This window comes from Streptomyces sp. NPDC025806 (genome assembly GCF_055558275.1).
Genome location: NZ_JBVHMU010000009.1, coordinates 1 through 113,713, shown reverse-complemented (window position 1 = coordinate 113,713; position 113,713 = coordinate 1). Strand labels below are relative to the sequence as shown.

94 protein-coding genes, 2 tRNA genes and 1 riboswitch (1 of these 97 cut by a window edge) are annotated in these 113,713 nt (G+C 73.2%); of the genes, 36 read left to right on the top strand and 60 right to left on the bottom strand.

The annotated features are described in order from the left end of the window. Positions 1–92: the 3' end of a S1 RNA-binding domain-containing protein gene (locus ACZ4E1_RS21745; protein WP_467541520.1), read on the top strand. It extends 493 nt beyond the left edge of the window; the window shows 92 of its 585 coding nt (coding positions 494–585); its start codon lies off the left edge, out of view; it ends in the stop codon at positions 90–92. Here the strand turns inward: ACZ4E1_RS21745 and ACZ4E1_RS21740 are convergent. Beyond that, positions 77–940 carry a hypothetical protein gene (locus tag ACZ4E1_RS21740; protein ID WP_467541518.1) on the bottom strand — a complete coding sequence of 288 codons (864 nt, stop codon included), beginning with the start codon at positions 938–940 and terminating at the stop codon, positions 77–79. The two genes, ACZ4E1_RS21745 and ACZ4E1_RS21740, sit on opposite strands and share 16 nt — an antisense overlap. Before the next feature lie 24 nt (positions 941–964). After that, positions 965–1,843, bottom strand: a complete 879-nt coding sequence (locus tag ACZ4E1_RS21735; protein ID WP_467541516.1) for a LysR substrate-binding domain-containing protein — start codon at positions 1,841–1,843, stop codon at positions 965–967. Positions 1,844–2,054: 211 nt separating this feature from the next. On the opposite strand from ACZ4E1_RS21735, the gene ACZ4E1_RS21730 reads away from it, so the two are divergent. The 5 genes from ACZ4E1_RS21730 (at position 2,055) to ACZ4E1_RS21710 (ending at position 9,753) form a co-directional block, all read left to right on the top strand. Continuing rightward, on the top strand, positions 2,055–3,236 hold the full coding sequence (locus ACZ4E1_RS21730) for an L-talarate/galactarate dehydratase (protein WP_467541514.1): 1,182 nt from the start codon (positions 2,055–2,057) through the stop codon (positions 3,234–3,236). A gap of 56 nt (positions 3,237–3,292) precedes the next feature. Next, positions 3,293–4,219: a 5-dehydro-4-deoxyglucarate dehydratase gene (gene kdgD / locus ACZ4E1_RS21725; RefSeq protein WP_467541511.1), complete on the top strand. Its 927-nt coding sequence runs from the start codon at positions 3,293–3,295 to the stop codon at positions 4,217–4,219. 52 nt (positions 4,220–4,271) lie between these two features. Further along, entirely contained in the window at positions 4,272–5,903 is a 1,632-nt protein-coding gene (locus ACZ4E1_RS21720; RefSeq protein ID WP_467541509.1) for an aldehyde dehydrogenase (NADP(+)), read from the top strand. Between the two features lie 33 nt (positions 5,904–5,936). Continuing rightward, positions 5,937–7,925 carry an APC family permease gene (locus tag ACZ4E1_RS21715; protein ID WP_467541507.1) on the top strand — a complete coding sequence of 663 codons (1,989 nt, stop codon included), beginning with the start codon at positions 5,937–5,939 and terminating at the stop codon, positions 7,923–7,925. An 88-nt stretch (positions 7,926–8,013) separates the two neighbouring features. Continuing rightward, a complete protein-coding gene (locus ACZ4E1_RS21710) occupies positions 8,014–9,753 on the top strand; it encodes a serine/threonine-protein kinase (RefSeq protein ID WP_467541504.1) in 1,740 nt (579 codons plus the stop codon). A 30-nt stretch (positions 9,754–9,783) separates the two neighbouring features. On the opposite strand, the gene ACZ4E1_RS21705 is transcribed toward ACZ4E1_RS21710, so the two are convergent. The 4 genes from ACZ4E1_RS21705 to lpdA form a co-directional block, all read right to left on the bottom strand. Further along, a complete protein-coding gene (locus tag ACZ4E1_RS21705; protein WP_467541502.1) occupies positions 9,784–10,899 on the bottom strand; it encodes an LCP family protein in 1,116 nt (371 codons plus the stop codon). Positions 10,900–10,973: 74 nt separating this feature from the next. Beyond that, positions 10,974–11,486 (bottom strand): transglycosylase SLT domain-containing protein, encoded by a 513-nt coding sequence (locus ACZ4E1_RS21700; protein ID WP_467541500.1) that lies wholly within the window; start codon positions 11,484–11,486, stop codon positions 10,974–10,976. A 351-nt stretch (positions 11,487–11,837) separates the two neighbouring features. After that, complete coding sequence (locus ACZ4E1_RS21695) at positions 11,838–13,181, bottom strand: purine-cytosine permease family protein (protein WP_467541498.1); 1,344 nt, start codon at positions 13,179–13,181, stop codon at positions 11,838–11,840. 45 nt (positions 13,182–13,226) lie between these two features. Next, a riboswitch (TPP riboswitch) is annotated at positions 13,227–13,328 on the bottom strand. 95 nt (positions 13,329–13,423) lie between these two features. Beyond that, complete coding sequence (gene lpdA / locus ACZ4E1_RS21690) at positions 13,424–14,836, bottom strand: dihydrolipoyl dehydrogenase (protein ID WP_467541940.1); 1,413 nt, start codon at positions 14,834–14,836, stop codon at positions 13,424–13,426. A gap of 167 nt (positions 14,837–15,003) precedes the next feature. Here lpdA and ACZ4E1_RS21685 point away from each other — a divergent pair, with 167 nt between their 5' ends. Continuing rightward, on the top strand, positions 15,004–15,858 hold the full coding sequence (locus ACZ4E1_RS21685) for an endonuclease/exonuclease/phosphatase family protein (protein ID WP_467541496.1): 855 nt from the start codon (positions 15,004–15,006) through the stop codon (positions 15,856–15,858). On the opposite strand, the gene ACZ4E1_RS21680 is transcribed toward ACZ4E1_RS21685, so the two are convergent. The 13 genes from ACZ4E1_RS21680 to ACZ4E1_RS21620 all read right to left on the bottom strand — a co-directional run bounded on the left by ACZ4E1_RS21680 (position 15,855) and on the right by ACZ4E1_RS21620 (position 30,410). Continuing rightward, positions 15,855–16,700 (bottom strand): MaoC/PaaZ C-terminal domain-containing protein, encoded by an 846-nt coding sequence (locus tag ACZ4E1_RS21680; protein ID WP_467541493.1) that lies wholly within the window; start codon positions 16,698–16,700, stop codon positions 15,855–15,857. The genes ACZ4E1_RS21685 and ACZ4E1_RS21680 overlap by 4 nt on opposite strands. Beyond that, positions 16,697–17,881, bottom strand: a complete 1,185-nt coding sequence (locus tag ACZ4E1_RS21675) for a lipid-transfer protein (RefSeq protein WP_467541492.1) — start codon at positions 17,879–17,881, stop codon at positions 16,697–16,699. Before ACZ4E1_RS21675 ends, ACZ4E1_RS21680 begins: the two co-directional genes overlap by 4 nt. After that, complete coding sequence (locus ACZ4E1_RS21670) at positions 17,878–18,279, bottom strand: MaoC family dehydratase (RefSeq protein WP_467541938.1); 402 nt, start codon at positions 18,277–18,279, stop codon at positions 17,878–17,880. Before ACZ4E1_RS21670 ends, ACZ4E1_RS21675 begins: the two co-directional genes overlap by 4 nt. Positions 18,280–18,314: 35 nt before the next feature. Further along, positions 18,315–19,418, bottom strand: coding sequence for an acyl-CoA dehydrogenase family protein (locus ACZ4E1_RS21665; RefSeq protein ID WP_467541490.1), 1,104 nt, complete (start codon positions 19,416–19,418; stop codon positions 18,315–18,317). After that, positions 19,418–20,380 carry a bifunctional MaoC family dehydratase N-terminal/OB-fold nucleic acid binding domain-containing protein gene (locus tag ACZ4E1_RS21660; protein WP_467541488.1) on the bottom strand — a complete coding sequence of 321 codons (963 nt, stop codon included), beginning with the start codon at positions 20,378–20,380 and terminating at the stop codon, positions 19,418–19,420. Before ACZ4E1_RS21660 ends, ACZ4E1_RS21665 begins: the two co-directional genes overlap by 1 nt. Next, positions 20,377–21,543, bottom strand: coding sequence for an acyl-CoA dehydrogenase family protein (locus ACZ4E1_RS21655; RefSeq protein ID WP_467541486.1), 1,167 nt, complete (start codon positions 21,541–21,543; stop codon positions 20,377–20,379). The genes ACZ4E1_RS21660 and ACZ4E1_RS21655 overlap by 4 nt, the downstream gene beginning before the upstream one ends. A gap of 29 nt (positions 21,544–21,572) precedes the next feature. Beyond that, positions 21,573–23,228: a steroid-22-oyl-CoA synthetase gene (gene casI, locus ACZ4E1_RS21650; protein WP_467541484.1), complete on the bottom strand. Its 1,656-nt coding sequence runs from the start codon at positions 23,226–23,228 to the stop codon at positions 21,573–21,575. 13 nt (positions 23,229–23,241) lie between these two features. After that, positions 23,242–24,426, bottom strand: coding sequence for an acyl-CoA dehydrogenase family protein (locus ACZ4E1_RS21645; RefSeq protein WP_467541482.1), 1,185 nt, complete (start codon positions 24,424–24,426; stop codon positions 23,242–23,244). A gap of 134 nt (positions 24,427–24,560) precedes the next feature. Further along, entirely contained in the window at positions 24,561–25,427 is an 867-nt protein-coding gene (locus tag ACZ4E1_RS21640) for an alpha/beta fold hydrolase (RefSeq protein WP_467541480.1), read from the bottom strand. An 80-nt stretch (positions 25,428–25,507) separates the two neighbouring features. Then, entirely contained in the window at positions 25,508–26,332 is an 825-nt protein-coding gene (locus ACZ4E1_RS21635; protein WP_467541478.1) for an IclR family transcriptional regulator, read from the bottom strand. A 156-nt stretch (positions 26,333–26,488) separates the two neighbouring features. Then, positions 26,489–27,193 carry a TetR/AcrR family transcriptional regulator gene (locus ACZ4E1_RS21630; protein ID WP_467541476.1) on the bottom strand — a complete coding sequence of 235 codons (705 nt, stop codon included), beginning with the start codon at positions 27,191–27,193 and terminating at the stop codon, positions 26,489–26,491. 39 nt (positions 27,194–27,232) lie between these two features. Beyond that, the gene (locus ACZ4E1_RS21625) at positions 27,233–28,441 is read right to left on the bottom strand and encodes a serine hydrolase domain-containing protein (RefSeq protein ID WP_467541474.1); all 1,209 of its coding nucleotides are present in this window, start codon (positions 28,439–28,441) and stop codon (positions 27,233–27,235) included. Between the two features lie 31 nt (positions 28,442–28,472). Further along, positions 28,473–30,410: an ABC transporter ATP-binding protein gene (locus tag ACZ4E1_RS21620; protein WP_467541936.1), complete on the bottom strand. Its 1,938-nt coding sequence runs from the start codon at positions 30,408–30,410 to the stop codon at positions 28,473–28,475. A 356-nt stretch (positions 30,411–30,766) separates the two neighbouring features. Between ACZ4E1_RS21620 and ACZ4E1_RS21615 the strand changes: the two genes are divergently transcribed. Further along, a complete protein-coding gene (locus tag ACZ4E1_RS21615) occupies positions 30,767–32,887 on the top strand; it encodes a glycoside hydrolase family 3 N-terminal domain-containing protein (RefSeq protein WP_467541934.1) in 2,121 nt (706 codons plus the stop codon). A gap of 62 nt (positions 32,888–32,949) precedes the next feature. Here the strand turns inward: ACZ4E1_RS21615 and ACZ4E1_RS21610 are convergent, their stop codons facing one another. Next, entirely contained in the window at positions 32,950–33,798 is an 849-nt protein-coding gene (locus ACZ4E1_RS21610) for a GNAT family N-acetyltransferase (RefSeq protein ID WP_467541473.1), read from the bottom strand. A gap of 160 nt (positions 33,799–33,958) precedes the next feature. Between ACZ4E1_RS21610 and ACZ4E1_RS21605 the strand changes: the two genes are divergently transcribed. Together ACZ4E1_RS21605 and ACZ4E1_RS21600 are read left to right on the top strand one after the other, a co-directional pair. After that, positions 33,959–34,768, top strand: a complete 810-nt coding sequence (locus ACZ4E1_RS21605; RefSeq protein ID WP_467541471.1) for an SAM-dependent methyltransferase — start codon at positions 33,959–33,961, stop codon at positions 34,766–34,768. A 116-nt stretch (positions 34,769–34,884) separates the two neighbouring features. Then, a complete protein-coding gene (locus ACZ4E1_RS21600) occupies positions 34,885–35,061 on the top strand; it encodes a hypothetical protein (protein ID WP_188335772.1) in 177 nt (58 codons plus the stop codon). Between the two features lie 61 nt (positions 35,062–35,122). On the opposite strand, the gene ACZ4E1_RS21595 is transcribed toward ACZ4E1_RS21600, so the two are convergent. Beyond that, positions 35,123–35,200: a 50S ribosomal protein bL37 gene (locus ACZ4E1_RS21595; protein WP_373287922.1), complete on the bottom strand. Its 78-nt coding sequence runs from the start codon at positions 35,198–35,200 to the stop codon at positions 35,123–35,125. Positions 35,201–35,432: 232 nt separating this feature from the next. On the opposite strand from ACZ4E1_RS21595, the gene ACZ4E1_RS21590 reads away from it, so the two are divergent. Both ACZ4E1_RS21590 and ACZ4E1_RS21585 read left to right on the top strand, forming a co-directional pair. Continuing rightward, on the top strand, positions 35,433–36,647 hold the full coding sequence (locus tag ACZ4E1_RS21590; RefSeq protein ID WP_467541469.1) for a hypothetical protein: 1,215 nt from the start codon (positions 35,433–35,435) through the stop codon (positions 36,645–36,647). After that, positions 36,644–37,798: a hypothetical protein gene (locus tag ACZ4E1_RS21585; protein WP_467541467.1), complete on the top strand. Its 1,155-nt coding sequence runs from the start codon at positions 36,644–36,646 to the stop codon at positions 37,796–37,798. The genes ACZ4E1_RS21590 and ACZ4E1_RS21585 overlap by 4 nt, the downstream gene beginning before the upstream one ends. 22 nt (positions 37,799–37,820) lie before the next feature. On the opposite strand, the gene ACZ4E1_RS21580 is transcribed toward ACZ4E1_RS21585, so the two are convergent. Together ACZ4E1_RS21580 and ACZ4E1_RS21575 are read right to left on the bottom strand one after the other, a co-directional pair. After that, positions 37,821–39,281 (bottom strand): NAD-dependent succinate-semialdehyde dehydrogenase, encoded by a 1,461-nt coding sequence (locus ACZ4E1_RS21580; protein WP_467541465.1) that lies wholly within the window; start codon positions 39,279–39,281, stop codon positions 37,821–37,823. Between the two features lie 237 nt (positions 39,282–39,518). Beyond that, the gene (locus tag ACZ4E1_RS21575) at positions 39,519–40,772 is read right to left on the bottom strand and encodes an aspartate aminotransferase family protein (RefSeq protein WP_467541463.1); all 1,254 of its coding nucleotides are present in this window, start codon (positions 40,770–40,772) and stop codon (positions 39,519–39,521) included. A 270-nt stretch (positions 40,773–41,042) separates the two neighbouring features. On the opposite strand from ACZ4E1_RS21575, the gene ACZ4E1_RS21570 reads away from it, so the two are divergent. Beyond that, on the top strand, positions 41,043–42,125 hold the full coding sequence (locus ACZ4E1_RS21570) for a mechanosensitive ion channel family protein (RefSeq protein WP_467541461.1): 1,083 nt from the start codon (positions 41,043–41,045) through the stop codon (positions 42,123–42,125). A gap of 7 nt (positions 42,126–42,132) precedes the next feature. Here the strand turns inward: ACZ4E1_RS21570 and ACZ4E1_RS21565 are convergent, their stop codons facing one another. After that, positions 42,133–43,026, bottom strand: coding sequence for an aminoglycoside phosphotransferase family protein (locus ACZ4E1_RS21565; RefSeq protein ID WP_467541459.1), 894 nt, complete (start codon positions 43,024–43,026; stop codon positions 42,133–42,135). 204 nt (positions 43,027–43,230) lie between these two features. On the opposite strand from ACZ4E1_RS21565, the gene ACZ4E1_RS21560 reads away from it, so the two are divergent. Both ACZ4E1_RS21560 and ACZ4E1_RS21555 read left to right on the top strand, forming a co-directional pair. Continuing rightward, positions 43,231–44,817: an acyl-CoA synthetase FdrA gene (locus tag ACZ4E1_RS21560; protein WP_467541457.1), complete on the top strand. Its 1,587-nt coding sequence runs from the start codon at positions 43,231–43,233 to the stop codon at positions 44,815–44,817. Then, positions 44,814–46,247: a YlbE family protein gene (locus ACZ4E1_RS21555; protein ID WP_467541455.1), complete on the top strand. Its 1,434-nt coding sequence runs from the start codon at positions 44,814–44,816 to the stop codon at positions 46,245–46,247. Before ACZ4E1_RS21560 ends, ACZ4E1_RS21555 begins: the two co-directional genes overlap by 4 nt. A 123-nt stretch (positions 46,248–46,370) precedes the next feature. On the opposite strand, the gene ACZ4E1_RS21550 is transcribed toward ACZ4E1_RS21555, so the two are convergent. From ACZ4E1_RS21550 to ACZ4E1_RS21535, 4 genes are read right to left on the bottom strand one after another with little or no spacing between them, the layout of a single operon-like run. Next, the gene (locus ACZ4E1_RS21550; protein WP_467541453.1) at positions 46,371–46,991 is read right to left on the bottom strand and encodes a DUF1097 domain-containing protein; all 621 of its coding nucleotides are present in this window, start codon (positions 46,989–46,991) and stop codon (positions 46,371–46,373) included. A 22-nt stretch (positions 46,992–47,013) separates the two neighbouring features. Continuing rightward, positions 47,014–48,306: an amidohydrolase family protein gene (locus tag ACZ4E1_RS21545; RefSeq protein ID WP_467541451.1), complete on the bottom strand. Its 1,293-nt coding sequence runs from the start codon at positions 48,304–48,306 to the stop codon at positions 47,014–47,016. After that, positions 48,303–49,454, bottom strand: a complete 1,152-nt coding sequence (locus tag ACZ4E1_RS21540; protein WP_467541449.1) for an acetamidase/formamidase family protein — start codon at positions 49,452–49,454, stop codon at positions 48,303–48,305. Before ACZ4E1_RS21540 ends, ACZ4E1_RS21545 begins: the two co-directional genes overlap by 4 nt. Then, on the bottom strand, positions 49,451–50,545 hold the full coding sequence (locus tag ACZ4E1_RS21535; protein ID WP_467541447.1) for a carbamate kinase: 1,095 nt from the start codon (positions 50,543–50,545) through the stop codon (positions 49,451–49,453). Before ACZ4E1_RS21535 ends, ACZ4E1_RS21540 begins: the two co-directional genes overlap by 4 nt. A 181-nt stretch (positions 50,546–50,726) precedes the next feature. Here ACZ4E1_RS21535 and ACZ4E1_RS21530 point away from each other — a divergent pair, with 181 nt between their 5' ends. Beyond that, entirely contained in the window at positions 50,727–52,340 is a 1,614-nt protein-coding gene (locus ACZ4E1_RS21530) for a PucR family transcriptional regulator (protein ID WP_467541445.1), read from the top strand. A gap of 156 nt (positions 52,341–52,496) precedes the next feature. Here ACZ4E1_RS21530 and ACZ4E1_RS21525 read toward each other — a convergent pair whose 3' ends face one another. Next, on the bottom strand, positions 52,497–52,781 hold the full coding sequence (locus tag ACZ4E1_RS21525; RefSeq protein WP_467541443.1) for a hypothetical protein: 285 nt from the start codon (positions 52,779–52,781) through the stop codon (positions 52,497–52,499). Positions 52,782–52,967: 186 nt separating this feature from the next. Here ACZ4E1_RS21525 and ACZ4E1_RS21520 point away from each other — a divergent pair, with 186 nt between their 5' ends. Both ACZ4E1_RS21520 and ACZ4E1_RS21515 read left to right on the top strand, forming a co-directional pair. After that, positions 52,968–54,200: a PP2C family protein-serine/threonine phosphatase gene (locus ACZ4E1_RS21520; RefSeq protein ID WP_467541441.1), complete on the top strand. Its 1,233-nt coding sequence runs from the start codon at positions 52,968–52,970 to the stop codon at positions 54,198–54,200. A gap of 113 nt (positions 54,201–54,313) precedes the next feature. After that, a complete protein-coding gene (locus ACZ4E1_RS21515; protein ID WP_467541439.1) occupies positions 54,314–57,013 on the top strand; it encodes a winged helix-turn-helix domain-containing protein in 2,700 nt (899 codons plus the stop codon). 26 nt (positions 57,014–57,039) lie between these two features. Here ACZ4E1_RS21515 and ACZ4E1_RS21510 read toward each other — a convergent pair whose 3' ends face one another. Beyond that, a complete protein-coding gene (locus tag ACZ4E1_RS21510; protein WP_467541437.1) occupies positions 57,040–57,447 on the bottom strand; it encodes a DUF7144 family membrane protein in 408 nt (135 codons plus the stop codon). 147 nt (positions 57,448–57,594) lie between these two features. Between ACZ4E1_RS21510 and ACZ4E1_RS21505 the strand changes: the two genes are divergently transcribed. The 3 genes from ACZ4E1_RS21505 (at position 57,595) to ACZ4E1_RS21495 (ending at position 59,729) form a co-directional block, all read left to right on the top strand. Then, complete coding sequence (locus ACZ4E1_RS21505) at positions 57,595–58,866, top strand: cation:proton antiporter domain-containing protein (RefSeq protein WP_467541435.1); 1,272 nt, start codon at positions 57,595–57,597, stop codon at positions 58,864–58,866. A gap of 72 nt (positions 58,867–58,938) precedes the next feature. Beyond that, complete coding sequence (locus ACZ4E1_RS21500; protein ID WP_467541433.1) at positions 58,939–59,325, top strand: carboxymuconolactone decarboxylase family protein; 387 nt, start codon at positions 58,939–58,941, stop codon at positions 59,323–59,325. Next, the gene (locus ACZ4E1_RS21495; RefSeq protein WP_467541431.1) at positions 59,322–59,729 is read left to right on the top strand and encodes an SHOCT domain-containing protein; all 408 of its coding nucleotides are present in this window, start codon (positions 59,322–59,324) and stop codon (positions 59,727–59,729) included. The genes ACZ4E1_RS21500 and ACZ4E1_RS21495 overlap by 4 nt, the downstream gene beginning before the upstream one ends. Positions 59,730–59,842: 113 nt before the next feature. On the opposite strand, the gene ACZ4E1_RS21490 is transcribed toward ACZ4E1_RS21495, so the two are convergent. Then, a tRNA-Pro gene (locus tag ACZ4E1_RS21490) sits at positions 59,843–59,916 on the bottom strand. Positions 59,917–60,035: 119 nt separating this feature from the next. On the opposite strand from ACZ4E1_RS21490, the gene ACZ4E1_RS21485 reads away from it, so the two are divergent. Then, positions 60,036–60,530 carry a DUF309 domain-containing protein gene (locus ACZ4E1_RS21485; RefSeq protein WP_467541429.1) on the top strand — a complete coding sequence of 165 codons (495 nt, stop codon included), beginning with the start codon at positions 60,036–60,038 and terminating at the stop codon, positions 60,528–60,530. A 127-nt stretch (positions 60,531–60,657) separates the two neighbouring features. Beyond that, positions 60,658–62,739, top strand: a complete 2,082-nt coding sequence (locus ACZ4E1_RS21480; RefSeq protein ID WP_467541427.1) for an MDR family MFS transporter — start codon at positions 60,658–60,660, stop codon at positions 62,737–62,739. Positions 62,740–62,751: 12 nt separating this feature from the next. Here the strand turns inward: ACZ4E1_RS21480 and ACZ4E1_RS21475 are convergent, their stop codons facing one another. The 8 genes from ACZ4E1_RS21475 to ACZ4E1_RS21440 all read right to left on the bottom strand — a co-directional run bounded on the left by ACZ4E1_RS21475 (position 62,752) and on the right by ACZ4E1_RS21440 (position 72,473). Next, complete coding sequence (locus tag ACZ4E1_RS21475; protein WP_467541426.1) at positions 62,752–63,516, bottom strand: sulfite exporter TauE/SafE family protein; 765 nt, start codon at positions 63,514–63,516, stop codon at positions 62,752–62,754. A 48-nt stretch (positions 63,517–63,564) separates the two neighbouring features. Continuing rightward, positions 63,565–65,085 carry a long-chain-fatty-acid--CoA ligase gene (locus tag ACZ4E1_RS21470; protein WP_467541424.1) on the bottom strand — a complete coding sequence of 507 codons (1,521 nt, stop codon included), beginning with the start codon at positions 65,083–65,085 and terminating at the stop codon, positions 63,565–63,567. Between the two features lie 122 nt (positions 65,086–65,207). Then, positions 65,208–66,395 carry a thiolase family protein gene (locus tag ACZ4E1_RS21465; protein WP_467541422.1) on the bottom strand — a complete coding sequence of 396 codons (1,188 nt, stop codon included), beginning with the start codon at positions 66,393–66,395 and terminating at the stop codon, positions 65,208–65,210. Positions 66,396–66,672: 277 nt separating this feature from the next. Further along, on the bottom strand, positions 66,673–67,317 hold the full coding sequence (locus ACZ4E1_RS21460) for a response regulator transcription factor (RefSeq protein WP_467541420.1): 645 nt from the start codon (positions 67,315–67,317) through the stop codon (positions 66,673–66,675). Beyond that, on the bottom strand, positions 67,308–69,062 hold the full coding sequence (locus tag ACZ4E1_RS21455) for a sensor histidine kinase (protein WP_467541418.1): 1,755 nt from the start codon (positions 69,060–69,062) through the stop codon (positions 67,308–67,310). Before ACZ4E1_RS21455 ends, ACZ4E1_RS21460 begins: the two co-directional genes overlap by 10 nt. A gap of 88 nt (positions 69,063–69,150) precedes the next feature. Continuing rightward, entirely contained in the window at positions 69,151–70,602 is a 1,452-nt protein-coding gene (locus ACZ4E1_RS21450; RefSeq protein ID WP_467541416.1) for a glyceraldehyde-3-phosphate dehydrogenase, read from the bottom strand. Positions 70,603–70,688: 86 nt separating this feature from the next. Beyond that, the gene (locus ACZ4E1_RS21445) at positions 70,689–71,867 is read right to left on the bottom strand and encodes an SGNH/GDSL hydrolase family protein (RefSeq protein WP_467541414.1); all 1,179 of its coding nucleotides are present in this window, start codon (positions 71,865–71,867) and stop codon (positions 70,689–70,691) included. A 27-nt stretch (positions 71,868–71,894) separates the two neighbouring features. Beyond that, the gene (locus ACZ4E1_RS21440; protein ID WP_467541412.1) at positions 71,895–72,473 is read right to left on the bottom strand and encodes a TetR/AcrR family transcriptional regulator; all 579 of its coding nucleotides are present in this window, start codon (positions 72,471–72,473) and stop codon (positions 71,895–71,897) included. 82 nt (positions 72,474–72,555) lie between these two features. Here ACZ4E1_RS21440 and ACZ4E1_RS21435 point away from each other — a divergent pair, with 82 nt between their 5' ends. Beyond that, positions 72,556–73,047 (top strand): FBP domain-containing protein, encoded by a 492-nt coding sequence (locus ACZ4E1_RS21435; RefSeq protein WP_467541410.1) that lies wholly within the window; start codon positions 72,556–72,558, stop codon positions 73,045–73,047. Positions 73,048–73,108: 61 nt separating this feature from the next. Here the strand turns inward: ACZ4E1_RS21435 and ACZ4E1_RS21430 are convergent, their stop codons facing one another. From ACZ4E1_RS21430 to ACZ4E1_RS21420, 3 genes are all read right to left on the bottom strand, one after another. Then, positions 73,109–73,465 carry a DUF4333 domain-containing protein gene (locus ACZ4E1_RS21430; RefSeq protein WP_467541409.1) on the bottom strand — a complete coding sequence of 119 codons (357 nt, stop codon included), beginning with the start codon at positions 73,463–73,465 and terminating at the stop codon, positions 73,109–73,111. 95 nt (positions 73,466–73,560) lie between these two features. After that, complete coding sequence (locus ACZ4E1_RS21425) at positions 73,561–76,677, bottom strand: alpha-N-acetylglucosaminidase (protein ID WP_467541407.1); 3,117 nt, start codon at positions 76,675–76,677, stop codon at positions 73,561–73,563. 139 nt (positions 76,678–76,816) lie between these two features. Next, complete coding sequence (locus ACZ4E1_RS21420) at positions 76,817–77,479, bottom strand: DUF6226 family protein (RefSeq protein WP_467541405.1); 663 nt, start codon at positions 77,477–77,479, stop codon at positions 76,817–76,819. Positions 77,480–77,593: 114 nt separating this feature from the next. On the opposite strand from ACZ4E1_RS21420, the gene ACZ4E1_RS21415 reads away from it, so the two are divergent. Both ACZ4E1_RS21415 and ACZ4E1_RS21410 read left to right on the top strand, forming a co-directional pair. After that, complete coding sequence (locus ACZ4E1_RS21415) at positions 77,594–79,666, top strand: DUF4139 domain-containing protein (RefSeq protein WP_467541403.1); 2,073 nt, start codon at positions 77,594–77,596, stop codon at positions 79,664–79,666. 3 nt (positions 79,667–79,669) lie between these two features. Continuing rightward, complete coding sequence (locus ACZ4E1_RS21410; RefSeq protein WP_467541401.1) at positions 79,670–81,235, top strand: mucoidy inhibitor MuiA family protein; 1,566 nt, start codon at positions 79,670–79,672, stop codon at positions 81,233–81,235. Between the two features lie 41 nt (positions 81,236–81,276). Here the strand turns inward: ACZ4E1_RS21410 and ACZ4E1_RS21405 are convergent, their stop codons facing one another. Beyond that, positions 81,277–81,828 carry a DedA family protein gene (locus ACZ4E1_RS21405; protein WP_467541399.1) on the bottom strand — a complete coding sequence of 184 codons (552 nt, stop codon included), beginning with the start codon at positions 81,826–81,828 and terminating at the stop codon, positions 81,277–81,279. Positions 81,829–82,134: 306 nt separating this feature from the next. On the opposite strand from ACZ4E1_RS21405, the gene ACZ4E1_RS21400 reads away from it, so the two are divergent. Next, complete coding sequence (locus ACZ4E1_RS21400) at positions 82,135–82,350, top strand: DUF6243 family protein (protein WP_467541397.1); 216 nt, start codon at positions 82,135–82,137, stop codon at positions 82,348–82,350. 170 nt (positions 82,351–82,520) lie between these two features. Here ACZ4E1_RS21400 and ACZ4E1_RS21395 read toward each other — a convergent pair. Beyond that, a tRNA-Pro gene (locus tag ACZ4E1_RS21395) sits at positions 82,521–82,594 on the bottom strand. Positions 82,595–82,770: 176 nt separating this feature from the next. Between ACZ4E1_RS21395 and ACZ4E1_RS21390 the strand changes: the two genes are divergently transcribed. Beyond that, positions 82,771–83,052 (top strand): hypothetical protein, encoded by a 282-nt coding sequence (locus ACZ4E1_RS21390; RefSeq protein ID WP_467541395.1) that lies wholly within the window; start codon positions 82,771–82,773, stop codon positions 83,050–83,052. A 12-nt stretch (positions 83,053–83,064) separates the two neighbouring features. After that, a complete protein-coding gene (locus tag ACZ4E1_RS21385) occupies positions 83,065–83,388 on the top strand; it encodes a hypothetical protein (protein WP_467541393.1) in 324 nt (107 codons plus the stop codon). Here the strand turns inward: ACZ4E1_RS21385 and ACZ4E1_RS21380 are convergent. The 3 genes from ACZ4E1_RS21380 to ACZ4E1_RS21370 form a co-directional block, all read right to left on the bottom strand. Continuing rightward, a complete protein-coding gene (locus ACZ4E1_RS21380; protein WP_467541391.1) occupies positions 83,371–84,591 on the bottom strand; it encodes an MFS transporter in 1,221 nt (406 codons plus the stop codon). The genes ACZ4E1_RS21385 and ACZ4E1_RS21380 overlap by 18 nt on opposite strands. 269 nt (positions 84,592–84,860) lie before the next feature. Then, on the bottom strand, positions 84,861–85,220 hold the full coding sequence (locus ACZ4E1_RS21375) for an MmcQ/YjbR family DNA-binding protein (protein ID WP_467541389.1): 360 nt from the start codon (positions 85,218–85,220) through the stop codon (positions 84,861–84,863). Between the two features lie 76 nt (positions 85,221–85,296). Continuing rightward, positions 85,297–86,262: an alpha/beta fold hydrolase gene (locus ACZ4E1_RS21370; protein WP_467541387.1), complete on the bottom strand. Its 966-nt coding sequence runs from the start codon at positions 86,260–86,262 to the stop codon at positions 85,297–85,299. 186 nt (positions 86,263–86,448) lie between these two features. On the opposite strand from ACZ4E1_RS21370, the gene ACZ4E1_RS21365 reads away from it, so the two are divergent. Then, entirely contained in the window at positions 86,449–87,501 is a 1,053-nt protein-coding gene (locus ACZ4E1_RS21365) for an SUKH-4 family immunity protein (protein WP_467541385.1), read from the top strand. 11 nt (positions 87,502–87,512) lie between these two features. On the opposite strand, the gene ACZ4E1_RS21360 is transcribed toward ACZ4E1_RS21365, so the two are convergent. The 9 genes from ACZ4E1_RS21360 to ACZ4E1_RS21320 form a co-directional block, all read right to left on the bottom strand. Beyond that, a complete protein-coding gene (locus tag ACZ4E1_RS21360; protein WP_467541383.1) occupies positions 87,513–88,415 on the bottom strand; it encodes a LysR family transcriptional regulator in 903 nt (300 codons plus the stop codon). 22 nt (positions 88,416–88,437) lie between these two features. Beyond that, the gene (locus ACZ4E1_RS21355) at positions 88,438–89,634 is read right to left on the bottom strand and encodes a glycine C-acetyltransferase (RefSeq protein ID WP_399127288.1); all 1,197 of its coding nucleotides are present in this window, start codon (positions 89,632–89,634) and stop codon (positions 88,438–88,440) included. Between the two features lie 54 nt (positions 89,635–89,688). Next, on the bottom strand, positions 89,689–90,720 hold the full coding sequence (tdh, locus tag ACZ4E1_RS21350) for an L-threonine 3-dehydrogenase (RefSeq protein ID WP_467541381.1): 1,032 nt from the start codon (positions 90,718–90,720) through the stop codon (positions 89,689–89,691). A 207-nt stretch (positions 90,721–90,927) separates the two neighbouring features. Next, complete coding sequence (locus ACZ4E1_RS21345; protein ID WP_467541379.1) at positions 90,928–92,124, bottom strand: Gfo/Idh/MocA family protein; 1,197 nt, start codon at positions 92,122–92,124, stop codon at positions 90,928–90,930. 115 nt (positions 92,125–92,239) lie between these two features. Beyond that, positions 92,240–94,447 (bottom strand): right-handed parallel beta-helix repeat-containing protein, encoded by a 2,208-nt coding sequence (locus ACZ4E1_RS21340; protein ID WP_467541377.1) that lies wholly within the window; start codon positions 94,445–94,447, stop codon positions 92,240–92,242. Between the two features lie 38 nt (positions 94,448–94,485). Beyond that, positions 94,486–95,940 (bottom strand): M1 family metallopeptidase, encoded by a 1,455-nt coding sequence (locus ACZ4E1_RS21335; RefSeq protein WP_467541375.1) that lies wholly within the window; start codon positions 95,938–95,940, stop codon positions 94,486–94,488. Beyond that, positions 95,937–97,610 (bottom strand): type 2 periplasmic-binding domain-containing protein, encoded by a 1,674-nt coding sequence (locus tag ACZ4E1_RS21330; RefSeq protein ID WP_467541373.1) that lies wholly within the window; start codon positions 97,608–97,610, stop codon positions 95,937–95,939. The genes ACZ4E1_RS21335 and ACZ4E1_RS21330 overlap by 4 nt, the downstream gene beginning before the upstream one ends. 73 nt (positions 97,611–97,683) lie before the next feature. After that, positions 97,684–98,544, bottom strand: a complete 861-nt coding sequence (locus tag ACZ4E1_RS21325) for a carbohydrate ABC transporter permease (protein ID WP_467541932.1) — start codon at positions 98,542–98,544, stop codon at positions 97,684–97,686. Between the two features lie 118 nt (positions 98,545–98,662). Continuing rightward, positions 98,663–99,649: an ABC transporter permease gene (locus ACZ4E1_RS21320; RefSeq protein WP_467541371.1), complete on the bottom strand. Its 987-nt coding sequence runs from the start codon at positions 99,647–99,649 to the stop codon at positions 98,663–98,665. Between the two features lie 281 nt (positions 99,650–99,930). Here ACZ4E1_RS21320 and ACZ4E1_RS21315 point away from each other — a divergent pair, with 281 nt between their 5' ends. The 6 genes from ACZ4E1_RS21315 (at position 99,931) to ACZ4E1_RS21290 (ending at position 109,703) form a co-directional block, all read left to right on the top strand. Next, positions 99,931–101,001, top strand: coding sequence for a hydroxyacid dehydrogenase (locus ACZ4E1_RS21315; RefSeq protein WP_467541369.1), 1,071 nt, complete (start codon positions 99,931–99,933; stop codon positions 100,999–101,001). Positions 101,002–101,111: 110 nt separating this feature from the next. Next, entirely contained in the window at positions 101,112–102,212 is a 1,101-nt protein-coding gene (locus tag ACZ4E1_RS21310) for a LacI family DNA-binding transcriptional regulator (protein WP_467541930.1), read from the top strand. 186 nt (positions 102,213–102,398) lie between these two features. After that, complete coding sequence (locus tag ACZ4E1_RS21305) at positions 102,399–103,910, top strand: M60 family metallopeptidase (protein ID WP_467541368.1); 1,512 nt, start codon at positions 102,399–102,401, stop codon at positions 103,908–103,910. 61 nt (positions 103,911–103,971) lie between these two features. Then, positions 103,972–105,300, top strand: coding sequence for a M60 family metallopeptidase (locus ACZ4E1_RS21300; protein ID WP_467541366.1), 1,329 nt, complete (start codon positions 103,972–103,974; stop codon positions 105,298–105,300). 18 nt (positions 105,301–105,318) lie between these two features. Continuing rightward, positions 105,319–107,715: a polysaccharide lyase 8 family protein gene (locus ACZ4E1_RS21295; protein WP_467541364.1), complete on the top strand. Its 2,397-nt coding sequence runs from the start codon at positions 105,319–105,321 to the stop codon at positions 107,713–107,715. Between the two features lie 83 nt (positions 107,716–107,798). Next, the gene (locus tag ACZ4E1_RS21290; protein WP_467541362.1) at positions 107,799–109,703 is read left to right on the top strand and encodes a DUF2264 domain-containing protein; all 1,905 of its coding nucleotides are present in this window, start codon (positions 107,799–107,801) and stop codon (positions 109,701–109,703) included. 7 nt (positions 109,704–109,710) lie between these two features. Here ACZ4E1_RS21290 and ACZ4E1_RS21285 read toward each other — a convergent pair whose 3' ends face one another. The 4 genes from ACZ4E1_RS21285 to ACZ4E1_RS21270 form a co-directional block, all read right to left on the bottom strand. Beyond that, positions 109,711–110,307, bottom strand: a complete 597-nt coding sequence (locus tag ACZ4E1_RS21285; protein WP_399127300.1) for a GTP-binding protein — start codon at positions 110,305–110,307, stop codon at positions 109,711–109,713. Beyond that, a complete protein-coding gene (locus tag ACZ4E1_RS21280; RefSeq protein WP_467541359.1) occupies positions 110,285–110,656 on the bottom strand; it encodes a DUF742 domain-containing protein in 372 nt (123 codons plus the stop codon). The genes ACZ4E1_RS21285 and ACZ4E1_RS21280 overlap by 23 nt, the downstream gene beginning before the upstream one ends. A gap of 2 nt (positions 110,657–110,658) precedes the next feature. After that, positions 110,659–111,093 (bottom strand): roadblock/LC7 domain-containing protein, encoded by a 435-nt coding sequence (locus tag ACZ4E1_RS21275; protein WP_161300185.1) that lies wholly within the window; start codon positions 111,091–111,093, stop codon positions 110,659–110,661. 113 nt (positions 111,094–111,206) lie between these two features. Next, positions 111,207–113,279, bottom strand: a complete 2,073-nt coding sequence (locus tag ACZ4E1_RS21270; RefSeq protein WP_467541357.1) for a sensor histidine kinase — start codon at positions 113,277–113,279, stop codon at positions 111,207–111,209. Positions 113,280–113,713: the final 434 nt, after the last annotated feature.

Sequence of the window (113,713 nt, the reverse complement as noted above, 5' to 3'; positions counted from 1 at the left end):
TCACGGCCGAGGTGATCGTCGCCGAGCAGCGCACCGGGCAGGTCTCGCTGTCCCTGAAGGCCGTCACCGAGGACGGTCAGGACGGGCCGTAGCCCGGGTATCCGTCCACGAAGGCCGCGTAGAGCAGATAGACGGTCGCGAGTTCGACGAAGAGGCCGAAGAGGATCAGGAACACGGTCACGGCCACCGATCCGGCCTTCTGGCCGCCCGACTCGGGGATCCGTACGATGTGCGGCTTGTCCGGGTGGTAGGCGACCTCGACGGTGGCGCCGCCGCCGCGGTGGTGCGCGGTCCGGCTCTCCCCGTGCAGGTCGGTGTAGACGTACGTCTGGAACGTGCCGCCCATGATGCGTGACTGTCCGACCCGCCGGGCCTGGACCGTGATGCCCCGGCGCGGCAGGTACCACTGGAGATAGAGGTCCTCCACGCCCATCCACGCGTAGGCGAGGCTCGCCGCTCCGACCGGCCCGACGAGCAGGGTCAGGAGCGCGACGATCGGCTGACCGTGGAGGCCGACGGCGAGCGCGAGGGCGAAGAAGAGGGAGCCGGCCGAGGCGATGCCGACACGCGTCCTGCGCTTGCCTCTGCGTCTTCGTTCCTCGTCGGGGGTCTCGACCAGGGCTCGCACGACGACCAGCGCCGAGCCGTCGACGGGGTCCGCTCCGGCCGCGCGCTCGGGCAGGATCGCGGTGACCGCGTCGGCGAAGAGGGTCGCGGCGGCCTCGCTGACGTCGTCCAGGCGGTGCACGGCGGGCGCCGCGCCCGTGGGTGCGGTGAGTTCGACGGCGACCGCTCGCCCTTCGGCGCGGATCCGCGCGACGGCCCGGAGCGGGATCCGGACCTCCTCGTGGGGGTGGCGCAGGACGAGTGCGCCGTCTTCGTAACGGAGCGCGGATCCACCGGAGTTGTGGAGGACCGGTATGGGTGAGGTGATCGACATGTGCGCGATCGTAAGGCCGCGCGCTCAGAGAAGGCGCAACAGGGCGGCGAGCGCCGGGTTGTCGTTGTCCTTGCGCCAGACGAGGTCCAGCTCGACCGGGCGGGGATCGTCGGGCAGGTCCAGCGGCCGGTAGGCGACCCCGGCGTACCGCATGCTCGTGGCCGCCTCGGGGACGAGCGCCACGCCCCAGCCGGAGTTGACCAGGGCCAGCATGCTGTGGACCTGGCTCAGGTACTGGACGAAGACGGGGCGCACGCCCGCCGCGTGGAACGTGGTGAGCAGCAGCTCGTGGAAGTAGCGGGCCTCGACGGACGAGTACATGAGGAAGTCCTGGCCCTGGAACGCGGCCAGTTCGAGCGGTCCGTCGCCCGCCGCCAGCGGGTGGTCGACGGGCAGCGCCGCGACGAGTCCTTCGCGGACGGCGGTACGGGAGGTCAGGTCCGCGCCGATCGCGGACGGCCGGATGAGTCCGAGGTCGAGGGAGCCCTCGCCGAGGGCCTCCAACTGGTCGCGGGTGACCAGCTCGTGGAGCAGGATCTCGACGTCGGGCAGCGCGCGGCGCGAGGTGGCGAGGAGTTCACCGAGGGCGGAGTAGGCGCCGGCGGCGGTGAATCCGACGGCGATCGACCCGGTCTCGCCCGAGGAGACCTGCCGCACGGCGAGCGCGGCGTGCTCGGCCTGGCGGACGATGCGACGGGCCTCGCCGAGGAACGACCGGCCGGCCGGGGTGAGGCGCACGGTCCGGTTCGTCCGGTCCAGAAGCCGCACCCCGAGCTCGTGCTCCAGGAGCTGGATCTGCCGGCTGAGCGGCGGCTGGGTCATGCGCAGGCGCTCGGCGGCCCGGGTGAAGTGCAGTTCTTCCGCCACGGCCATGAAGCACGTCAGCTGGGTCAGGGTGAACAAGCGCGTGCTCCCTCGTCGGCCTGTCGGCGGCTTTGGCCACGACTCTGCCATGCGGAGCCACTGATTCCGTCATGCTGTTCTTGGATCGTGACATCCAAAACTTATGTTGGACGTAAATCAATGGCGGGCCCTAGCGTCGAAGGTGTCGGCCCCGGCGGTGTCCCCGCCCGCTCCGGTCCGATCCCCCTTCCCGCCGACCCAGGGACACGATGTGGCGACCACGACGAACACGACACCCGGCACGTTCCGCACCGCGGGCGAGGCCACGCTCGACCGCGTCGCCTGGCTGCGTCTGTCCTCGGTCACGCTGCCGCTGGCCACGCCGATCAGCGACGCGAAGGTGTTCACCGGCCGGCAGCGGCCGATGACCGAGGTGGCCTTCCTGTTCGTCGAGATCGCGACCGAACAGGGCCATGAGGGCGTCGGGTTCACCTACTCCAAGCGGGCCGGTGGTCCCGGCCAGTTCGCCCACGCCAAGGAGATCGCCGACCAGCTCATCGGCGAGGACCCGAGCGACATCGGCCGGATCTGGACCAAGCTCGTCTGGGCCGGCGCCTCGGTCGGCCGCAGCGGTCTGGCCACGCAGGCGGTCGCCGCGTTCGACGTCGCCCTGTGGGACCTGAAGGCGAAGCGGGCCGGACTGCCGCTCGCCAAGCTCCTGGGCGCCCACCGCGACTCGGTGCGCTGCTACAACACCTCCGGCGGCTTCCTGCACACGCCCACCGAGCAGGTCCTCGACAACGCCACGGCCTCCCTCGCCAGCGGCATCGGCGGCATCAAGATCAAGGTCGGTCACCCGGACGGGAAGTACGACCTCGCGCGGCTGACCGCGCTGCGCGAGCACGTGGGCGACGACGTGCCGCTCATGGTCGACGCCAACCAGCAGTGGGACCGTCCGACGGCGCAGCGGATGGGCCGCGCTCTGGAGGAGTTCGGCCTCTTGTGGATCGAGGAGCCGCTCGACGCCTACGACGCGAAGGGGCACGCGGCGCTCGCCGCCTCCCTCGACACCCCGGTCGCCACCGGCGAGATGCTGGCGAGCGTCGCCGAGCACGTGGAACTGATCCGGCACGACGCCGCCGACGTCATCCAGCCCGACGCGCCCCGCATCGGCGGCATCACCCAGTTCCTCAAGCTCGCCGCGCTCGCCGAGCACCACCAGCTGCAGCTCGCGCCGCACTTCGCGATGGAGATCCACCTCCACCTCGCGGCCGCCTACCCGATCGAGCCGTGGGTCGAGCACTTCGACTGGCTGGAGCCGCTGTTCGAGGAGCGGCTGGAGATCCGTGACGGCCGCATGCACGTCTCGTCCCGCCCCGGACTCGGCTTCACCCTCAGCGACCGGGCCCGCGCCTGGACGGTCGCCACGCACGAGACCGGACACCGGCCCTGAGCATCCCAGGCCTCACGCCCCGCACTCCCCCGCCCCACCACCAGGAGCAGCACCCCATGACGCGCTACACCCCGGCAGAACTCGGCCGTCGCATCGGCTCCGGACTGCTGTCGTTCCCCGTGACGCACTTCGCCGCCGATCTGTCCTTCGACGAGGGCGCCTACCGCGAGAACATCGACCGCCTGGGCAAGTACGACGCCGCGGGGCTCTTCGCGGCGGGCGGCACCGGCGAGTTCTTCTCGCTGACGCCCGCCGAGGTGGACCGCGTCGTCACGGCCGCCGTGCAGAGCGCGCCCGAGGGGACGCCGATCCTCGCCCCGGCCGGCTACGGGACGGCCACCGCCGTCGAGTTGGCGGTCGCCGCCGAGCGGGCCGGCGCCGACGGCATCCTGCTCTTCCCGCCCTATCTCACCGAGGCGGGACAGGAGGGCCTGGCCCGGCACGTCGAGGCGGTCTGCCGCGCCACGTCCCTCGGCGTGATCGTCTACAGCCGCGCCAACGCCGTGTACGCGGCCGAGACCGTCGCCCGGCTCGCGGACAGCTGCCCGAACCTCATCGGCTACAAGGACGGCGTCGGCGACATCGACACCGTCACCCGCATCCACGCCCGGCTCGGCGACCGCCTCACCTACATCGGCGGCCTGCCCACCGCCGAGACCTACGCGCTGCCCTACCTCCAGCTCGGCGTGACCACGTACTCGTCGGCGATCTTCAATTTCCTGCCGGAGTTCGCCCTCGACTTCTACACGGCCGTACGCGAACTGCGGCAGGCCGACGTCACCCGCATGCTGGCCGAGTTCGTGCTGCCCTACACCGAGATCCGCAACCGGCAGGCCGGCTACGCGGTCAGCATCGTCAAGGCCGGCATGACCGCCACGGGTCACCCGGCGGGCCCGGTCCGCGCCCCGCTCACCGACCTGACCCCGCAGGAGCTCGACGAGCTGACGGCCCTGATCGCCCGGGTCCGCCCCGCCGCGGCCTGACCCCGGCCCCGCCCCCGCCGTAGCCCACCGCTCCCCACCGCCGAGGAATCCCATGAACCCCGCGCCCCCGACCTCTCAGCCCGTTCCCCCGCCGGCCGCCGAGCTGACCGGCGCGATGTTCATCGGCGGCCGGCGCGTCACCGGTACGGGTCCCGAGGCCCGCCCGCACGACGCCCGTACCGGCGCGCCGCTCGAACCCGCCTACCCGGGTGGCACCCAGGACGACGTCGCCGCGGCCTGCGCGGCCGCGGAGGACGCCTTCGACGTGTACCGCGCCATGGGCCCCGGGGACCGGGCCCGCTTCCTGGAGTCGGTCGCCGACCACCTGACCGCGCTCGGTGACGCCCTCGTCGCCCGCGCCCACCAGGAGACGGGGCTCCCGGTGGCCCGGCTGACCGGTGAAGTGGCCCGCACGGCAGGCCAGTTGAGGATGTTCGCCCGAGTCCTCACGGAAGGGAGCTGGCTGGGCGCGCGCATCGACCCGGCGCAGCCCGGCCGCACCCCGCAGCCGCGCCCCGACATCCGTCAGCGGCAGATCCCGCTCGGCCCCGTCGCGGTCTTCGGCGCGAGCAACTTCCCGCTCGCGTTCTCCGTGCTCGGCGGGGACACCGCCTCGGCCCTGGCCGCCGGCTGCCCGGTCGTCGTCAAGGCCCACGACGCCCATCTCGGTACCAGTGAACTCGCCGCGCAGGCCGTCCGCGCGGCCGTCGTCGCGCACGGCCTGCCGGACGGCGTCTTCTCCCTGCTCGTCGGTGACGGCCCGACCCTCGGCACACACCTGGTCACCGACCCGCGCATCCAGGCCGTGGCGTTCACCGGCTCGCGCGCCGTCGGTCTCGCGCTCGCCCGCACGGCCGCCGCCCGTCCGCAACCCGTCCCGGTGTACGCCGAGATGAGCAGCGTCAACCCCGTCGTCCTCCTGCCGGGCGCGCTCGCCGAACGGGCCGCGCCGCTCGCCGAGGAGTTCGTGGCGTCGCTGACGCTCGGCGCCGGACAGTTCTGCACCAACCCCGGGCTGCTGCTCGCCGTGGACAGCCCCGGCCTCGACACGTTCCTCGACGGGGCGGCCCGCGCCGTCGCGGCCGACGCGGGCGCCACCATGCTCACCCCGCGCATCGCCCGGGCCTACCGGACCGAGACCGACACCGTGGCCTCCCGCCCCGGCGTCGAGGTCCTCGCCCGCGGCGCGCTGCCCGACTCCGCGAGCCCCGGGCAGGCCGTCCTCATGACCGTCGCGGCGAAGGATCTGATCGCCGATCCCGAGGCGCAGCGCGAGATGTTCGGCGCCGCCGCGCTCGTCGTGCGGTGCGCGGACCTGGCCGAACTCACCGAGACCCTGCGCCGGCTGGAGGGCCAGCTCACCGCGACCCTGCACATGGCGCCCTCCGACACGGAGGACGCCCGCACCCTGCTCCCGCTGCTGGAGCGCAAGGCCGGCCGGATTCTGGCCGGTGGCTGGCCGACCGGCGTCGAGGTCGGCCACGCCATGGTGCACGGCGGCCCCTACCCGGCCACGACCGATGCCCGCACCACGTCCGTCGGCTCCCGCGCCCTCGAACGCTTCCTGCGGCCCGTCGCCTACCAGAACCTGCCGCACGACCTGCTGCCCGCCGCTCTGCGCGACGACAACCCGTACGGCATCCCGAGGCGCGTCGACGGGGACATCGAGCTCCCTGGCCCGTGAGCCCGTGCGGCCTATGCTCGCTTTGTGCCAAAGATGACCGATGTACTCAAACGGCTGGTGATCGGTCGGGCGCGGCGCAGTGAGGAGTTGACGGAGACTCTGCTGCCGAAGCGGATCGCGCTGCCGATCTTCGCCTCGGACCCGCTCTCCTCGGTGGCGTACGCCACGCAGGAGATCCTGCTGGTGCTCACGCTCGGCGGCCTCGCGTATCTGCACTTCACCCCGTGGATCGCGGGCGCGGTCGTCGCGCTGATGGCGGTCGTGGTCCTGTCGTACCGTCAGGTGGTCCAGGCGTACCCGAGCGGCGGCGGCTCCTACGAGGTCGTGTCGACGAACATCGGGCCGCGGGCCGGGCTCGTGGTGGCCGCGTCGCTGCTCGTCGACTACGTGATGACGGTGGCGGTGTCGGTGGCGTCCGGGGTCGACAACATCATCTCGGCGCTGCCGTCGCTCGCCGCGCACCGGGTGCTGCTGGCCGTCGGCTTCGTCGCGCTGCTCACGGCGATGAACCTGCGGGGTGTCCGGGAGTCGGGGCGCCTGTTCGCGGCTCCCACGTACCTGTTCATCGGCGGCGTGCTGATCATGGTCGGTACGGGGCTGCTGCGGTATCTGCTCGGGGACGCCCCGGTGGCGGAGAGCGCCGCGTACGGCGTGGCGCCCAAGGAGGGCACCACGCAGCTGGCCGGTCTGGCGCTCACCATGCTCGTCCTGCGCGCCTTCTCCAGCGGGTGCACGGCCCTGACCGGTGTCGAGGCCATCTCCAACGGCGTGCCGGCCTTCCGCCGGCCCAAGGCGCGGAACGCGGCGACGACCCTGACGGTGATGGGCACGCTCGCCGTCGTCATGTTCGCCGGGGTGACCGCCCTCGCGCTCGTCGCCGACGTGCACGTGGCGCAGGACCCCTGCCGGCTGACCGGGCTCGCCGGCGACTGCCACGGTCACAGCCAGCGCACCGTCATCGCCCAGCTCGCGGCGGCCGTCTTCGGCGGCCCCGACAGCGTCGGCTTCTACTACATCCAGGCGGCGACGGCGCTGGTCCTCGTCCTCGCCGCGAACACCGCGTTCAACGGCTTCCCGCTGCTGTGCTCGATCCTGGCCCGGAACAGCTATCTGCCGCGCCAGTTGCACAAACGCGGCGACCGGCTCGCGTACTCCAACGGCATCCTGGCGCTCGCCCTGGTCACGTGTCTGCTCCTGTGGGGCTACGACGCGAACGTGACCAGCCTGATCCACCTCTACATCCTCGGCGTGTTCACCTCCTTCACGCTCTCCCAGGCCGGCATGGTCCGGCACTGGAACCGGGAACTGCGCGCCGGCATCGCGCCCGCGCGACGCCGCCGCCACCAGGTGTCGCGCGCGGTCAACGCCACCGGCGCCCTCGTCACCGGCCTGGTCCTGGCGATCGTGCTCGCCACGAAGTTCACCGAGGGCGCGTGGCTCGCGGTCCTCGTCGCGGCGCTGCTGTGGCAGCTGATGCGGTCGATCCGGCGGCACTACGACCGTTTCGCCGCCGAACTCGCGGTCGCGGACCCGGAGACCGAGCGCCGGCTGCCGTCCCGCGTCCTGGCGATCGTGCTCGTCTCCACGGTCCGCAAGCCGACCCTGCGGGCGCTGGCGTACGCCCGCTCGTTCCACCCCGCCGAGCTGGAGGCACTGACCGTAGCCGTCGACCCGGCGAGCCTGGAACAGCTCGAACGGCAGTGGGCGGAGTTCGAGATCGACGTGCCGCTGAAGGTGCTGCAGTCCCCGTACCGCGAGATCACCCGGCCGGTCGTCGAGTACGTACGGTCCGTGCGGCGCGCGGGGCCCCGGGACGTGCTCGCGGTGTTCATCCCCGAGTACGTCGTGGGTCACTGGTGGGAGAACCTGCTGCACAACCAGACGGCGCTGTGGCTCAAGAGCCGGCTGCTGTTCACGCCGGGCGTGATGGTGGTGAGCGTCCCCTGGCAGCTCACCTCCTCCGCGCACGCCGACCGTCCGGCCGCCCGCGCCCCCGGGGCGTCCCGCCGGGGTGAGCCATGAGCACGGTTCGCTCACCGGGAGGGCGAACGGCTGTCACCGACGGTCGCTAGGCTGCCACCCGGCACACCTTCGGAGACTGTGGCGGGGTATGAGCGAGTACACGGGGGAGGCGGGCGACGGGCGGCTGGTCGCCGGCCGGTATCGGATCGTCGGGCGGCTCGGCCGGGGCGGCATGGGCACGGTGTGGCGCGCGGTCGACGAGACGCTGCGCCGCGAGGTCGCCGTCAAGGAACTCAGGTCGTTCAGCGACGCGGACGCGCAGGACCTGGCCGAGCAGCGGCTGCGGATGCAGCGGGAGGCGCGGGCCGCCGCGCGGGTGCGCCACCCCGGTGTGGTCTCCGTGTACGACGTGACCGAGCACGAGGGCCGGCCGGTCATCGTGATGGAGCTGGTCGACGGGCCCTCGCTCGACGGACTGCTGCGCGAGCGCGGCGCGTTGGAGCCGGCCGAGGCGGCCGGGATCGGCGCCCGGGTGATGGACGCGCTGGCGGCGGCGCACGCCGTGGGCGTCCTGCACCGGGACGTGAAGCCGGGCAACATCCTGCTGGAGCACACCGGCCGGGTCGTCCTCACCGACTTCGGCATCGCGGCCATGGACGAGCCCGACGACGGCGCCGCGACGCGGCTCACCCGCAGCGGTGAGGTGATCGGCTCGCTCGACTATCTGGCGCCCGAGCGGGCGCGGGGCGGTGAGCCGGGACCGGAAGCGGACGTGTGGGCGCTGGGCGCGACGCTGTACGCGGCCGTCGAAGGAGTGTCCCCGTTCCGGCGGACCTCGACCTGGTCGACGATAACGGCGATCGTGTCGGACCCGCTGCCGCCGCCGCGACGGGCCGGGGCGCTCCTGACGCCCGCGCTCGCCGAGCTGCTCGAGAAGGATCCGGTGCTGCGCGCCGACGCGGTCCGGGCCGCCCAGTTGCTGCACGCCGTCGCCGCGGGGCAGCCGCTGCCGCCGGGGTCACCGGACACGGTGCGACTGGGCCGCGCGGCGCCGGTCGCGCCCACGCCCGTGGGGCAGTTCGGTCCGCCGCAGGGACCGGAGACCGCGCCGTCGACGCCCGCCCACACCCCTGCCCCGCCGCCCGGCTCCGAGGTCGACACCGAGCGGCGGAAGGCCGGAGGGCGGCGCAGGGCCGCCGTGGCCGGAGCCGTCGCGGCGGTGCTGCTCGCCGGGGCCGGTGCGACGTACCTCGTCACCAGCCGGGACGACGGTGACGGCGGCGGGCGCGGCGCGGAGGCGGCGGACTCGGCGCACCCGGGCGCGCGGCACACCGCGAGCGGCGACGAGTCCGGTTCCGCGAAGTTCCCGGAGGACGGCAAGGGGGGCGGCGGCCAGGACGGCAAGAAGGGCGGCCGGCAGAAGGGCGACGGCAAGGCCGGCGCGAGCGAGGCGCCCTCCCCCGGCACCTCCGGTCCGGCCGCCTCCCGGAGCGGTTCGCCCACGGCGTCCGCGCCGGGAGACGGGAAGGAATCGGGCGGCGCCCCCTCCGGCGACAGCGGATCCGGCGGTGGTTCGGGCGGCGGTTCCGGTGGTGGTGCGCCCGGTCCGTCCTGCGGCGGCGCCGGCGGCGGCAAGGTGAACTGCGAGGTGTGGCGCTCCGCCACGTCCTACGACGCCGGTCACCGGGCGGTCGGGACCCTGAACTCGGGCACCAACTACTTCTACTGCCAGGCGAAGCTGCCCTACCGGGAGACGTACGGGGAGTGGACGAACGTGTGGTGGGCGAAGACCGACGACGACTCGGGCAACGCAAACGTGTTCGTGAGCGCCGTGTACCTCAAGGGCGGTGAGAACGACCAGCCGGTGCCGGGCCTGCCGGTCTGCTGAACTCCTGCCGCGCCCTCTGCCCGCCGGTGACTATGCCTCGGAGGACATCGGGGTGTCGCCGCGGTCGCCGACCGAGTCGCGGGTCGCGGACGCGGGGACGGGGCGGTCGTGGCGCAGCGCGTTCCACACCCGCTCGTCGGCCTTGCGCAGCGGCAGCACGCGGCCCGCGTCCTGCGCGTCGTAGGTGACGGGCAGCGTGAGCATGTGGGTGCGCTCGGGGCTGATGCCCTTGAGTTCCTGGGCGAGGCCGAGGAGCTTCTTCGCGGAGGCCAGTTCGGAGTCGGCGCTCAGGGACTTGGTCGCCGTGTCCATCAGGGCGTACGACTTGGCGGGGTGGCTGAGCGGGTCGAGGGTGTCGGCGCGCTGGATGAGCGCCTTGACGAAGGCCTGCTGGAGCTGGATACGGCCGAGGTCGCTGCCGTCGCCGACGCCGTGCCGGGTGCGGACCAGTTCGAGGGCCTGCTCGCCCTTGAGGCGGTGCTTGCCCGCGTTCAGGGTGAGGCCGCTGTACGGGTCGTCGATGGCCTTGCGGGTGTTGACGTCCACGCCGCCGAGTTCGTCGATGAGCTTCTGGAAGCCCTTGAAGTCGACTTCGAGGTAGTGGTCCATGCGGACGCCCGACAGGTGCTCGACCGTCTTGACGGTGCACGCCGGGCCGCCGACCTGGTACGACGAGTTGAACATGGTGGCGTGGGCGGCCGGGGCGCTGCCGCCGTCGGTGGTCCGGCACTCGGGCCGGTCGACGAGGGTGTCGCGCGGGATGCTGACGACGGAGGCCTTCTTGTGGCTCTTGTCGACGTGCAGGACCATCGCCGTGTCGGCGCGGGCGCCGGCGATGCCGGTGCCGTAGTGGCCGTGCGTGCCGGCCCGGGAGTCGGAGCCGAGCAGCAGGATGTTCATGGCGCCGTCGTGCCGTGCGTCCGGGCGGTCCGTGCCCAGGGCGGCGTTCACGTCGGTGCCCTTGATGTTGCCGTCGAGGTGCTGCCAGGCGTAGGCGACGCCGGTGCCGCCGGCCACGACGACGGCGGCGGCGCCCCACGCCACCCAGCGCAGGGGCCTCCTGCGCCGCCGGTGCCGGGAGCCCCCGGTGCTCGGGGGCCCGTACTCGGGGGCCGGGTGGGGATGGTCTGCGCTGCTGCCGTGCATGTGGTGCTCCTCGCCGCCCTGTCGGGCGGCCCGCGTCGTCGTCCCGGGTCGTGCCTCGCCCCCGTGCCGTCGGCTCAGTACGCGCCGAAGACGTTGTCGATCGAGCCGTAGCGGTCGGCGGCGTAGTTCGCGGCGGCGGTGATGTTGGCGACCGGGTCGGTGAGGGAGTAGGCAGTGCCCTCGACGTGGTAGGCGTCGAAGGTCGGCTGGATCACCTGGAGCAGACCGATGGACGGGGTGCCGTTGATCGCGTTGATGTCCCAGTTGTTCTGGGCCAGCGGGTTGCCGGAGGACTCGCGCATGATGTTGCGGTAGAGGCCGTCGTACGAACCGGGGATGCCCTTGGCGGCCATGATGTCGAGGGACTCGCGGATCCAGCCGTCGAGGTTGTTCGCGTAGCCCTTGGCGGCGACGAGGGACGCCGTCGTCACCGAGGCGGGGGCGGCGGCGGGCTCGGCGGCCTGCGCGGTGGTGGGGACCAGGGTGAGCGCGGCGGCCACGGCGCCGGCACCGGCGATACCGGCGACGGAGAAGCGCGGAAGGCGAGAGGTGCGGGCGGCGCCGGTCCGGGTGCGCTTGAGGTTCATGCGGGGGAACTCCCTGGTGCGTCGTGAGGCTCCGGCGGAGGTTCCGCCGTTCTGCCGTCCCGGCTGCTGCCTGGAACGACGCACAGCTTTAGGGGCGGTCCGCACAGGACGCAAAGGTGTGACGTACTACCCGACTACGCAGTAAACGGACGTCTCCGCGAGGTGGAGCAGGACGCGGCCACGGCCTCCGGCTACTATCCGGGTCCGTAGATGGCGCAGGTCACATGGCGCGGCTCACACAGCCGTGTCCGATCCGCCCTTTTCCTCCCCGCATCGCGCGGCACCAGTCCCCTGACCTGCGCAATTTCGGGATTTGTCCCGCTTTCAGTGGGCATGGCCGGACGGGGTGGATCAGACCTCGGCGCGCCTGCGGAGCCGGACCGGGACATAGAGGACAAGAGCGACTACGAAGGCCACGTAGTAGCCGAGGTCGGCGCCGTGCAGCGCCTCGGCGACAGGTCCCACATAGAGGGCGGTGTCCATGAACGGCACGGTGGCGGCGAAGGATCCGGCGAAGGCGATCAGAGCGGGGAGCACGGGCTGCGGCCGGCTCTCCTCCGCCGCGAGGTCCACGGGCGCCCCGTCGCGGGCCCGGCGGCGGGCGAACCAGTCGACGAGGACGACGGCGACGAAGCCGGGGATCCAGTAGCCGACGAACAGGAGCACGTTCTGGAAGCGGGCCGCGGTGTCGGCGGCGTGCATCCACAGGACGAGCGGGAAGCCGAGGAGTGCGGCGAGCGCGGCGCCGAGCGGGCGGGGCAGCCGGACGCCGACGACCTGGAGGGCGAGCGAGCCGCTGTAGTCGTTCATCGCGTTGCTGCACAGGGCGGCCAGCGCGACGGCCAGCAGCCCGAGCGAGCCGACGACGCCTCCGCCGAGGAGGGTGTCGACGCCCTGGGCGGTCTGGTCGGTGAAGACGGAGGCGCCCCCCAGTCCGAGCGCCTCGACCGCGGTGAAGGAGACGACGATGCCGGCGAGCGTGCACCAGAACATGCGGGACGGGGACGTGGTGCGCGGGAGGTAGCGGCTGAAGTCGCTCGCGTACGGGGCCCAGGAGACGGACAGGCTGAGCGCGACGGTGGTGGTGAGGACGAACGCGCCCATCCGGTCGGCGCCCTGTGCGGCGCCGTGGGACGCGGGGGTGACGCCCGCGTCGGCGAGACGCAGGGCCAGGGCGCAGAAGGCGACCGCGAGGACGGCCGTCATCCACTTCTGCAGGCGGTGGATAGCCTCGTAGCCGAACGCGCCGAGCAGCCCCTGCGCGCCCATCATCACCAGGGCGCCGAGCCAGAACGGCCAGCCGCACAGCCGGGCGAGCGCGTCGCCGCCGAACAGGCCGATGAGCGCGTCCCAGGCGATGGACGACAGCCACTGGAGCGCGCCGGGGACCACGACCCCGCGCCCGAACGCGAGCCGGGCGAGCGGCAGTTGTCCGGCGCCGGTGCGGCTGCCCCAGGTGCCGAGGTAGGCGGTGGGGATCGCGCCGAGGACCGTGCCGAGGACGACGGCGGCCAGCGCGGTCGCGAAGTCGAGGCCGAGGGCGATGCCGACCGTGCCGGTGAAGACACCGCTCATCGTCAGGTTCGGCGCGAACCAGACGGTGAACAGGCGGCCTGCGCCGCCGTAGCGGTGCTCCTCGGGGACGGGCGCGATGCCGCGCGCCTCGGGGCGCCAGTCCCCCGGCGCGGTGGGCATCCGCCCGTCAAAGGCGGCGCTCCGGGGCTCGCTCGAGACATGCGGTATCGACATCGCTGACATCCCTCCGCCAGTGCTAACTGGTTCAGGTTCTACGGGTGTGATCTCAGCTCCGTCGCATGTGCGGGAGCACCCCGTGTCGGGCAGTACGGGAGCGAACACTAGCCGCTGACCGGGCGGGGGACGAAGCCGCCCCGGCTCCGTCCCACACTCCGGTCAGCGATGCCGGCCTCCGGGGCGCGTCACATGTTGATCATGTGGCCCGCGAGTCCGTGCACGGCCTCCTTCACGGCCTCGCCCAGCGTCGGGTGCGCGTGCACGTTGCGGGCGACCTCGTGGACGGTGAGGTCCCACTGCTGGGCCAGCGTCAGTTCCGGCAGCAGCTCGGTGACGTCCGGGCCGATCAGGTGCCCGCCGATGAGCTCGCCGTGCGTGGCGTCGCTGATGAGCTTGACGAAGCCGTTGGTGTCGCCGAGGCCGTGCGCCTTGCCGTTCGCCATGAAGGGGAACTTGGCGACCTTCACGTCGTAGCCGAGGTCGCGGGCCTGCGCCTCCGTGTAGCCGAAGCTGGCGATCTGCGGCTGGCAGTAGGTGGCCCGCGGGATCATCGCGTAGTCGAGCTCCATCGTCTCGGCGCCGGCGAGCGTCTCGGCGGCGATGACACCCATCGCCTCGGCGGTGTGCGCGAGCATCAGCTTGGCGGTGACGTCGCCGATGGCGTAGATGTGCGGCACCGAGGTGCGGCAGAAGCCGTCGACCTGGATCGCGCCGCGCTCGGTGAGCGCGACACCGGTGCCCTCCAGGCCGTAGCCCGTGACGTTGGGTGCGAAGCCGATGGCCTGGAGGACCTTGTCGGCGGTGAGGACCTGCTGGGCGCCGTCCTTGCCGGTGACGGTGACCTGGACGTCGGGGCCGGACTCGTCGATGGCGTCGACCCGGGTCGACGTCAGCACGTCGATGCCCAGCTTGCGGTACTGGCGGGCCAGTTCGGCCGACACCTCGGCGTCCTCCAGGGGCGCCATCCGGTCGAGGAACTCGACGATCGTCACCTTCACGCCGTACTGGTGCAGCACGTACGCGAACTCGATGCCGATCGCGCCCGCGCCGGCGATGACGATCGAGCGGGGCAGCTCGTCGGCGAGGATCTGCTCCTCGAAGGTGACGACGCGTTCGCTGCGCCGGGTGCCGGGCAGCAGCCGGGGCGTGGCGCCGGTGGCGATGATGCAGTGCTCGAAACCGATGGTGCGGGTCGTGCCGTCGGACCCGGCGACCTGGAGGGTGTGCGCGTCGAGGAAGGTGCCGCGGCCGTCGAACTCCGCGATCTTGTTCTTCTTCATCAGGTAGTGGACGCCCTTGACGCGGCCGTCGGCGACCTTGCGGCTGCGGGTGAAGGCCTCGCCGTAGTCGAAGGTGACCTGGCCGTCGACCTTGATGCCGAAGGTCTTCGCCTCGTGGTGGAAGATGTGGGCCAGTTCCGCGTTGCGCAGCAGGGCCTTGGTGGGGATGCAGCCCACGTTCAGACAGACGCCGCCCCAGTACTTCTCCTCGACGACCGCGACCCGCTTGCCGAGCTGGGCCGCACGGACCGCGGCCACGTATCCGCCGGGTCCCGCTCCCAGTACGACCACGTCGAACCGCTCGTCCTGCTCCACCATGACCATGTCCTCTTTCATAGCCTCGTCCGTCGCGGGGATCGCCCGCCGTGTCGGATTCTGCCGCTCCGACGGGTCGGCCACCACCGCGATGAGGCGCATACCCTCGACAGCGTCGGACATCACAGTCGTCGGACTTCACGGTCGGACATGGCAGGGGGAGGCGAACGGTGTTCCGGTCCGTCAGGCATGGGCGGTCGCTCGCGATCGTCCTGTGCGTGCTCGCCCTGCTGCTGCTCGGTCCGAGCGCGCCCGCCGGAACGCTCGTCGCCCGGCCCGCGCTGCCGCCGGGCGCGCCCACGGACGTCGTCGAGGGCCGGGTGATGACGTGGAACCTGTGCAATCCCTGCGGCGGACCCGAACTCGCCGTCGGGCGGGCAGCGCACATCGCCGCGTACGCGCCGCAGGTCATCGGCTTCCAGGAGGCGTGCGCGCGGGACGTCGAGCGGATCCGGGACCACCTGGAGCGCCTGTACGGGCTGCGCTACCACGTGGCGTACGGGCCGGTGCTGCGCAACTGGGGGCGGTGCGGCGGGCTGCCGTGGCGGCCGGGCGGCTTCGGGCAGGCGATCCTGTCCGCGGAGCCGATGACGGAGCGCAGGACGGCGGAGTACCCGGACGGCGGCTCCGAGGACCGCGGCTATCTGGCCGTCACGACCGTGGTGGGTGGCCGGCCCGTGCGCGTCTTCGACACGCATCTCGCCCAGCGCAGCCAGGAGTCGGTCCGGGCGGGCCAGGTCCGTTTCCTCGCGACGGCCGTCTCGCGGTACGCGCACACGGTCGTGCTCGGCGACTTCAACGCCGTGCCCGAGTCGCCCGAGCTGCGCCCCCTGTGGAAGGTGGCCCGGAACGCGGCGCCCGAGTGCGGCCCCTCCCCCACGGCGGGCTGTGCCACCACGACGGACTGGCACAGCACCTTCGACCACGTCTTCCTGCGCGGGATCGCGGCGCGTGGGCACGGCGTCCATCCGAGCCGGTACTCGGACCACGACGCCGTCCACGCCGACCTCGGGCCGGATGTCTAGCAATCCCTTCGGTCCTCCGTACGGAAGGCGGCCCGGCCACCTGACAGGACCGCGCTCCCCCGTTCGGCGTCGGACGCGGTGAACGTCAGGGCGCGCGGGCCGTCCGTCCGGCACTCCGCGAGCAGCCGGTCGTCGGGGAACACCGGGGCCGAGAAGCGGGCCTCCAGGGTCTCCAGGTCGGCGGGGTGAGCGCCCAGGGTGCGGGCGAGCGGGAGGGTCGTCGCGGCGAGCGTGCACAGGCCGTGCAGGAACGGGCGAGGCATACCGGCGGCCCGGGCGGCCCCGGGGTCGATGTGCATGGCGTGTCGGTCGCCCAGCAGGCGGTAGAGCGCGGCCTGTTCGGCGTGCGTGGGCACGGTGACGCGGTGGTCGGGGGCGGTGTCGGACGGGCGCGGCGCTGAGGGGCCGCGCTCGCCGCCGAAGCTGCCGCGTCCCGGGGCGAAGAGGGACCAGGTCGCCACGAAGAACTCGCTCTCCACCTCGACCTCGTAGACGGCGGCGGCGCCCTTGTCCCACACCTGCGACACCCGTGCCGTCATGGTGAGTTCGCCGCTGCGCGGCAGGGCGCGGCGCACGGTGAGGCGCTGCGCGCCGTGCACGGCGGTCGTCACGTCGAAGGCGCCCGCGGAGCCGAACGCGTCGGGCGCCCACTGGGCGAGGGTGAGCGCGAAGGTGGGCAGGACCCGCAGGCGGTCCTCGTACACGAGGTCGAGCTCGTCGGCGCGGGCGCCGACGGCGAGCGCGTAGAGGATCGCGTCGCGTTCGGTGTAGCCGACGGTGCGGCTGCCGAGGGCGTGGCCGCGCCAGTCGGCGCCGGTCGGTGCGGACACGGGTGCGTTCATCGGTCGACTCCCAGGACGAGACCGCTGGTGGGGACGCCGGTGCCGGCCGTGACGAGCACGTGGCCGACGCCGTCGGGTTGGTTGACGGAGGTGCCGCGCACGAGGCGGACCCCTTCGGCGATGCCGTTCATGCCGTGCAGATAGGCCTCGCCGAGCTGGCCGCCGTGCGTGTTGGTGGGCAGCCGTCCGCCGAGTTCGAGATGGCCGTCGGCGATGAAGTCCTTGGCCTCGCCGGTGCCGCAGAAGCCGAGCTCCTCCAGCTGCGGCAGGACCAGCGGCGTGAAGTGGTCGTAGAGGATCGCGGCGTCGACGTCGTCGGGCCGCAGCCCGCTCTGCGCGTACAACTGCCGCCCCACCAGGCCCATTTCGGGGATGCCGCTGATCTTCGGCCGGTAGTAGCTGGTCATCATGTGCTGGTCGTCGCCGAGGCCCTGCGCGGCGGCGCGGATCACGGCCGGGGGGTGCGGCAGGTCGCGGGCGCGTTCGGCGGAGACGATCACGAGGGCCTGGCCGCCGTCGGTCTCCTGGCAGCAGTCGAGGAGCCGCAGCGGTTCGGCGATCCAGCGGGAGGCCTGGTGGTCGGCGAGGGTGATGGGCCGCTCGTAGTACCAGGCGGCGGGGTTGGTCGCGGCGTGCTTGCGGTCGACGACGGCGACGCGGCCGAAGTCCTCGCTCGTCGCCCCGTACTCGTGTTGGTAGCGGCGGGCGAACAGGGCGACCCACTGGGCGGGCGTGTTGAGTCCGAAGGGGGTCATCCAGGCGTACGCGGCCCGGTCGGCGCTGCTGTCGAGGGCCCGGTCCGCCTGGCCGAGCCCGTACCGCTCGCCGGAGCGTTCGTTGAACGCCCGGTAGCAGACGACGACTTCGGCTGCGCCGGTGGCGACGGCCATGGCGGCCTGCTGCACGGTGCCGCAGCCGGCGCCGCCGCCGTAGCCGACGCGTGAGAAGAAGGTGACCTCGCCCATGCCCGTGTTACGGGCCACGTGGATCTCGGAGTTGGTCTCGGCGGTGAAGGTGACGAGGCCGTCGACGTCGGCGGGCGTGAGCCCGGAGTCGGCGAGCGCGGCGAGCACCGCCTCGCAGGCGAGCTGGAGTTCGCTGCGGCCGGAGTCCTTGGAGAACTCGGTGGCGCCGATACCCGCGATGGCGGCGCGGCCCGACAACGGGCTCCCGCCGGTCACTGTCCGGCTCCGGCGGGGAGAGACACGGTGACGGTGCCGGTGACGTGGGCGCCGAGGCTGTTGGTGCCGCGCACCGCGATCTCCACGCGCCGGCCCGCGTCCGACTTGGTGACGACGGTGCCGGTCAACACCATGGTGTCGTCCGGGTAGTTGGGCGCTCCGAGGCGGATGCGGAGGGCGCGGACGACGGCTCCCGGTCCGGCCCAGCCGGTGACATACCGGTCGACGAGTCCGTTCGTGGTGAGGATGTTCATGAAGATGTCCTTCGAACCGCGCGCGCGGGCGAGTTCGGGGTCGTGGTGCACGTCCTGGTAGTCGCGGCTCGCCAGGGCCGTCGCGACGATCAGGCTCCGGGTGACGGGGATCTCCAGCGGCGGCAGCGTCTCGCCGACCGTCACGTCGTCGTACGTTCTGCTGGGGGCGGCCGGGGCGGTCACGCGGGCACCTCCTGGGCGGCGAGGAGGTCGCCGAGCCGGGCGAGGCCCGCGCCGGGGCCGCCGAGGGTGGTGGAGATCTGCCGGCCCCACAGGAAGTGCCGGTGGACGGGGTAGCCGGTGTCGACGCCGAGGCCGCCGTGCACGTGCTGGACCCGGTGCACGACGTCGGCGCCGCCGTCCCCGGCCCACCACTTGGCGACGAGCACGGCCTGTTCGGCTCCTCCTTCCCCGTCGGCGAGCGCGGTGACCGCCTGCCACAGGGTCACGCGCATCGCCTCGATGTCGATGAGGCAGTCGGCGAGCTGGTGCCGGACGGCCTGGAAGGCGGCCAGGGGGCGGCCGAACTGCTCGCGGGCCGTGAGGTGCGCGGCGGCGTGCTCCAACGCTCCTTGTGCGACGCCGAGTTGGAGGGCGGCGAGGGCGACGGAGGCCTGGTCCACGAGCCGCTCCACGACGCCATCGCCGGGCGCTCCGACGGCCTGGGCGCGGGCGCCGTCGAGGTCGAGGTGGGCGCTGCGGTCGTGGGTGGTGGTCTCGGCGGGCGTCCAGGTCGCGCCGGGCGCGTCGGCGGCGAGCAGGAACAGCCCCGGTCCGGCGTCGGTGGCGGCGCTCACCAGGACGTGCCCGGCGCCGGCGGGTGCGGGCACGACGGCCTTGGTGCCGTGGAGTCGCCAGCCGTCCTCGTCGGGGCGGGCCGTCGTCGTACGGGGTGCGCGCGGGTCGGCCGGTCCGAACTCCTCCAGGGCCAGGGTGACCCGGGCGCTGCCGTCGGCGAGCGAGGACAGCGGTACACAGCCGCCGTGGGCGGCAAGGGTCAGGGCGCCGAGGACGGCGGGCCACAGGGGGACGGGCGCGACGCGGCGGCCCTGTTCCTCCAGGAGCACGCAGAGCGCGGGCAGGTCCAGGCCCGCGCCGCAGGCCGCCTCGGGCAGCGGGGCGGCGAGCAGGCCGGACGCCGCGAGGGTGTGCCAGAGCTCCTCGTCGGTGCGGCTGTCCGAGGTCTCGACGGCGCGCAGCCGGTCCGGGGTGGCCCGGTCGGTGAAGATCTCACGGGCCAGGTCCCGCAGGGCTTCGAGTTCTTCTCCCAGGGAGAAATCCATCAGCGGGCCTCCGTCGTGGCGGGCCGGAACACCGGCAGGGACAGGTCGGGGTCGGCGTCGAGCCAGTCGAGGACGACGGGCAGGTCGATCTCGACGTCCTCGGGGGCGATGCCGGTGAGGTCGGTGATCAGCCGGGTGCCCTCGGCGAGTTCGACGAGGGCGACGACCAGCGGGTACTGGAACGCCGGGTGCCGCGGGTGGTGGTTGACGGTGAAGCTGTGGACGCGACCGCGCCCCGAGGCCTGCACGGTGTCCCACTCCAGGGAGCCGCAGTGCGGGCAGCAGGGGCCGGGCGGATGCCGCAGCACCTTGCAGTCGGCGCAGCGCTGGATGAGCAGCCGGTGGTCCTTGGCTGCCTCGAACCAGAAGGCGTTGTCGCGGTTGACCGCCGGGCGCGGGCGCAGGGCGCGGGCCGGGCGGGCGGTGTCGGGGGCCACGGGGCGGAAGCGCAGGGTGCGCCAGCGCTGGGTGGCGACGACCTCGCCGTGCTGGTCACGGTAGGTCTTGAGGGTCGTGACGAAGCGGCCGGCGCCGAGGCCGGTCCGCTTCTCCTCGGAGATGGACTCGACGACCTCGGCGACAGACACCTCGTCGCCGGGCACGAGTTCGCGGACGAACTCCAGCTCGGAGTCGGTCGCCACCACGGACGTGTAGCCGCCCTCGTCGAGCAGCTCGACCAGTTCGTCGTAGTCGCTGCGGCCGGGCCGCGGCGCGACGGTCGCGGTGTAGCCGCGCATCGTCCAGGCCTGCACCATCGAGGCGGGGGCGACGACGCCGTCCCGGCCGGTGGCGCGGGCGGCTTCCGCGTCGGTGTAGACGGGGTTGGTGTCGCCCATGGCCTCGGCCCAGTGCCGGATCATCGGCTGGTTCACGGGGTCCTGGCCGGGCGTCGGCTCGCTCAGGACGCGTCCGGTGAAGGCCTGGAGGCGGGCCTCGTACGCGCTGTCCGGCTCGGCGCTCACGCGGTGCGCCTCTCGCGGGGCAGGCCGAGTCCCTGGGTGGCGGCCATGTCGCGCAGGACCTCGTTGACGCCGCCGCCGAAGGTGTTGACGATGCTCTGCCGGGACAGCTGCTCGACCTGTCCGGCGAGGACCGCGCCGGGTGACTCGGGGCGGATCCGTCCGGCGGCGCCGAGGATCTGGCTCAGAGACCGCTGTACGTCGATGTGGGTCTCGGTGCCGTAGACCTTGGCGGCGCCCGCGTCGGCGCCGGTGAGCGCGCCGCGGGCGACGGCGTCGGTCATCTTCCAGTTCATCAGGCGCATGGCTTCGAGGCGGGCGTGGGTGCGGGCGAACTCCTGGCGGACCCAGGGCAGTTCGGCCATGCCGTTGGCCTTCGCCCAGTCGAGGACCTGTTCCCAGAGCTGGAGGGTGCGGCCCCCCAGGGCCGCGAGGCCGATGCGCTCGTGGTTGAGCTGGGCGGTCATCAGGCGCCAGCCGCCGTGCACGGCGCCGACGACGGAGTCGGCCGGAACATGGACGCCGCTGTAGTAGGTGGCGGTGACGGTCATGCCGCCGACGGTCCGGATCGGGCTCCAGGAGAAGCCTTCGGCGTCGGTCGGCACGATGAGCACGGAGATGCCCCGGTGCCGGGGCGCGTCCGGGTCGGTGCGGGCGGCGAGCCAGATGTGGTCGGCGGTGTTGGCGCCGCTGGTGAAGACCTTGGCGCCGTCCACGACGAAGTCGTCCCCGTCGCGGACCGCGCGGGTGGTGAGGGAGGCGAGATCGGTACCCGCGCCCGGCTCCGTGTAGCCGATGGCGAAGACGGTCTCTCCGGCGAGGATGCCGGGCAGGAACCGCCTCTTCTGCTCCTCGGTGCCGTACTCCATGAGGGTCGGGCCGACCGTGTTCACGGTGACGAACGGGAAGGGCAGCCCGGCCCGCTGGACCTCGTCGAAGAACACGTACTGGTCCTCGGCGGAGCGCCCCTGGCCGCCGTACTCGACGGGCCAGCCGAGGCCGAGCCAGCCGTCGGCGCCGAGCCGGGCCACGACCTCGCGGAACCGGCCGCCGCCCACCCCTTCCTCGCCGACCCTGCGCCGCTCGTCCTCGGGCAGCAGGGCCGCGAAGTACGCCCGCAGTTCCCGGCGCAGCGCACGCTGTGCGGCGCTCTCGCGCAGGTCCATCTCGTTCTCCACTCGCGTGTCGGTTCTCGTCAGGGCAGGAAGCGGGCGCGGCCGTTGGCCAGGAACTCCTCGCGCAGTGCCGCCTTGTCCGCGTCCGACATGAGCGCGTACGCGGGTGCGCCGCGGCCCGTCCAGCGGTGGACGGGGTCGGTGGTGCGCCAGCCCTCGGACTGCATCTCCTTCTTGCGGAGCTTGTTGGACCCGGTGGCGGGCAGGGCGTGCGAGACGCGGACGTGGCGCGGGACGCCCTTGGTGCCGAGGTCCTCCTGTCCGGTGAGGAACTCGGGGAGCAACAGGTCCTCGAAGCGGCGGCCCTCGGGGATCTCGATCGCGGCCATGACCTGGTCGCCGCTGCGCGGGTCGGGTACGCCGAAGACGCCCGCGGCGAGCACGTCGGGGTGGCGGCGCAGGACGCGTTCGACCAGGAGGGCCGAGGTGTTCTCGCCGTCGACGCGGATCCAGTCGCCGGAGCGTCCGGCGAAGTAGAACCAGCCGGCCTCGTCGACGTAGCCGAGGTCGCCGGTCCAGTACCAGCCGTGGTGGACGCGTTCGGCGTTGGCGGCGGGGTTCTTGTAGTAGCCCTCGAAGCGGTCGGCGCCCTCGGTGTCGACGATCTCGCCGATGGCCTCCTCCGGGTTGAGCACCCGGCCGTGCGCGTCGAGCCGGGCGGGCGGGCACGGGGCGCGGGTCTGCGGGTCGACGATCCGCACACCGTCGCGCGCGGGCACGCCGAGCGCGGTCGGCGGTCCTTCGGGCGCCTGTCTCAGCATGCCGGCGCCTTCGCTGGAGCCGTAGCCCTCGACGAGCCGGCAGCCGAAGCGGCTGAGGAAGGCGGCCTTGTCCTCGGGGGACGCCTCGGTGCCGAAGGCGTGGGTCAGGGGGTTGTCGGCGTCGTCGTCGCGGGCGGGCTGCCCGAGGACGTAGGCGATCGCCTTGCCGACATAGGTGAAGAAGGTGGCGCCGAAGTGCCGTACGTCGGGCAGGAATCCGGACGCCGAGAACTTCGGGGTGAGCGCGACGGCGGCGCCCGCGGCGAGAGCCGGGGCCCACAGGGCCATCAGCGCGTTGCCGTGGAAGAGCGGCATCGGGCAGTAGCAGATGTCGTCGCGGGTCACGTCGTACTTGGCGGCGTTGGCGTGGCCGAGGCCGGCGAGGCGGCCCTGCGAGCAGAGCGCCGCCTTGGACGCGCCCGTGGTGCCGGACGTGAACAGGAGCAGCATCCGGGTCGCCGCGTCGACGGCCGGGTCGCGGGCCGGTTCGCAGGCGTGTGCCGCGACCCGGTCCGCGTACGCCGGGTCGTCGACGAGGACGAAGCGCTCGGGCGGCACGCCGACGTCGAGGCCGTCGAGCAGCGCGCGTCCGGCCCGGTCGGTGACGATCACCTGGCAGTCGGTGTGCCGGACCTCCTCTTCCAGGTAGCTGCCGCGCCGGGTCGGGTTGATGCCGACCACGGCGGCCCCCGCGAGGGCGGCGCCGCCGAGCCAGAACAGGTACTCCGGCACGTTGTCGAGCAGGACGCCGAGGTGGAAGGGCCCTTCGGTGCGCAGGGTCCGGGCGAGCGCGGCGCGGGCCGCGCTCTCCCGGACGACCGCGTCCCAGGTCCAGGTCCGCTCGCGGGTGAGCAGTCCGGGCCGGGTGTCGCCGGTGCGGGCGAGCAGCAGGCCGGCGATGGTGTCGTGGGTCAACTCGACGTCCCCGTCAGATCATCGAGCGCATCGGGCCCTGCGGGGGCTCGACGCCGATGTCGGTGAGCGCGGCGGCGTGGTAGACGGAGCCGGGCACGTGGATGGCGTGTGTGAGGCCGACGTGGGCGTCGCGCCAGAACCGCTGGAGGGGGTTGTCGTTGCGCATCGCGTTGCCACCGGAGCGGGCGACGATCTCGTCGACGGCGCGCACGGCCCGCCAGGCGGCACTGGTCTGGATCCGGCGTCCGGCGGCGCGCCGGGCGAAGTCGACGGTCTCGCCCGCCTCGACCATGTCGTACACGCGGCAGACGTTGTCGAGCAGCGCGGAGCGGGAGGCGGCGATCTCGGCGGCGGCCTCGCTGACCGCGTAGAGGACGTACGGGTCGTCGCGGACGGCGGTGCCGGTGATCTGCACGCGGTCGCGCTGGTAGGCGAGGTGGTGGGCGAGGGCGCCCTCGCAGATGCCGATGACGGAGGCGGTGATGCCGAGCGGGAACGCGGCCGAGAACGGCAGGTGGTACATGGGGTTGGTGAGGCCGCGCTCCTTGGCGAGCCGGCCGTCGATGACGTCCTGGAAGTCGATGACGCGGTACTCGGGGACGAAGGCGTCACGGACGACGATGTCCTTGCTGCCGGTGCCGCGCAGGCCGACGACGTCCCAGGAGTCGGCGACGATCTCGTAGTCGGCGCGGGGCAGGATGGCGTGCATGGCCCGCGGCGGGTTCAGCATGGCGCCGTCCTCGTCGGCCAGGAAGGCGCCGAGGAAGATCCAGTCGCAGTGGTCGGTGCCGGACGAGAACTGCCAGTGCCCGTTGAAGACGTAGCCGCCGTCGACCGGCCGCAGCAGGCCCATCGGCGCGTACGGGGAGGCGATCCAGGTGTCGGGGTCGGTGCCCCACACCTCGTCCTGGACCTTGGGGTCGGCCATGGCCATCTCCCAGGGGTGCACGCCGACGACGCCGGAGACCCAGCCGGTGGCTCCGTCGCAGGAGGCGATCTTCATGATCGTCTCGGCGAACTCGCGGGGGTGCAGCTCGAGTCCGCCGTGCGTCTTCGGCTGAAGCATGCGGATGGCGCCGGTCTCGCGCAGGGCCTTGGCGGCCTGGTCGTCGAGGCGACCGAGTGTCTCGTTGGCGGGACCGAGCGCGCCGATCTCCTCGGCGCGCTCGACGACGGCGTCCAGAACCGGATTGGACATGGCGGATCACTACTTCCTTGCGAAGGGGGGCGAGAAAGCGGAAAGGGGAGGCGCGGGGCCGCCCCGTCGGCGGCCGGTCGCTTCAGGCCGCGCCGGGCCGGGTCAGGCCGGGTCCTTGCAGGTCAGGACCCTGGTCAGGCCGGGTCCTTGCGGGTCAGGAAGGCGAGGACCGCGCTCTCCCAGGCGGCCTTCTGCTCGATCATCACCCAGTGGCCGCACTCGGGGAACACATGGAGTTCGGCGTCCGGGATGGTGCGCATGGGGACGATCGACATGTCGACCGGGCTGACCCGGTCGTCCCGGCCCCAGGTGATGAGGGTCTTCGCCTTCAGCCGGTGCAGGACGGCCCAGTACGGGGGTTCGTCGGAGGCCGCGGCGGCGGCTGCCATCGCGGCGAAGGCGGCGCTGCCGTACATGGAGCGCGCGGTGGCGAGCGCGTCGGGTTCGACGGCCAACTGCCAGCGTTCCTCCACGAGTTCCTCGGTGACGAGGCTCTGGTCGAACACCATCGAGCGCAGCCAGCGGATCAGGCCCTCGCGGGTGGGGTCGTCGGTGAACTCGCTGAGCAGCCGGATGCCCTCGCCGGGGCCCGGGCTGTACAGGTTGCGGCCGATGCCGCCGATGGTGACGAGCCGGCCGACCCGGTCGGGGTGCTTCAGGGCGAACTGGGTGCCGACGATGCCGCCCATGGAGTTCCCGATGACGTCGACCTGCTCCAGGCCCAGCGCGTCGAGGAACCGCTCCAGGGCCGCGGACGCGGTCGCCATGGGGTGGCCCTCGACGGGGTCGCTGACCCCGAAGCCGGGCAGCTCCAGGACCAGGCAGCGGAAGTGCTCGGCGAACGCGGCGAGGTTGCCGCGGTAGTTGCGCCAGCCGGTGACGCCGGGGCCGGAGCCGTGCAGGAGGACGAGCGGCGGCCCGTCCCCGGCCTCGTGGTAGCGCAACACTCCTTGCTCGGTGACGAGTTCACGCAAGGTGGACTCGTGGGTCAGCTCCGTCATCTGCCTCGCCTCCGCCGTTCCTGGGGTCGTCAGCGCGAACGGTGCCAGGGGTGGCGGCCCGGCGGTCGGGGCCGTCCCGATCAGCGGGACGGAGCGTCCGGCCGGCCGGGACCCGCGGCCCGCTCGGAGCTCGGGTACAGGTCGCAGGAGACCTGTCGGGCGGCGTCGAGGACGAGCGGGGCGACCCGGTCGAGCGGGGCCCGGACCTCGCCCGCGAGGGAGATCGCCGCCACCGGTCCCGCGGGGCCCTGCACGGGCGCCGCGACGCAGGCGATGCCGGGGAAGTAGGCGCCGTACTCGAAGGCGAGGCCCTGGCGGCGCCGGATCCGGTTCAGCTCCTGGTGCAGCTTCGGCGGGACGGCGCCGGCGCGGGCGGGCGGACGCTCGCGGACGGAGTCGAGGCGGGCCTCGGCCTCCTCGGGTTCGAGGCCGGCGAGCATGGCCTTGCCGAGTGCGGTCGCGTGGGCGGGCACCCGGCCGCCGACCCAGGAGGGCACGTGCGCGGCGAACGGGCCGCCGGCCTTGTCGAGGTAGTGCACCTCCGCCTCGTCGAGCACCGCGAGGTGGACGACGAGTCCGGTACGGATCTGGAGTTCGTGCAGGCGGCCGGCCGCTGCGGAGCGGATGTCGGCGTGGGCTCCGTCGCCGCCGAGTCCGAGGGCGCGGCGGCCGAGGCCGTAGCCGGAGCGGGTGTGATCGAGCCAGCGGAGCCGGACGAGCTGTTCGAGGATCCGGTGGGCGGTGGAGCGGGGCAGGCTGGTGCGGCGTGCCACGTCCTCCAGGGTCAGCCGGGTCGTCCGGTCGGTGAACGCGTCCATGATCAGCGTCATGCGCTCGACCATCGACGGCGGCAGCTCCGAGCGGGCGGGCGCCTGCGCCACGGGCTCGGTGTCGACAACCGTCATGAGGCCCTCCATGCGGAAGATGCGGGGTGCGGGATGTCGGAACGCCGGCCTGGAACGGCGTCCGTTTTCCGAGTTCTAGCAGCAGGTCAGGACCGCAGGAAGGTGCCCGCAACGCGCTTTCCCGCTCAGCGGGACAGCGGCTCGCGGGGCCTCGGGTCAGGTGCGGGAGGCCCTGAGTTCGACCGCGTCGAGGAGCAGGGACAGGGTCGTCTCGAACTGGTCGTCCTCGTCCGCCTCGGCCAAGTAGGGGGCGGCCGCGGCGAGGTGGGGGTAGGTCGCGGGCGGCACGGCGAGGTACTCGCGGCGCCAGGCGAGCCGGTCGCCCTCGCGGGCCCGGCTGTCGAGCGCGGCGAACGCGGCCTCGTAGGAGGAGACGGCGAGCGCCGTCTGGACCAGGGAGCGGTAGTAGCGGGCGGCCTCGCGGTCGTCGAAGCCGGCCTGGCGCAGGGCGCCGATGACGACGTCGGCGCCCCGGAACTCGGCGGTGCGGCGGGAGACGCGGGAGGCGACGAGGACGGCGACCTGGGGGTGGGCGCGGCAGGCGGCGCGCACCCGGCGGGCCAGCGACTCCAGGGTGGCCCGCCAGTCGGCGGCGGGCGCGAACCCGTCGAGGGCCTCCTCGATGAGCCGCTCGGCGAGGCCGCGCAGGATCTCGTCCTTGCCGGAGAAGTGGCGCAGTACAGCGGTGTGGTTGGCGCCGAGGTCCGCGCCGAGCCGGCGCAGAGTGAGCGCGTCGGGGCCCTCGCGCTCGACGAGGGCGAGGGCGGCGTCCAGGACGACCTGCTGGTTGAGCGACGTGGTCGGGGGGCGGCCACGCCGTGCGCGGGGCCCGGTCCCCTCGGGCGTCCCCGGTTGCGTCATGCGGGTCATCCTAGCGACCGGGTCCGACGGCCCGCGGGGTCAGTCGCGGGCGTCGAGCCAGGTCACGAGCGAGGTCAGGGCGGCGACGGTCTCGGCGTCGAGCGCGTCGTCGTCGGCGACGGGCCAGGCGCCGGTCTTCACGATCACGACGTCGGCGGCGGGGTCGATCCACAGGTACTGGCCGTAGATACCGCGCCCGGTGAACGCGCGGTGCGGGCCGCCGAGGGTCCACCACTGGTTCGTGTAGCCGTAGTGGGCGGGCAGGTCGGGGCCGAGGGCGCCGACCTGGAGGTGGGGGCGCCCGGCGGTGCGGCCTCGCTCGATCCAGTCGACGGGCACGATCTGGCGTCCGCCCCGCTTGCCTCCTGCGGCGAGCAGGGCGCCGAGCCGCAGAAGGTCGCGGACGGAGGCGTTGAGGGAGCCGCCGCCGAGCGCGGTACGGGGGCGGGCCCGGGTGAGGAAGTAGTAGGCGTCGTGCTCGGCGCCCATCGGCTGCCACAGGCGCTCGGTCGCGTAGCGGGCCAGCGGGGTGCCGGTCGCCGCTTCGAGGGCCCAGCCGAGGACCTGGGTGTCGAGCGTGGAGTAGTTGAAGACCGTGCCCGGTTCGGCGGTGCGGGGCAGGGAGCGGATGACGTCGAGGACCGAGCCGCCGCCGGTGACGGCCCGCTCGAACCGGCTGATCGGCGCGTGCGGGTCCGCGTAGTCCTCGACGCCGCCGGCGCCGCTGCACATGTCGAGCAGGTCGCCGACGGTCGGCCCGTCGTACGCGGATCCGGCGAGCTCGGGGACGAGCGAGACCGCGGTGCGGTCCAGGCCGTCGAGCGCGCCCTCCTCCAGGGCGATGCCGGTGAGCAGGGAGGTCACGGACTTGGTGACGGAGAAGAGCTGGAAGCGCGCGTCGGGCCCGGCGAAGCGGCCGGGGTACGACTCGTGCACCAGCTCGCCGCGGTGCAGCACGGCGAACCCGGTGGTCCAGGTGCGCCGGTGCAGCTCGTCGAGGGTGCGGGTCCGACCGCCGTACGTGTAGGTGCAGTCGAGCGGGAGCGGCCGGCGCGGGAGGGGGTGCGGGGTCGCGGCGCGGGTCACGGTGTCGGTCGGCATGAGCGCCGCCATGTGCGTGAACGTCCACTCGTTGAGGGGCCGGGACATCGCGAGCGTGCCCTGGTTGCGCCACAGCCAGGCGGCGCCGGCCGCCAGACCCACGGCGGCGGCTCCCGCGACCGCCCGGTTCCTCTTCGTGCCGCGCATCGCGCCCCGCCCCTCCGTCGCCCGCCCCGAATTATGAACCAATGGTGACACCAGCGGTTCGGTCCGGCAAGGGATGCGGCGCGGACTGCGGCGACGTGTGCTGCTCCTCCCCCGCGAACTGGGTGCGGTACAGGTCCGCGTAGCGCCCCTCGACGGCGAGGAGCTCGGTGTGGGTGCCGCGTTCGACGATGCGTCCGTCCTCGACGACGAGGATCTGGTCGGCGGAGCGGATCGTGGACAGCCGGTGGGCGATGACGAGGGCGGTGCGGTCCGCGAGCGCCTCGGCGAGCGCCTCCTGGACAGCGGCCTCGGAGGTGTTGTCGAGGTGGGCGGTGGCCTCGTCGAGGATGACGACGCGCTGTCGGGCGAGCAGGAGGCGGGCGATGGTCATGCGCTGGCGCTCGCCGCCGGAGAGCCGGTAGCCGCGTTCGCCGACCACGGTGTCGAGTCCGTCGGGCAGGGACGCGACGAGGGCGTCGAGCCGGGCCCGGCGCAGCACGTCGCGCAGTTCTTCCTCGGTGGCGTCCGGGCGGGCGAGCAGCAGGTTGGCCCGGACGGTGTCGTGGAAGAGGTGGCCGTCCTGGGTGACCATGCCGAGGGTGGCCCGCAGCGAGCTCGCGGTCAGGTCCCGTACGTCGACGCCGCCGATGCGCACGGAGCCGGAGTCGGTGTCGTAGAGGCGGGGCAGGAGTTGGGCGACGGTGGACTTGCCGGCGCCGGAGGAGCCGACGAGGGCGACGGTCTGGCCGGGTTCGGCGCGGAAGGAGACGCCGTGCAGGACCTCGGCGCCGCCGCGGGTGTCGAGCGAGGCGACCTCCTCCAGGGAGGCGAGGGAGACCTTGTCGGGGGACGGGTAGCCGAAGCGCACCTCGTCGAACTCGACGGCCACCGGCCCCTCGGGCACCGCGCGGGCGTCCGGCTTCTCGTCGATGAGCGGCTTCAGGTCGAGGACCTCGAAGACCCGCTCGAAACTGACCAGCGCGCTCATGACCTCGACGCGGGCGCCGGCCAGGGAGGTCAGCGGGGCGTAGAGCCGGGTAAGGAGCAGGGCTAGGGAGACGACGGCGCCGGCCTCCAGGGTGCCGTCGAGCGCGAAGTAGCCGCCGAGTCCGTAGACGAGCGCGAGGGCGAGGGCCGAGACGAGGGTCAGGGCGGTGATGAACGCGGACTGCGCCATGGCGGTCCGTACGCCGATGTCCCGCACCCGGGCGGCCCGCTCGGCGAACTCGGCGGACTCGTCCTCGGGGCGTCCGAACAGCTTGATGAGCGTGGCGCCGGGGGCGGAGAACCGCTCGGTCATACGGGTGCCCATCGCGGCGTTGTGGGCGGCGGCCTCGCGCTGGAGCCGGGCCATGCGGGAGCCCATGCGGCGGGCGGGCAGCACGAAGACGGGCAGCAGGAGCAGCGCGAGAAGGGTGATCTGCCAGGAGAGGGTGAGCATGACGGCGAGGGTCAGGATCAGGGTGACCACGTTGCCGACGACGCCGGACAGGGTGTTGCTGAAGGCGCGCTGGGCCCCGATGACGTCGTTGTTGAGGCGGCTGACGAGCGCGCCGGTGCGGGTGCGGGTGAAGAAGGCGACGGGCATGCGCTGCACGTGGTCGAAGACGGCGGTGCGCAGGTCGAGGATGAGGCCCTCGCCGAGGTTCGCGGAGAGCCAGCGCGCGAGGAGTCCGATGCCGGCCTCGGCGAGCGCGATGACGGCGATCAGCAGGGCGATGCGTACGACGTGCCCCTGGTCGTGGCCCTTCACGATGCTGTTGACGACGTCCCCGGCGAGCACCGGGGTGGCCACGGCGAGCAGCGCGGTGACGATGCTCAGCAGGACGAACTGGGCGATGCGTCTGCGGTGCGGCCGGGCGAAGGCGGCGATCCGGCGCAGGGTCGCGCGGTCGAAGGGGCGGCGGTCGGGTCCGCCGTTCTGGGCGTTCATGACGCTGTGCAGCTGCGTCCAGGCTGTGGTCTCCATGCTCATGCCGATGACGCTACGACCTCAACCAATGTTGAGGTCAAGAAAACGGCGGGCGCCCCCTCGGACGAGCCGCGCGGCGCCCGGCGAGGCTCCCTTGACCACGCCGCGGCCGGACCATACCTTCGCACCGAATTCACCCCTTTTGCGGGGTGGGTGACCACCGGAACCGACCGACGGGAAGCCTTCGGATGCCCCAGCTCGGCAGGCGCACGCTGTTGTCCGCGCTCGGCGTCACGGCGGCGGCCGGTGCCGTCGTCGCCGCCCCGGCGGCCCGCGCGTCCGTCGCGGCGCGTTCGGCCCGCAGGGCACGGCGCGGCCCCCACGACGACGAAGTGCGCGCGCTGCTGCGCCGGATGACGTTCGAGGAGAAGCTCGGGCAGTTGCAGCAGCTGCCGTGGTCGTGGGAGCTCAATCCGGGTGCGGGCGAGACGAAGGAGGTCGAGGAGGCGGCGCGCGCGGGCCGGCTCGGCTCGGTGCTCAGCGTCCTGGGGGCCGCCCTGACGAACGCGCTGCAGCGCATCGCCGTCGAGGAGTCGCGGCTCGGCATCCCGCTCCTGTTCGGCCTCGACGTCATCCACGGCTGCTGGACCACGTTCCCGATCCCGCTCGCGCAGGCGGCGAGCTTCGACCCCGAAGTGGCCCGCACGGACGCCGAGGTGTCGGCGCGGGAGGCCCGCTCGTGCGGGGTGCACTGGGTGTTCTCGCCGATGATGGACGTCACGCGCGAGCCGCGCTGGGGCCGGATCGCCGAGAGCGACGGCGAGGACCCGTATCTGACCTCGCGGTTCGCGGCCGCCAAGGTCGAGGGCTACCAGGGCGACGGCTACCGCGACGGGCGGACCGTCGCGGCCTGCGCCAAGCACTTCGTCGCGTACGGGGGCGCCGAGGGCGGGCGCGACTACAACACGGTGGACGTGTCGGAGTCGCGGCTGCGCAATCTCTATCTGCCGCCGTTCAAGGCGGCGGTGGAGGCGGGCGTGGAGACGGTGATGGCGTCGTTCAACACCATCGGCGGGGTCCCGGCGCACGGCAACGCGCACACGCTCACCGACATCCTCCGCCAGGAGTGGGGCTTCGACGGAATGATCGTCAGCGACTGGGCGGGGGTCCAGGAGCTGATCGCGCACGGCTTCGCCGCGGACGGCGCGGACGCGGCGCGGCGCGCGCTGAACGCGGGCGTGGACATGGAGATGACCAGTACGCATCTGCTGACGGAGGGCCGGGCCCTGCTCGACGCCGGACGCGTCACACAGCGCCGGATCGACGACGCCGTGTCGCGGGTGCTCCGGCTGAAGTTCACGCTCGGCCTGTTCGAGGAGCCGTACGTGAAGGAGTCCGCGGAGATCACCGCTCCCTCCCCCGCCGCCCGCCGGGCCGCGCGCACGGCAGCCGCGCGCTCGATGGTGCTGCTCAAGAACGACGGCGAGGTGCTGCCGCTGCGGCGCTCGGTCTCCTCGATCGCCCTGGTGGGGCCGTTCGCGAACTCCGCCGACCTGCTCGGGACCTGGGCCGTTCCCGCCGCGGCGAAGCGCTTCCCCGCGGCGAAGCTCCTGGACGCGGTGCGCGAGGCCGCGCCGGGTGCACGGGTGACGTACGCGCGGGGCGTGGCCGCCGACGGAGCCGACACGGCCGGGATCCCGGAGGCCGTCGCGGCGGCGCGGGCGGCCGAGGTGACCGTGGTGGTCGTGGGCGAACCGGCCGCGCTCAGCGGTGAGGCGGCGGCGCGCAGCGACCTCGGACTGCCGGGCGCGCAGGAGGAGTTGATCGCGGCCGTCGCACGGACCGGCAGGCCGTTCGTCGTGGTCCTGGTGAACGGGCGGCCGTTGACCGTCGGCGGTTGGCTCGACACGGCCCCCGCCGTCCTGGAGGCCTGGCATCCCGGCGTGGAGGCGGGCCCGGCGATCGCGGACGTGCTGTTCGGCACGGTGAACCCGGGCGGCAGGCTGCCGGTGTCGTTCCCGCGCACGGTGGGCCAGCTCCCGGTGCACTACAACCACGAGTCGACGGGCCGCCCCGCCGACCCCGACAACAAGTACACCTCGAAGTACCTGGACCTGCCGTCCACCCCGCAGTTCCCGTTCGGACACGGCCTGAGCTACACGACGTTCGGACTCGGCACACCCGAGCTGAGCCGCGCCGCCGTGGCGGCCGACCAGCTGCGCGACGGCGCCGAGGTGGAGGTCACGGTGAGCGTGCGCAACACGGGCGGGCGCGCGGGCGACGAGGTGGTGCAGCTGTACGTGCACGACCGGGCGGCGAGCATCGCGCAGCCGGTGCGCCGCCTCATCGGGTTCGAGCGGGTCACACTGGAGCCCGGCACGTCCCGCACGGTCCGCTTCCGGTTCGGGGCGCCCGAGCTGGGCTTCTGGACGAACGACCCGGACGGTGAATTCCTGCTGGAGGAGGGCGTGTTCGACCTGTACACCGGGACGAGCTCGACGGCACGGGCCAGACTGACGCTCACGGTCGAGTAGGGCGTTGCCGGGCGCCGCGGGGCAGGCGGGACTTTCGGCACCCGCCCCAGGTCACTCCCGGGTCAGCCGAGTTCGAGTGAGGTGACACCGAAGACACACTCGGCGCGGTGGGGACGGACCGGTCCGGTGTACATGCGGGCGGTCTCGAATCCGGCGGCGAGGCCGCGCGCCTCGGCGAGGGCGACGGCGGCTCGGTTCACGTCGGGCACGTCGAGCGCGACGGGCCCGTCGGCGGGCGCGAGCGCGTCGAAGAGGGCGGCGGCGTCCGCCGCCGTGTCGGCGAACAGCGGCCCGATCCGCGGCATGTCGCGGCCCGCCCTGACGACTCCGTACCCGGAAATCCGGCCGCCGGTGACCCGTACCAGGGTGGTGTGTCCGGCGGTGGCGAGCCAGGAGTCCAGGAAGCGGGGCCGGTCCGCGGGCTGGCAGGCGCTGTCGTACGCGTGCAGTTCCGGGAGCCGGTCGCCGACGGGCTCGATGCCGTCCGGGCGCGGGCCCGCGGGCCGGTGCGGTACGCCGGTGTAGCGGACGGTGCGGTGGGCCAGGTCGAATCCGGAGCGGCGGTAGTTGTCCTGCTGGTCGACCACTCCGTCCAGACCGACCGTGCGCGTGCCGGCGTGGGCGAGCCCAGTGCGCCAGGTGGCGATGCCGTAGCCCCGGCCGCGCAGGTCGGGCCGGACGAGGTAGAAGCCCAGGAAGGCATAGGCGTCGTCGTAGTTGACGACGGAGACGGCGGAGGCGGGCTCGCCGTCGACGCGCCCCAGGAAGAAGCCCCCCGGATCCTGCGCGAAGAAGCTCGGCGTGTCCGCGAGCCCCGGGTTCCAGCCCTCGGCGGCGGCCCAGCCGTGGACCACCGCCCAGTCGGCGGGTGCGGCCGGGGCGACGTCGAGCCGCCGGGAGTCGTCCTGCATGCGTGCTGCTCCTGTTCGTCACGGTGTGGCCGGCGTGTCGTCACACCGACACGGACCGGGTGTAGGGTCCGACCTTCCCGATCACTCCCCGGTCGTCACATGCCTGCGGCAAGATGACCGGACGCGGTTTCGAACCACCAGTATTCACAAGGGAGTTGACATGACCGAACCGTCCCCCGCCGACGTCCGGATCGACACCAGCAAGCCGCATCCCGCGCGGGTGTACGACTGGTATCTCGGCGGCAAGGACAACTACCCCGTGGACGAGGCCCTCGGACGGCAGATCACCGAAATGGAGCCCACGGCTCCGTACGGGGCGCGGCACAACCGCTGGTTCATGCAGCGGGCGACGCGCATGCTCGCCGGGCGGCTCGGGATCCGCCAGTTCCTGGACATCGGCACGGGCATACCCACCGAGCCGAACCTGCACCGCATCGCGCAGTCCGCGAACCCTGACGCGACGGTCGTGTACGTCGACAACGACCCGATCGTGCTCGCCCACGCGGGGGCGCTGCTGCGCGGCACCGCCGAGGGCGTCACCCGCTACCTCCAGGCGGACGCGCGCGACCCCCGGCGGATCGTGGCGCTGGCCCGGGAGATCCTCGACCTCGACCGGCCGGTCGCGCTCTCGCTCATCGCGCTGCTGCACTTCATCCCGGACGAGGAGGGCGCGTACGACATCGTGCGCACGCTCGTCGACGCGCTGCCGTCGGGCAGTCATCTCGTACTGTCTCAGCTCGCCTCGGACTTCGACCCGGAGCGCACCCGGGAGGCCGTCGCGATGTACAAGGCCGGCGGGGTTTCCCTCGTGCCGCGCACCCGCACCGAGATGGCCAAGTTCTTCGAGGGAACGGACCTGCTGTCGCCGGGCATCGTGTGGCTCCCGGACTGGCATCCGGAGCTCGGCGTCGACGAGGTGCGCGACGGGACGCCGGTGCCGCTGTACGCGGGGGTCGGGCGCAAGCCCTGAGCGACCCCGGGAGACGGGGCGCGGCGCGCCACGCCGACATGGCGAAGATCACACATGGCGATGCCCACGTGACGGACCGGAGCGAAAAGCCGCACCGATCGCCTACCCTCTTTCACATGTCCTCCACTCCTGCCCCGCACTCCGAACGGTCCGCCGACGAGGTCAACGAGCAGATCCGTGACCTGTGGGCGCGTACCGGCGGGCAGTTGACCGCCGAGGACCGCGCGGAGTACGAGGTGCTGGTGACGGAGTGGGCGATGGCGATCGGTGAAGGAGCCGTGCAGAGGGCCTGATCCGGCCTCCGGCCTCGGCCCCTCCTCCGCCCCGCCGCTCAGTTCCGGTCCGCGTCCCCGTTCAGGACTGGGGACGCTTGCCGTGGTTCGCCGCGTGCTTGCGGCGGGACTTCTTCTTGCGGCGTCGCTTCGATGACATCGGGACCTCCCGGGGCGTAGCGGACACATCCGTGGCTCACCCTTGCACAGGCCGTTCGGCCGCGCGATTCCGCGAGGTCACGCTTTGTCCCCCGGGTGCTCGCGGTCGAGGACCGGCGCCGGTCGTTCACGGCTTCTCCGCAAAGGCGTTGACGGGGCCGGAGCGGTCTGGGAGGGTCACGTGGCCCGTCGCTCCGTCTCCCCCGGTGAGGGACCGAGGAGATCCCACCCCGATGACGCACCGCCCCGCATCCGTCTCCGAAGCCGCCGGCTCCGACTGGCGGCGCTTCGCCCGGGCCCACTGGGCCGGGGAACCGGTGGTGGTGGCGGACGCTCCCGGGATCGGCTTCGGAGCGGCCGAGGCACACACGCTGCTGGTGGCCGCCGCGGCGCGCCCCGGACGGACCCGGCTGACGACCTCGGACGCGCTGCTGCCCGCCCCGGGACCGCTCCTGCCGGGCCTGGACGATCCCGACACGGCCGCGTACGTCCGCCGCCTGGCCGCAGCGCCCGAGCTGGCCGGGGACGGCTGGCTGCTCACGGCCACCGACCCGCTGACCCACGATTTCGGCCTGTGGGCGCGCGTGCGGGACGTCCTGGACGGCCTGTGGCGGCACGTCGGCCGGCCCGCGCTCCCGGTCACGGCGGAGCTCGCCGTCGGGGACCGGCACCACGCGCCGGACCGGCCCGGGGTCCGCGCGGACACAGCGGGCCTGACCTGGGTGCTCGACGGCTCCCTCACGGTGCGTGTACGGCCCGAGCACACCGGCACCGAGTACGTCCTGCATGCCCGCGCGGGCGATCTCGTGCACTGGCCGGCCGGCAGCCACCCTCTCGACCAGCGCACCGGCCCGTGCACGACCCTGCGCCTCGCCGTGCCCGCACGGCGCTCCTGCGCCCTCCCGTACGTCTCCGAGGTCCTCGGCGCGCTGATGCGCGACGCGGCGGGGCCCTGGGCGCGCCGGCGCCCGCTCCCCCATCCGGCGCCCGCCGCACCCGACGGGCGGCTCGCCGTGCCGGCGCCGCTGCGGGACTGCGCGGACCTGCTGCGCGGGACGCTCGCGGGGCGCGCCCCCGAGCGGGCGCTGCTGCTGCGCTGGGCCGCGCTGCGGTCCGCCGCCGGGCTGGATCCGGTCCCGCCGCCCCAGCCGGGCATCGCCTTCGCGCCGGCGCACCGATTACGGCGCGTGACGGAGATCGTGCGGGTCGCCGACGGCGCGGACGGGCCCGTGTGGGCGGCCAACGGCCACGCCTGGCCGGTGCCCGCCGCCGCCTCCGACCGGCTCCTCGCACCGCTGCGCGCCGCCCGCTCCGGCATCACCGTGGCCGAGCTGGCCCGCGCCGCCCGGCTGCGGCCCGCGTCCCCCGAGCTGACCGGCCCGCTCGACGCGCTGTACCGGGCCCGCGCCGTGGACGTGGAGCCGTGCCCGGGCGCGGGGCGTTCGTGAGCGCGCCCGGTCCGCCCCGCACAGACGTCCTGGACCCGCTCGACTGGCGGGTCTTCGCGCACACCCACTGGGACCGGCGGCCCGTCGTGCTGCGCCCCGCGGGGCCGAACGCCGCGCCGTTCGACCGGAACGAGGTGTTCGAGAGCGCCGTCGTCGCCGCACAGTTCGCGGTGACCGCCGCGCGGGCCGAACTGACCGTGGGCTCCCGGCTGCTCACCGACCCCGGGGACCTGCTGCCCCTCCAGGAGGACGGCTCGTTCGCCCGCTACGACCTGCGTCTCGCCGGGCAGACGGAGGGGCGGCCGTTCGCGCTGGTCGTCCACGCCCTGCACGCGGCGCACCATCCGCTGTGGGCGCGGGAGCGGTCCTTCCTCGCCGGTCTGTGGGACGAGGTGGGCTCCCCCCACGCCGGGGTGCGCACGACCCTGACCCACGGCACGCGCGAGCCCGTCGTCCCGGCGGAGGCGGTGCGGGAGGCCCGGTTCGTGTGCCTGCTGACCGGACGGCTGCGCCTGCGCGTGACGGACGGCGCCGGGGACACGACCGTCGCCGCGACGCTCCCCGGCGACCTGCTCTATCTGCCGCCCGGCCACGACTGGGCGGCGGCGGACCCCACGACCCGGCCCGTGACCACTGTCCGCGTCGGTGTGCCCCGCGCCCCGCACACCCACTGCCCGCCCCCGGATCCGCACGGGCCGGCCCGGACCGGCCGGCCCGGCGGCGACGACATCCTCGTACGGGACGACGCGGCGGGAGCGGCCGGGGGGCTGCCCGCTGTGCTGGCCGAGGCGCTCGACGTGTTCCGGCTCGGGGCGCGGCCCGCCGCGACGGAACGGCGCCTGGCGCGGGAGGCGCTGCGGCACGCCACCGACGGCGGGCTCCGTCCGGTGCCGCCCGCGGCGCGGCCCGGCTGGCTCACGGACGACGACGCGGTGCGCGCGGTCGAACGGATCCTGTGGGCGCCGGGCGCCGGACGGCGTCTGGTGGCGGCGTGCGGGCATGTCACCGAGACGGATCTCTCCGAGGCCGAACTCGCGGCCGTCCTCGGCCTGTTGAACGCCGGGCGGCCGGTGGCGGTGGTCGAACTGACACCGCCCGCACGGCACCTGCTGTCGGTCCTCGCCGGTTTCCGCGCGATAGAACGCCTCTGACCCCGGGGCCCCGTCGGCTCGGCTACGAACTGTAGGGGATCGCGAGGTACTTGTACTCCAGGAACTCGTCGATGCCGACCCGGCCGCCCTCGCGCCCGAGACCCGACTGCTTGACGCCGCCGAAGGGAGCGGCCGGGTTCGAGACGAGGCCGGTGTTCAGGCCGACCATGCCGGTCTCCAATCGTTCGCCGACCCGGAGCGCCCGGTCGAGATCACGGGTGAAGACGTACGAGACGAGGCCCCACTCGGTGTCGTTCGCGATCCGGACGACGTCGTCCTCGTCCTCGAACGTGAACAGGGCGGCGACCGGGCCGAAGATCTCGGTGCCGGTCAGCTCGGCGTCGCGCGGCACCTGGGCGAGGACGGTCGGAGGGTAGAAGGTGCCGGGCCCTTCCGGGAGTTCGCCGCCGGTCAGGACCTTGGCGCCGCGCCCCACGGCGTCGCGGACCAGGCGCTCCACCTTGTCCCGGCCCGCCGCGTCGATGAGCGGGCCGACGTCGGTGCCGGGCGCGGTGCCGTCGCCGACGGTCAGGGCGGACATCCTGGCGGTGAGGCGGGCGGCGAAGTCCTCGGCGACTCCGGCGTGCACGTAGACGCGGTTCGCGGCGGTGCAGGCCTCCCCCATGTTGCGCATCTTGGCGACCATCAGGCCGTCGACGGCCGCGTCGAGGTCGGCGTCGTCGAAGACGATGAACGGCGCGTTCCCGCCGAGTTCGAGCGAGGTGCGGACGACGGTGTCGGCGCACTGGGTGAGCAGGATCCGGCCCACCTGGGTGGAGCCGGTGAAGGAGAGCTTGCGGATGCCGCCGCCGCGCAGCAGGGGTTCGACGACGGCGGCGGCGTCGGACGTGGTGAGGGTGTTGAGGACGCCGTGCGGGAGGCCCGCCTCGGCGAGGATCGCGGTCAGGGCCAGGGTGGACAGCGGGGTCTGCGGAGCCGGTTTGAGGATCATGGTGCAGCCGGCGGCGACGGCCGGGCCGATCTTGCGGGTGCCCATGGCGAGCGGGAAGTTCCACGGGGTGATCAGGAGGCAGGGGCCGACCGGCTGACGGAGCACCAGGTGGCGGTTGCGTCCGTCGGGGCTGGTGGCGAAGCCGCCGTCGATGCGGACCGCCTCCTCGGAGAACCAGCGGAAGAACTCGGCGGCGTAGGCGACCTCGCCGCGGGCCTCGGCTAGCGGCTTGCCCATCTCCAGGGTCATGAGCAGCGCCAGGTCCTCGGCGCGTTCGAGGATGATCTCGTGGGCGCGGCGCAGGATCTCGCCCCGGGCCCGCGGCGCGGTGCGCGCCCAGCCCTCTTGTGCCTCGCGGGCGGCGGCGAGGGCGCGGGCCGCGTCCTCCGGTCCGGCGTCGGCGACCTCGCACAGGGCGGTGCCGGTGGCCGGGTTGTCGACGGCCAGCGTCCGTCCCGACGCGGCGGCCGCCCATCCTTCGCCGATCCGCAACTGCTTCGGCACGGAGTCGATCACTGGGTGCGTGGGCATTCTGGGGGCTCCTGGTGGGTCGGGGGTGGTGGGTGGTGCGGCGCCGCGGGGTGGCGGGTGCGGGTTGGTCGGGGCTGGGTTGTGGGGGGGGCGGAGGATCGTCGCCGGGTGCCGCGCCGTCGTGGTTGGTCGCGCCCACGCGGCGGAGCCGCAGATCGAGACGGCCCCGCGCCCCTGAAGGCGCACTCCATGCACCCCAGGGGACCTGCCGGTCCCGCACGGGAGCCGGCGCATGGCTCAGCCCGTAGCCGTGGCGACCGCCGTGTTCCACAGGCGGAGTGCCTCGTCGATCTGGGGTTCGGTGACCACGAGGGCCGGGATCATGCGGACCACGTTGCCCCAGGGGCCGCAGGTCAGGAGGAGGAGGCCCTCGTCCGCCGCGGCCTGCTGGGCGCGCAGGGCCGTCGTCGGGTCGGGGGTGCCGTCGGGGGCCGTGAACTCGCTGGCCAGCATCAGGCCGAGGCCGCGCACGTCGCCGATCGCCGGGTGCTTCGCGGCGACGTCCTCCAGGCCGGCGCGCAGCCGGGCGCCCATGGTCGCCGCGTTGGCGACCAGACCCTCGTCCTCGATGACGTCGAGCGTGGCGCAGGCGGCCGCGCAGGCCACCGCGTTGCCCCCGTAGGTGCCGCCCTGGGAGCCGGGCCTGACCCGGTGCATGAGGGACTCGGGCGCGGCGATGCCGGACAGGGGGAAGCCGCTGGCCAGGCCCTTCGCGGTGATGAGGACGTCAGGGCGGACGGCGAAGTGCTCGTGGCCCCAGAAGCGGCCGGTGCGGCCGACGCCGGTCTGGATCTCGTCGAGGATCAGCAGGATGCCGTGCCGGTCGGCGCGCTCGCGCAGCCCTTGCAGGAAGGCCGTGTTGGCCGGGACGTAGCCGCCCTCACCGAGGACGGGTTCGATGATGATCGCGGCGGTGTCGTCGGGGTCGGTCACCGTCTGCAGGAGGTGGTCGAATTCCTTCAGGGCGAACCGCGTGGCCGTCTCCTCGTCCCAGCCGTAGTGGTACGCGTTCGGGAACGGGGTGATCGCGACCCCGGCCATGAGCGGCCCGAAGCCGGTACGGATCTTCGTGCCGGACGTGGTGAGGGAGGCGGCGGCGACGGTGCGGCCGTGGAAGCCGCCGTGCGCGACGACGATGTTGGGCCGCCCGGTGGCCTGGCGGGCGAGCCGCATCGCCGCCTCGACGGCCTCGCTGCCCGAGTTGGCGAAGAAGAGACTGTCGAGGCCCTCGGGCAGGACGTCGCCGAGCCGCTCGACGAGCCGTTGCAGCGGCTGGTGCAGGACGGTCGTGTACTGGCCGTGGATGAGGGTGGCGACCTGTTCCTGGGCGGCGGCCACGACCCGGGGGTGGCAGTGCCCGGTGCTGGTGACGCCGATGCCGGCGGTGAAGTCCAGATAGCGGCGGTCGTCGATGCCGTAGAGGTGGACGCCCTCCCCTCGCTGCGCGACGACGGGGGTGGCCTGACGCAGATGCTCGGACAGTCGGGTCATGCACTCCAGCCTCGGGGCCGGGGCGAACCGTCGTCAATGGGTCATGTACGACGATTCCCCGCCATCCCCGAATTCACCCCTCTGACCTGGGAGTTCATCGAAACGGAACGGCTCCCCCCGCGTGTCGCGCCCCACGGGGGCGTGCGGCAGGATGGCCGCGCGCGGGCGGTCAGGACGCCCGCGCGCGCCCCATCCCCGATCCGGCAGGTACCAGGTGACGAAACATCACATAACGCTTTACTCCGCAGTGTTGAGCGCGGGAGGTGTCCGGTGACCCGCGCTGTCGAACTGCACGACCTGCTGTTCTCCGGCGTCGCGCTGCTCGCCGGGCTGATCGGCGGCCTGCTGCTGCGGGCCCTGATGCGCTGGCTGGGCGTGCGGGCGAGCGAGACCAAGTGGGGCGGCGACGACGTGATCGTCGACGCGCTGCGCACGCTCGTGCCGTGGGCGACGTTCGCGGCGGGCGCGGCGGTGGCGGCGGAACTGCTGCCGCTGACGGCGCGCACCGGCCGCACGGTGAACACGGTGCTGACCGCGTTCGTCATGGTCGCCGCGACGCTCACGGCGGCGCGCGTCGTGACGGGCCTGGTGCGCACGGTCGCGCAGTCCCGCTCCGCGGTGGCCGGATCGGCGACGATCTTCGTGAACATCACCCGGGTGGTCGTCCTCGCGATCGGCTTCCTCGTGGTGCTCCAGACGCTCGGCGTGTCCATCGCCCCGCTGCTCACCGCCCTCGGCGTCGGCGGCCTCGCGGTGGCGCTCGCCCTCCAGGACACGCTCGCCAATCTCTTCGCGGGCGTGCACATCCTCGCCTCCAAGACGGTCCAGCCCGGCGACTACATCCGACTGAGCAGCGGCGAGGAGGGCTATGTCGTCGACATCAACTGGCGCAACACGGTGGTGCGGCAGCTCTCCAACAACCTCGTGATCATCCCGAACAACAAGCTGGCCGGGACGAACATGACCAACTACAGCCGCCCGGAGCAGGAGATGACCCTGCTCGTGCAGGTGGGTGTCTCCTTCGACAGCGACCTCGACCTGGTCGAGCGGGTCACGATGGACGTGGTCGCCGAGGTGATGAGCGGGGTCGAGGGCGCGTTGCCCGAGCACGAGCCGGCGGTGCGCTTCCACACGTTCGGCGACTCGCGGATCAGCTTCACGGTGATTCTCGGCGTCGGCGAGTTCAGCGACCAGTACCGGATCAAGCACGAGTTCATCAAGCGCCTCCACCGGCGCTACCGCGACGAGGGCATCCGCATCCCGTCCCCCGTGCGTACGGTGGCGCTCGCCCAGGGCAGCGCCCCGGTGGTCATCCCGCAGCAGCGGGACGCCGCGCAGCACCCCGTCGGCTGACCGGACGTCAGCCGAGCAGCAGCCGGTCGAGGACCCTGGCGGCGGTGTCGGCCATGAACGCGTTCCGCCCGCGGTAGTACGCGAGTTCATGGACGGCGATGGTCAGGGCCCAGCCCCGGCCCCGCCGCCAGGCCGCCTCGTCGTGGCCGACGGCCGTACGGAAGACGGCGGCGCCCGCGTCGTCGAGGACGTACCAGGCGGCGATGAGGTCGACGGCCGGGTCGCCGAGTCCCGCGCAGCCGAAGTCGATCACGGCGGTGAGGCGGCCGGTCCCCGGGTCGACCAGCACGTTGCCCGGTTCCAGGTCGGCGTGCAGCCAGACCTCGGGGCCGGTCCACGGGGGCGCGTCGAGGGCGTCCTGCCACAGGTCGGCCGCCGCTGCGGTGTCGACGATCCCGTCGAGCCGGGCGATGGTCTCGCGGGTGTCGGTGTCGCGCGGGGCGAGCGGCCCGCTCCGGTACGCGGGAGGCGCGCCGGCCGGGTCGGACTTCTGGAGCGCCCGCACGAACTCGGCGATGTCGACGGCCAGTCGGGCGGGGTCCGTGAGCGGACCGCCGGTGGGGATCGTGCCGGGCAGCCAGCGGTACACGGCCCACGGCCAGGGGTAGCCGCGCCCGGGTCCGCCGGTGCCGAGCGGTTCGGGCACGGCGACCGGCAGTCCGGGAGCGAGGCGCCGTACGGTGTCCTGCTCCCCCGATACGTCGGCGGCGGCCCCCGAGGTGCGCGGCATGCGGACGACGAGGTCGTCGCCGAGCCGGAACAGCAGGTTCTGGGTGCCGTCGGAGGCGACGGGGCGCAGCGGCAGGGCGGCCCAGTGCGGGAACTGGTCGGCGAGCAGCCCCCGGACGAGAGGCTCGTCCATGGCGGGCTCGTCGTCGTGCAGCGTGCGCGGTGCGCTCATCGTGGCCCTTCGCCGATCCGCCGGTTCACCGGTCCGCACAGCCGACCGCGCGGACGCCCGAGCCTAGGGCCCGTACCGGCCGCGGGCATCCGGATTTCTCCAGGTCCCGCGCCGTCATTGTCAGCCGGTACCGAGCCTTCCGGCCCCGATGTGGCACGCCGCGACCAAGACAGCCCCCGGGGGTCCCGGCCTACGGTCGGCAGCATGGTCGAACCCGCACAGATGACACCCCCCGAAGCCCCGGCGTCCGCGCCGGAGGTCCACAATCTCGTCCGCGCCGACACCTACGTCGACTCCGTCGCGCTGATGCGCATCGCGAGCGCGCTGACCGCGCTGCCCGGCATCGCGGCGGCCGGTCTGGTGATGGCCACGCCCGCCAACCGGCAGCAGGTGGAGGCGGCCGGGCTGCTCGCCGCCGAGGGCGCCTCGGCCCGCCCCAACGACCTGCTCATCGCGCTGCGCTGCCCGCCCGACGCGGTGCCCCGGGCCGTGGAGGAGGCCGACCGGCTGCTGGCACAGGGCCGCCCCGACGACGCGCACGGCACGGCCGGCACGGGCGCCTCGGACGACGTGGACGAGCCGCCCCGCTCGCTCGCCACGGTGCCGGGCACCCCGCGCCTCGCGGTGATATCGACGCCCGGCGCGTACGCGGCGGCCGAGGCGCTCAAGGCGCTGCGCCTGGGCATGCACGCCTTCGTGTTCAGCGACAACGTGCCCGTCGCGGACGAGGTCGCCCTCAAGCGTGAGGCCCACGCGCGCGGGCTGCTGATGATGGGGCCCGACTGCGGCACGGCCGTGCTCGACGGGATCCCGCTCGGCTTCGCGAACGCGGTGCGGCGCGGCCCGGTCGGCCTGATCGGCGCGTCCGGCACGGGACTTCAGCAGGTGTCGACGCTGCTCCAGGCGTACGGCACCGGCGTCAGCCAGGTCATCGGCGTCGGCGGCCGGGACCTGTCGGAGGAGGTCGGCGGGGCGTGCATGCGCGACGCGCTCGACGTGCTCGCCGCCGACCCGGCGACGGAGTCGATCGTCCTGGTCTCCAAGCCGCCCGCGCCGGGTGTGGCCCGCGAGGTCCTCGCGCACGCAACCGGCACCGGCAAGCCCGTCGTCGCCGCGTTCCTGGGCGGGGCGCCCGACGCGCCGCCGGGCGTCCGCGTGGCGGGCACCCTGCGTGACGCGGCCCGGGCCGCCGCCGGACTCGACGGTCCCGCGCCCGTCCCGGCTCCGCTCCCCGCGCCGACCGGGGAACGGCGCCTGCTGCGCGCCCTGTACGCGGGCGGCACGTTCGCGTACGAGGCACGCCTGCGCCTGGAGGCCGCCGGGGTCAAGGCGGACGTGGACGCGCAGCCGCCCGCGCCGGGTGACACGCCCCGGCTGCCCGCCTCCCATGTCGTCCTCGACCTCGGCGACGACCTGTTCACGGCCGGGCGCCCGCATCCGATGATCGACCCGGCGGTGCGCGCCCCGTGGCTGGCCGCCGCGCTGCGCGACCCGGCGACGGCGGTCGTGGTGGTGGACGTCGTCCTCGGGTACGGGGCCGACGCGGATCCGGCGGGCGCGGTGGCCGACGTCGTCGCTCAGGAACGCGCGACCTCCGGTGCGCGGTTGCCGCACATCGTGGCCTTCGTCGTCGGCACCCCGGACGATCCGCAGGGCCTCGACGGGCAGCTGCGCGCCCTGCGGGACGCGGGCGTCACCGTCCTCGACAGCAGTACGACGACGGCCGACGCCGTCGCCGCCGTGTTCGCCCCCGTGCCCTGCGGCACGCCGTCCGACCGGAGGACCCGATGACCGCGTCATTGCTCGGAGCGGACCCGCACGTCGTGACGGTGGGGCTCGACTCCTTCGGCGCGGCGCCCCGCGCGGCGGGGGCCCGCGTCACGCCCGTCGACTGGCGCCCGCCCGCCGGGGCCGACCCCGCGCTGGGCGCGAAGCTCGCCCGGCTGACGGCGCACCCCCTGATCGACGCCGCGAACGAGGAGGCGCTGCGCCGCGTCCTGGACGTACGGCCGCTGTGGACGGACGTCGTGACGGCGCGTGAGGCGCTGCCCGTGTTCGCGGGTGCGGAGCGGGTGCTGCTGCACGCGGGGCCGCCGATCGCGTGGGAGCGGATGTGCGGGCCGATGCGCGCCGCGGTGGTGGGCGCGGCCCTCCTGGAGGGCTGGGCGGACACGCCGGAGGCGGCGGAGCGGCTCGCCGCGTCCGGGGACATCGCGTTCGCGTCCTGCCACGATCACGACGCGGTGGGCCCGATGGCGGGGATCATCTCGCCGTCGATGCCGCTGCTCGTCGTGGAGGACGCGAGCACGGGCCGGCGCGCGTACAGCAATCTGAACGAGGGCGCCGGACGCTGTCTGCGCTACGGGGCGCTCGGCGACGACGTGCTGGCGCGGCTGCGCTGGATGGGCGAGCGGCTCGCACCCAGCCTGAAGGCGGCGCTGCGTTCCCTGCCCGAGCCGGTCGACCTGCGCTCGCTGACCGCGCAGGCCCTCCAGATGGGCGACGAGTGCCACAGCCGCAACACGGCGGCCAGCGCGCTGCTGCTGCGCGCCATGGCCCCGGCGCTCGCCCGGCAGGCGGACCTCGGCGGGGTGGAGGCGCTCGACTTCCTCCAGGACAACACGTACTGGTTCCTCAACTTCTCGATGGCGGCGGCGAAGACGGCGACGCTCGCCGGTCACGGGGTGCCGCACTCGACGCTGGTGACCGCGTTCGCCCGCAACGGCGTGGAGGTCGGCATCCGGGTCAGCGGCGGCGGTTCCGCCTGGCACACGGCTCCGGCCGCGGTCGTCGAGGGCCTGTACTTCGCGGGCTACGGGCCCTCGGACGCCAACCCGGACATCGGGGACAGCGCGGTGACGGAGGTGTACGGGCTCGGCGGTTTCGCGCTCGCGGCGGCGCCGGCCATCGTCGGCTTCGTCGGCGGGACACCGCGCGGGGCCCGGGCGACGAGCGTGCGGATGGGCCGGATCACGGTGGGCCGCCATCGTGAACTGCGGCTGCCGGGGCTCGACTTCGAGGGCAGCCCGCTCGGGATCGACGTACGGGCCGTCGTGGACACCGGCATCGAACCGGTGATCACGACCGGGATCGCGCATCGCGAGCCGGGCATCGGCCAGATCGGCGCGGGCCTCACGCACGCCCCGATGGAGTGCTTCACGGGAGCGCTGCGGGCGTTCCCGGAACCGGAACCGGAGCACGAGCCGGGGCCGGGGGTGTGAGCCGGCGGTGAGGACGTCACCGGGGCGGCGGCGCGTGCGGGGCCGTCCGCCGCGGTGGACGGCCGGAGTGTCCTGGGCGCCGCCCCGCGCCCAGGGCCTCCTGGCCATCGGGCCGGGAGCGGATCAGGGAGCCTCGGGCCGGACCGCGGCCTGCCGGGGGTCCGTGGCGGCCGTCTCCTGCGAAGCGGCCTGGCCGCCCGGGCCCTCGGTGCGGCCGGCGGCCGCGGGCAGGTCCGGCATCTGCGCCACCGGGAAGGTCAGCTTCATCGACAGGTAGGCGTAGACGGGGCCCAGCGCGTTCATGGCGACGACGCACACCCAGGCCGCCCACGGGTTGCCCGGGTCGTAGCCGAAACCGCCGAAGAACGTGGCGAAGTAGCAGGCGAAGCCGAAGAACATGCCGGGGATGAGCGTGAAGAGCTGGGTCCGGCCCGTGTACATGAGGGCCGAGTTCACGACGAGGATCACCAGCGCCTGCATCAGGTTGCGGGCGAACCGGCCCTCCCCGAGAGCCGTCCCGGCGTGCTGTTCGACGAGCACGATGACGAGGGCGAAGCTCGATCCGGCCACCATCGCGGGCCAGATCTTCTTCGCCCCCTCCATGCTGGGGCCGCCCATCAGGAACATCGCCGCCCAGGGGACGAAGATCGCCCAGGGCGGCAGATGCAGTGCGGTGCCGCCGACGAAGGCGGTGGTGGCGGCCAGGATCGACGCGACGATCTCGTGCGGTATGCGTTCACGCATGACGGGCTCCACTTCGCTGGGTTCAGGGCCCCGGAGGGCCGGGTGGTGCGGTGGGCGGGTCGATCAGGGTGCGGGTTCGGGTGGTGCGCGCCACGACACGGCCTGCCTTGATCACGTAGGCGCGGTCGGGACGGTCCAGGACGATGTCGTCGTAGCGGGTGGTGTCGAGGACGACGAGATCGGCCGCGGCGCCTGCGCGCACGCCGTAGGTGTCGGCGATCCCGACGACGCGGGCGGCGTCGTGGGTCACCATGCGCAGGACCCGGCGCAGGTCGGCGGGCCCGTGCAGGTGCCCGGTCTGGGCGAGCAGCAGCGCGATGTCGAGCAGGTCGCCGGTGCCGTACGGGGTGAACGCGTTGCGGAGGTTGTTGGAGGCGGTGGCGGTGAGCACCCCGGCGTCCCACAGTTCGCGTACGGGGGCGATGCCGCGGCGCACGGGATGACGGTCGGTGCGGCCACCGAGGTGGAGGTCGGTGGCCGGCAGCGGGACGACGGCGACCCCGGCGTCGGCGAGCGCGCCCAGGACCTTGGCCCGCTCGGGTTCGGGGCGCGCGGCGAGCGAGGTCATGTGGCCGAGGGCGACCCGGCCGCCGAGGTCGCGGGCGCGGGTGGCGTCGGCGACGTACTCGGCCATGGCGTAGCGGCTGTCGCTCGCGTCGTCGGCGAAGTCGGCGTGCAGGTCGGCGGGGACGCCGTGTTCGACCGCGAGGTCGAGCACGAGGTCGACGTGGCGGCGGCAGAGCTCGACGGAGTCCTCCTGGTAGGCGCAGCCGCCGACCACGTCCGCGCCGGCGGCGAGCGCGCGGCGCAGGAGCCGCTCGGTGCCGGGCGAGCGCCAGATGCCCTCCTGGGGGAACGCGACGATCTGGATGTCGATGAACTCCCGGTACTCCTCGCGCAGTTCGAGCAGCACCTCGACACCGAGGAGCCCCTGCACGTGGTCGACGTCGGGGTGGGCGCGCAGGGTGGTGGTGCCGGACTGGATCGCGGCCTCGACGGCCCGTCGGGAGCGGGCGGTGACGTCCTCGTGCGTGAACTCCCGTTTGAGTTCGAGGGTGACGGCGATGGCGTCGGCGAGGGCGGGGCCGCGCGGGGCGCGCCGCCCGTCGAGGTAGGCCTTGTCGGGGTGGATGTGCGCCTCGACGAATCCGGGCAGGACGACGCGTCCGGCGCAGTCGACGACGTGCGTGTCCTCGGCGTCGGGTCCTCCAGGCCCCGTCGGCTGTACGGAGTCGATCCTGCCGTCGGTGACGAGGATGTCGGAGAGGCCGGCCGCGTCCTCGACGCGGGCCCGGCGCAGCAGCAGACGGTTCACGCGCGCACCTCCAGAGCCTCGGCGGGCTCGTCGACGCCGCTCGGGAGGTCCCCGAAGTCGGCCTTGCGGATCAGGCAGTGGACGCCCTGTACCTGGTCGACGACCTGCGAGATCTCCAGATCGGCCGCCGCGCTCAGGTACGCGTACGCGCTCGCGGGGTCCATGCCGACGCGGGTGGTGAGGAAGCGCAGGGCGACCTGGACGCTGTCCCGCATCGCCTGGTTCAGGTCCTCGTTCAGGCCGATGGCGACCCAGTGGGTGTCGGTCTCGCCGAACGGGCTGTCGATCAGGCCGACGGCCCGGCGGGCGGCGGCGCCGCTGAGGACGCTGAGCCGGAACGTGGCGCGCAGCGGTGCCTCGAACGCGGTGAGCGCGACCTCGCCGTTGCCCTGCGCGAAGTGCGGGTCGCCGGTGGTGAATCCGGCGCCGTCCACCTGGACGGGCAGGTACAGGGCGCTGCCGGTGTCGATCACCTTCACGTCGAGGTTGCCGCCGTGCCGGCCCGGGGGCACGGTGCTCAGCGGCGTCTCGTGCGCCGGGGTCACGCCCATGATCCCCATGAACGGGCGCAGCGGGAACCGGGCGCGGCGCCCCTGATCCCCGTAGGGCAGCAGCCCGAACTCCCGTCCGCCGCTGTCGACTTCGACGGTGGTGTACGTGGACACGGTGCCGCAGGGCATGCGGCGGGTGACGCCGGTGCACGGGTGGGCGGGGTCCGGGTGCGCGGCGGGCAGGGCGCCGCGGCCGTGGCGGCTGGAGACGATGCCGTAGTCGGTGCGACGGTGCAGGGAGAGGACCTCGACCTTGAGGAGGTCGCCGGGGGCGGCGCCGGTGACGGCGATGGGTCCGGTGACGACGTGCGGGCCGTGCTCCTGCGCGTCGCGGGGCATGCCGGAGGCGGCGATGTCGCGGGCGTCGGCGGGCACGGCGTGCTCGGGCACCCCGTAGGCCCCGAAGAAGCTGACCGGGTCACGCCCCTGGTCCTCCAGGATCCCCTCGTGCGACACGGAGTCGACGGTGACGGTGTCCCCGTCCCGGACGGTCAGGACGGCCCGGTCGCCGGGCGTGGGCAGGGTCCCCCAGCGGGCGTTGTCGGGCGTGGTGGGCAGGTGGTGCCGGCCTTCGGGCGCGGCGAGCTGACGGGTCATCGAGGGTCTCCCTGAGCGACGGTCGGTACGGGGTCGGTGACGCGCGCGGAGGTGCCGGGGGACGCGGGCGGCGGGGCGGGCTCGGCCGTGGCCGGAGCGGCGGCACCCGGACGGATCCAGGTGCCGCCGGCTCCGGCCAGCGCCGCCGGCAGCGCCACCGGTGACGTGATCAGGACGCGGGCCGTGGGGCCGGACGCCCGCAGAAAGCCGAGGGCCGCCTCGATCTTGGGGCCCATGCTGCCGGGCGGGAACTGGCCCTGCTCCAGGTGGAGTCGGGCCTCGTCGGCGGTCAGGAGGTCGACGGGGCGTTCGGTGGGCCGGCCGTGGTCGAGGGCGACGCGGTCGACGCCGGTGGTGATGACGAGGAGTTCGGCGCCGAGGCGGGCCGCGAGGAGGGCGGAGGTGGCGTCCTTGTCGATGACGGCCTCGATGCCGCGGTAGCCGCCGCCGGGCTCCTCGACGACGGGGATGCCTCCGCCACCGCCCGCGATCACGACCTGGTCGCGGTCGAGCAGCGCGGCGAGCGCGGATTCCTCGACGACGCGGCGGGGCGCGGGCGAGGGCACGACGCGGCGCCAGCCGCGCCCCGCGTCCTCGGCGACGCTCCAGCCGTGCCGGGCGGCGAGCTCGCGCGCCGCCTGTTCGGTGTGGAAGGAGCCGATGGGTTTGGTGGGGTGCGCGAAGGCGGGGTCGGCGGGGTCGACGACGGTGTGGGTGAGCAGCGCGGCGACGCGGTCGCCGAGGCCGCGGGCGCGGAGCCGGCCGCCGAGGGTGGTGGCGAGGATGTAGCCGAGGGAGCCCTGGGAGTCGGCGACGCACATGTCGAGGTCGAGGCGCGGGAGTTCGGGCGCGAGGGCGGCGACCAGGTCGGAGCGGCGCTGGATGAAGCCGACCTGGGGGCCGTTGCCGTGCGTGACGACCAGGCGCCGCCCGTCGGCGGCCAGTTCGGCGAGCGGTCCGGCCAGGGCCTCGGCCGCGTCGAACTGTTCGGCGATGGTCGCGCCGGGCCCGCCGCGCAGCAGGGCGTTGCCGCCGATCGCCACGACGGTCACGGCTGCGGGGACGGCGCTCAGCGGGAGGGAGTCAGGCATGGCGGTCACCCTAGGAACGGCCCGTGGAGCGGGTCATGGGCAACGGACACCAGAGGCCGGGGCCCCTCGTTGACGCCCGATGACAGGGCCTTCGCCGCCCACTCGTTTCCGGCGTGTAAGCATCCGATTTCCCTCGTGATCCGCATTTACAGCCCCTCGGGGGGTGCTCATAGTGGAGGGCGTGCCAGCCTTCCGAGTGCACGTCCAGGCCCAGGTGAGCGCGGCGACCGCAGCCCCGCTCACACCCGTCCTCGCGCCCCCGTCACGCCCTCCCGCGTCCGGCATCACGGTGGCGGAGGCACTCGGACTGCCCTGCCTGGCCGGGGCCCGGCTCGTGGCGGGCGACCGGGGAGCGGACCGCGTGATCCGGGTCGCGAACATCATGGAGGTGCCGGACATCGTGCGCTGGATGCGCGGCGGTGAACTGCTCCTGACGACGGCGTACGCGCTGCGCGACGACGAGGAGGCGCTGACGGCGCTCGTGCCGTCGCTGGCCGGGCGCGGGCTGGCGGGGCTCGGCGTGAAGATCGGCCCGTATCTGCCCCGGCTGCCGGACTCGATGCTGCGGGCGGCCGACGAACTGGGTTTCCCCGTCCTGGAGTTGCCGGGCGAGGTGATGTTCAACGATGTGCTCGCCGAGGTGATCGGCACGGTCCTGAACCGGCGGGCGCTGACCCTGGAGCGCACCCAGGAGGTGCACGAGCGGCTGGCGACGGCGGCGCTGCGCGACGGCTCGTACCAGGAACTGACTCGGGCGCTGGCCGAGTTGGCGGACTGTCCGGCGGCGGTGCTCGGCCCGGACGGGACCCTGCTTGCGGGCGCGGGCGAGCCGCCGCGGGACAGCGCGCCGGCGGCCGAGCGGGCGATCGGGGTACAGAGCGCGGGCGCCACGGCGGGGCGGGTCGCACTGTGGTGCGCGCAGCCGCCCACGGAAGGCCAGTTGGCGGCGCTGGAACACGCGGCGACGCTGGCGGCGATGGTCGCGGCGCAGGAGCGGGCGGTGGCCGACCGGGAGCGCCGCTACCGGGCGCTGCTGCTCACGGAGTTGGTCTCGGGGCGCCCGCAGGACCCCACGGAGACGGCCCGCCGCGCCACCGCGATGGGCTGGGAGCTGGATGTGCCGCGCGCCGCGGTGCTGGTGGAGCTGAGCGCGTCGGCGTCCGCGCCGCCGCCGGAGCGGCTGGCCGAGGAACGGCTGCTGCCCTTCGTGCGGGCCGTGGTCGGGCCGCGCGCCATCGGCTGGGGCGTGCCGTCGGGCCTGGCACTGCTGGTCGAGCCGGGCGGAGCGCTGCGGGACGTGTGCCGGGCGGTGTTCGACGCGGTGTCGACGGCGCTGCCGGCGGCCCGGGTGCGGGTCGGGGCGGGCGGCGTGCAGGCGGACTTCGCGGATCTGCACGTGAGTTACCGCGAGGCGCTGGCCGCGCTCACCCTGGGCCGCGAGCTGTACGGCGGCACGTTCGTGTGCGAGCACCGGGACCTCGGCGTGTACCGGCTGCTGGACCAGTTGCCGGCGCGCGAGCTGCGCCGTCTGGTCGAGGAGGCCCTGGGACCGCTGATCGCGTACGACTCCGCGCACGAGGGGAGCCTGGTGCACAGTCTGGGCGTGTACCTGGCCCGGGACCGCAACGGGGTGGAGGCGGCCGAGCGTCTCCACATCCACTACAACACGCTGCGCTACCGCCTCAAGCAGATCGAACGCCTGACGGGCGGTTTCGACCGGGATCCGATGACCCGGCTCCAGACCGAACTGGCGGTGCACGCCCACCGGTTGCTGGCCGCACGGGCCCGCACCTGAGCCGCCGCCGCCGACGGCGACCGGTTGACTCTCCCCCGACTCTCCCGACTCCCCGGCGACCACCACGCCTACGAGACAGATGGGTCAGAGTCGCCGGCGGGTGCGCGCGGGCGGACGCCCGATGGACGCGGCGGACGGCCGCCGGGGAGTGCGGGTTCAGCCGCCCCTCTTGGCCAGGCCGGCCTGGAGGTCCTCCTGGGACATGACGGGAATGATGTTCACCTTCGCGCCCATCTCCTGGAAGAACGGCTCACAGATGACGGGGATGTCGGACAGCTCCTTCAGGTCGAACACGAAGAAGCCGGTCCGCATGCCGTCCTTGGCCCCGAAGTACGCGGACTCGGGTGCGAGCCGCTCCAGCGCCGACTTCATGACCTCCGGGAGCGTGTTGTCCACGATCGCCTTGTTCGCCCGTTCGGTGTCCATCTGAACGGTCAGCATTACCCTCACGGTCTTTCCCTTCCCTCACCTTTTCGGCACCTGTGTGCCCTCCTTTCGATGGTGGCGCGATTCCCCGGAACGCGCGCCTCAGGAGCCTCTCGCCGGACGGCTGGGCAGGTGCCTCGGCGCGTCCCCTCCTATCGTGGAATCACAACCGCATGGACGCCCGTGCCGAGGTGGCAGCACATGAGGAACCCGCAGATCGACTACGCGGCGGTCTTTCACGCCCTGCCCGGCATGGTGGCGCTGCTGACCCCGGAGCTGCTGTACGCCGATGTCAACGAGGACTTCCTGCGGCTGGTCGGCCGGACCCGCGAGCAGTTGCTGGGCCGCTACATCTTCGACGTCTTCCCCGAGAACCCGAACGATCCGGCCGCGGCCGGAATGGGCGAGACCAAGGCGTCGATGCTGCGCGTGGCAGAGACCGGTGAGCGCGAGACCATGGCCCTGCTGCGTTACGACATCGAGGACGCGGAACGGCCCGGGCACTGGGTGGAGCACTACTGGAGTCCGGTCAACGCCGCCGTGCCGGGTCCGGACGGCGACGTGGCCCTCATCGTGCACCGGGTCGAGGAGATCACCGACCTCGTCCGCGCCCGTGGCGGCGACGGCGACGGCGACCGACGGGACCGGGCGCTGGAGGCCGAGCTCTACACCCGCTCGCGGGAACTGCAGGAGGTCAACGAGCGTCTGCGCCGGGCCCACGCGCGCGAACGCGAGGTCGCCCTGGCCCTCCAGTCGGCGATGCTGCCGGCGCCGACGCCGGTCGGGCACCACAGGGCGGCCGTCCGCTACCGGCCGGCCGTCGGCGCCCTGAACGTGTGCGGCGACTGGTACGACCTCGTCGACCTGGACGGGGACCGCATCGCGGTCGCCGTCGGCGACGTCGTCGGTCACGGCCTGGAAGCGGCCTGCGCGATGGGGCAGCTGCGCAGTGCGCTGAGCGCCGCCGCCCGGGTCGCCGACGGTCCGGCCCAGGCCCTGGAAGCCCTCGGACTGTACGCCCGTCATGTCCCCGGCGCGGAGTCGACGACGGTGGTGAAGGTCTACGTCGACTGGGAGTCCCACACCCTCACGTACAGCAGCGCGGGACACCCTCCACCGGCGCTGCTCCACCCCGACGGCTCGGTGGCCTTCCTCGACCGGGCGACCGATCCGCCCCTCGGCGCGCGCCCGGAACACATGCCGCGGCCACAGGAACGCACCGCCTTCACGGAGGGCGCCACCCTGGTCCTCTACTCGGACGGCCTGATCGAACGTCGTGACGAGGACATCGACGCGGGCCTTACCCGCCTCGCGCGCTCCCTCGTGCGGCACCGCCGGACCGGCCCGGAGGCGATGGCCGACGCCCTCCTGGCCGACCTTCTGCCGCCCACCGGCAACACCGACGACACGGCCCTGGTCATCATGCGTCTGTGAACCGCGCGAGCGCGGCTGCGTGCCGAGCCGACGGCCGCGCGAGAGCGGCTGCGCGCCGAGGGGACGGCCGCCCGACTTGACTCCACGGGCAGTTCTGCCAACGTGGAAGTGTCATGTCCCATGCATCCCCCGGCTGTCCCCCCGACGGCGCGACCGGGGCTCTGACACCGAGTGGCGAGGCGGTGCTCGCCTCCCGGTTCGCCACCCCCCGCCTGCCGGGGACGTTCGTCCGCAGGACCCGCCTGACCGAGCGCCTCACCCGCGCCCAGGCCGGTCCGGGCCGGTTGACCCTGGTCAGCGGGCCGGCCGGGGCGGGCAAGACCCTGCTGGTCGCCGACTGGGCGCGCACCTCGCCCCTGCCGGGCCCGGTGGTGTGGCTGACCGTCGAGTCGAGTGACAACGCCCCGGGAAACTTCTGGACCTACGTCCTCGCGGCCCTGAGCCACCACGGGCTCCTGCCGCCCGGCGGTCTCCCCGGGCCCGCGCGCCCCGAAGAGGCCGAGGACGCCGTCCTGTCCCGGCTCGCGGCGTATCTGAACAGCCGGACCGAGCCGGTGGTCCTGGTCCTGGACGAGTTCGAGCGGGTCACCTCGGCGGAGGTCGCCGACGGACTGGAATCCGTGCTGCGGCACGCGGGCGAGGGCCTGCGCCTGGTCCTCCTCGGCCGGACCGAGCCGCCGCTGCCCCTGCACCGCTACCGCGCCTCCGGCGAGATGACCGACCTCCGCGCCACCGACCTGGCGTTCCGGCCCGAGGAGACCGCCGAGCTCGCGCGCCGGCACGGCTTGCCCCTGTCGGACGACGGCGCGCGCACCCTGACCGGACGGACGCGGGGCTGGGCCGCGGGGCTCCGCCTCGGCATCCTCGACGCGCAGCGGGCCGAGGACCCGCGCAGCGCGCTGGACGCGCCCGAGACGTGGCAGGGGACGGTCGCGGACTTCCTGCTGTCCGAGGTCCTGGACGCCCAGTCCCCCGCGGGCCGGGACCTCCTGCTGCGGGCCTGCGTCTGCGAGCGGATCAGCCCCGGCCTGGCGAACGCCCTCACCGGACGGGACGACGCCGCTGCCGTGCTGGCGGAGCTGCGGCGCGCGCACGCGTTCGTCGAGCCGCTCGGCCACTCCTGGTACCGGCTGCACCCCCTGTTCGCCGAGGTGCTCCGTGCGCACCTCGCCCTCAGGCACCCCGGATCGGAGCGCGCGCCGCACCGCACCGCCGCGCGCTGGCTGAGCGACGCCGGACTGCTCGCGGAGGCGCTGCCGCACGCCGCCGCGGCCGGGGACTGGGGGTTCGCGGCGGACCGGGTCGTCGACGACCTGGCGATCGGCCGGCTGCTCACGGGCCCCGACGCGGAACGGCTCGACTCGCTGTTCGCCGCCATGCCGCCGGACACCCCGGGCCCCGCCGCCGACCTGGTCCGCGCCGCCCGCGCGCTGTCCCGGCGCGACGTCCACCGGGCGCTCGCCGACCTGGAGCGTGCCGAGAAGCGGCTACCCCCGGTCGGCGCGCAGGACGCGTCGGCCGCCCACCTGAGCTGTGCGACGCTGCGGGTCCTGGCGGGCGCGCTGCGCGACTCCCCGGACACGGCGGAGACCGCCGAACGGCATGCGGAGGAACTCGCGGGACGGGAGGTCCTCGCGGACCGCCTGGCGTCGCATCCCGAGCTGCGGGTGCTGAGGCTGACGGCGCTGGGGGCGGTCCAATTGTGGGCCGGCCGCCTCGCCTCGGCCCGGGTGGCGCTGACGAACGCGGTGCAGGCGTCCGAAGGCCCCTCGACGGCCCTCCTGCGACACGACTGTCTGGACCGGCTCGCCCTGGTGGACTTCCTGGACGGATGGCCGGGCCGGGCCGAGGCGCACGCACGGCGGGCCCTGGCCGAGGAGGAAGGGTCCGGGCCGCCGCCGGCGGCGCGCACCGCCCTGGGCCCCCTGGTCCTCGCGGCCGTGGACATCGAACGCGACGAGCTCGACTCCGCCCGCACACGGGTGCGCCGCGCGGCCCCGCGCACCGCCTCCTCCCAGGACGCGATCGCGGCCTCCTGGCTGGCCGTGACGCGCTCCCGCCTGCTGTTCGCCGGCGGCGACCCGGCCGAGGCCCTGCACGCCCTCGCCGACGCGCAGGAGACGCCGGCCGACGTGCCGCCCTCGGCGTGGGTGGGCACCCAGGTCGCCCTGGCCGCGGCAGCCGCTCACGTGGCCCGGGGGCATCCGCGGAAGGCGGTCGACACCCTGGACCGGTGCCACGGGACAGGACCCGAGCACACGATCGCCGCGGCCCGCGCCCGGCTGGCGGCGGGCGACGACGAGGCGGCACGCGCCCTGGTCGACACGCTGCCCGGCCCCGACGGTCACGGGCCCGCCCTCACGGTCCGGGCCCTGCTGGTGCGGGCCGAGGTGGCCCGCGCCCGGGGTGACGGTGTCACGGCCGGGCATCTGGTCGCCCGCGCCTTGGTGGTCGCCCGGCCCGAGCGCCTGAGACGCCCCTTCCTGGAGGCGGGACCCTGGCTGCGACCCCTGCTCGACCGGCTGCCCGCCCTGGCCCGGACGCACGCCTGGCTTCCGGCCTGCCTGATGTCCCGGGCGCAGCCGCCGGAAGCCGAGGTGTCCGGCCCCGCCCCCGTCATCGAGCCGCTCAGCGACCGCGAACGGGAGGTGCTGGAACGGCTCGCACAGATGATGTCGACCGAGGAGATCGCCGCCGAGCTCTTCCTGTCCGTCAACACGGTCAAGACCCACTTGCGGAACATCTACCGCAAGCTCGCGGCGGCCCGGCGCGGTGAGGCCGTGCGCCGGGCCCGGGAACTGCATCTGCTCTGAAGCGTCCGCTGTGACACGGCGCCCCTCTAGGGTTCCCGCTGCACCACGCACAGGGCCCAGATGACGAAGGCGTACAGCGCGATCAGGGTCAGCGACCAGAACGGGTAGTACGGGATCGACAGGAAGTTGGCGATGATGAGCAGCCCCGCGATGCCCACGCCGACGATCCGGGCCCACGTGGCGCGGGCGAAGATGCCCAGGCTCACGAGGACGGCGATCGCGCCGAGGACGAGCTGGATCCAGCCCCAGCCGGTCAGGTCGAACTGGAAGATGTAGTTGGGGGTCGAGACGTAGACGTCGTCCTCGGCGATCGCCATGATCCCCCGGAGCAGGTCGAGGACACCGGCGATCATCAGCAGAACGCCGGCGAACGTGGTCAGTCCGCTCGCCGCCGTCCGGGCCGTGTCCGAGTGGTGGTGGGTCGTCGTAGCCATGGCTCTTCCTCACTCTGCCGCGCGCTGTCGCTGACGGCTCGGTCACTTCGAGCCTGGGCCCCGGGCGGCCGGGAGCGCTCACCCGTGGCGGGTGAGGTTCACCGGCGGGCGCGCTGCTGTCCTGGGAGCCCGAGGGCTGGAGGCCGGGTGAGCGGTGACGCGTGGATCGGTGTGGCGGCGGCCGGCGTCACGGCCGCGTACGTGCTGGTCTCGCGACGCCTGGCCGTGACGCCCGTGTCGTCGGCGATGGTGTTCACCGGGTGCGGGGTGCTCCTGGGACCGGCCGTGCTCGACGTCATCGACCTGGACCACGACGCCGGGGCGATCCTCACCCTTCTCGAGGCGGCGCTCGCGCTGATCCTGTTCACGGACGCCATGACCGTGCGCCCGCGGGATCTGCGGTCCGGAGGATTCCTGCCGGGCCGGCTGCTCGGCATCGGGCTGCCCCTGACCATCGGCGCAGGCTGGCTGCTGGCCTGGCCTCTGCTGCCCGGACTGTCCGTCTGGGAGCTCGCTCTGGTCGGGGCCGTCCTGGCGCCGACGGACGCGGCCCTCGGCAAGACCGCCATGACGAGTCCGCGGGTCCCGGCGCGGGTCCGTCAGGGGCTCAACGTGGAGAGCGGCCTCAACGACGGCATGGTGCTGCCCTTCTTCGTCCTGTTCCTGGCCGGCATCCCCGGGACGTCGGCGGCCGACGCGGGAGCGGCCGGTGTCTTCTGGCGGGCGCTCGTCCTGAGCACGGTGCTGGGCGCCGTGGCCGGCGCGGGCGGAGGACTGCTCCTGGGGGCGGCCCGGGCGCGGGGCTGGGTGTCGCGGGAGTGGGGTCCGCTGTTCGTCCCGGCCGTCGCGGCGGCGGCGTACGGACTGGGGGTCGTGGTGGACGGCAGCGGATTCATCTCCGCCTGGATCGCCGGTTTCGCCTTCGGTCTCGCCCTGCGGCGCTCGCGGCCCGCCGCGGCGGACGCCGCCGGACCGCAGGCCGAGCCCGACGACACCGCGCCCTTCGCCGAGCAGCTCGGCGGGCTCCTGGCCTCCCTGAGCCTGCTCGTCTTCGGCGCGGTGCTCCTCGGGCCGGTGCTCGACGACCTGAGCTGGCGGGTGGTCGGCTACGCGGTGCTCAGCCTGACCGTGGTCCGCATGCTGCCGGTGGCCCTCGCGCTCGCGGGCAGCGGGCTCCGGCTGCCGACGGTGGCGTACATCGGATGGTTCGGGCCGCGCGGTCTGGCGTCCGTGGTGCTGGGGCTGCTGGTCCTGGAGGAGCGTGTCCCCGGGGTGCGGCTGCTGGCCGAGGTCGTCGCGGCCACCGTCGCGCTGAGCGTCCTGCTCCACGGAGTGTCGGCGGTCGGTCTCGCCGACCGGTACGGCGACTGGATCGACAGGGCGACGGCCCGCGGCGGCACGCTCACCCGTGAGGGGTGAGGCGCGCCGGATCGGCCGCGGTGATGGTGGAGGGGCAGCCGGTGGGACATCGCAGCGACGAGGAGAACCGACGTGGCCGAGCACTTCACGGCGGACACCGCCCCGGACACCGGCGCCGCACGGCCGGACGCGCCCGTCGGGCCCGTTCTCGACACCCTGACGCGGATGACACTGGGCGCGTTCGAACAGTCCGGGCTCGATCCCGAGACCTACCTGCTGACCCGCATCGCGGCGCTGGTGGCCACGGGCGCCTCCCCCGCCTCGTACCTGCTCAACATCGGCGCCGCCGAGGACATCGGTGTGCCGCCGGAGCGGATCCAGGGCACCCTCGTGGCCATCGCCCCCGTGGTGGGCAGCGCCCGCGTGGTGACCGCGGCGCGCGGCATCGGGGACGCCTTCGGACTGCAACTGCTGCCCCTGCCGGACGGCGGGGACGAGGACGAAGGAGCTACGACATGATTCTGGCCTACGACTACCCGGTCCTCGGAGCGTTCTGGACGGTCATGTGGATCTTCCTGTGGATCCTGTGGATCGTTCTGCTCTTCCGGGTCATCGGCGACATCTTCCGGGACGACGAGCTCAGCGGGATCGCCAAGACCGCGTGGCTCGTCTTCGTGGTCGTGGTCCCCTTCCTCGGCGTGTTCGTCTACACGCTCGCCCGGGGCCGGGGCATGGGCAAGCGCGAGATGGAGCACGCCCGGGCGCGGCAGGAGGCGGTCGACGACTACATCCGGGCGACCGCGGGCAGCGGGGCGGGCCCCGACAGCACGGTGGACCAGCTCGCCAAGCTCTCGGACATCCGCGCCAAGGGCGACATCGACGACGCCGAGTTCGAGCGGGCCAAGGAGAAGATCCTCCAGTGAGCACGCGACGCGTCAACGACGCGCCCGCACCGCCTGCTTGAGTCACCGCGGGAACGAGCGAGGGCCGGTTTCGGATTGCTCCGAAACCGGCCCTCATCAGCGACTCTTTCGAGTCGGGACGACAGGATTTGAACCTGCGACCCCTTGACCCCCAGTCAAGTGCGCTACCAAGCTGCGCCACGTCCCGATGTCCACTGCCTTCCGGGTGAGCCCTTCCGGCGGCGACAGAGAGAACAATACCCCAAGCTCACGGGTGGTTTGAAACCGGTTCGGCGTCTTCCGGACGGGGTCGGCGAGAATCAGCGTATGAGCACTTCGCGCGGCGCCGGCCGGGACCGGGACGAGACGGGCAGGGCGCGCAACGCCCGGCCGCGGGACGGTCTGGGCCGCCCGCTTCCGTACGGCAGCACGGGCGTGGCCCGGCAGCCGGAGGGCGTCGTGCGGACCCCGGAGGAGACGGTCGCCGAGGCGCAGGCGCTGCTCGACGCGGGGCGCCCGTTCCACGCGCACGAGGTGTTCGAGGACGCGTGGAAGTCCGGCCCCGCGGAGCAGGAGGCCCTGTGGCGCGCGCTCGCCCAGCTGGCGGTGGGTCTGACCCACGCGGCGCGGGGCAACGCGAAGGGAGGCGCCCGTCTGCTCCGCCGGGGCGCGACCTCCCTGGAGTCCTGGCCCGGGACGCCCCCGGCCCGCCTGAACCCCCCGGCCCTCGTCGAGTGGGCCCACGCCTTGGCAGCCCGGGTGGACGCCGGCGCTCCGGTGAACCCGGCCGAAGAGTCCCCGAGTCTCACCAGCGCCCCGTAGGGGCACGGGGAACCGCGCGAGCGACGACGACGAGCGCGCACCCGCGAAGAACGCACCACCCACAACGGCTCCGAGGCGCCCCCCGTTCCCGCGTGCGCACAGCCCGCATACGGTTGACGATGCGAACGTGACCACAGACACCGCCGCACCCCCCGCCGAAGCGGCGCAGCCTCCCGTCCTGGACAGGCGCCGCCGCAACGTCGTCTTCGTCACGATCATGCTCGGCATGCTGCTGGCGGCCCTGGACCAGACGATCGTCGGTACGGCGCTGCCGACAATCGTCTCGGACCTGGGCGGCGCCGCGCACATGTCGTGGGTCGTGACCTCCTACCTGCTGGCCGAGACCGTGGCCACGGTCCTGGTCGGCAAGTTCGGCGACCTGTTCGGCCGCAAAATCGTCTTCCAGGTCTCGGCGATCGTCTTCATCACGGGCTCGTTCCTGTGCGGCCTCGCCACGAACATGCCGCTGCTGATCTCCTGGCGGGCGATGCAGGGCATCGGCGCGGGCGGCCTGATGGTCACCTCGATGGCGCTGATCGCCGACGTGATCCCGCTGCGCGAGCGCGGCAAGTACCAGGGCGCGATCGGCGCCGTGTTCGGCGTCTCCACGGTCATCGGCCCGCTCCTGGGCGGCCTGTTCACCGACCATCTGACGTGGCGCTGGGCGTTCTACGTGAACGTGCCGATCGCGATCGTCGTCGTCATCGCCGCCGCGCGCACGATCCCGGTGGTGAAGTCGGCGGTCCGGCCCGTCATCGACTACCTGGGCATCGCCCTGGTGGCGGTGGGCGCGAGCGCGCTGATCCTGGCGACGAGCTGGGGCGGCAACGAGTACGCGTGGGGTTCCGGCGTCATCATCGGCCTGTTCGTGGGCGGCATCGTGGCGCTCGGCCTGTTCTGCGTGGTGGAGACGCGGGCGGCGGAACCGATGCTGCCCATGCGGCTGTTCCGCAACCCGGTGTTCACGGTGTGCTCGGTGCTGAGCTTCATCGTGGGCTTCGCGATGCTGGGCGCGATGACGTTCCTGCCGACGTATCTCCAGTACGTGGACGGGGACTCGGCCACGATCTCGGGCGTGCGGACGCTGCCGATGGTGATCGGCCTGCTGGCCGCGTCCATCTTCTCGGGCAACGTGGTCAGCAAGACGGGCCAGTACCGCCTGTTCCCGATCGTCGGCTCGCTCGTGATGGCGCTCGGCCTGTATCTGCTCTCATTGATGGATCCGTCGACCAGCACGTGGCTGTCGTCGCTGTACATGCTGGTGCTCGGTCTCGGGATCGGCCTGTGCATGCAGGTCCTGACGATCGCCGTGCAGAACACCGTGGACTACGCGGACCTGGGCACGGCGACCTCCGGCGTCACCTTCTTCCGTACGCTCGGCAGCTCGTTCGGCACCGCCGTGTTCGGCACCATCTACGCCAACTCCCTCAAACCGAACCTCACCGAAGGCGTCGCGGAGGCGGCCCGCGCGGGGACCGGGATCGATCCGGCGACGCTGGCCAGGGCGGCGCAGAGCCCGGAGGGGCTGCACCGGTTGCCTGCGGCGGCGCAGGGGCCGATCGTCGACGCGTACGCGGACTCGCTGCACACGGTGTTCCTGTGGACGGTGCCGGTCGCGCTGCTCGGCTTCGTGGTGGCGCTGTTCCTGAAGCAGGTGGCGCTGCGCGACAGTGCGCGGATGGGGTCCTCTGACATGGGCGAGGGTTTCGCGCAGCCGACGACGAGCGATTCCGAGCGCGTCCTGGAGCGGGCGGTGAGCTCCATCGTGAAGTCGGCGGACCTGGACACCGCGCGCCGGATCCTCGACTCCTCGGACTCGCGGCTCGACATGGCGGGCGCCTGGGCCGTGATGCAGGTGGAGTTCTTCACCCGGATGGTCGGTCACGCGAGCCTCGGCATGATCGCGGCCCGGCGGCGGCTGCCGCCCGAGGTTCTCGTGCCGGTGTTCCAGCGGATGGTCGACGAGGGCTATCTGACCCGGACCGGGTCGTACTTCTCGCACACGGCGGCGGGGCGGCGCGAGGCCGGGGTGTTCAACCGGGCGTGGGGCGACTGGCTCAGCGCGCGGGTCGAGGAGGACCTGGGCCGGCCCCCCGGCGAGGACCTGCGGTCCGCGGTGGACACGATCGCGAAGCGGCTGCTCGTGGAGGACCTGGCGCAGGGGCTGCCGCAGCGGCCGGGCTCGGCCCGCATCCTCAGCCCCTCCTAGGGGCCGACCCGTTCAGCGCAGCAGGAGTTGCAGGCCGCCGAGGACGGTCGCCGCGAGGACGAGCTGTTCGAAGAGGCGCTGGTTGATGCGGTGCACCGCCCACTTGCCGATGAGGGCGCCGGGCACGACGAACGCGGCGAGGGTGGCGTCGAGCAGCAGCGACTTCCCGTCGATCAGGCCGAGGCCGACGCTGAACGGCACCTTCGCGGAGTTCACGATGAGGAAGAACCACGCGGAGGTGCCCAGGAAGCCCAGCTTCCGGAAGCCCGCGGAGAGCAGGTAGAGGGAGAGCACGGGCCCGCCCGCGTTGGCCACCATCGTGGTGAAGCCGCCGAGGACCCCGTACGAGCCGGCCTTGACCCGTGCGGCGCGGGTCGCCGTCTCCTCCGGTGCGGGCCGCCCGGCGGCGCGCCGGCGCCACACCGTGACGGCGGCCATCAGGAGCAGGATCGCGCCGATGCTGGTGCGCACGGCCCCGTCCCCCGCGAAGCCGAGGAAGACGGTGCCGACGACCACGCCGACGGCGACGGCGGGGAACAGCCGCCACAGGGTGGGCCAGTGGGCGTGCCGCCGGTAGGTGAGCACGGCGAGGACGTCGCCGCAGATGAGGAGGGGCAGCAGCACGCCCGTGGACTCACGGGCGGGCAGGACGGCGGCGAAGATGGCGAGGCTGACCGTGTTGGCGCCGCTGACGGCGGTCTTGGAGAAGCCGACGAGGACGGCCGCGACGGCCAGTGCGGCGAAGCCCCAGGGCGTGATCCCGAATATCTCGTGCATGCGGAGACCGATGCTAATCGCATCGGCCGTCCGCACCGGGCCCGGGCGTCACACGGAGCGGTACGCGTCGCGCAGTTCGCGCTTGAGGACCTTCATGCTGGGGCCGAGCGGCAGTTCGCCGGTGATCTCGACGCGACGCGGGTACTTGTGCTTGGCCAGGTGCTCCTTGGACCAGGCGATGACGGCGTCCGGGTCGGCGCTCGCGCCTTCCTCGGGCACGACGACGGCGCAGATCTCCTCGCCGTGCACGGGGTCGGGCAGGCCGATGACGGCGACGTGGGCGACGGCCGGGTGCCGCATCAGGACCTCCTCGACCTCGCGCGGGTATACGTTGAAGCCGCCGCGGATGATGACGTCCTTCTTGCGGTCGACGATGGAGACGTAGCCGTCGGCGTCCTTGGTGCCGAGGTCTCCGGTGCGGAACCAGCCGTCGACGAGGGCCTGCGCGGTCGCCTCGGGGCGGCCCAGGTACTCGGTGAAGACGTTGTGGCCGCGCACGACGATCTCGCCGAGCTCGCCGGTGGGCAGCAGTTCGACGCGGTCGTCGATCTCGGCGCGGGCGATCTCGACGTCGACGCCCCAGATCGGGTGGCCGACGGTGCCCGCCTTGATGCCGTACCAGGGCTGGTTGACGGCGGCGACGGGTGAGGTCTCGCTGAGTCCGTAGCCCTCGTGGATGCGGGCGCCGAACGTGGACTCGAAGGCTTCCAGGACCGCGAGCGGCAGGGAGGCGCCGCCGGAGACGGCCACGCGGAGCCGGGGCAGTTCGGCGGCCTCCCGGGCGGCGGCGAGCAGGTGGACGTACATCGTGGGCACGCCGTGGAAGACGGTGACGCCCTCACGGACCATCAGGTCGATGGCGCGGGCGGCGTCGAAGCGGGGCAGCAGGACGAGCGTCTTGCCCGCGCGCCACACGGCGTTGAGGGAGGCGGTCTGACCGAAGGCGTGGAAGAAGGGCAGGGCGCCGAGGACGATGTCGTCGGGGCAGAACTCGTGGGCGTCGAAGGCGTCCACGGTGGCGTTCATGACGAGGTTGAGATGGCTGAGGACGGCGCCCTTGGGGACGCCGGTGGTGCCGCTCGTGTAGAAGATGACGGCCGCGTCCTCGGGGCCGCGGGCCGCGTACACGTCGAGCGGGGCGGCCTCGGCGGCGGCCAGGTCGAGTTCGCCGTCCTCGCCGAGAGTGGCGACGCGGGCTCCGACGGCCTCGGCGGCGGCGCGGCCGACGGCGGCCTGTCCGGGGTGGCACAGGAGCAGGTCGACGCCGCTGTCGCGGAGCACGTGCGCGGCCTCGTCGGCGGACAGCAGCAGGTGGACGGGGACGACGACTCCGCCGGCCGCGAGGATCGCGTAGTAGGCGCGCGGGAAGTCCACGGTGTTCGGCGCCATCAGGGCCACCCGGTCGCCGGGCCGGACGCCGTACGTGCCGACGAGCGCTCCGGCGCGGGCCCGGACCTGGTCCCACAACTCGCCGAAGGTGAAGCGCTGGTCGCCCTGGACGAGGGCCGTCTTGTCGGGCCTGCGGCGGGCGTTGTCGGCGAGGATCGCGGCGAGCGAGAGAGTGGCCATGAGGGGGTGGTGCTCCGTTCCTTGCTGGTGGTGCGATTCCTTGCTGGTGGTGCGTTCTCTGCCGGTGGTGCGACCGGCCGCGGGGCGTGCCCGCGGCCGACGTCCTGACGTGGTACGGGAGTTCAGGCGCGCTCGACGAGCACGGCGCTGCCCTGGCCGACGCCGACGCACATGGTGGCGAGGCCGCGTCCGGCGCCGGTGCGGCGCAGACGGTGCAGCAGGGTGGTGAGGATGCGGGCGCCGGAGCAGCCGAGCGGGTGGCCCAGGGCGATGGCGCCGCCGGTCGGGTTGACGAGCTCGGGGTCGATGCCGAGGGCGTCGACGCAGGCGAGGGCCTGGGCGGCGAACGCCTCGTTGAACTCGGCCTCCTGGACGTCGCCGATCCCCCAGCCGACGCGGGCGAGCGCCTTCTGGGTGGCGGGGACGGGGCCGATGCCCATGATGTCGGGGTGGACGCCTGCGGAGGCTCCGGCGACATAGCGGCCGAGGGATTCGAGGCCGAGGTCGTTCAGGGCCTCCTCGCTGACGAGGAGGAGTCCGGCGGCGCCGTCGTTCATCGGGGAGGCGTTGCCCGCGGTGACCGAACCGCCCTTGCGGAACACGGGCTTGAGGCCGCCGAGCTTGTCCAGGGAGGTGTCGGGCCGGATGCACTCGTCGGCGTCGACGACGACCCCGTCGGGCCGGGTGACGGGCAGGATCTCGGCGTCGAAGAGTCCGTCCTTGCGGGCGGCGGCGGCCCGCTGGTGGCTGCGCAGGGCGAACGCGTCCTGGGCCTCGCGGGAGACCCCGTACCGTTCGGCGACCTCCTCGGCGGTCTCCCCCATCGCGAGGACGCCGTGCAGGTCCTTCATCTTCGGGTTGACCAGGCGCCAGCCGAGGCGGGTGTCGTAGGTCTGCATGCTGTGGGGCAGCGCGTCGTCGGGGCGGGGCAGGACGAAGGGGGCGCGGCTCATGGACTCGGAGCCGCCCGCGAGCACGATGTCGGCCTCGCCGGCGGCGATGGTGCGGGCGGCGGTGGTGACGGCCTCCAGGCCGGAGGCGCACAGCCGGTTCACGGTGGCGCCGGGCACGGTCTCGGGCAGGCCCGCGAGCAGCGCGGCCATGCGCGCGATGTTGCGGTTGTCCTCGCCGGCCTGGTTCGCGGCGCCCCAGTAGACGTCGTCGATCCGGGCGGGGTCGAGGGCGGGCGCGTCGTCGATCAGGCCCCGGATCACGGTCGCGGCGAGGTCGTCGGGCCGGACGGTGGAGAGGGACCCGCGCAGCTTCCCGATCGGGGTGCGGCGCGCGGCGGCGAAGTGGACAGGACGCACGGTGAGCTCCTGAGGTGACGCGGACGGTACCAAAAATTAGCACTGCTAGTTTTGGACTATAGCCCCGGCTCCCGGCCCCTGGGAAGAGCCGCCCGAGCGGGGAAGAGGTACCCGGCGCTCCACATCTCAGGGCTGGCCCTGATGTCCCGCCCCGCCCCGCTCTCCTAATCTGGAGCTCCGGCACCGCTCCGCGGACGACGTACGGGGGACCACGGGGGAGCACGGGGGACGACGTCGTCTCCGGAGCGGACAGCCGGAACCTCTTGGGCGCGTGGCGTCAGCCGCGCAGGTAGGTGAGCACCGCCATCACGCGGCGGTGCTCCATGAGGTCGGGTTCCAGGCGCAGCTTGGTGAAGATGTTCCGGACATGCGTCTCGACCGTCTTGCCGCCGATGACCAGTTTCTGCGCGATGGCCTCGTTGGACCGCCCCTCCGCCATCAGGGTGAGGACGTCCCGCTCCCGCCCGGTGAGCGTGCCGAGCGGTCCGGCGTGACCCGGCCCCTCCATGAGCCGGGCGACGACCAGGGGGTCGAGGACGGTCTCCCCGGCCGCGACGCGTTCGAGGGAGCCGCGCAGCTCGTCGATGTCGGCGACGCGCTCCTTGAGCAGGTAGCCGAAGCCCTCGGGCCGGTCGGCGAGCGCCTGCACGGTGGCGGAGGTCTCGACGTACTGGGAGAGCAGCAGGACGCCGATGCCGGGGTGCGCCTCGCGCAGGGCGGCTGCGGCGAGCAGGCCCTCGTCGGTGTGGGTGGGCGGCATGCGGATGTCGAGCAGCACCGCGTCCGGCGCGTGTTCGGCGGCGAGCGCGAGCAGCGGGCCCGGGTCGCCGAGTTCGGCGGCCACCTCGATGCCCTCGTCGGTCAGCAGCCGGACGATGCCCTGCCGCAGCAGCGCCGAGTCCTCGGCCACGATCACACGCACGGCAGCTCCGCCCTGATCCGTGTCCCGCCGCCCGCGGGACTGTGTATGTGCAGTACGCCGTCGACGGCGGCGAGCCGGTCGGCGAGGCCCCGCAGCCCGGTGCCGCGGGAGGTGTCGGCGCCGCCGACCCCGTCGTCGACGGCCTCGACGACGAGCCGGCCGTCGTGGTGCCGCGCCGAGACACTGACCGCGCGGGCGCCGGCGTGCTTGGCCGCGTTCGAGAGGGCCTCGCAGACGGTGAAGTACGCGGTCGACTCGACGACGGGGTCGTAGCGCCGGGGTTCGGCCGCGACGACGACCGGCAGGGCGGCCTCCCTGGCCAGCGCGTTGAGCGCGGGGGCGAGGCCTTCGCGGGTGAGGACGGCGGGGTGGATGCCCTGGGCGATGCCGCGCAGTTCCTGGATGGCGAGGCGCAGGCTCGACTCGGCCTCGTCGGCGGCCTCGCGCAGCTTCTCGTCGGGGTGCTCCGCGAGCCCCTTCTGCACCCGGCGCACGGACATCAGCGCGAACACGAGCCGGGCCTGGGCGCCGTCGTGCAGGTCGCGCTCCAGCCGGCCGCGCTCCTCGTCGGCGGCGCGGACGATGCGGGTGGCGACGTCCTTGGCGCGGGTGCGCAGCCACACGTTCTCCAGCGCGAGGCGCAGTGCGGCGGCGACGGACGCGAGCAGTTCGGGGTCCTCGGCGAGCGCGCGGTCGTGGTGGAGCAGGGCGAGCGGGCGGCCGTCGGCGGCGCGGACCGGGGTGCGTCCGGGCCCCTCGGGGTTCACCTCGCGGCCCGACCCGTCCACGTAGCCGCCGCGCTCCTCGCGCCACAGGCCGAGCCGGAGCGTCGGGTCGCCGAGGACGCGCACCAGGGCCTCACGCACGCGCGCGGGGTCGGGGTCGGTGCCGACGTCGATGACGAGCCCGCTGACCTCGGCCCGCTGGAGGTGCAGGCGCAGCAGTCCGCCGAGGAAGGCGAAGGGGACGGCGACCTGGGCCAGGTCGGAGAGCAGGTAGACGGCCTGCTCCCCCAGCGAGCCGACCTCGCCGAACCAGGGGACGACGTAGAAGAGCATGTCCCACATGAGGAAGGCGACGGCGACGCCGATGCCGATCCAGGCGGGGAGCAGGGCGCGGCGGCGGGCGGCGGAGGCGTGTCGCCAGCGCTGGACGACCGCGACGGCGGCGACGACCGAGACCAGCCAGCCGGCCGCGTGGTAGGCGGCGTCGAAGGGGGCGAAGAAGCCGTCCCAGGCCGGTACGTGCAGCAGGTTCGGGCCGCAGTTCCGGCAGTCGAGGTAGGTGGCGCCGGTCTCCCGCGCGGGGTCGAACAGCAGGGTGCGGACCAGACCGCCGACGGCGACGAGCCCGTAGGTGAACAGGACGAGGCGGCGGGTCAGGACGGTGGTGAGGCGGCCCTCGGGGAAGGAGAGCATGAGGTGCAGGAGGATGGCCATGTTCAGCGCCTCCCACCAGGCGCCGAAGGCGAACAGGGCGGGCACGGAGGTGCCCTGGAGGTTGCCGAAGAACCAGGTGATGCCCTCGGCGACCATGAGCCGGCCGGTGTGGTTGGCGGGCCTGCGCCGCCAGGCGACGAGACCGGCGACGACGTACGCCCAGCCGACGGCCAGGTCGCGCACGAGGTCGCTCGCGGACGCGCCGGCTCGCGCGTAGGCCCAGGATCCGACGCCGCCGGACAGCACGGCGAGGGCCGCGGCTCCCGTCAGCTGGAACCGAACCGTCCGCTTCCCCTGACTGTCCACGGTCACACGTTAAGCCATTCCTGAGAAGGGCACGGAAGCCGCCCCCGCGCGGACGCGGGAGCGGCTTCTGTGGCGGGCGCGGGGACCGTCAGACGGTCGCGAGCGGCACCGGGAACGTCGGGTACTCGACGCCGGAGACGTGCTGGACGACCCGGATGACCTGGCACGAGTAGCCGAACTCGTTGTCGTACCAGAGGTACAGGATCGCGTTGTCGCCGTCGACCTTGGTGGCGCCGGCGTCGACGATCGAGGAGTGACGCGAGCCGATGAAGTCGCTGGAGACCGCGTCGGGCGAGTCGGTGAAGTCGATCTGACGCTTGAGCGGCGAGGTCAGCGAGATCTGGCGGAGGTGGTCGAGGACCTCCTCGCGCGAGGTCTCACGGCCCAGGCGCAGGCTCAGGATGGCGATCGAGACGTCCGGCACGGGGACGCGGATCGAGGAGCCCGTGATCGGCGCCTTGAGGTCCGGGAGGGCCTTGGCGACGGCGGAGGCGGCACCGGTCTCGGTGATCACCATGTTGAGCGGCGCGGAGCGGCCGCGGCGGTCGGCCTTGTGGTAGTTGTCCAGCAGGTTCTGGTCGTTCGTGAACGAGTGGACGGTCTCCACGTGACCGCGCAGCACGCCGAACTCGTCGTCCATCGCCTTGAGCGGCGGCACGATCGCGTTCGTGGTGCAGGACGCGCAGGAGATGACCTGCTCGTCGGGCTTGATCATGTCGTGGTTGACGCCGTGCACGATGTTCGGCACGTCACCCTTGCCGGGCGCGGTCAGGACGACCTTGTCGATGCCCGGGCGCAGGTGCTTGGACAGGCCCTCGCGGTCCCGCCACTTGCCCGTGTTGTCGATCAGGATCGCGTCGTTGATGCCGTACGCGGTGTAGTCGACCTCGGAGGGGTCGTTCGCGTAGATCACCTTGATCGCGTTGCCGTTGGCGACGATCGTGCTGTTCGCCTCGTCCACGGTGATGGAGCCCTGGAACTGGCCGTGGATCGAGTCGCGGCGCAGCAGCGAGGCGCGCTTGACGAGGTCCTGCTCGCCGCCGCCGCGCACGACGATGGCGCGCAGGCGAAGGCCCTTGCCGGAGCCGGCCTTCTCGATGAGCAGGCGGGCGACGAGGCGGCCGATGCGGCCGAAGCCGTAGAGGACGACGTCACGGCCGGAGCTGCGCTCGGCCTTGTTGGCACCGGTGGCGCCGGCTACGGCCTCGGCGGTGAACTCGGCGATGCTCAGACCGCGCTCGTCGGTCTTGTACGTCGCGGCGAGCATGCCGATGTCGATCTGCGAGGGCCCGAGGTCGAGCGAGGTCAGGGCCTGCAGGAACGGCATGGTCTCGATGACCGAGAGCTCCTCGCCGGCGATCTGCCGGGCGAAGCGGTGGGTCTTGAGGATGCTGACCACCGACTTGTTCACCAGGGAGCGGCTGTGCAGCAGGACGTTCACGTCCCGCTCGCGGTGCAGCTTCCCGATGATCGGGATCATGGATTCCGCGGTTTCCTCGCGGGTGTTCCAATTGGTGAACGAGTCGTCGTTGACAGTCACTGGCACATCTTTCGAGCTAGGCGGCGCTCATATGCTAACCCGACCGTCCGCCGGCCCGACGTCGGCCCCTGCCCCGGGCGCCTCGCTCACCGGTCGGCGAAGGCGCCACCGGGCCCGAAGACCCGCTCGGCGAACCGCTCCCCGATGCGCCGGTGGGCGGCGGCGTCCGGGTGCAGTTCGTCGGGCAGCGGCAGTTCGGCGTAGTCCGCGGCGCCGTACAGGTCGCGCCCGTCGAGCAGGTGCAGACGGCCGTCGCCGGCGGTGCGGCGCTGCTCGACGGTGCGGGCCAGCTCCTCGCGGACGGCCTCCAGGGTGAGCTTGCCGTACGCGCGCTCCGCGGGGTCTCCGAGCGCGGTGAACTTCAGCTGCCCGTCGGCGAGCGAGGAGAAGTCGGGGGCGCCCGGGCCGGGGGTCTTCTCGTGGATCGGGCAGAGGATCGGCGAGACCACGAGCAGCGGGGTGTCGGGGTGCCCCTCTCTGATGGTGTCGAGGAAGCCGTGGACGGCGGGGCCGAAGGCGCGCAGCCGCATCAGGTCGAGGTTCACCAGGTTGATGCCGATCTTGACGCTGACCAGGTCGGCGGGGGTGTCGCGCAGGGTGCGGGCGGTGAACGGGTCGAGGAGGGCGCCGCCGCCGAAGCCCAGGTTCAGCAGCTCGACCTCGGCGGTGGACGCGGCGAGCGCGGGCCAGATCGCGGTGGGGCTCGCGGCGTCGGAGCCGTGGCTGATGGAGCTGCCGTGGTGCAGCCAGACCGGGCGGCCGTCGCCGGGCAGCGGCTCGACGGGGGCGTCGGCGCGCAGGGCGACGAGCTCGGTGGTCTCGTTGTGCGGCAGCCAGATCTCGACGTCCTTGACCGTGCCGGCGAGGCCGTCGAAGCGGAGGGTGCCGGGCGCGCCGGGCGTGTGCGCGAACGTGCCCTTGCTCATGTCGATGGTGATGACGTGGCCGCCGGGCACGGCGCCCTGCGCGAGGAGCCGGCCGTCGACGACGAGGTCGTAGACGCCGTCCGGGCGGGGCGGCACGCCGACGTAGGCGCGCTTGGTCGGCAGTGTGTCCAGTTCCACAACGGTGGCGCGGGTGCGGAACGCGACCCGGACGCCGGACGGCTGGGACTCCGCCATGGCGAGCTGCCCGTCGGTGTTCTGGGCGCGGGCCCACGCGGGCAGCCGGTGCGGCAGCAGCCCGCCACCCTCGGTGCGCTCCGCTTCGAGGGCGCCGCGCAGGAGTGCGGGAATGAGGTCTACGGGGGTGAGGGGCGGGGTCATGGCGGCCTCTCTGTGGGGGTAGGCGCCCTAGGACGCGTTCGGGGTGGGCCAGTTGCGCAGGAGGGCGTCGAGGGCGTCGAGGGTGCGGGCCCACGACTCGTCCGAGTCGGGCGCGCTGTGGCTGAAGCCGCCGGACGACTCGAGGCTCACGTAGCCGTGGAAGACGCTGCCGAGCAGGCGCACGGCGTGGGTCTGTTCCGGCTCGTCGAGGTCGTAGCCGCGCAGCACCGCCCGCGTCATCCGGGAGTGCTGCGGGCCCGCGCTCGCGGCGGCGGTCTCCGGGTCGAGTCGGAACTGTCCCGCCGTGTACCGGCCGGGGTGCTCGCGGGCGTAGTCGCGGTAGACGTTCGCGAGCGCGACGAGGGCGTCCTTCCCGGCCCGCCCGGCGAGGGCGTCGACGGCGCGGTCGGCGAGCTCCTGGAGCACGAGCAGCGCGATCCGCACCTTGAGGTCGTGGGAGCTCTTCACGTGCGAGTAGAGGCTCGCGACCTTGACGTCGAAGCGGCGGGCGAGCGCCGAGACGGTCACCTGCTCGAAGCCGACCTCGTCGGCGAGCTCGGCGCCCGCCTCCGCGAGCCGCTCCGCGTTCAGTCCCGCACGCGCCATGACGCCCCTTCCGCGATCCTCCGAAGTTCCGAAAACAATTATGCGTTTGCCTAAAGCTTTTAGGCAACTTAGCCTCGGTCTTATGAAGCCACTGACCGAGCAAGAGATCCGCGCCTCGTTCGTGAACTGCACCAAGGGCGAGGCAAAACGCCTGTCCGTGCCGCACGATCTGGCCGACCGCCCCTGGGACGACCTGGACTTCTTCGGCTGGCGCGATCCGCAGGCCCCCGACCGCGGCTATCTCGTCGCACCGCTCGCCGACGGTCTGCGCGGCGCCGCGCTGCGCACCACGCACGCACCCTCGGGGCAGAACCGCCGCAGCCTGTGCCGGCTGTGTCTGACCGCGCACACCGGTGGCGTCTCCCTGATGGTCGCCCCGAAGGCGGGCAAGGCCGGCAAGCAGGGCGACTCGGTCGGCTCGTACATCTGTGACGACCTGGCGTGTTCGCTGTACGTACGCGGGAAGAAGGACGCGGGGATGGGGTCGCGGCTGCCCGAGACCCTGACCCTGGAGGAGAAGATCGAGCGCACCTTGGGGAACCTGACCGCGTTCTTCGCGAAGATCACCGCATGAGAAACGCGTCGAGGCCGCACCCCGCGCGGACGCGGAGCCGGCCTCGACGGGGTGTGACGCGTCAGTTGCCCGGCGCCGGGGAGGCCGTCTTGTCCGCCTCGATGTCGAACTTCATCTGCTTGCCCTCCACCGAGGTGACCTTGACGGAGACGCCGATGCTGCTGCCGTCGCTCGCGGTGAGCGTGCACCGGCCGGTGGCCCCGACCTTGCCCTCCAGGTCCTCGGGGCAGGTCACGTCCGGCTTGGGCTGACCGGTCTGCGCCGCGAGCGTGGTCGCGATCTTGTCGGCGACCTTCTCCTTGGACATCCTGGGCGTCGAGGAGCCCACGTGGGCCTCGACGGAACAGCCGGCGAGCAGCGCGCAGGCGGCCACCGCGACGAGGGCCGGGACACCTGCGGACAGTCGGGGCTTGATCATGAAGGGGTTCTCCGTCGAACGGTCGCGGGAGCGAATCTGTGGCTGGGACCACGGCAGCCTAGTGGCTGCCGCGGCGGCTTCGCGGGCCGACCGGGTCAGATCCTCAGCCGGTCGAAGGTCACGAGCCCGCGCGCCCCGCTGCCCCCGCCCGCCGCCGTCATGAACGCGCCCACGTCCTGCGCCGCCCCGGCCCGCGCGAGGCTCGCCGTCCCGACGGTGGTCCAGGTGGCCCCGCCGTCGGTGCTGAACTCCCCCTTGTACGCGGTCCCTTCGCGCGTCAGCCGCAGTTCGACCGGCGCCGCGACCGAGCCGCCGCCCGCGGAGAGGAACGTCTCCAGACGGCCGTTGCCGTCCGCGTCCCAGCTCAGGACGGCACCGTTGGCCGGAGTGAGGGCCAGGTTCACGAATCCGGCCGCGCCGTTCGTGGCGAGGTCGTCGCGGACGACGAGCCCGGCGCGTGCCCAGTTGCCGGTCCGGTCCTGCGAGAGGATCCGTACGGACGCGGAACCGCCCGTGGCGAGGGCGCCCGCCCGGTACACGGCCCCGAACTCGTTCGTCCCGCCCCACAGATCGGCCCCGCCGCCCTCGATGGCGAACGTGTCACCGGACTGTCCGAACACCGCGCCGTTGAACGACACGGTCCGGTACGGGTCCTGGACGGCGCCGCCCGCCATGACGCGCACTCCGGCGACGGCCGCGCCCCGCTCCCGGCCCGACCGGTACGCGGCGTCGACGCGGATCCGGGCCACGATCTCGGCGGGCGTCCCCGTCAGCGTGAGCGTGAAGCGACCGGTGAAGGTCGCGCCGGGCGCCACGGAGTCGGCGGTCACCGGCCCGTCGGGCACCGCGGTCAGCCCCTCGGGCACGTCGAGCGCGAGCGTCACGTCACGGGCCGCCGTGAAGCCGTTGTGGTTGGTGAAGACGACCTCGACGCCGGTGGGGTGGCCGGCGGAGACCGTGCCCTGAAGGGCCTTGGCCCGCACCGACGCCTGGTCCGCACTGTCGGCGAGCGTGTCGTGGACGCGGCGGGCGAGCGCGAGGATCGACCCGGTGGTGCGCGTCGGGTGCGTCTCGTGGCCGTGCGCCCAGCGATCCTCCAGCGCGAACCAGTCGATCTCGGCGGGCCGCTCCCCCGACGCGAGCGCGGCGGACAGCGTGTCGAAGTACGTCTTCCAGCGCTCGCGGTAGAGGCCGCCGACGAGCCCGGCCCACTCGCGGTTCGCGTAGTCGTGCAGGCCGCCGTCCTCGCTGCCCGAGCGCCCGCCCCAGGTGGTGACGAGGGACCGGGCGTCGTACTCCAGGCGGTCGCGCTCGGCGGCGTCGGCGCCCCAGGCGCGCGCGTCGGCGATCCAGCGGCCGAGGAGGTGCTGCTCGGAGGTGGCGAGGGCCTGGTCGAGGAGGTCCGTCCAGGTGAGCCAGGTGCCGGTCAGCCGCCGGAACAGGGCGCGGTCCCCGGCCTCGTAGGCGGACTTGATCTGTGGGAGCAGGATGCGGCTGCGGTTGGAGAGCACCTGTCGGGTCACGTCGAGCAGGTCGTACCGGTAGGCGCTGGAGCCTCTCAACTCGGGTGCCACGGCCAGCAGTTCGGTCAGCGCCCGGTCGAAGGCGGCCAGGTCGTAGCGTGCCGCGGCCGGGCTCCACGACGCCGCGTTGGTGGCGGTCAGGGAGGGGCGCGCGCCGAACAGGCCGTCGGGCGCCTCGCTCCAGGAGTCGGTGCGCCGGGTCCCGTACGCGGTGCGGCGCAGCACCTGCCAGGCGGCGGCCGCGTGCGGGTCCTCGCCCCCGTACCGGGCGGCGGCCCACCGGTCGAACCACTGCTCCAGGTCCACCGTGCCGGAGGTCCAGGCGAGGTCGGAGAGCAGGGCGAGGGCGGCCGGGTTGTTGTCGGCGCCCTCCGGCATCGCGGCGATCCCGGACAACTTGCTGCCGGCCTTGTCGCGCCAGCGCGGGTAAGTCTCCACCCAGTCAGGGGTGTTGGCGCCCAGGGCGGTGTGCCCGCCGAAGTTCCAGATGCTGCCGTACGCGTACGGGGCGCCGGCCCAGTCGCGTTCGCGGTCGGTGACACTCGGGAAGCGGTCGGAGAGGCCGTCGACGACGAGCATCCGGGAGGTGTCGACGGCCTCGACGATCTCGCGGCGCGGATTGTTCTGCCAGCCGAGCAGCGCCCAGACCGCACCGGGCCTGGCCTTCTGGAGGCAGGCCTGGACGGCGCGCGCGGCGTCGCCGACGGGCACGTCACCGGCCCGCCCACCCTCGTGCAGCAGGTCCATCTTGTACATGCCGCTGGAGCCCAGCCGGTCGCCGAGCCGGGCGTAGAACTCGGCGCCGACCTCGGCGAACGCGGGCGTGCGCGGGTCGAGCCAGTCGGGCCGCTCGAAGCCGACCCAGGTGCCCTGCGGGACGACCTTCGCGCCGGGGTTGCGGTCGGGGAAGCCGCCGGGGACGGTGCCGAAGTATCCGGGGAACACGGGGGTCATGCCGAGCTCGCGGACCCGGTCGGCGACCTTGCGGCCAAGCTCGGCGCGGCGCTCCACCAGGCCCCGGCTGACGGGCCCGCCGAAGCCCGACATGTTCTGGAGCAGCCACCAGGGCTGGTGCGCGGGCGCGGGGATCCAGGCGAGCAACTCGGCCTCGGAGTAGCCGAAGCGGCGGAAGGTGTCGTGGTAGACGGCGTCCGCGCCGAGCGTGACGAGCACCTCGTTGAAGCCGTGCAGGGCGAGCACGTCGAGCTCGCGCTGCCAGGCGTCCCAGTCCCGATACGGCCCGGTGTAGCCCTCGTTGGTGTCGTTGAAGGCGAAGCGGTGGGCGACGTTCGCGCTCGCGGCGATCTCGCCGTCCGGCGCGGGGAGCCGCTGCGGCAGGTCGAGCTGCTCACCGTTCCAGGTGACGGACGCGTGCGCGGTCTCGCGGAGGTAGGCGTGCACTCCGGCGAGCAGGACGGCGGGGCTCGTCCCCTCGACGACGACGCGTCCGCTCGTCCCGGTGACCCGGTAGCGGTCGGCGGCGCCGGCGACGGGCCGCAGGACGAACTGCCCGTGGTGGCCGGGGAGCAGGCGGCGCAGCGCGGACTCGGCGGGCCCGGTGTCGAACCGCCCGCCGGACGCGGCCGGTGCGGCGCCGGCGCCGGGTGCGGGCAGCACGAGGAGGGCTCCGCCGAGGGCGGCGGTGCCGGTGAGCAGACGTCTGCGGGTGACACCTCTGTGGTCGTTCACATGCGTCCTTCCGGGGCGGCCCGCCGATGCGCGGCGGCAGACGGCAGGGAGAGGATGCAAGAACTTGATCGATCCATCCATTTTTCAAACAGGAACACTCAGGTGTCAACGGGTCGGTCAATGGGTGGTCGAGACCTGTTCACACCGCTTCCCAGGCCCGCCCGACGACCACGTCGTACGGGGACGTCCCGGCCCGCGCCTTCGTCAGCGCCTCCTCGACACCGGGCAGCGGCCGCTCCCAGTCCGCGGCCGACCACCCGTCGAGCAGGGCCGTGATCGTGCGTCCGCGTCCGGCGTCGACGTGCACGAACTCCCCGGTGACGACGGCCAGTACGGCCTCGTCGAGCGCCTCCAGGATGCCTGCGGAGCCGTCGTCGCAGGCGTCGCAGCCGCAGTCCGGGACCAGGGCGGCCGGCACGGCGGGCTCCCCCGCGCCGACCGTCAGCACGGTCCGCGGCACGCCGTCGATCGCCCCGAACCCGAACAGGAGCGGCACCGCGCCCGTGCCGCCGAGGGGCCGCAGCCGTACGGCCTCGTCCACGGAGGCAGCCGGATCCCCGCGCCACAACGCTCCGGCGGCCTGCGGGATCCGTTCCTCCCGCGCGAGCCCGAGCCCGCACAGCGCGCGCGTCCACGCCTCGGCGCGGGCGGCGAGGACGCGGTACTTCGCGGGATCGAGGCAGCGCGAGTACTCCTCGTCCGACGGCTCCCGGTCGGCGTGCGGATCGGGCCAGGGCGGGGTGTCCGCCCCGGTCTCGGAGAACGCCTCGTCAACAGCCCTGAGCAGTACGGATCGGTCCATGCCGGGGACCTTACGCGGGCGCCGCGGAGGCTCCGATTCCGTCAGGCACGACGTAGGGTTCGAAGCGGCCGGCCGCGGGCCGGCGGCGTACGGGAGACACGGGGAGGAGCGGCGATGGCGGACGCGGCGACAGGGTCGTGGAGTTCGGAGCTCACGTCGGTGGTGGTGTACGCGCGGGGCGCGGTGTGCGTGCGCCTCGCCCGGGGCACCGTCCCGGCGGACGGCCGGGTCCGGGTGGCGGGACTGTCGCGCACCCTCGACCACGGTTCGCTGCGGGCCCGGGTGCTCGACGCGTCCGGTGTCCGCGTGACCGAGGCCCGCGTCGTCGTCGAGGCCGAACCGCCCGCACCCCAGGCCCCCGAGGACCTGCGGCGCGAGGTGGAGCGCCTGCACGAGGAGCAGCGCGCGGCCCAGGTCCGCCGGGACCGCCAGAGCCGCCGGATCGACGAGGTCGCGGCCCTGCGGCCGGTGGCGCCGCCGCGCAGGCGGGACGACCCAGCGCACCGGCGCACCCCGGTCGGCGCGTGGCTGGAGCTCGCGGAGTTCGTCGACGCGCGCCTGACGACGCTGCACGCCGGACTGACCGAACTGGACGAGCGGCTGCGGGTCCTGGAGCACGAGATCGACCTGGCCACGGACCGGCTGGAGCGCGCCTCGACGGACGCGCCGTCGTCCCCCGTCCCGACCACGGTCGCGGCCGACCTCGTGCTCTCGGGGCCCTCGGGGCCTTCCGGTGAGGTCTCCGTCGAGCTGGAGTACCGGGTGCCGGGCGCGGTCTGGGTCCCGTCCTATCGGCTGACGCATCTTCAGGGCGAGGGCGGCGGCCGACTGGTGCTGCGCGCCTCGGTCGCCCAGCGCACGGGCGAGGACTGGACCGGCGTGCGCCTCGGTCTGTCCACGGCCGATCTGCACCGGCCCACCGGGGTGCCGGTCCTGCGCTCGGTCCGTATCGGCCGCAGCCAGCCCGTTCCGGCAGCGTCCGGCTGGCGGGAGCCGCCGGCGGGGCTCGGCGAGCTGTTCGCCGGGTACGACGGGGCGGGGCCGCGACCACTGGCACCCGGGGCTGCCATGGTCGGCGGGGCGGCTGACTTCGCCGAGGACTTCGAGCTGGAGCCCGCCTCCATGCCCGACACCGCGCCGCAGCGTGCCCGTCGCGCGCGGGCCGGGGGCGCCCGGCCGAGGGCCGCCGGATTCAGCGCACCGCCGCCCCCCGCGCCGGCCGCGCCCGGCGGAATGCCGCCGGCGTACGGCGGCGCCCCGGTGCCTCCGCCGGCCCCCGGCGGACCGGTCCCGGCCGCACAGCCCCTGGCCGGAAGCCCCCTGCCGCCTCCCCCTCCCCCGCCGCCCGGCCCTCCGCGGCCGAGCGACGCCGAGCTCGACTACGCGGATCTGGTCCTGGCCGGCCCCGAGGCCCCGGCCGCCGACCGCGGTCTGCTCGCGCCCGGCACCCCGGCCGACCCCGTGGCCGTCCAGTACCGGCGCCGCGCCCAGTCCGTGTCCGCGCTGGCGCTGCCCGCCCACGCGGTGCGCCCGCGCGAGTCGGCCGGTTCCTTCGACCACCGCTACGACGCCCAGGGTCCCGCCGACATCCCCTCCGACGGCACCTGGCACACCGTCACCGTCACGGAGCTGCCGGTCGGTCTGCGCACCGAGTACCTGTGCGTGCCGTCCGTCGAGGAGACCGTGTACGCGACCCTGGTGGTCTCCAACGCCACCGACCAGGCGCTCCTGGCGGGCCCGGTCGACGTCACGGTCGACGGGGACCCGCTGCCGACCACGGCGCTGCCCACGCTCGCGCCGGGCGGCACCGGCCGGGTCGGGCTCGGGCCCGCGGAGGCGATCCGGGTCGCGCGCCGCACCGAGCAGCACGAGTCGACCGCGGGTCTGCGGAGCACGACGACCGTGCTCACCCACCGCGTCCACGTGGAGCTGGCCAACCGGCTGCGGCGCCCGGTCACCGTGGAGGTCCGCGAACGGGTCCCCGTCACCTCCGAGTCGGACATCCGGATCGAGGAGCACGCCGACTGGACCCGCCCGGCCGACGGCGAAGGCCCCGACCGGCACGCCCCGGGCACCCGCCTGTGGCGCGTCGAGGTCGCCGCGGGCGACACCGCCGTGCTCGACGGCGGCTACGAGATCCGGATCCCGGCCGCCAAGGCCCTCACCGGCGGCAACCGGAGGAGCTGACCCATGACGCAGAACATCCCGTTCGACGCCCCGCTGCCCGTCACCGCCGTGACGTGTCTGGAGGACCGCGCCCAGATCGAGCGCACCACCGAGGTCGAGCTCCCGGCCGGGGTCCACCGGCTGCGCCTCGGTCCGGTCAGCGCGCTGGCCGTCGACCGCAGCCTGCACGCCGAACTGACCGGCGCCGACGACGCCTCCGTCCTGGACGTACGGATCGTGCGGGCGTGGACCCCGCGCGGCCCCCAGCCGCCCACCGAGGACGACTCCCCGCTGCGCCACCGGCTCCACGCCCTCACCGAGGAGCAGCACACTCTGGAGCAGCGCCGCGACCGGCTGACGGCCCGCCTGGACGTGCTCGCCAAGCTGGCCGCGGACCTCCTGCGCGACATCGCCGAGGGCGCGGGCACGGGCGAGAGCGAGCCGGAGCGCTGGGCCGAGGAGCTGGACCGGGTGGACGCCGAGCGCGCCACTCACGAGGACGAACTCACCACGGTGACCGGCCGCCTGAGCGCTGTGGCGACCGAACTCCACGAGATCCACCGGGTGTTGAACCTGTCCGAGTCCGAACCCCCGTCCCTGACCGCGCACGTCGAACTCACCGTCGAAGCCGCGGCACCCGGCCGCGCCGCCCTCCGCCTGACCCACCTCACCCCGTGCGCCCTGTGGCGCCCCGCCTACCGCGCGACCCTCGACGGCGGCGAACTGACCCTCCGGACCGACGCGATGATCTGGCAGCGCACGGGCGAGGACTGGTCGGACGTGTCCCTGACCCTGTCGACGGCCCGCTCCACCCGCGCGACGACCCCGCCCCGGCTCGTCGAGGACCGCCTCACCCTGCGGGACCGCTCGACGGAGGAGCGCCGCACGGTCGCCGTCGCCGTGCGCGAGGAGGACATCAGCGACGTCGGCCCGCTCGCGGTGTCCGGCCTGCCGGGCGTGGACGACGGCGGCGAGACCCGCGTCCTGCACGCCCCTACCCCGGCGTCCGTCCCCTCGGACGGCCGCGCCCACCGCGTCCCGCTCACCACCGCGACGGCGCAGGCCCGTACGGAACAGGTCTGCGCCCCTGAGCTCTCCCCGCTGGTCACCCAGGTCGCCCGCTTCACGAACCCCACGGGCCACGCCCTGCTCGCGGGCCCCGTCGACCTGATCCGCGGCAGCGGCTTCACGGGCCGCGGCACGCTCCCCTTCACGGCCCCCGGCGCACCCCAGGAACTGTCCTTCGGCACGGCGGACACCTACCGGGTCACGCGCGAGACAGAAGAGTCCCGCGACACGACCACCCTGACCCAGCGCACCGTGATCACCCGCACGGTCCGCCTCCACGTCTCCCGGTTCTCACCCCCCGGCGAGACCGCCCCCGAGACGATCACCCTGCGCGAGCGCGTCCCGGTCTCGGAGGTCGCGAACGTCGACATCCGCCTCCGCAAGGAGTCCTGCACCCCGCCCCCGGACACCCTCGACACGGAGGGCATCGCCCGCTGGGACCTCACCCTGCCACCGGGCGGGCGGGCGACGGTGACGCTGGTGTACGAGGTGGTGGCGGGGGCGAAGGTGACGGGCTTGTAGGCCCGGTCCGGGTCGGCGTCGGCGTCGGCGCTGGCCGGGCTTCAGCGCCGCTCCGACTCCTCGCCCACGTCCGACATCTCCCCCGCGAGCGCTTCCTCCCCCACGCCCGGCTCCTCGCCTGCGCCGCCGTCGGCATCCGGCCCGGCCGCACGGCGACGGCGGCGCGCCAGCACGACTCCACACACCGCGAGAGCGAGCACCACGACCCCGGCCACACCCAACGCGGTGTGCCGGGTGAACAGCCACCGCAGGAAAGCGAGCGCCCCCGTCCCCACCAGCCCGTACAGCGTGGCCCAGGCCGCGCCGCCGACGAAGAGGGCGGGGAGGTAGCGGCGCAGGGGCATGCGGAGGGTGCCGGCGACGAAGTTGACGGCGGTCTGGAAGCCGACGGTCAGGAAGGAGACGGCGACCACGGGCATCCCCCAGCGCCGGATCGCCCGCTCGGCGCGCTCCAGCCGGGCCGCCGGGATCCGCTCGGAGAAGCGGCTGCGCCGCACGCCGGATCCGACGAACCAGCCGGCCGCGAACGTCGCCCCGGCGCGCAGCAGGATGACGGCATACAGCCCGGCGACGGTGAGTACGGCCCCGTCCACGACGCTCCTCATTCCCCCGTGCGCTCGGTCAGGTGGCACGGCACGCCGACAGCGCATCGAACAGCGATTCTACGGACGCCGCCCCGGTTGCCCCGCGCCCGGGTCCGGCGGACGGCCTGATCGGAGCGCAGGGCGGCGAAGAGTGTGGCACGCGGGGCCGACGGAACCAGGTAACGTCTTCGCCATGTTCTTCCAGACGCCGATTTACGAGTGAGCGCGACGGGCCGCCGTTGACGCCTGTCGGCGCCGCGCCCCTCCTCCACCGATGAATCCGTAGCTCACTTCACCTCACCACCGGGAGAACCCGTGACCGACAGCAAGAACATCAACAACCCCGTGGGCCAGGGCGGCGGCCCGCGCAAGCGGCTGTCCCGCGCCGAGCGCCAGAACAACGGCCCGCACCGCAACCGCGACCGCGAGAGCGCCGCCGAGAAGAAGGCCGAGCTGCTGCGCAAGATGCGCGAGAAGGCGAGCGGGGCCGAGGGCACCGCGCAGGCGGGCGACGACACCGCCCAGAGCTGACGCACCGCCGCCCCGGGCCGGCACCGCACGACAGCAGGGCCCGGACCGCGCTATGCGGTCCGGGCCCTGCTGTCTGTCGGGGGGGGGGCTTCCCGCCACACCCCCGGAACACGGCGAAGGCCGCCCTCTCACGGATGAGAGAACGGCCTCCGACCTGCGTTTCCGCACAGTCGGGACGACAGGATTTGAACCTGCGACCCCTTGACCCCCAGTCAAGTGCGCTACCAAGCTGCGCCACGTCCCGATGCCCGCTGACCTGGGCTTTCGCCCGGCCGAACGTGCACGGAAACCATACCGCACTCCGGGCCGTGGTCGCGCATCCCTTTCCGTCCCGGCAGGCCGCGGGGCTGTCGGCACACGGTGATCAGCGCGAACGTACGCCCCCACCGGGTCCAGTCACGGGCACCTAACCTGTGGCCCATGGGGTGGGAGTGGGACGAGGCGGAGTATCTCGACTGTCTGCGGTCGGAGCGGCGCGCGTACGCGTGGGTGATGCGGCACCACGGCGGTCTGTCCCCAGCGCGGGCCGAGGAGGCCGCCGCGGCGTGCTACCCGTACGAACCGGCCGACGCCCCGTACCGCGGGCTCGTCTTTCATGACGAGGCGTGGCACTGGGCGATGCTGGCGATCCACGGTGGCCAGTACGTGACGGAGCGGCCCGAACTGGTCGACCCCCCGGCCGCCTACCGGGCCCTTGAGTAGGCTCCCGTCTTCATGAGCATGTTGATGTCCCGGGTCCGGGCCGATCCGACCCCCGGCACCGTCGCGGTGCTCGTCGCGGTCTGCGACCTGCTGGTGTGCGGTGTGCTGCTCCTGGTGGGGCTCGGCGCGATCGGGACCGCGCCGACCACCGGGGCCGAGGAGAGCGCCGCCTGGGAGGCGGCCGGGTGGCTGTACGCCGGGTGGCTGATCGGTGGGCTGGTGCTGTTCGCCGTGCTGTGGAAGGTACTGGGGGCGCTCGTGCACGTCGCGGCGATGCTGGTGTCGCCGTTCGTGGTCGTGTTCCTGCCGCTCGGGGTGTCAGCCGTTCTCCGGTGAGGACCTGGCGCAGGCCTTCGCCGGTTGGGTCTGGGGCGTGCCCGTGCGGACCGGTGTCGCGTCGACGCGGACCAGGCCCCTGATGGCCGGGACCGCCAGCAGCATCGCCCCGACCAGGACCGTCACCGCGCCGCCGGCGAGGAGCACGTGATGCGTGCCGAACAGGCCCGCCGCCGGGCCCGCCAGCGCCTGGCCGACCGGGGCCATCGCGAGGGAGCCGGCGACGTCGTAGGCGTGGATGCGGTTGAGGACCTCGCGCGGGACCTGGGTCTGAACGCTGGTCGCCCACATGACGCCCCAGAACGACGTGCCCGCGCCTGCCACCGCGCAGCCGGCCATCATCCACGGCACGGACAGGCCCGCGCCGACCGTCGCCGGGAAGAGCGCGAAGCCGAACAGGGCGAGGGAACCGGCGCGGAGCATCCGGCGAGGGCGCAGGCGCAGGGCGATGAGGCCGCCGACGACGGTGCCCGCGCCGAGGGCCGAGTTGATCAGGCCGTAGACCCGGGGGCCGTGTTCCTGCGTGACCTGGGTCGCGACGAGCGGTACGGCGGGGCCCGAGGCGCCCACCATCAGGACGCACCAGATCGCGATGACACCCCAGAGCCAGGTCCGGGAGCTGAACTCCCGCCAGCCGACGACCAGTTGACGCTTGAATCCCTCGCGCGGGGCCTGGTCGTCCACTGGGACGGGCGGCAGGCGCAGCAGGAGAAGGCACAGGGCGCTCAGGGCGTACGTGGCGGCGTGCGCGGCGAAGACGAGGCCCGGGGAGGCGAAGGCGACGAGCATGCCCGCGACGGCCGGGCCGGCGAGCTGGGCTCCGGACTCGGCGACGCGGATCGCGCCGTTCGCCGCCTGCACGTCGGCGGCGAGGCGGGGCACGGTGCTGGCGACGCCGGGCTGGAAGAGGGCGGAGGCCGCGCCGTTCACCGCGCCGATGACGCAGATCTCCCAGAGGACGACGTGCCCGGTGAAGAACATGACGGCGGCGAGGGACTGCGAGATCAGGCGGGTGACGTCGGCGCCGATCATCAGCAGCCGTGTGCTGAAGCGGTCCGCGAAGACGCCGCCGAAGATCACCAGTCCGGCGAAGCAGCCGACGGACGCCGCCATCGCGAGGCCGACCGCGCCGGCCCCGTATCCGTACTGGAGCAGTCCCGCCGCGAGGGCGACGGGCAGCATCGTGTCGCCGAGCTTCGCCACGGCCCGTGCCGTGAAGAACAGATTGAAGTCGCGGGACCAGATCCCGCGCCGTCTCCCCTTCTCAGCGCTTCCGGCCGGCCCCGGGTCTCCTCCCGGCTCCCCCGGCTGCTCTGGCTCTCCTGGTTCCCGCGTACCGTCCCGCCCCCGTGACGACCCGCTGCTCATACCCTCCGGCTCCTCCCCGGTGCCGCGCCGCGCACGGCCGCACCGCCCGATCCCACCCCGCGGGCCGGATCATGCCACGCGGGCCGGGAAGGTCGCCGGGGATTTCAGTCCGTGGCCGGGCGGCCCAAGTGCGGGTGGGAGTCGAGGAGTCGGGTGGGGGCGGCCTGGCGCCAGGAGTCGGCGAGGATGTCGCGCAGCTCGTCGGTGTCCTCCAGCGCGGCGAGGCGGACGCGGACCCAGGCGAAGGCCGCCTCGTGGTCCGCGATCCAGAACTTCTCCGGCTCGGCGAGCACCAGCTCGTCCCGCTCCTCCTTCGGGCAGCGCACCGCGATGGAGGTCTCCTCCTCGGGCAGCGTGGCGAACATCTTCCCCGCCACCCGGAACGTGGGCATGCTCCAGGCGACCTTCTCCGTGGTGTCCGGGAAGGAGAGGGCGATGGTGCGAACGTCTTCTGCGTCGGGCATGGAAGGAACCGTAACCAAGAGCACTGACAACGGCCCGCGTTCACGACGCGGCCGGCCGGAGCCGGGTGCGGCCGGTTCAGGGCAGGCGCTTGTCCAGCCAGGCCGTCAGGTCCGCCTGCACCTCGTCGCGGTTGGTCTCGTTGAGGATCTCGTGGCGGGCGCCCTCGTAGCCCTTCCAGGTGAGGTCGGTGACGCCGACGTACCGGAGGTCCTCGAGGAGTTCGTGGACGAGGGTCATGCGCTGGTTGCAGGGGTCCTCGGTGCCGACGGCGATGTGGACGGGCAGGTCGGTGGGGATGCAGGCCACGTTGGCGGGTTCGTTGATGCGGCGCACCGCGCGGACCCAGTCCAGGGACAGGCCGGCGGAGAACGGGAAGCCGCAGCGGTCGTCGGCCACGTAGCGGTCCACCTCGTCCGGGTCGCGCGACAGCCACTCGAAGCCCGTCGCGTCCGGCTCTCCTTCGTACGGCGTGTTGAAGGAGGCGAAGAGGTCCGGGACGTACGAGGAGATCGCGGCGCGCCCGCGGTCGGCGATGTCGGCCTCCAGGGCGGTGATCGAGCCCTCGTTGTCGGCGCCGGGCAGGGAGCGGAAGGTACCGGAGAGGATGAGTCCGGCGAGGTCGTCGGCGTAGCGCTGGGCGTAGTCGCGGGCGAGCATCGAGCCGAGGCTGTGGCCGAGCAGGACGAACGGCACGTCGGGGTGGAGGGCGCGAGCCTGGTCGCCGATGGCCTTGAGGTCCTCGACGATCGACAGCCAGGCGTCGACAGTGCCGGGTGCGGCGTCGTCGGTGACACCGTGGCCGCCGGTGGTGGCGGCGGTCGCGCCGTGGCCGCGGTGGTCGGAGGCGATGACTCCGTAGCCGTGGGCGGTGAGGTGGCGGGCGAAGCGGTCGTAGCGCAGGGCGTGCTCCGCGGCGCCGTGGGCGATCTGGACGAAGGCGCGGGGGCGGGCGCTGTCGGGCTGCCAGGTGTAGACGGCCACGGCGGCTCCGTCGCCGGTGGTCAGCTGGCTCGTCACGTAGGCCGGGTCGGTGGCTGTCATGGGCGGCTCCGCGATCGGGGGGGGGCGGGACAGGGTGCATCTCCCCCGTCGCCGCCGTACCCATACCTGTCGTCCGGTCGGCGGGCGGGAATGTCAGAGGCGGCGTCTAGCGTGGGGGCGTTCGTGATCAACGATGCGGGGTGGGTGGCGAGGGTGCGGGAATCGGTGCTGATGAGCTTGCGGGAGGTGTCCTCGCGTAGCGCCGGGGTGGACGTGCTGGGGGATCTGCTGAGCGAGGGGCAGGCGGCGCACCACATCGTGCGGGACCCGGAGACGGGGCGCGTGTACGCGACGGAGTCGTACGACCCGCCCGACGAGATGTACGCCCTGGCCCCGTCCGAGGAAGCGCTGCGCCGGATGCTCGCCGCCGTGTCCGACTTCGAGGCGCTCAGAGGGCCGTTCTCCGGGCTGCGCGGGCGGTTCGGGCTCGGGGCGGTCAAGGAGGCGGCCCGGCTGCTGAGTGCGTCCTTCACCGGGGAGGACTGGGGAGCCGACGGCTGGGACCGCGCGGAGGAGGGCCCGCAGGAGTGGGTGCACGGGCTGCCGGTGGTGTGGCGCATCCAGGCCTGCGTGAAGCCGCTGGCCTTGATCGCGGGGCCCGGGCGGGGGCTGCGGATGGATCTGGCGGCGGACGTGCTCACGAACATCTTCGGGGTGGAGGGGGTCCGGCGCTTCACGCCCGGCGAGCTGCCGGAGGCGCTGACGCACGCGCCGACGCGGCGGTTCCTGACGGAGGTGGGGCTGCCGTCGGACGTCTCGCTCTTCTACCCCACCGGGACGGAGGACGACCCGCTGTGCACGGTGGCCGAGCATCGCGCGGCCATCGCGCGGGATCCGCAGCTGCGGCGCCACTTCGAGGACGGTGCGAGCCATCCGGTGATCCCCGACGCCGACCGGTTCGTCCTGCTCGGCGGCACTCCGCAGGACGTCGACGTCGTGGTCGACGGCAGAACGGGCGAGGTGTTCTCCACGTCGTTCCTGGGCGACGACCTGACCGCGATGAACGCCGACGTCTCCACCCTGGTGTTCGCCCTCTGGATGTACGGCACGGTCGAGGCGCTGGAGAAGCCCCACGCCCTCAAGGGAGACGACACCGACTCCCACTACCACTTCCTGGCCGACGCCCTCGTCGAGGTCCTGGAGTCCGTCGACCCGGTGGCCTGTCTGCCGGAGACCGGGCCCGAGGACTACCGGTACTGGCCCGAGGTCTGGCACGACGAAGCGGGCGGCGTGCTGTAGCGGGGACGGCGTCAGCCCCGCGCCGCCTCGCCCAGCGCCTCCAGGACCGGCCGGATCAGCGGATGCGCCTCCGCCCCGTGGCGGACCGCCGCGAAGACCTTGCGGGTGGGGGCCGCGCCGTCGATGGGGCGGACGACCGTCTGGGCGAGGTCGACGCCGATGAGGGCCGAGCGCGGGACGAGGGCGACCCCGGCGCCGGCCGCCGCGAGGGCGATCACGGCGCGGAAGTCGTCGGAGGAGTGCTCGAACTGCGGGGAGAAGCCGGCGTGCTCGCAGGCGAGGACCACCACGTCGTGGCACGGATTGCCGGGGTAGGGCCCGATCCAGGTGTCCTTGGCCAGCTCGGCGAGCGGCACCCGCTCCGTGTCCGCGAGCCGGTGCGCGGCAGGCAGCACCGCGTCGAAGGGCTCCGCGTACAGCGCGACGCGGGTGATGCGGTCGTCGTCCGCGCCGGGGGCGCCCCGGTACTCGACGGCGACGGCCACGTCGATCTGCCGCTCCAGGAGCATCGGCAGGCTGGCGTCGCCCTCGGCGTCCCGCACCCGGACCCGGATGCCGGGGGCGGACGCGGTGAGGCGGGCGAGGGCCGGGCCGACGACGAGGCCGATGCCGGTCGCGAAGGAGGCCAGCGTGACGGTCCCCGCCTCGCCCGTGCTGTACGCGGCGAGCTCGGCCTCGGCCTTCTCCAGCTGGGCGAGCACCGCGTTGGTGTGCGTCAGAAGGATCTCGCCGGCCGGGGTGAGCCGGACGCCGCGGGCGCCGCGCTCGACGAGCTTGTGCCCGGTCTCCTGCTCCAGGGCCGTCAGCTGCTGCGAGACGGCCGAAGGGGTGAGATAGAGCGCGGCGGCAGCCGCGGTCACGGTCCGGTGGTCGGCCACCGCCCGGAGGATGTGCAGCCGCCGCGCTTCGATCATGTACCCGATTGTCGCAAACCGGTCAGCCGAGCTGGGCGCGGGCCTCGACGAAGGCGTCGACGGCGCGGTTCACGTCCTCCGTGGAGTGCGCGGCCGACAGCTGGACGCGGATCCGGGCCTGGCCCTGCGGGACGACCGGGTAGGAGAAGCCGATCACGTAGACGCCGCGCTCCAGGAGCAGCTCGGCCATGCGGCCCGCGACGGCCGCGTCACCGATCATGACGGGGGCGATGGCGTGGTCGCCGGGGAGGATGTCGAAGCCCTCCTCCGTCATCCGGGTGCGGAACAGCTTGGTGTTCGCGGCGAGCTGTTCGCGCAGGTCACCGGCGGACTCCAGGAGGTCGATGACCTTCAGGGAGGCGGCGGTGATGACCGGGGCGAGGCTGTTGGAGAACAGGTAGGGGCGCGAGCGCTGGCGCAGCAGGGCGACGATCTCGGCGCGGGCGGCGACGTAGCCGCCGGAGGCGCCGCCGAGGGCCTTGCCGAGGGTGCCGGTGATGATGTCGACGCGGTCCATGACGCCGTGCAGCTCGGGGGTGCCGCGACCGCCGGGGCCGACGAAGCCGACGGCGTGCGAGTCGTCGACCATGACCATGGCCTCGTAGCGCTCGGCGAGGTCGCAGATGTCGACGAGCGGGGCGACGTAGCCGTCCATGGAGAAGACGCCGTCGGTGACGATCAGCTTGCGGCGGGCGCCGGCCTCGTCGGCGGCCTTGAGCTGGGCCTCGAGGTCGGCCATGTCGCGGTTGGCGTAGCGGAAGCGCTTGGCCTTGCTGAGGCGGATGCCGTCGATGATCGAGGCGTGGTTGAGGGCGTCGGAGATGACCGCGTCCTCGGCGCCGAGGATCGTCTCGAAGACGCCGCCGTTGGCGTCGAAGCAGGAGGAGTAGAGGATCGTGTCCTCCTGGCCGAGGAAGGAGGACAGGCGCGCCTCCAGCTCCTTGTGGACCTCCTGGGTGCCGCAGATGAAGCGGACGGACGCCATGCCGTAGCCCCAGCGGTCGAGGGCGGCGTGGCCGGCGGCGATGACCTCGGGGTGGTCGGCGAGGCCGAGGTAGTTGTTGGCGCAGAAGTTGAGGACCTCGCCGGGGCGGCCGCCCGCGGTCACGCCGACGGTGGCGGACTGGGGGGTGCCGATGACGCGCTCGGGCTTGTGCAGCCCGGCGGCGACGATCTCGTCGAGGGTGGTCTGGAGGTCGGCGCGTACGTTGTCGAACATGCGAGAAATCCTTAGAGGGGTGAGGAGTTCAGGGACGCGGGGGCCGGGCCGAGCTCAGGCGGCGCTCCAGTCCAGGATGACCTTGCCGCCCTTGCCGCTGGCCGCGTCCTCGAACGCCGCGTCGAAGTCGGTGTACGCGTAGCGGCCGGTGATGACGGGGGCGAGGTCGAGGCCGGCCTCCAGGAGGACCGACATCGCGTACCAGGTCTCGAACATCTCGCGGCCGTAGATGCCCTTGATGGTGATCATCGAGGTGACGATGCGGGCCCAGTCGACGGCGAACTCCTGCGCGGGCAGGCCCAGCATGGCGATCTTGCCGCCGTGGGTCATGTTGGCGAGCATGTCGCGCATCGCGTGGGGGTTGCCGGACATCTCCAGGCCGATGTCGAAGCCCTCGCGCAGGCCGAGCTCACGCTGGCCGTCGGCGATGGAGGACTGCGCCACGTTCAGGGCCAGGCTGACGCCGACCTTGCGGGCGAGCTCCAGGCGCTCCTCGCTGACGTCGGTGACGACGACGTTGCGGGCGCCGGCGTGCTGGGCGACGGCGGCGGCCATCAGGCCGATGGGGCCCGCGCCGGTGATCAGGACGTCCTCGCCGACGAGCGGGAAGGACAGGGCGGTGTGCACGGCGTTGCCGAACGGGTCGAAGATCGCGGCGACGTCGAGGTCGACGGGGACGCGGTGCACCCACACGTTGGAGGCGGGCAGCGCGACGTACTCGGCGAAGGCGCCGTCACGGCCGACGCCGAGGCCGACGGTGGCGCGGCACAGGTGGCGGCGGCCGGCGAGACAGTTGCGGCACTTGCCGCAGACGAGGTGGCCCTCGCCGCTGACGCGGTCGCCGACGGTGATGTCGCTGACGTCGCGGCCGGTCTCGACGACCTCGCCGACGAACTCGTGGCCGAGGACGAGCGGAGCCTTGATCGTCGACTGCGCCCAGCCGTCCCAGCTGCGGATGTGCAGGTCGGTGCCGCAGATGCCGGTGCGCAGCACCTTGATCAGCACGTCGCCGGGGCCGATGGAGGGGTCGGGCACGTCGGTGAGCCAGAGTCCCGGTTCGGCCTTCTCCTTGACCAGCGCCTTCATCGGTACGGCTCCTGTCGTCGCGCACGCGGGCAGCACGCAGCGGCCCGCACACGGGGAAGAGTGAGTGGAGGTGACGGCCGTCGGGCCGCCGCCCCGGACTCTTCCGTACCACGGCGGCTCAGGTCCATCGAGGATTTCTTAAGCGGCGCCGAAGCTTTCCTACAGGCCCGGGCCGTGACGCCCGGGCCGGCCGCTCGTTCGTTCGATCTATCGGGTCTGGCCGCCCTCGAAGTAGGCGATCAGCTCGGGGTCGAGCGGGGGGACCTCGCGGGGGGTGCCGCCGGCCCGGAGGGACTCGGTGGCGCGGACGCCCGCGGCGACGGCCATGCGGGCGGCGACGGGCGAGGTGTCGGTGGTGCCGCCGTCGCGGACGAAGCGGAGGAACTCGTCGATGAGCAGCGGGTCGGCGCCGCCGTGTCCGGCGTTGTCCTCGGCGTCCGGGACCGGGTACGCGGCGTCGGGCTCGTCGCGGTAGGTGGAGCGGCGGGTGTTCCAGACCTTGACCACTCCCCCGGGGCCGTCGCCGAAGTTCTCCAGGCGGCCCGCGTCGCCGATGACGGTGTAGTTGCGCCAGTAGTCGGGGGTGAAGTGGCACTGCTGGTAGGCGGCGAGGACGCCGTTGTCGAGGCGCATGTTGACGAGGGAGACGTCCTCGACGTCGATGACGGGGTTGAGGCCGCGCTGGGTGGCGGGCGGCCAGTGGCCGTCCTTGGTGTACCAGTCGTCGTGCTTGGGCTCGCCGGGTGCGCGGCGGTGCGGGTTGTCGCCGTAGACCATGAGGTCACCGAGGGCCTGGACCTGGCGGGTGTAGCCGCCGGCGAGCCAGTGCAGGACGTCGATGTCGTGGGCGGCCTTCTGGAGCAGGAGGCCGGTGGTGTACTGCCGCTCGGCGTGCCAGTCCTTGAAGTACCAGTCGCCGCCGTAGCCGACGAAGTGGCGCACCCAGACGGTCTTGACCTCGCCGATCTCGCCGCGGGCGATGATGTCGCGCATGAGGCGGACGACGGGCATGTGGCGCATGTTGTGGCCGACGTAGAGGCGGGAGCCGGTCGCGTGGGCGGTGCGCAGGAGGCCGTCGCAGCGTTCGACGCTGATGTCGAGGGGCTTCTCGACGAAGACCGGCTTGCCGGCCTCCAGGGCCTCGCGGGCGACGTCGGCGTGGGTGTGGTCGGGGGTGAGGACGAGGATCGCGTCGACGTCGGGGTCCTCCACGACCTTCTTGTGGTCGCTGGAGACGAGTGCGCCGGGGAAGGCGAGCGCCGCCTCCGTCCGCGCGGCGGCGTCGTGGTCGGCGAGCGCGGTGACCCGGGAGCCGGCACCGGGCCGGTGCGCGGTGCGCGCGATCGAGCCGCGCAGTCCGTAGCCGAGGACGCCGAGGCGCAGGTCGGAGGGGGCGTCGGTCATGGCGTAACCGCCTTTCCTGTACGGGGTGTTGGTGCGGTCGGCGTACGGAGCATGGAAACACGGGGCGTCGCGGACCCGCCGACCGGTCCGCGACGCCCTTGGTGCTGCTGTCGGGTCAGGGGTGGACGAGGACGTGGGAGAGGGCGACGCGGCCGGTGCCGGTGAGGCGGATGCGCACGTAGCGGGCGTCGGTGTCCGTGTCGAGGACGGTGGGGCGCAGGGCCTTGCCGGTGACGTGGACGGTGGTGGCGTCCGAGAAGTCGGCCGACGTGGCGAGCTGGACGTCGAAGTCGGCGGTGGTCATGGAGCTGTTGTTCCAGACCTCGACCTGTCCGACATGCTGAGCGGAGCCGAGGTCGACCTGCCACCAGGCGCCGGCCTCGGACAGGGTGCGGGTGTCGGTGGTGGTGTCGAGGTCGGTGGCCTTGCCCGCGGTGGCGGTGCCGTCGGTGGAGGACTGGGTGGCGGTGCCGGTGCGGGCGAGGTCGGGCGGGAGCTGACGGACCTTCTCGCGGCCGTCCGCGCCGGCGGCCTCGGCGACCTTGACCGCCTCGGCGGGCAGCCGGTCGAGGCCGGTGAAGTTGTCGGTCATCGTCGAGCCCCTGCCGGACAGGGCCGGGGCCGCGGTGTCGGTCCAGTTGCCGGTCGCGTGGTTGTCGATGCCGTAGTCGGCCCAGTTGGAGACCCACTTGTAGCCGACGCGCGTGATGACGTTGCCGGTGACGGCGATGTGGCTGGACTGTTCGTCGAGGTAGACGCCGTTGCCGTCGCGCTCGGTGTTGCCGTAGGCGCTGCGGTCGATGTAGTTGCCGGAGATCACGGTGCCGGGCTGGGCGCCCTGGGTGTAGATGGCGGCGCCGTCGTGCTGGTCGTGGCGGACGAGCATGACGTCGGTGATCCGGTTGTCCGTGATGCGGTTGTCGCGCAGGACGGAGGTCTGGGCCTCGGGCTGGTTCCAGCCCCAGCCGACGGAGATGCCGGAGTAGGGCAGCTCTTCGAGGGTGTTGTGGTCGATGACGGTCTCGGCCTCGTAGCCGGCCCAGATGCCGACGGAGTCGGTGTACTCGACGCCGGTGCGGCGGATGGTGTTGCGCTCGATCGTGTTGCGGGCGCCGGTGAGTTCGGCGCTCGGCAGGGGCTCGGTGTCGCCGATGTAGGCGGCGCCGGAGGACAGGTCGGTGAAGCGGTTGCGGGCGAGGGAGGAGTCCTGGGTGCCCTGCTCGAAGACGACACCGGCGCCGCCGAGCCTGCTGAACTTGTTGCCGTCGACGGTGACGTCACGGCCGCCGCGGACGGTGAGGGCGGCGGCGGGCTTGGTGTAGAAGCGGCCCGCGTGGTCGACGGGGCCGGTGGCGCCGGTCAGGGTGAGTCCGGCCTGCATGCCGGCGTAGCCCTCGTCGGTGTTCGGCTGCTGGTAGGCGGAGTAGGCGAAGCCGAGGCCGGAGAGGTGCACGTCGTGGGCGCCGTCGAGGACGAGCAGGCCCTCGGTGACCGGGGTGACGGCCCGTGAACGGCGCGGGTCCTCGCCCTGGCGGGGCAGGTAGGTGACGGTGCGGTCGGCGGAGTTCCAGACGAACTCGCCGGGCTGGTCGAGGAGTTCGCGGGCGTTCTCGAAGAAGGCGACCTTGCTGTAGCGCGAGGAGTCGACGGTGGTGGAGTCCCAGGCGGGTCCGGTGCGGTTGGTGCCGGAGGCCGAGTTGGTCCAGCAGGGCTGGGCGAAGGTCATGACGTCGCCGGTGACGGCGGTGATGCGGCAGTGGTAGTTGCGCCAGCGGACGCTGATGACGGCCTCGGCGTCGGTGGGCCGGGCCCACGTGGCGATGCCGGTCTTCTCGGCGCCGGTCATGCCGGTCTTGGTGGCGTCGCACACGGAGGCGGCGCAGGACGCGCCGCGGGCCCGGACGGCACGCTCGCCGTCGACGAACAGTTGGCGCGGGGTGACGCCGTCAGGCACCTTCGTGGTCCAGGTGCCGTCGTCGTTCACGGTCCAGCCGGTGAGGGCGCGACCACCGGAGAGCACGGGTTCGGCGTCCTGCGCGGCGGCCCAGGTGACGCCGGAGTCCTCCTTGCCGAGCGTGAGCGGCTTGCTCAACTCGTAGGTACCGTCGGCGAGTTCGACACGTACGGACCGGTCGGTGATCGTACGGGCGACATCGCGGGCGCCCTCCACCGAGCAGGGATGTCCTACGGTGCAGTCGGTGCCGGAGCCCTGCGGCGCGGCGCGCAGGGTCAGGGGCGCCGGGTCGGCGTGCGCGGCGGGCAGCGGCGTCAGGGCGAGGGCGGCGGTGGCCAGGAACGCGGCCGCGCCGGTGCGGGCTCTCATGCGGTGACCTTTCCTCAGGATTGGGTGTGCGGATCGCCTCACGCGGCGGCCGTCCAGTCGGGGTGCCCGGGCATCGGCGGGTTCTTCGCGCCGAACAGCCAGTCCCGCAGGAACCCGTCGAGGGAGCGGTCGCCGGTCATCTCGACGGAGTGCGTGATGAAGTCCCCACTGGTGACGTTGCGGTCCTTGAAGCGGCGCGGCCACTGCCCCATGATCAGGTCGAACTTCCGTTGCCCGACGTGCTGTTGGAGCGCGTAGAGGACGAGGGCGCCGCCGTCGTAGATGTTCGTGCCGCCGAGCGCCTTGGGCCGTCCGGGCGGGCCGTCGCTCGCGCGGATCGCGTCGAGCTTGGCGTACGTGGCCTTCATCTTGTCGGCCATGACGGACCAGCCGCGCTCCTCGCTGTGCAGGGCGGCGTAGTACACGGCCGGCCCTTCGTTGAGCCAGGCCTGCTGCCAGTCGTTCGGGGTGACGCTGTCGCCGAACCACTGGTGGGTCAGCTCGTGCACCATCGTGTTCTCGTACGTGGGATTGCCGTCGGCGTTGAGCTTGAACCAGTTGGTGCCCATGAGGGTGAGCGTCGAGTTCTCGAGGGCGTCGGAGTAGCCGTCGTAGATGTGGAGGCCGTACACGGAGAAGGGGTAGCGGCCGAACTTGGCCTCCAGCCAGGCGAGATGGTCCGGGGTGCGGGCCACGATGGGGCCGTACTTGTCCTCCTGGCCCTGCGGGACGACGTGGCGCAGTGGCAGTCCGGTGTGCGAGGTGCCGTACAGGTACGTGCCCTTGACGACGGCGATGCCGAGCAGTTCGGTGGGCATGCGCTCGCGCAGGGCGAAGTGCCAGACGGTGGAGCCGTCGGCGCGCTTGTCCTTGCCGGTCAGTTCTCCGTTGGCGGCGGCCACGAAGCCCTCGGGCGCCGAGAGGTGGAAGGTCCAGGTGGCCTTGTCGGACGGGGTGTCGTTGCAGGGCAGGAAGGTGTCGGCGCGGGAGGACTGCACGGCGGACGCGAAGCCCCCGTCGCTGCCGAACCGCCAGCCGGTCAGTCCGGCGCGGGGCGCCTTGCCGTTGCCGCGGTAGGCGACGGTGACGGTGAACGGGGTGTCCTTGTGCAGCGGGGCGGCCGGGGTGACGGTCAGCTCCTGCCCGGACTTGCCGAGGGAGAGGGCGTGTTCGGCGGTGCGGCCGTTCACGGTGACGGACTCGATGGTGTGGCCGTCGGTGTCGAGGTTGAACGCGGAGAGGTCCTGGGTGGCCCGCGCGTTCATCGTCACGACGCCGGTGAAGTCGTACGTCACCGGCGTGAAGTCGAAGGTGAGGTCGTAGTGGACGACCTCGTAGCCGCCGTTGCCGAGGGTCGGGAACAGGGGGTCGCCGACGCCGTCGGAGCCGGGCTTCGGGTCGAAGCCGGTCGCCCACGCGGGCGCGGCGAACAGAGGGACGGCGAGCGCGGCGACGCCGGCACCCTTGAGGAGGGTGCGTCGGGTGGTGGTCACTTCTTGCCCTTCTGCGAGGCCTGCTCGAACTCGGCGCGGCAGGTGTCGCCGCCGGCGTTACGCCACTTCTTGACCATGGCGTCGTAGGAGGACATGGGCTTGCGGCCGGTGATGATGTCCTTGATGCCGTCGAGGTGGATCGTGTAGAGGCTGCCGAGGCCCTTGGAGTCCCAGGTCGGCGACGTGTAGCCGGCGGTGGGGTCCTCGATGAGCATCGGGATGAGCCGCGTGTAGGCCTCGTGCACATGGCGGGCCGCGTCCGGGCTCGTGGCGCTGAAGAAGGCCGGGGCGGCGGAGCCGAGGAAACCCCACGGCAGGGTCGTGTCCTGCGTTCCCTGCTTGGTGAGGACCGGGGTGCCGTCCTTGTCACGCTTGTGGTCGACGCCTTCGACGCCGTACTTGACGAGGGTGTACTCGACGGACCCGAAGGGCGAGGCCGCGAAGTCGGCGAGGCGCAGGATCTCCTTGACCCTCTTGTCGTCGGCCTTCGTGATGAAGCAGTTGGACAGCGCCGTGTTGTCGGTCCAGGCCACGGCGTCCTTGCCGACGGGCACCATGGGGCGTACGTCGAAGCTCTTGTCGATGGCGGCCATCGTGTCGATGTAGCCGGTGCCGGGCGTCAGGTAGGCCGGCATGCCGTCCAGGACATAGGCTGCCTTGCCGTTCTTGAACAGGTCGGTGTACTGCGCCTTCTGTGCACCGGACATCTGCATCGTGCCCGGGTAGAAGCACCCGGCCTTGTACAGTTTCGCCGCGGTCTCCACGGCATACCGGTACTTGTCGTCCTCCAGCTGGTACGTCCACTTGCCGGTCTTGGTGTCTCGGCGCCAGGACGACTGCGCGCCTGCTGACAAGGCGATCAGATTGGTGCCGCTGCCGGTGAAGAAGTGCTGCTTCTTCTTCTCGTTCGTCAGTTCCTTGGCGAGCTCGATCAGCCGCTCGACGCTGTCGATCTCGTCGAGGCTCGACACACCCGCCTGCTGGAAGAGGTCGGCCCGGTAGAAGCCGGCTCCGGCCGTACCGTTCCGGGTCAGCGGAATCCCGTACAGCTTCCCGCCGAAGATCGCCCCCTGCCACGCGTACTCCGGGATCGCCGCCAGGTTCGGGTAGTCCTTGACCTTGTCGCCGGACAGGTAGGGGCCGAGGTCGACGCACTTGGCCTGGAGGAACCCGGCCTTGTTGTCGACGCCGCCGGTCTCCGGGTACATGAAGATGTCGGGGAGCTGGTCGCCGGCGACCATCGTGGAGAACTTCGCCGGGTAGTCGTCCGCGGGGACGGCCGTGAAGTCGACCTTGGCGCCGAGCAGCTTCTCGATCTCGCGCCAAGCGGCGTTCTTGCCGCGCTCCGGGGGCAGCGGGGCGAAGGTCTCGGTGACGGCGGTGATCGTCTTCGCGCCCTTGAGGGGGGTGCCCTTCGTGGCGCGGATCGGGTTCGCGGGGTACTTCAGGTAGGCGCTCGGGACGCCGGCGGCGGTGCCGGGCAGGTCGGGGCGGGCGCCGACGTTGCGCACGACGGTGGTCGGCAGCAGTTTGGCGCTCTTGGCCTCGGCCTTGGCGGCGGTGCCGCCGTCGCCGCACGCGGCGATCAGCGGCGCCGCGGCGACGGCGAGACCGGCGCCCGCACCCCAGCGGAGCACGGTGCGGCGGTTGACAGGTGTGGTGCCGGACATCGGGGGACTCCTCAACACGAGGGGACACGGGGACGTTTGGGGGGTGCGGAGCCGTGGTGGTGGCGGGTGCGGGTCAGCCCTTGACGGCGCCGGTGAGGACGCCCTTGGTGAAGAACCGCTGGAGGAACGGGTAGACGAGAAGGATCGGCACGACGGCGATGACGAGGACGGCCATCTGCACGGCCTGCTGCGGGGCGACGGCCTCGCCGGCGGCCGCGGTGTCGAGGTTCTGGCCCTGGAGGATGAAGGTGCGCAGCACCATGGGCAGCGGCCATTTGTCGTTGTCGCCGAGGTAGAGCAGGGCGTTGAAGTACGCGTTCCAGTACGCGACGGCGTAGAAGAGTCCGACGACGGCGATGACCGCCTTGGACAGGGGCAGGACGACCTGGACCAGGGTGCGGAAGTCGCCCGCGCCGTCGACCTTCGCGGCGTCGTAGAGCTCTTCGGGCAGGTTCATGAAGAAGGCCCGCATCACGACGAGGTTGAACGCGCTGACCATGGTGGGGAGCACGAGCGCCGCGAAGGTGTTGTAGAGGCCGAGCTCCTTGACCAGCAGGAAGTTGGGGATGACACCGGCGTTGAACAGCATGGTGAACAGGGCGGTCATGAGGATGAAGCGACCGCCGACGATGCCGCGCCGCGAGAGCCCGTACGCCATGCCGATGGTGGCGAGGAGGCTGCAGACGGTGCCGGTGAGGGTGACGCCGATGCTCACGAACAGGGCGCGGGTCACGCGCCCGCCGGTGAACGCGGTGCGGTAGGCGTCGAGGCTCGGGTGGTCGGGCCACAGGACGAGCCCGTCGGAGCGGATGATGTCGCTCTGCGAGGCGAAACTCGTGCCGATCACGCCGAGCAGCGGGTACGCGACGAGGGCGACGACGAGGACGAGGGCGAGGCCCTTGAAGGCGAGGCCGAGCCGGGTGGGCCGCTCCATCCACGGGGGCCGGATCCCGGAGGGGCGCAGATCCCCGCGCAGTTCCCCGCTGTCGGCGCGGGTGCTCGCCGGGCGTGAGCGGCCCCGAGATTTCGCTGCGGACAGGTCGCCGGACGTGTCAACGGTCAGCACCGCGGTACACCCCTTCATGGCCGAGCCGGTGGGCGAACTTGTTGGCGCCGATGACGAGGACCGTGCCGATCACCGCTTTGACGAGGCCGACAGCGGCCGAGGTGCCCCACTGGTTGTCCCGGATGCCGTGGAAGTAGACGTAGGTGTCGAGGACTTCACCGGCGCCGGGTCCCACCGCGTCGCGCTGGAGCAGGATCTGCTCGAAGCCGACGGTGAGGATGTTGCCGAGGTTGAGGATGAGCAGCAGGACGAGGACCGGGGACAAGCCGGGCAGGGTGACGTGCCAGAAGCGGCTCCACCGGCCCGCGCCGTCCATGGCCGCCGCCTCGTACAGGCCGCGGTCGATGGAGAGGAGGGCGGCGAGGATGATGATGGTGCCCCAGCCGGCGTCCTTCCACATGACCTGGAGGGCGAGCAGCCAGGGGAAGGCGTTCGGGTCGGTCGTCATGTCGTAGCGCGGCAGGCCGAGCGATTCCAGCAGGTCGGGGACGACGCCCGCGCCGCCCAGGATCTGCTGGAAGATCGAGACGATGATGACCCAGCCGATGAAGTGCGGCAGGTAGACGACGCTCTGCACGAAGCGGCGCAGCCTGTCGCTGACGATGCTGTTGAGCAGCAGGGCGAGGCCGATCGGCACGGGGAAGAACAGGACCAGCTGGACGAGTGCGATCTTCAGCGTGTTGCCCGTGGCCGACCAGAAGTCCGGGTCGGCGAAGGCCGTCGTGAAGTTGGTGAAGCCGGTCCAGGCGCTGTGCAGGTAGCCCAGGTAGGGCTGGTAGTCCTGGAACGCCACCATGTAGCCGAGCAGCGGCACGTAGTGGAAGACCACGAAGTACAGGAACCCCGGCAGGCACAGCAGCAGCATCACCTTGTCGCGCTTGAGGCGCTGCCACAGGGACGTGCGGGATGCCGGGGTCTTTCGTGGTGCACGCGGTGTGCGGGGTGCGGCCACGGGTGGCGCGGGAGCAGTCATGAGGCGGTCCTGTTCGGCCGGGTGGCGCAGGAACTGCGTTTCTGCGGCGGCAAGTTAGTAAGCGGTTAACCCCCTCGTCAATAGATCGGAGCAATCCGCTCGCCGGTTCGTCCTGCCTCAGGGCCGCTGGCTACGCCCTCAAAGCACCTTCAAAGCCCACCATTTACCGCATGAATCGGACAGTTCACTGTCACTGGCGGCCCCGGTGACCTTGACGGTCGTGCCGCGACCTCCTTAGCGTTCCGTCCCGTCATAGAACACGTTTACTGTCCGGAGGCAGGGTGCGTACCACTGACGAGGTGCCGGTCACGGCCGGTGCCGCCGACGCAACACCGCCCCCGCGGCGGCCCCGTACGGTTCTCGCGATGGACGCGTCCGTCGTCGACGACGTCTTCCCGCCCGCGGTGCGGGCCCGGCTGGAGGAGACCGCGGACATCCGGCCGCCGGGCGCGGTCCGCGACTTCGCCGGCGCCGAGGCGCGGGCCGCGCTGGCCGAGTGCGAGGTGCTGCTCACCGGGTGGGGCTGCCCGCCCATCGACACGGAGGTGCTCGACCGGGCGCCCCGGCTGCGCGCGGTGATCCACGCGGCCGGCACCGTGAAGACGTTCCTGAGCCGCGACGCCTACGTCCGCGGCGTCGCCGTGTCCTCGGCCGCCGCGGCGAACGCGGTGCCCGTCGCCGAGTTCACGCTCGCCGCGATCATCCTCGGCGCCAAGCGCGCCTTCCCCCTCGCCCAGCTCTTCCGCACCCGGCGCACCCACCGCACCGACGCCGACCTGCACCGGCACACATGGCTGGGCACGCACGGCATCACGGTCGGCGTGGTCGGCGCGTCGCACACCGGCCGCCGCGTCGTGCAACTGCTGCGTTCGCTCGACGCCGAGGTGCTCCTGTACGACCCGTACGTCGGCGACGCCGAGGCCGAGCTGCTCGGCGCGACCCGCACCGACCTGGACACCCTCGTCGCGACCAGCGACGTGGTGACCCTGCACGCGCCCGCCACCGCCGAGACCCGGCATCTGCTGGACGCCCGGCGCCTCGGCCTGATGCGCCCGGGCGCGCTGCTCGTGAACACCGCGCGCGGCCCGCTCGTCGACACCGAGGCGCTGGTCCCGCACCTGGTCGGCGGCCGGATCGACGCCGTCCTCGACGTCACCGACCCCGAGCCGCTGCCGCCCGGACACCCGCTCTGGGACCTGCCGAACGTCTTCATCACCCCGCACATGGCGGGCGCCCAGGGCAACGAGGTGGCCCGGCTCGGCGCCCTCGCCGTGGACGAGCTGGCCCGCTACGCGCGCGGTGTGCCGCTGAACCATCCGGTGCTCCTGGAGGACCTGGAGCACATCGCGTGAACGGGACGGGGCCGCACGTCATAGGCTCGGGACCGGCCGGGCGGACACAGGACGACCGGCCGGAGCGGGCGGACCACGCGGACGGGCACGAGCGGCAGGGGGTGGGGCGGATGTCCCGGCAGGGATCCACAGCGGGCGGCGCCGGCGGAGGCGCGCAGCGCCGCGCCACCGTCGTGGACGTGGCCAGGCTCGCGGGCGTCTCCACGGCGACCGTCTCCCGCGTGATGAACCGCAACTACCCGGTGGCGGCCGCCACCCGTGAGCGCGTCGAGTCCGCCATGCGCGAGCTCGGCTACGTGGTCAACGCCCACGCCCGCGCCCTCGCCGGAGCCTCCAACCGCACCGTCGGCATCATCGTCAGCGAGCTCGTCGACCCGTTCTACGCGTACATCGCGCGCGGCGTCGAACGCGAGGCCAGCGAGGGCGGCCGGCTCTGCCTGATCTGCTGCCACCAGGGCGATCCGCAGCGCGAGCTCGCCTTCATCGAGCTGATGCACGAGCGGCGCGCGGACGCGGTGGTGCTGGTCGGCGGCAGTGTCGACGACCGCGCGTACAAGGCCGAACTGGCCCGGCGGGCCCGGGAGCTGGACGCTGGCGGGTCCAAGCTGGTGCTGTGCGGGCGGCCCTCGCTCGGTGACGACGTGCCGACCGTCGGCGTCGAGTACGACAACGAGGGCGGCGCCTTCGCGCTCACCGACCACCTGATCACCCAGGGACACGAGCGGATCCTCTACCTCGGCGGACCGCCCGGCCTGTCCACCGCCCACGACCGGCTCGTCGGGCACCGGCGCGCCCTGGAGCTGCGCGGCCTGGCCCGGGACCCGGAGCTCGAACACCCCGGCCCGTTCAGCCGAACCTTCGGCTATCGCAGGATGGCCGAACTGCTGCGGGACGGCCCCTCGTTCACCGCCGTGTTCGGCGCCAACGACAACGTCGCCGCGGGCGCCGCGCAGGCCCTGGAGGAGGCCGGCGTGCGCGTCCCGCAGGACATGTCGCTGGTCGGCTACGACGACGTGCCCGTCGCCCAGGAGCTGCGGCCTCGCCTCACGACGGTCCGGATCCCGCTGGAGGAGATGGGCCGGCAGGCGGTGCGGGTGGCCATAGGCGGTGACGACGAGGACGACTGGCGGGCCCCGACGACCGGCACGCTGCGCCTCGGCACGCACATCGTGGTGCGGGACTCGGTCGCTCGGGCGCCGCGCCGAGGCTGAGCGGCACCCCGAAATCCGATCCGGGTGCTTGATCCTGCTCGGATCGGGGCTGGTCCGCGTAGTAACGAACAGAAACTCGCCGGACCCTCTTGCGGCTGGATAGCAAACGCTTACATGCTGACGCGCAGCGCCACCGCACGTCCCGCTCCTCGCACCGACCTCGTCCCTTCTCACGGGAGTCCCTGGATGCGCCCTGCCCACAAGCCTGTTGCGGTCCCCCACGTCCCCGTCTCCCTCTCCCCGGCCTCCGCCCCCGCCGCCTCGGGCTCCCCGCGCGGCTTCGGTCGTCGTGCGATGCTCGCCGCGCTGGCCGGCGGCGGTGCGGCCCTCGCGCTCGGCGCCGGGAGCGCCGCGGCTGTCTCTTCGGCCGGCCCGGGCGGCACGCTCGGCTCGCTCGGCCCGGTCGGCTCCGCGGTCGGCGACACCGGCACGGAGCGCTGGAACCGGAGCGGCGACACCCTGCTCCTCAAGGCATCCCCCGACGCCGAGACCGAGCGGATGCGGCTCGCCCGGTCGCTGCGCGCCAGTGAGTTCGTCCCCACCGGGCGCCACGCCGCGCCCGGCGCGACCGTCACGGTCCGCGTGCGGTCGGCCGAGGGCGCGCTGCCCGTGCTGCACGTCGGCACCTTCGACTACTACCACCCGGTCCCCGCGCTCCAGACCCCGCGGGCCTTCCCGCTGCGGGAGGGCATGAACCGGATCACGGACGCCCACGGCGGGCCCGTGTACCTGAGCTTCGCCGGTCACGGTCAGCGCGCCGCCGTCACCTTCGTCTCCGGCACCGACCCCATGGCCGTCTTCGAGCTGGGCCGCACCGGCGAGGCCGACTTCCAGCGGCAGCTCGACACCGTCACCGTGCCATGGGTCGAACTCGTCACCGACCGCGCGATCCTGACGCTGACCCGCGACGGCGCGCTCCAGTACCGGGACCAGGACCACGCCGCGCTCATGGCCCTGTTCGACACGATCATCGACTCGCACGACCGGATCAGCGGCCTCGACGGCGGCCACCCCCTGGACCGCCCCAAGGCCGGCCGCTATCACTTCGTCGAGGTCAGTCAGGTCCCCAAGGGCGTCACCGCCTACGCCTGGCACCACTACAACGGCTTCCCGCGCGCCTACCTGGACCGGCTGTGCAGCGTCACCCACCTCACCACGCGCGGCTGGGGTCTCTACCACGAGCTGGGCCACCTCAACCAGCAGGCCGCCTATCAGGCCAACTCGCTCACCGAGGTCACCGTCAACATCTACTCGCTCGCCGCGCAGCGCACCCTGGGCCGCCCCTCCAACCTCCTCACGGTCGACCCGAAGACCGGACTCGACTGGTTCCAGTCCGCCCGCGCCAAGCTCGGCACCCCCGGCCTCTCCTATGTCGACACCCTGGGCGCGTACGAAAAGCTCGTCCCGCTGCGGCAGTTGGAGCTCGCGTTCGGCGACGACTTCTGGCCCCGGCTGCACCGGCTGGTCCGCACCGAGCACCAGCACGACGCGCCGGTCGACGACTACAACCACGAGCCGGAGGTCGAGGCCCGCCAGTACCGCGCGCTCGCCACGTACGCCTCCTGCACCGCGGGCCGCGACCTCACCGACTTCCTCGCCGGCACCTGGGCGATGCCGATCGACGCACAGGGGCGCGCCGAGATCGCCGCCCTGCACCTCCCCCGGCCCGACACGGACCCCAGCACGCTGACCGACTGACGTCCTCGCGCGCCGCACCCGCCCCAGCACCGTACGGATCACCTCAAGGAGACGACACCTCATGCGCACCCCCGCATCCCCGTCCCGCCGTACCGTCCTCGCCTCCGTCGCCGCCGCAGGCGCCGCACTCGCCGTCGGCGGCCCGGCCGCGGGCATCGCCCGGGCCGCCGACGGACCCACCGTGGAGCTCGTCGCCCGCCCGTCCGCCGAGGCCGAACGGCTCCGGCTCGGGCAGGCGCTGCGCGGCTCCGAGTTCCAGACCACCGGCCGCTATCTGCCCGCCGCCACCGCGCTCCGCCTCGACGTGCTGCCCTACGACGAGGTCGTGCCCACCCTCTGGGTCGGGCAGTGGGACTACTACGGCGCCGTCACCGAGCCGCGCCGCTACCCGCTCAAGCCGGGCTCGAACACCGTGACCGACCCGCACGGCGGCCCTCTCTACTTCACGCTCGAAGGCAACGGCGAGCGCGCGGCCGTCAAGCTCAAGGACGGCTCCGCGCCGATGCCCGTCTTCACCCTGGGCAGCACCGAAGAGGCTGACTACCAGCGCCAGTTGGACACCTACACGGACGTGCCGGTCGTCGAACTGCACGGGCCGCGCTCCATCGTGACGCTCACCCGGGACGGCGCCCTGCTGTACCGCGGCGAGGACCACGCGGCGCTGCTGCGGCTCCTGGAGCAGATCATCGACGCCGAGGCGGCCGTCAGCGGTCTCGACAGCTCGAAGCCGGTGCACCGGCCCAAGGCCGGCGCCTACCACTTCACCGAGGTGTCCAAGGTGCCGACCGGCGTCGGCGCCTACGCGACCCACGGCTACAACGGCTTCCCGCGCGTCTACCTCGACCGGGCCACGACCGTGCAGGGCCTCCTCACCCGCGGCTGGGGGCTCTACCACGAACTCGGGCACCTCCACCAGCAGATGGCGTACAAGCCGACCGGCCTCACCGAGGTCACCGTCAACATCTACTCGCTGGCCGTGCAGCGGGCCCTCGGCCAGCGCTCGAACCTGCTGACCGTGGACCCGAAGACGGGGCTCACCTACTTCCAGTCGGCCCAGGCCAAGTTCGGCACCGACGGGCTCACGTACGAGAAGTCCTTCGGCGCCTACGAGAAGCTCGTGCCGCTGCGGCAGCTGGAGCTCGCCTTCGGCGACGACTTCTGGCCCCGGCTCCACCAGCTGGTCCGCGAGGAGAACCCGCAGTCGGACTACACGGAGACGGCCAAGCGGTACCGGGCGCTCGCCACCTACGCGAGCCGGGTCGCCGAGCGCGACCTGACCGACTTCTTCCTCACCACCTGGGCCTTCCCCATCGACGCGCAGGGCCGTGCCGAACTGGCCGCGCTGAACCTGCCGAAGCCGTCGGTCGACCCGGCGACCCTGACCGACTGACCCGGAGGACGACCGACCATGGAACTGAGCAGACGCCAGACCCTCGCGCTCGCCGGAGCGGGCGCGGCCACCGCCCTCGTCCCGTTCACGGCCGGCTCCGCCACCGCCGCGACGTCCGCCGACGATCCGTACGAGCCGCTGCTCGCCCGCGCCGCGCGCCAACTGACGGGCGGCGCCTTCGACCTGGCCGACCCGGACTTCTCCGCCGCCCTGACCGCCCTGGACACCCAGGCCGCCGGCTGGTGGCGCGGCATCGACACCTCGGCGGGCCGCAAGGCGCTGTGGGCCGACCTGTCCCCCGCCTCCGACCCCGGCATGTTCGCCCAGAGCTACACGCGGCTGCGCACGATCGCGACGGCCTGGGCCACCCCCGGCACCTCGCTCACCGGGGACACGGCCGTGCGCGACGGACTGCTCGACGCGCTGCGCTTCCTCAACACCGTCGGGTACAACCCGGCGCGCGGCGAGTCCGGCAACTGGTGGTTCTGGGAGATCGGCGCGCCCCGCGCGCTCATGGACACGTGCGTCCTGCTGCGCGCCCATCTCCCGGCCGCGGACCTGGACGCGTACCTGAGGGCCGTGGCCCGGTTCGTCCCCGACGCGGACCGGCGCACCAACTACCCGAGCCTCGCCGAGACCGGCGCCAACCGCGCCGACAAGGCTGTCATCGTCGCCCTGCGCGGCCTGCTCGCCCGCGACCCGGCCGTGCTCGTCAAGGCCCGTGACGGCCTGTCCGACGTCCGGGACAACGGGAAGAACAGCCTCTTCAAGTACGTCACCTCGGGCGACGGCTTCTACCGTGACGGCTCCTTCGTGCAGCACACGTACGTGGCGTACACCGGCACGTACGGCAGTGTGCTGCTCGGCGGTGCGGGCCAGCTGATCGCGCTGCTCGCCGGCTCCGATTGGGCCGTCACCGACCCGTCGGTCGAGGTGCTCTACGAGGCGGTGGAGCGGAGCTTCGGCCCGGTGATCCTCGACGGGCTGATGATGGACGCGGTCCGCGGGCGCGCCATTTCTCGGGACCGGGCCCGGGACCACACGGACGGCGCGGTCACCGTCTCGTACATTCTTCAGCTCGCCGAGGGTGCGCCCGCCTCCTACGCCGACCGCTGGCGGGCGGCGGCCAAGGGCTGGATGCTGCGCAACCGGGAGACGCCGTACACCAGGCTGGTCGGCATCCCCGCGCTGGCCCGCGCCAAGGCCGTCCTCGACGACCCGGAGGTGTCGCCGGCCGACCGGCTGACGGGCCACTTCGTGCTGGCCGACATGGACCGTGTCGTGCACCGGCGCCCGTCCTGGGCCTGCGCCCTGTCGCTGTCGTCGAAGCGCATCGCCGCGTACGAGGCGGGCAACGGCGAGAACCTGCACGGCTGGTACACCGGCGACGGCATGACGTACGTCTACGACGGCGACGACCTGGACGCCTTCGGTGACTCCTTCTGGCCGACCGTCGACCCGTACCGCCTGCCCGGCACGACGGTCGACACCCGGCCGCGCACCGACCTCGGAACCACGGCCGGCACCGACACCTTCCGCCCGAAGAACGCGGTGGCGGGTGGCGCCGTGCTCGACACCCGGTACGGCGCGGCGGCGATGGAGCTGATCGCGGACGGGTCGACGCTGCGGGCGAAGAAGGCCTGGTTCCTCCTGGACAACGCCGTCGTCGCGCTCGGTACGGGCATCACCGCGAGCGACGGCCGCACGATCGAGACGATCGTCGAGAACCGGAACCTGCACGCCGACGGCGCCCCCGCGCTCACCGTCGACGGCGTCGGGCAGCCCACGGAGCAGGGCTGGTCGGCGGAGCTCGACGACGCGGGCTGGGCGCATCTGGACGGCGTCGGCGGCTACGTCTTCCCCTCGGGCGGCCCGCTGCGCGCGCTGCGCGAGGAACGCACCGGCAGCTGGCGGTCCATCAACACCGGTGCGGACACGACCGGCGGCACCGACTCGGTCACCCGTCGCTACGCCACCCTCTGGTTCGATCATGGTTCCTCCCCCGACTCCGCTTCCTACTCCTACGTCCTGCTCCCCGGCGCGACCGAGGCGGCCACGCTCGCCTGGTCCCGCTCCCGCCCCGTCCAGGTGCTCGCCAACACCACCGGTGTCCAGGCCGTCGCCTGCCCGCGGCTCGGTCTCGTCGCGGCACACTTCTGGGCGGCGGACTCCGTCGAAGGACTGACCTGCGACGGGCCCGGCACCGTCCTGGTGGCGCGGCGCGACGACGGCATCACCGTCGCGGTCGCCGATCCGGGCCGCACCGCGACGACCCTGAAGGTCCAACTGCCTTTCGCCGTCGACGAGGTGGTCGCCACCGACGACACCGTGACCGTCACGCCCGGCCGCCGGCCGGTGCTCACCGTCCGCGTGGGCGGATCACACGGTCACACGCACACCGCCCGGCTGCGCTGACCCCGCGTCCGCGCTCCCGCCCGATCTCCACCGTCCGCACGACCCGCACCGTCCGCGTCCCCCGAAGGAGCCAGCGAACCGCCATGCCCGCCCCGTACTTCTCCCTGCCGCCCACCGACCGTGTCCGCTCCCCGCTGACCGGCTGGACCCGGGCCCACTGGGAGGCCCTGGCCGACCGTCAGCTGGACGCCCTGCTGCCGTACGCGACTCCGGGCTTCGCCCAGTACCGGCTGCCGGGGCGGGCCAGCTGGTCAGGCGTCGTCTCGGACGGGCTCGAAGGGTTCGCTCGGACATTTCTGCTGGCCTCCTTCCGGATCGCGGGCGCGGGCGGCCGGGACGAGCCGGGCTCGTCCGTCATCTCCCACCTGATCGAAAGGTACACGGAGGGTCTGACAGCGGGCACGGAGCGTGACGGCTCCGAGGCCTGGCCCGAACTCACCGACTGCTCCCAGCAGATGGTGGAGGCCGCGTCGATCGCGATCGGGCTGCACGAGACCCGCCCCTGGATCTGGGACCGGCTCGACCCCCGGGTCCAGGAGCGCGTCGTCGACTGGTTCTCCGGCTTCGTCGGTGGCCGCACCTGGGACAACAACTGGCGTCTGTTCCAGGTCGTCTCCGAGCAGTTCCTTGCCTCCGTCGGCGCCCCGTACAGCCAGAGCGACATCGACGGCGGGCTCGACCGGATCGAGGACTGGTACGTCGGCGACGGCTGGTACACCGACGGCGACGGCCGGAACTTCGACTACTACATCGGATGGGCCCTGCACCTGTACCCCCTCCTGTGGGCGCGCATGGCCGGCCCGGAGGCCGACGGCGGGCGTGCCAAGGTCTACAAAGAGCGGCTGGCCGCATTCCTCGGCACGTATCCGCAGTTCTTCGGCGCCGACGGGGCGCCCGTGCACCAAGGGCGCTCGCTCACCTATCGGTTCGCGGCGACCGCGCCCGTGTGGATGGGGGCGCTCACCGACTGCTCACCGCTGGCCCCCGGTCTGACCCGACGCCTGGCCTCCGGGACCGCCCGCCACTTCGTCGAGCGCGGCGTGCCCGACGAGCGCGGTCTGCTGCCGCTCGGCTGGTACGACACCTTCCTGCCCTCCACCCAGCCGTACTCCGGACCCGCCTCCCCGTACTGGGCCAGCAAGGGATTCCTCGGGCTGCTGCTGCCGGCCGACCATCCGGTGTGGACGGAGCGCGAAGTCCCGCTGCCCGTGGAGGAGTCCACGCAGTACACGGCACTGCCCGCACCGGGCTGGCTGCTGCACGGCACCCCGCACGACGGCATCGTCCGGCTGATCAACCACGGCAGCGACCACAACCCGCCCGACGGACCCGCCACGGACGATCCCCACTACGCCAAGCTCGCCTACTCCACCGCCACCGCCCCCGAATCCGCCCCGCACGCCTGGGCGCGCACCGTCGACAACCATCTGGCGCTGCTCGCGCCCGACGGCACACCGTCGCGCCGGCGCCGCATCCACCCGCTCGCCTGCGAGGGCCGGCGCGCCTCGTCCCGTCACGATGCTCAACTCCCGGGGTACGAGGAAGAGTTCCCGGTCGAGTCGACGAGCGTGCTGCACGGCCCGTGGGAGCTGCGGGTGCACCGGGTGCAGGCGCCCGCCGGGATCACGGTGCGCGAGGGCGGTCACGCCGTCGCCGGCACCGACCGCCCGCACGAGGAACGGGGCCCCGGCTGGGCGCTCACGCGCACCGCCGACGGCCTGACGAGCGCCGTCGTCGCCCTGCACGGGTGGGACGAGGAGACGGGTGTCGCCCACGAGGTCGAGGCCAACGCCTTCGGACCCCGCTCGGCGACCCCGTACCTGCGCGCGCAAGGCCGTCCGGGCGGGGCCAGCGTGCAGGTGAGCCTGGTGGCGCTGACCCGTGACGTCGTGCACCCCGAGGCCCTGCGCGCCTCGATCACCACCACGGTCGACGAGGACGGCGCCGTGCGCGTCACCTTCCCGGACGGCGAGGTCGTGACCGTGTAGGCGCGGCTCACATATGGGCCCCGTACCCGGTGGGCGCGGGCGCGTGCGCCAGGAGATGGCGCACGAGCACGAGCAGGGTCTGGATACCCGAACTGGAGATGCGCGCGTCGCAGCGCACGACGGGCACCCCGGGATCGAGGTCGATCGCGGCGCGCACCTCTTCGGGCTCGTAGCGGTACGCGCCGTCGAACTCGTTGACGGCGACGATGAATCCCATGCCGCGCTCCTCGAAGAAGTCGACCGCGGCGAAGCATTCTTCGAGGCGCCGGGTGTCGGCGAGGATGACGGCCCCGAGGGCGCCTTCGGAGAGCTCGTCCCACATGAACCAGAAGCGCTCCTGGCCCGGGGTGCCGAACAGGTACAGCACGTGCTCCGGGTCCAGAGTGATGCGCCCGAAGTCCATCGCGACCGTGGTCTCCACCTTGTTCTCGATGCCGTCCAGATTGTCGGTGGCGGCGCTGACGGTGGTGAGCAGCTCTTCGGTACTGAGCGGTGCGATCTCGCTCACCGCGCCGACGAAGGTGGTCTTGCCGACGCCGAACCCGCCCGCGACGAGGATCTTGAGCGCGGTGGGGAACAGGTCAGAGCTGTCGTCGTAGTCCATCGAGCACTGCCTCCAGTAGGGACCGGTCAGTGGGGTTTTCGTGGAACATGGGGGGCTTGGTGGTGATCGCCCCGCAGTCGACGAGGTCGGAGAGCAGGACCTTGGTGACGGCTGCGGGGAGTCGGAGGTGGCCGGCGACCTCGGCCACCGAGGTGGGCTCCAGGCACAGGTCGAGCGCCTCGCTGTGCTCGGGGCCCAGGTAACCCACCGGGGTCGTGCCGGTGGCCATGACGAGGGAGAGCAGGTCCATCGCCGTGGTCGGCCGGGTGCGTCCGTTGCTCACCGTGTACGGGCGCACGAGCCGGCCGGCCGCACCGTCGAGCCACGGCCCGTCCTGCGGGGCCACCACCCTCAATTCCTCATCGCCGTGGGTTCGGCCGAGGGCTGCCGGGGAGCGGTCACCAGGTAGGGGCGCACGCTCTTGACGAGCATGGCCATCTCGTAGCCGAGGACGGCCGCGTCGGCCTCGCGTCCGGCGAGGACGGCGAGACAGGTGCCGGATCCCGCGGTCGACACGAACAGCAGGGTGGAGTCGAGCTCCACCACGACCTGCCGCACGTCGCCGCCGTCGCCGAACCTGATCCCGGCGCTGCGGCCGAGGGAGTACAGGCCGGAGGCGAGGGCCGCCATGTGGTCGGCGCTGTCGGCGTCGAGTCCGTGGACGGACTTGACGAGGCCGTCGGAGGAGAGGAGCACGGCGCTCGTGGTGTGGGGAACGCGCTGGACGAGGCCGCTCATCAGCCAGTCGAGATCGGACACATGACCCGTCGGCACATCGCTCGCCATGGGGGATCGACTCCTTGGTGGACTGCTCGGTGTGGTGCTGGTCGGTGGAAGGGCGTGGGCGGGGCGGTGCCCGCCGGGTATCGCCCGCGGAGGCGGTGCGGGGCGTGCGTGTCTCACTCGCCGTGACCGCCCTCGGGGCCGGGGGACGGCGGGCGCGGCTCGCGCGACAGGTCGCGCGGTTCGGCGCCCTCGGCGAGGGTGATGCCGCGCTGGAAGGCCGCCATCAGGCCGGGGTCGTGGCCGACGGGCTCGTCGTCCTGGCGCGGGGCGGGGGCGCCGCGCAGTTGCGGTGCCAGGTGTTCCTGGGCTCTGCGGCGGGGCAGTTGGGGGCGGCCCATGGTGCCGCGCACCTCGCCGCCGAGCGGGACGGGCGGGACCCGCGGGCCGCCCGTCTGCTCCCCGGCGTCCTGCCGGGCCTCGGGCCGGATGCCGGGCAGCGCGTCGGCCGGGGTGGCGCGGCGGTCGCCCGAGGTCCGCTGCGGGAGGGGCACGTGGCCGGGGCCGTGGGACGGTGACGCCGTGCGGGGCTGGCGGGGGACGGCGGCGACGGCACCGTGCGGGGCCACGGGGGTGGCCGGGGTCCCGGGTGCGGACGGGTTGTCCGGGTCGTGCGGGGGGTGCGCGGTGACGGAGGTGTGCGGCGTGCCGGGGTGGTGCGGGCCACCGCCCGTGATGGCCGGTGTGCCGGAGTGGTCCGGCGCGCCCGGGGCCGCGGCCGGTGCGCCGGTGTGGTCCGGGGTGCCCGTGGGGCGCGGTGCGGCGGGAAGGTTCGCCGGGCCGGGACGGGCCGAAGTGGCCGGTGCGGACGGTGCGTTCGGCGGGGTGAGCGCGGCCGGGGCGGGGAGTGCTCCGGGGCCGAGGCCGGGGTGGGCGACGGCGCTCCGCCCGTGCGCCGCCGCGGCCCGCGGGCCGAGGACGCTGTCGGCGGTGGCGGCGGCCGCGGCCCGGCGCACGTGCGGGCTCCTGCGCGCGTCGTCGCCGTCGGTGCCGAGCAGCGCCATGGGCAGGACGAGGACGGCCTGCACTCCCCCGTAGATGTTGGTCTGGAGCCGTACGGTGATGCCGTGCCGCCGGGCGAGCTGCGACACCACGAAGAGGCCGATCCGGCCGTCCTGGAGCAGGGTCGCCACGTTGACCTGGTCGGGGTCGGCGAGCAGGCCGTTCATCTTGTGCTGCTCGGCGGCCGGCATGCCGAGGCCCCGGTCCTCGACCTCGACGGCGAGGCCGGAGGCGACCATGTTGGCGCGGAGCAGGACCTGGGTGTGCGGGGCGGAGAACACCGTGGCGTTCTCGACGAGTTCGGCGAGCAGATGGATGCAGTCGGCGACGGCGTGGCCGTGCAGGGTGCCGTCGACCGGCGGGACGAGTTTGACCCGGGAGTACTGCTCGACCTCGGCGATGGCGGAGCGCATGACCTCGGTCATGGAGACGGGATGGCTCCACTGACGGCGGGAGACGGCGCCGCCGAGCACCGCGAGGTTCTCCGCGTGGCGGCGCATCCGGGTGGCGAGGTGGTCCACCTGGAAGAGGCCGGCCAGCAGGTCGGGATCCTCGACCTCGTTCTCCAGCTCGTCGAGGACGGTGATCTCGCGGTGCACGAGGGACTGCAGGCGGCGGGCGAGGTTCACGAAGACCTCGACCTTCTGTCTGCTGCCGGCCTGGCTGGACAGCTGGGTGGCCTGCACGACCGCGGAGACGGCGGTGTCGTGGGCGCGCGCGAGATCGGCGGCGAGGTGGTCGAAGTCGTCGGCGTCGGGCGCGGCGGCGGCCGGGGCGCGGCGTGCCGGCGGGGCCTCGCCCTTACGCAACTGTTCGACGAGACCGCGCAGTTCCGCCTGGTCTCGGGCGCTGGTGCGGCGCAGGGCGACGAGGCGGTCGCGGACGGCAGAGGCCGCGCGTCCCGCGGCGACGGCGGCGATGACGATGCCGGCGACGGTGACCACGAGGGCGCCGGTGAGCACGGCCCACAGTTCGGGGCCGGGCCGGGTGCCGGTGGAGCGGATCGCGAAGAGCACGGTGGCCGTGCAGGCGAGGGCGACCGCGAGGGGCGGCAGGACGGCGATGCGGACCAGTTGGGGCCGTATGTGGGTCTCGGCCGGGTGCGACGTGGCCCGGCCGGTCGGCCTGCCGTGCCGACCGCCTTCGCGACGGTCCGCGCGGGCGGCCGACTGGCGCAGCTGAGACATACGGCGTCCTCGTCCTCGGTGCTCGTGGGGTGGGTGGGGCGGCGCGGCGACGACGAGCGGGGCGACCGGGCGTCGCGCAGCGGACACTCACGGTAGTCGTGAACGCATCATGTGCGGTGGGCAGTTGCCGAACTCCGGCGGTGGACGTCCCGCTCTGGTATGAGGCGTCGCACGGCAGTCCGAATAGCGCCTCGGACAGGCGTTCGTCCGGGGCTCGCCGATTGTCAGTGGGCGCGCCTACGGTCGGGAGACAGGCGACGCGAAGCGCCCCACCGTGCGGTGGCGGATTCAACAAATCGTCGCAACACGAAGGGTGTTGGGGTCGTTCTCGAGCAACCTAGAGAAGCGCTCGGCTGGGGTGTCCCAGCCGAGCGCCTTCCGGGGCCTGGCGTTCAGCTCTGGCGCGGGGGGGGGCCGGTCTTGCCCGGTGTAAA

Excerpts from the sequence above, each read along its gene's own strand:
- ACZ4E1_RS21740 (WP_467541518.1), bottom strand. The coding sequence starts at position 940 with ATGTCGATCACCTCACCCATACCGGTCCTCCACAACTCCGGTGGATCC.
- kdgD (WP_467541511.1), top strand. The coding sequence starts at position 3,293 with ATGACGCGCTACACCCCGGCAGAACTCGGCCGTCGCATCGGCTCCGGA.
- ACZ4E1_RS21720 (WP_467541509.1), top strand. The coding sequence starts at position 4,272 with ATGAACCCCGCGCCCCCGACCTCTCAGCCCGTTCCCCCGCCGGCCGCC.
- ACZ4E1_RS21715 (WP_467541507.1), top strand. The coding sequence starts at position 5,937 with ATGACCGATGTACTCAAACGGCTGGTGATCGGTCGGGCGCGGCGCAGT.
- ACZ4E1_RS21710 (WP_467541504.1), top strand. The coding sequence starts at position 8,014 with ATGAGCGAGTACACGGGGGAGGCGGGCGACGGGCGGCTGGTCGCCGGC.
- ACZ4E1_RS21705 (WP_467541502.1), bottom strand. The coding sequence starts at position 10,899 with ATGCACGGCAGCAGCGCAGACCATCCCCACCCGGCCCCCGAGTACGGG.
- ACZ4E1_RS21700 (WP_467541500.1), bottom strand. The coding sequence starts at position 11,486 with ATGAACCTCAAGCGCACCCGGACCGGCGCCGCCCGCACCTCTCGCCTT.
- ACZ4E1_RS21695 (WP_467541498.1), bottom strand. The coding sequence starts at position 13,181 with ATGCCCACCGCGCCGGGGGACTGGCGCCCCGAGGCGCGCGGCATCGCG.
- lpdA (WP_467541940.1), bottom strand. The coding sequence starts at position 14,836 with ATGGTGGAGCAGGACGAGCGGTTCGACGTGGTCGTACTGGGAGCGGGA.
- ACZ4E1_RS21680 (WP_467541493.1), bottom strand. The coding sequence starts at position 16,700 with ATGAACGCACCCGTGTCCGCACCGACCGGCGCCGACTGGCGCGGCCAC.
- ACZ4E1_RS21665 (WP_467541490.1), bottom strand. The coding sequence starts at position 19,418 with ATGGATTTCTCCCTGGGAGAAGAACTCGAAGCCCTGCGGGACCTGGCC.
- ACZ4E1_RS21655 (WP_467541486.1), bottom strand. The coding sequence starts at position 21,543 with ATGGACCTGCGCGAGAGCGCCGCACAGCGTGCGCTGCGCCGGGAACTG.
- ACZ4E1_RS21645 (WP_467541482.1), bottom strand. The coding sequence starts at position 24,426 with ATGTCCAATCCGGTTCTGGACGCCGTCGTCGAGCGCGCCGAGGAGATC.
- ACZ4E1_RS21640 (WP_467541480.1), bottom strand. The coding sequence starts at position 25,427 with ATGACGGAGCTGACCCACGAGTCCACCTTGCGTGAACTCGTCACCGAG.
- ACZ4E1_RS21635 (WP_467541478.1), bottom strand. The coding sequence starts at position 26,332 with ATGACGGTTGTCGACACCGAGCCCGTGGCGCAGGCGCCCGCCCGCTCG.
- ACZ4E1_RS21630 (WP_467541476.1), bottom strand. The coding sequence starts at position 27,193 with ATGACGCAACCGGGGACGCCCGAGGGGACCGGGCCCCGCGCACGGCGT.
- ACZ4E1_RS21625 (WP_467541474.1), bottom strand. The coding sequence starts at position 28,441 with ATGCGCGGCACGAAGAGGAACCGGGCGGTCGCGGGAGCCGCCGCCGTG.
- ACZ4E1_RS21620 (WP_467541936.1), bottom strand. The coding sequence starts at position 30,410 with ATGGAGACCACAGCCTGGACGCAGCTGCACAGCGTCATGAACGCCCAG.
- ACZ4E1_RS21615 (WP_467541934.1), top strand. The coding sequence starts at position 30,767 with ATGACGTTCGAGGAGAAGCTCGGGCAGTTGCAGCAGCTGCCGTGGTCG.
- ACZ4E1_RS21610 (WP_467541473.1), bottom strand. The coding sequence starts at position 33,798 with ATGCAGGACGACTCCCGGCGGCTCGACGTCGCCCCGGCCGCACCCGCC.
- ACZ4E1_RS21605 (WP_467541471.1), top strand. The coding sequence starts at position 33,959 with ATGACCGAACCGTCCCCCGCCGACGTCCGGATCGACACCAGCAAGCCG.
- ACZ4E1_RS21600 (WP_188335772.1), top strand. The coding sequence starts at position 34,885 with ATGTCCTCCACTCCTGCCCCGCACTCCGAACGGTCCGCCGACGAGGTC.
- ACZ4E1_RS21595 (WP_373287922.1), bottom strand. The coding sequence starts at position 35,200 with ATGTCATCGAAGCGACGCCGCAAGAAGAAGTCCCGCCGCAAGCACGCG.
- ACZ4E1_RS21590 (WP_467541469.1), top strand. The coding sequence starts at position 35,433 with ATGACGCACCGCCCCGCATCCGTCTCCGAAGCCGCCGGCTCCGACTGG.
- ACZ4E1_RS21580 (WP_467541465.1), bottom strand. The coding sequence starts at position 39,281 with ATGCCCACGCACCCAGTGATCGACTCCGTGCCGAAGCAGTTGCGGATC.
- ACZ4E1_RS21575 (WP_467541463.1), bottom strand. The coding sequence starts at position 40,772 with ATGACCCGACTGTCCGAGCATCTGCGTCAGGCCACCCCCGTCGTCGCG.
- ACZ4E1_RS21565 (WP_467541459.1), bottom strand. The coding sequence starts at position 43,026 with ATGAGCGCACCGCGCACGCTGCACGACGACGAGCCCGCCATGGACGAG.
- ACZ4E1_RS21560 (WP_467541457.1), top strand. The coding sequence starts at position 43,231 with ATGGTCGAACCCGCACAGATGACACCCCCCGAAGCCCCGGCGTCCGCG.
- ACZ4E1_RS21555 (WP_467541455.1), top strand. The coding sequence starts at position 44,814 with ATGACCGCGTCATTGCTCGGAGCGGACCCGCACGTCGTGACGGTGGGG.
- ACZ4E1_RS21550 (WP_467541453.1), bottom strand. The coding sequence starts at position 46,991 with ATGCGTGAACGCATACCGCACGAGATCGTCGCGTCGATCCTGGCCGCC.
- ACZ4E1_RS21540 (WP_467541449.1), bottom strand. The coding sequence starts at position 49,454 with ATGACCCGTCAGCTCGCCGCGCCCGAAGGCCGGCACCACCTGCCCACC.
- ACZ4E1_RS21535 (WP_467541447.1), bottom strand. The coding sequence starts at position 50,545 with ATGCCTGACTCCCTCCCGCTGAGCGCCGTCCCCGCAGCCGTGACCGTC.
- ACZ4E1_RS21525 (WP_467541443.1), bottom strand. The coding sequence starts at position 52,781 with ATGCTGACCGTTCAGATGGACACCGAACGGGCGAACAAGGCGATCGTG.
- ACZ4E1_RS21520 (WP_467541441.1), top strand. The coding sequence starts at position 52,968 with ATGAGGAACCCGCAGATCGACTACGCGGCGGTCTTTCACGCCCTGCCC.
- ACZ4E1_RS21515 (WP_467541439.1), top strand. The coding sequence starts at position 54,314 with ATGTCCCATGCATCCCCCGGCTGTCCCCCCGACGGCGCGACCGGGGCT.
- ACZ4E1_RS21510 (WP_467541437.1), bottom strand. The coding sequence starts at position 57,447 with ATGGCTACGACGACCCACCACCACTCGGACACGGCCCGGACGGCGGCG.
- ACZ4E1_RS21495 (WP_467541431.1), top strand. The coding sequence starts at position 59,322 with ATGATTCTGGCCTACGACTACCCGGTCCTCGGAGCGTTCTGGACGGTC.
- ACZ4E1_RS21485 (WP_467541429.1), top strand. The coding sequence starts at position 60,036 with ATGAGCACTTCGCGCGGCGCCGGCCGGGACCGGGACGAGACGGGCAGG.
- ACZ4E1_RS21475 (WP_467541426.1), bottom strand. The coding sequence starts at position 63,516 with ATGCACGAGATATTCGGGATCACGCCCTGGGGCTTCGCCGCACTGGCC.
- ACZ4E1_RS21470 (WP_467541424.1), bottom strand. The coding sequence starts at position 65,085 with ATGGCCACTCTCTCGCTCGCCGCGATCCTCGCCGACAACGCCCGCCGC.
- ACZ4E1_RS21445 (WP_467541414.1), bottom strand. The coding sequence starts at position 71,867 with ATGACCCCGCCCCTCACCCCCGTAGACCTCATTCCCGCACTCCTGCGC.
- ACZ4E1_RS21440 (WP_467541412.1), bottom strand. The coding sequence starts at position 72,473 with ATGGCGCGTGCGGGACTGAACGCGGAGCGGCTCGCGGAGGCGGGCGCC.
- ACZ4E1_RS21435 (WP_467541410.1), top strand. The coding sequence starts at position 72,556 with ATGAAGCCACTGACCGAGCAAGAGATCCGCGCCTCGTTCGTGAACTGC.
- ACZ4E1_RS21430 (WP_467541409.1), bottom strand. The coding sequence starts at position 73,465 with ATGATCAAGCCCCGACTGTCCGCAGGTGTCCCGGCCCTCGTCGCGGTG.
- ACZ4E1_RS21420 (WP_467541405.1), bottom strand. The coding sequence starts at position 77,479 with ATGGACCGATCCGTACTGCTCAGGGCTGTTGACGAGGCGTTCTCCGAG.
- ACZ4E1_RS21415 (WP_467541403.1), top strand. The coding sequence starts at position 77,594 with ATGGCGGACGCGGCGACAGGGTCGTGGAGTTCGGAGCTCACGTCGGTG.
- ACZ4E1_RS21410 (WP_467541401.1), top strand. The coding sequence starts at position 79,670 with ATGACGCAGAACATCCCGTTCGACGCCCCGCTGCCCGTCACCGCCGTG.
- ACZ4E1_RS21390 (WP_467541395.1), top strand. The coding sequence starts at position 82,771 with ATGGGGTGGGAGTGGGACGAGGCGGAGTATCTCGACTGTCTGCGGTCG.
- ACZ4E1_RS21385 (WP_467541393.1), top strand. The coding sequence starts at position 83,065 with ATGAGCATGTTGATGTCCCGGGTCCGGGCCGATCCGACCCCCGGCACC.
- ACZ4E1_RS21375 (WP_467541389.1), bottom strand. The coding sequence starts at position 85,220 with ATGCCCGACGCAGAAGACGTTCGCACCATCGCCCTCTCCTTCCCGGAC.
- ACZ4E1_RS21370 (WP_467541387.1), bottom strand. The coding sequence starts at position 86,262 with ATGACAGCCACCGACCCGGCCTACGTGACGAGCCAGCTGACCACCGGC.
- ACZ4E1_RS21360 (WP_467541383.1), bottom strand. The coding sequence starts at position 88,415 with ATGATCGAAGCGCGGCGGCTGCACATCCTCCGGGCGGTGGCCGACCAC.
- ACZ4E1_RS21355 (WP_399127288.1), bottom strand. The coding sequence starts at position 89,634 with ATGTTCGACAACGTACGCGCCGACCTCCAGACCACCCTCGACGAGATC.
- tdh (WP_467541381.1), bottom strand. The coding sequence starts at position 90,720 with ATGAAGGCGCTGGTCAAGGAGAAGGCCGAACCGGGACTCTGGCTCACC.
- ACZ4E1_RS21345 (WP_467541379.1), bottom strand. The coding sequence starts at position 92,124 with ATGACCGACGCCCCCTCCGACCTGCGCCTCGGCGTCCTCGGCTACGGA.
- ACZ4E1_RS21340 (WP_467541377.1), bottom strand. The coding sequence starts at position 94,447 with ATGAGAGCCCGCACCGGCGCGGCCGCGTTCCTGGCCACCGCCGCCCTC.
- ACZ4E1_RS21330 (WP_467541373.1), bottom strand. The coding sequence starts at position 97,610 with ATGTCCGGCACCACACCTGTCAACCGCCGCACCGTGCTCCGCTGGGGT.
- ACZ4E1_RS21325 (WP_467541932.1), bottom strand. The coding sequence starts at position 98,544 with ATGGAGCGGCCCACCCGGCTCGGCCTCGCCTTCAAGGGCCTCGCCCTC.
- ACZ4E1_RS21320 (WP_467541371.1), bottom strand. The coding sequence starts at position 99,649 with ATGACTGCTCCCGCGCCACCCGTGGCCGCACCCCGCACACCGCGTGCA.
- ACZ4E1_RS21310 (WP_467541930.1), top strand. The coding sequence starts at position 101,112 with ATGTCCCGGCAGGGATCCACAGCGGGCGGCGCCGGCGGAGGCGCGCAG.
- ACZ4E1_RS21305 (WP_467541368.1), top strand. The coding sequence starts at position 102,399 with ATGCGCCCTGCCCACAAGCCTGTTGCGGTCCCCCACGTCCCCGTCTCC.
- ACZ4E1_RS21300 (WP_467541366.1), top strand. The coding sequence starts at position 103,972 with ATGCGCACCCCCGCATCCCCGTCCCGCCGTACCGTCCTCGCCTCCGTC.
- ACZ4E1_RS21295 (WP_467541364.1), top strand. The coding sequence starts at position 105,319 with ATGGAACTGAGCAGACGCCAGACCCTCGCGCTCGCCGGAGCGGGCGCG.
- ACZ4E1_RS21290 (WP_467541362.1), top strand. The coding sequence starts at position 107,799 with ATGCCCGCCCCGTACTTCTCCCTGCCGCCCACCGACCGTGTCCGCTCC.
- ACZ4E1_RS21285 (WP_399127300.1), bottom strand. The coding sequence starts at position 110,307 with ATGGACTACGACGACAGCTCTGACCTGTTCCCCACCGCGCTCAAGATC.
- ACZ4E1_RS21275 (WP_161300185.1), bottom strand. The coding sequence starts at position 111,093 with ATGGCGAGCGATGTGCCGACGGGTCATGTGTCCGATCTCGACTGGCTG.
- ACZ4E1_RS21270 (WP_467541357.1), bottom strand. The coding sequence starts at position 113,279 with ATGTCTCAGCTGCGCCAGTCGGCCGCCCGCGCGGACCGTCGCGAAGGC.